The following is a 113,801-nucleotide window of genomic DNA, read 5'->3' as shown; positions in this document are numbered from 1 at the left end:
GCTTGCGGAACGTCGCGGCCGGGCCGAGCAGCCCCGGATTGGCGAACTGCATGATCGACCAGAGGTCGGCGAGGCGGTTCTCCACCGGCGTACCCGTCACCGCCACCCGCTGCCGGGCCGGCAGCGCGCGGACCGCCTCGGCCTGCCGGGTGGAGGCGTTCTTGATCGCCTGCGCCTCGTCCACCACCACCCGGTGCCAGTCGATGCCGGCCAGGTCGACGGCGTCCCGGGCAGCCACCGAGTAGGTGGTGAGGACCACGTCCGCGCCGTGCGCGGCCGTCGTGAACTCCGCCCCCCGCGCCCGCTCCGCCCCATGGTGTACGTGCACCCGCAGCCCCGGCGTGAACTTCGCCGCCTCCCGTTGCCAGTTGCCCACCAGCGACATCGGACAGACGAGCAGCGTCGGCCCGGTGTCCGGCGGATCTCCGGCGAGCAGCGCGAGCAGCTGCACGGTCTTGCCCAGCCCCATGTCGTCGGCCAGTACGCCGCCGAGCCCCAGCGACCGCAGGAAGGCCAGCCAGGCCAACCCCCGCCGCTGGTACGGCCGCAGCGTCCCGGCGAAGCCCGGCGGCGGGTCGAGCGGGGTGAGCCGGTGCTCGACCGCCCCGGCGAGCAGGTCGCCCAACGCCCCGTCGGCGCTCACCTCCAGCACCGGGAGCGCACCGGTGTCGTCGCCGTCGGTGAGCCCCAGGCGCAGCAGGTCGGCGACGGTCAGCTCGCCGGCCGAGCGGAGCAGGCGCAGACCGGCGGCGAGCCGCCCCGGGTCCAGCTCCACCCACCGGCCACGCAGCCGTACCAGTGGGGTCTTCAGCTCGGCCAACGCCGCCAACTCCTCGGCCGACAGTGGCTGGTCGCCGAGCGCGATCTCCCAGCGGTAGTCGACGAGCGCGTCCAACCCGACACCGGCCTCGGTGCCGGCCACCGTGCCGGGCGCGGTACGGCTGCGGGCGCGCAGCCGAGCGCCGAGCCGCGCCGACGGGCGCTGCCACCAGGAGGGCAGCAGCACTCCGAAGCCGGCCGCGTGCAGCACCGGGGCGCCCTCGCTGAGGAACCGGTGCGCGCCCTCGACGTCCAACTCCATCGCCTCGGGCGCGGCGGTGCGCAGCGCGGTGTCCAGGTCGGGCCAGAGTCGGCTGGCCCGACCCAGCTCGGCGAGCAGGGTCTCCTGCGGGCTACCGGTACGGCCGGCGGGACCATCGAGCGTTAGCGCCCGCCAGACCTCGGCGGCGTCGACGTGCAGGCCCGGCTCGTCGGCGGCCTGCAACCCGAACTCCAACCGCCACCGCGCGCCACCCTCGGCCAGTTCAGGGCCGTCCCTGCGGACGAACGGAGGCGACACGTCGCCCGGCATTGGACGAGTGGCCAGGATCGGTTCGGTGACCTCGTCGGGGGCCGGCTCGACCAGCCGGAAACTGGCCCGCACGGCCCCACCGGCCGCGTCACGCTGCCAGTCGTCCAGCTCGCTACGCAGGAGATCCAGCGCCGCCCGGTCGAGGGTGAAGTCGCGGCGGGGCCCGGCCAGCGCGGCCAGCCAGGCCGGCGCGGGTCCACCCGGACGCAGTCCCCGGGCCAGGGTGGTGCTCGAGAGGGCGGCCCGCGCGGCGGCGTCGGTGAGCGCGTCGAGCGCGTCCGCCACGAGCGCGGCGACGGTCAGCTCACCGTCGGCGGCATCGTCAACCGCTCGGGCAACCACCGCTCCGGCGGCGGCCTCGGCAGCGGCGACCGCCGGCGGCTTGGCGGCAGGGGCCAGCGGCGCAGGCGCAGGAGCGACCGCGGCGGCGGAGGCCTGCGGTGTGGCGGCAGGGGGCGCAGGAGCGACCGCAGCGGCGCGGGCGGCCGGCGGCAGGGCCAACGCCAGCGAGCGCGCCCAGGCGGCGTCGGTGCCGGTGAGCAGCGGACGCCACACCGCCCGCGCCACTATCTGGCCCCGCTCGTCGACGGAGCGGGCCACGCCGGCACCAGCCCGATCGACACCGGCCGGGACGGCAGCGGCCGGGGCGGCAGCGACCAAGGCGGCGGCGGCCGGGTCGGCAGCGGCCGGGTCGGCCCGATCGACACCGGCCGGGGCGGCACCAGCTGGGTCGGCGGCGGTCAGGGCGTTCGTGTCGGTCGGCGCGTGGACGCCCGGCAGGACGCGGCCCCGGGCCACCAGGTCGGCGGCGAAGTCGGCCAGTTCGGCGAGGTGCCGCAGGGTCGCCCCGGGCACCACCGGGAGTTCGTCCAGGGAGCGGAGCAGGGGCAGGGCGTCGTCTGGGGCGTACACCAGGGTGGGCACCCGCCACGCGGCGAGGGTGAGCCGACCGCGGGCCGGCGGTGCGACGGTGGTCCGGATCAGCTCGGGCGAGTCGGTCGGCGCGCCCGCCCGGGTGGGCAGGGTGAGCAGCGCGGTGGCCGGGCGAGCTGGCTCGGCGGCGTCGGCGAGGGCCGCGACCAGGTTGGCGTGCCCGGCGGCGAAGGGGTGCGGGCGCTCCCGGGGCGCCCGGCCGGAGCGCGCGACGGGCACCGGCGCGGTGCTGTCCTCGCCCCACACGGCGAGCCCGGAGCCGGGCAGCCACAGCCCGTGGATGACCAGCACGTACTCCCCCTCGTCGCCGCCCCGGCCCAGGATAGGCGGCCCCGCGCGACAAGCCCGCGCCGATCTTGCGGTTTCTGTCGTCGACCTGCGTGGTAATGCCCGTTACGTCGGGACAGAAAGTGCAAGATCGACGAGTCGAGGGTTACCGCCAGGCTCAGAGCGCGCCCGGCGAGTGTCGTCGCGGAGGGCACCAGCCGGCGGGCCGCCTCGGCGTCGGACAGGCCGCGCAGCTTGCGCAGCACGACACCACGAAACGACTCCAGGATGGCGCGCTCGTCGCCGACGCGGGCGCGCACGGGTCCGAGCGTTGGATCGATGGTCTGCTCGGTCACGTCGCCGACCCTAGCCGCGGCGAACCCTCGCGCTGCCCCCATCCCGCTGCGAGCCGGCTGCACGGCGGGCAGGATGGGCGCATGGCTTCCTCCGTGCAGATTCCCCTCGTCGGCGGCACGGCGGACGGGCAGACCGTCACTGTCGAACTGGACACCAACGGCCGCCCGCCGCTCACCCACCACCACCTCGGACCCGGTGGACTGGCCGAGGCGCAGATCTACGAGTTGGAGTCCGCCCGCGAGGAGGCCCGCGAGTGGCTCTACCGGTGGACCGGCCCGGCGGTGTGACCGCGGGTCAGGCGCGGGTGAGGGTCCGGTTGCGCAGCCGGTCCAACACGCCGCGGGTGACCTCGGAGGTGCCGCGGGCCTGCTCGCAGACCTCGGCGACCCGGCGGGCCGTGGCCTCGGCGCGCTCCGCACGTTCGTCCCAGAGGCGGTCGACCTCGGCCAGCAGCGGCCCCTCCACCTCCCGTTCCACACCGCGCAGCGCCGGTACGCCGAGCCGTTGGGCCAGGTCGAAGACCTTTCCGGCGTACGGCAGCGGCAGGAACGGCGTACCCACCATCGCCGCGAAGATCAGGAAGTGCAGGCGCATGCCGACGGCGAGGTCGAAGTGGCGCATCAGCCCGAGCACCTGCTCCGGCGAGTAGGTGCCGTGCAGGATTCGCCCCCGCTCGGCGGCGACCATGTGCGACAGCACCCCGTGCGCGTGCCGGATGTCGTCGCGTTCCATCGGCACGAACAGGACGTACGCGTCGATGCGGTGCACCAGGAAGTCACCGATCTGGGCGAGCAGCCGGTGGTAGCCGTCGACGTCGAGGCGTTCCGCGGCCCGTCCCGGCTCCCGCACGCTGATCCCGACCAGCCTCTTGCCGGCCGGCACCCCCTCCTCGCTGAGCAGGTGCGCCGGGAAGTCGGCCGGCTCCAGGAGGAACGCCGGGTCGGCGGTGACCGTGATCGGGTTGAGCAGTCCGGCTTCCTCCAGGACCATCCGGGACTCCTGGTCCCGGACGGTCACCTGGGTCGCGCCGGCGAGGGTCTCGCGGACCATGCCCGTGTCGACCGCGTCGCTGAGCGGCCCGACCCCCACCGCGTAGGTGATGAGGGGCAGGCCGCGTTCCTGGGCGACCCGGACGACCCGCAGGTAGCGGCGGGCCTCCCGGTCGTAGAGGATGCCGCCGCCGCCCAGGATGAGCAGGTCGAGCTGAGCCAGCACCAACGCCGAGTCGGTGCGGCTGACGCCCTCCCACGGCACCGCCTCCACGTCCGGGTGGGCGGCCCGGGTGTGTTCCGGGTGGCGGGAGAAGACGATGATCCGGGCGTTCGGTTCCTGCGTGCGTAGATCGGTGAGCAGGCCGGTGAGGATCGCCTCGTCGCCGAGGTTCCGGCCGCCGTACGAGCCGAGCACACCGATGGTCAGTCCGGCGCCGTGCGTCATCCGTCGCTCCTCCCCAGGTGCGGTCCGCGCGGGTTTCCCGCTGGGCAGGTGAACAGTCCCGGTTCAGCTCGTTGGGTCGATCCGCTTCGCCATCTGCTGAGCGGTGACCTCGAAACCCAGGCTCCGGTAGAGCCCGATCGCGACGGTGTTCGTGCCGAAGACGTTCAACCCCAGCTCGGGTACGCCCAGATTGGCCAGTTCCGCCTCGATGAGCTGGATCATCCGGCGCGCGTACCCACGCCCCCGGTGCGCCGGATCCACCTCGATGTTGTGGATCCACGCCTGCGTCGAGCCGACCACGCCCGTCGCGCCGGGCAGGGTCACCCAGATCCATCCGACCTCGGTGTCGTCGACCCGCGCCATCCGCAGCAGGACCCCCTCGCTGGCCGCGCCGGCGGGCAGTCCTTCCCGCAGTTGCTGCGCCGACCGCTCCCGGGCCGCCTCCGAGGTCATGCCCCGGTGCGCGACCAGGTCCTCGGCGTATCCCACCTCCAGCGGTTCCCACAGCCGGGCCAGTTCCTGCTCGGTCATCGGCGTCACTGTCAACTCCACCAGGGCCTCCCCTTCGATCTCCGATCCGGCACGTAGTGCAGCAGAACCACGCGAGACGTCGCCAGCGGGATACCCGCGGCGGGGCCTCGACCCGCCCGATCCGCCGGGAAGTCCCGGGAAATGGGTTGTTCGCCGGGCCGGACCGGGCGCACCGTGGCCGGATGCAGGGGACAGCGACGCGGATCGGCTGGGGTGATCTACCGGCGGCGGTCAGATCCGCCGTGGAGGGCATCATCGGTGATCGGGTGGTCGAGGCGGTGTCCCAGTCGGGCGGCTACTCGCCGGGCACCGCCGACCGGGTCCGCACCGCGACCGGCCGACGGGCGTTCGTGAAGGCGGTCAGCCCGGCACAGAACCCCGACAGCCCGGTCATGCACCGCGCCGAGGCCCGCACCGCCGGCGCGCTTCCGGCGACCGCGCCGACGCCCCGCCTGCTGGGCTGCCACGACGACGGCGAGTGGGTGGCGCTGGTCTTCTCCGACGTGGACGGGCGACACCCGACGGTCCCGTGGCGGGCCGACGAGCTGAGCCGTGTGCTGACGACGCTGGAGGCGATGGCCGTCGCGCTCACCCCGAGCCCCGTCGCACACGTCCCTTCCGCCGCCGAACTGCTGACCGGAGACTTCGCGGGTTGGCACCGGATCGCCGCCGACCCGCCGCCACGACTCGACCCGTGGGCACGGGCGCACCTCGACGAGCTGCGGGCCGCCGCCGACGAGGGCGTCGCCGCGCTGGGCGGGGACACGCTCTGCCACGTGGACGTACGGGCCGACAACCTGCTGCTCGACGCGTCCGGCGCGGTGACCGTCGTCGACTGGCCGTGGGCGTGCCGGGGGCCGGCCTGGCTGGACACCGCGTTGCTGCTGGTCAACGTACGGCTGCACGGCGGGCACGACACCGAGGCGATGCTGCGACGGCTGCCGCTCACCGCCGACGTCGACCCGGCCGCGCTCACCGGGGTGTACGCCGGGCTGGCCGCCTTCTTCGCCGACAGCGCCCGCCGTCCGCCGCCGCCCGGCATCCCCGCCATACGGGCGTTCCAGCAGGCCCAGGCCGACGCGCTGCTCCCCTGGCTGGCTGCCCGCCTCGGCTGACGCCGGGCCGGTCAGGGTGCGGTGGGCGCCGACTCCAGGTGGCGCGCCAACTGCCCCAGGTCGTCGAGGCGCAGGTCGGCGTCGAGCCCCTTCAGGGCAGCGGTCATCGCGCCGGCCGCGCGCCCGGCCTGCAACCCGACCTCGGCGTCCTCGACGACCAGGCAGCGCACCGGTGGCACGTCGAGCAGCGCGGCGGCGCGCAGGTAGCCCTCGGGGGCCGGCTTGCCCGCGCGCACGTCCTCGACGGTGACCAGGACGGGCGCGGTGATGCCGGCAGCACCGAGCCGGGCCTCGGCCAGCCGGACGTCGGCACTGGTCACCACCGCCCAGGGCAACCCCAACCGGGCCAACGTCGACAGCAGCTCCAGCGCGCCCGGGGTGGCCGTCACGTCGGACAGGTCGTCGTACTGCAACGCCAACTGCCGTGCCGCCGCCACGGCGACCGCGGCGTCGTCGAGCGCGGGAAGGAGCCGCCTGATCGTCTGGTCGGCGGGTCTGCCGTGGGCGATCGCGAGTGCCGCCGCCGGCTCGACGGCGTACTCGGACGCCCAGCGCTCCCAGGCCCGCTCGACGGCGGCGTCGGAGTCGACCAGGGTGCCGTCCATGTCGAAGAGCACCGCGCCGATGCCGGACAGATCCACGTGACCACCCCCTGTTCCCGCCCGAGCATAGGGGGCGTCCCGTCAGCCCTCGCGGTCGACGGCGGGACGCGCGGCGTCGACGAACGCGACGCGGCGGTTGGTCCGTACCTCGATGGCGGCGAGCCAGCGCTCACGCTGCCGGTCGCGCAGCGACGCCGCCGCGTCGCCCGGCTCGTCGGCGAGCCGGCGCTGCTCGGCGTACTCCGTCGTCAGGCTGGCCACCACCGACCGGCCCGCCGCCGCGACGTCCGCCGGGCCCTGGAGCAACACCAGGTTGTACGCCTCGTCCACGGCGCGCATCGCCACGTACGTCTCGTCGTAGCCGCTCGTGAGCCCGTCCGCGCCGGGCTCGACCCACCGCCGGTCCAACCGCCGGTACGCCGCGTCGCAGGCGCTCAGGAACCCGACGTACGCGTCGCGCCGCAGCTCCTCGCGCCGCGCCGCGGACACCTCGGCGCTCTCCTCGCGGGCGATGGTGAGCTGGTGGGCCAGCTGCCGGCGGGTGCTGCGGGCGGCAATCAGCCCGGTCAGGGCGGCGGCGGCCAACGTGGACAGTGAGGTGATCAGCGCGATGGCGACGGTGTCCTGCACGCGCCCAGTCTGGCGGTGGTTCACGCATCGGTCCTCGGCGGGAGGTGACCGGTGACCCATCCTGGACAACATCCGATATCGAATTTAGGCTTGTCGATTATTTTCGATTCACGGGGGTTCTGATGGGACAACGGACCAGGCTTCGTCGTGCCGCCACGGCAGTCGCGCTGCTGACCGCGGTACCGGCCATGCTCACCGCCACCGCCGCCGCACCAGCGATGGCCAGCGCGTCGACCGTGGCGGCGATGGACTGCAACTCTGGCTACTTCCACGACTCCAGCATCGGCCGTTGGGGCGCATGGGCGGGCTGCACCGGTGGCGGCAGCCGGCAGTACCGCGCCAAGGTCTACTGCGAGGACAACAACGGCAATTGGCGGACGGTCCTCGGGCCGTGGAAGTCGGGCGGCAAGAGCAGCTTCGCCTACTGCGCCGAAGACTGGATCGAATTCGCCTTCGGCTCTTCGGTGGTCGTCTGAGCCCAGACGCCGCGTCGTCTGCCCGACGTGCCGCGCGTACTCCTGACCGTGCTCGTCGACGGTGGCCATGGCTGGGGACGTCAACAGGGTTGCTGAGCTGTGCGTCCCCTCGACTCAGCGCCGGGTGCGGTTCCGGCGTACGGCCCAGACTCCACCGGCGACAGCCACCGCCAGCGGCAGCAGACAACAGATACTCAAGACCGCAAGGTGCCACGGTTTGATCGCTCCCATAGCCGCGAAGGCTATCCGGCGCGGTCAACTGCTGATCGCGGACCGAGGCAGCAGTCCGGGCGGCTCGGTCCGACGGTAACGTCGGACCGAGCCGCCGATGCCGCGGCTCGGACAGGAGCGCGAGCGATGCCGGAGACGCCGTCTGCGAGCCGCACGGCGGTGCTCGTCTGCCAGGGCCTGCGCCGAGATGATGGTGCCCCGCACGGTCGCGATCGACGACGCCATATGTGACCACCGCAGCTCGCAGATGGTGATCCTGGGGGCCGGGCTGGATGGTCGCGCCTGGCGGATGCCCGAACTCGCGGACCGGACGGTCTTCGAGGTCGACCAGCCGAACAGCCAGCGGGACAAGCGCGAACGCGCCGAGGGGCTGCCCGGCACGCCACCGACGTTCGTGGCGGTGGACTTCGGCCAGGACCGGCTCGTCGAGACGTTGGCAGCCGCGGGGCATCGCCCCGACGAACCGACAACGTGGATCTGGGAGGGCGTCGTGCCGTACCTGACGGCTGCCGAGGTGTCCACGACGGTCGCCGCGCTCGCCGCCTGCTCGGCGCCGACGAGCCGCCTCGTCGTCAACTTCCAGCTTCCCGGGACGTCACTGACGCTGGGTCGGCTCGTCGCACGGTTGCTGATGGCGTCCACCGGGCGGCGCAGCTTCTGGGCGACCGAGCCGTGGCGCTCGACCTGGACACCGGCCGCCATGACCGCGTTGCTCACCCGACACGGCTTCACCGTCACCGGCGACCACGACCTGCTCGACACGGCGCGAGCACTCGGCCTGCCGATCCGGCGTGCCACGTCACTCGCCCACAGCCGGGTGCTGGTCGCCGAACGCGCCTGACGCCGCGACCCAGGTCAGTCGACCAGCTCCGTCCGCCTCCCCCACTGGTCTGCCACGACGGCGCCAGCCGGCGGGTGATGCGGTCGAAACAATCGATGTACATTGATGCATGAATTGGTCCGGACGATCGCGCCGGAGTCCAGGGGTCGCTCCGCTGCCGGCGGCGGTCGCCGCCCGCCCACGGAAGGACGAACGTCGTGAGACGCAACAGACTGCTTTCATCCCTGGTGGCAGCGCTCACCCTGGTCGGAACGGCGATCGTGGCGGTCACCACCATGGCCGCCGCCCCGGCCCAGGCGGCGCCGGTCACGATCCAGAACGGCACGCAGTTCACCGACACCACCGGCAACCTGCTGCACGCGCACGGCGGTGGGGTGCTCAAGGTCGGCGACTACTACTACTGGTTCGGCGAGAACCGCAACGCCAACAACACGTTCCGGGCGGTCTCCGTCTACCGCTCGACCAACCTGCGCGACTGGGAGTTTCGCAACAACGTGCTGACCCAGTCGTCGGCGGCGGAACTGCAGTCGGCCAACATCGAGCGGCCGAAGGTCATCTACAACGCCAGCACCAACCGGTACGTGATGTGGATGCACAAGGAGAACGGCAGCGACTACGGCGAGGCCAGGGCCGCCGTCGCCTCCTCGGCCACCATCGACGGCACCTACACCTACCACGGCAGCTTCCGGCCGCTGGGCAACATGTCGAGGGACATCACGCTCTACAACGACGGCGGCACCGCCTACATGATCTCGGCTGGCGACGAGAACCGCGACCTGCTCATCTACCGCCTCAGCGTCGACTACCTCACTGCGGCCACGCTGGTCGGCAACTTCTGGAACGACGGCAACCGCGAGGCGCCGGCTCTGTTCAAGCGCGGTAGCACCTACTTCCTGCTCACCTCGGGCCTGACCGGTTGGAGCCCGAACCAGGCCAGGTACGCCACAGCGTCCAGCATTTCCGGTCCGTGGACCGGCATGACCAACGTCGGGGACTCGACCACCTTCCGCTCCCAGTCGGCCTTCGTGCTCCCCATCCAGGGCACGTCGACGACGAGCTACCTCTACCTCGGCGACCGCTGGGCCGGCGCCTGGGGCGGGCCGGTCAACGACTCCCAGTACGTGTGGTTGCCGATCGCCTTCCCCTCCGCCACGACCATGAGCCTGACCTGGTATCCCACCATCACCATCGACGCCGACGCGGGCACCGTCACGGGCAGCGGCGAGGCGCCGCTCTCCTACCGCATCACCAACCGCAACAGCGGCAAGGTGGTCGACGTGCTGGACCATGCCGTCACCGACAACGCCGAAGTCAGACAATGGTCCTGGAACGGTGGCGCGAACCAGAAGTGGGAATTCCGCGACACCGGCGACGGCTACTTCCGGATCGTCAACCAGAACAGCGGCAAATGCCTCGACGTCGCCAACGCCGCCACCGCCAACAACGCCAACGTCGTCCAGTACACCTGTGGCGCGGGCGCCAACCAGCAGTGGCAGTGGGTCGCCACCGGCAGCTACTACCAGCTGCGCGCCCGACACAGCGGCAAATGCCTGGACGTGGTGAGCAGCGGCACGGCAGACGGCACCGACATCACCCAGTACACCTGCGGCAGCGGTACCAACCAGCAGTGGACCCGCACCCAGTCCTGACATCGCGGAACCGGCTCCCTGGCCGTTACACGCACCGCCGCCTCCTCTCGACACCGTTGGGCGCACACGGCAAGCTGCGCCGGTGGCGATCGACAGAAAAGGCGAGTTCTGGCGGGGCGAGGACTTCACGGACCTTGCCGACTATCTCCGCGAGTTCAAGCCCGGCGGTTACCCGGTAGCGCGGGTCAAGGAGGTGATCTGCCCCCGGTGTGCGGGCACGACCTTCGCCGTCCTCGTCGACGACGAGGAGGGCTGCGCCGAGGTGAGCTGCGTGGCCTGTGGCGAAAGTGCCTTCGTCGCGGACAGCGCGGACTACTGGATGGACGCCGAGCCGGGCGACTGCGCGTGCCCATGCGGCGGCGAAGTTTTCCAGGTCGCCGTCGGCTTCGCCCTGTACGCGGAGGGTGAGGTTCGCTGGATCAGCGTCGGACTACGGTGCGTTCAGGATGGCACGATGGGCGTCTATGCCGACTGGAAGATCAACTACAGCCCTACTGATCATCTTCTTGATGGTGCCGCCTGAAGGTCCGGGCCAGGTTTGCACCCCCGCTTCGCAATGCGAATGCCGAGGCTCGGCCGGGCCGCCGATAGTTGTCGAGTGAGCGGCATCTCGGCCGGGGCTTGCACCCCCTGTTGCCCACCGACCTCAGTCCAAAGCGAAGGACGACGATGGAGAGCCGGACAGACCCGATCGAGATCATCGCCCGGGTATCCGAGGATGACGGCAAGCAACGCGCCTTCGAGGTCTGGCTCTACAAGGCTGGCAAGGAAGGCTGGCCGGTGACAGTGGAGTTGTCCTCCGTCGACGAACCAGGCGACGAGTGCGCGGTGGTGGAGATCGAGAGCCTGAAGTACCGGATCTTGCACGCGAAGCGTGTCCGACGACGGGTCGCCCTCCTGCCCGCAGGGCAGCATCTGATCGCCGCGGCCGTCGGCGAGACCACGGGCGAGTCGGACGGCAAACCGTCCAGCCGGCCCTTCCTAACTAGCCCCGTTCGAACCTGTTGGTCTCTGGGCTGCTGCCTTGCCCGCTGGCCCGCCTCGTCGAGTCAGCCGTCAGCAGGACGGGTAGACCGGGAGACGGTGATCCGATACACCGTCGCGTGATCGCCGACGGTGACCTCGATCTCGGGCTCTTCGCTCATTCGGCGGATCGAGAAGGTGTCGGCGTTGCCGGCCACCTCTCCGTGGACGACCGCCTCGATCACGTCTTCGAGTAGCTGCCATCGTCTGTCGTCGGTCATACCCGAGAGTAGGCCAGCGAGGAACGGCCCGCTCAGCCCGAGCCACGCTCCTGGCGCGTAGAGGAGGAGCATTCAGACGTTGAAGAGGGACTCAGTGCCGCTGCCGCGTTACCAGCGGCAATGCCGCCCCACACCTGCTCATGCGGCGTCTTGGGCTGCCATCGTTGGTGGCTGGTTGACGGCGTTTGACGATGTCTTGTGATCCCCTGTGTGCCCCACCTGCCGATACGGAGTGATTAGCTGTCGTCCTAGCATCCGACGGCGAGAGGATCGACGGTGGCGTTGACCAAGAAGGGCTCTCGGCTCATCACCGTCGACAGCGTGGTCTACAGGTGGCGGGTGCGCCGAAGGCCAACCTACGCCCAAGCGCTCGGTGAGCGACCACTCACCCTCGCCGTTGAGCAAGCCGACTGCAAGGGCAGCGTACTGCTAGTCGACATGCCCCAGAACCATCCGAGCAATTGGATCGGCGGGCCGCCGGTCCCTGTCCGTCCATCGATGGTCGCCGCAGTTATCCGCAAGGCGCTGAGCGACGGATGGCGGGCTGGACAGCCGGCTGCGGCCTTTAGCGTGACAGCGCTCGACGTAACGCAAGAACCGTCGACCCCTTTGGCCCCCAGGCAACCAACACGGCTCGCCGACCTGCGCTGTCATGAGCATGCACCTGCGGCAACCGTCCACGATCGTTCGCGCACGCCCACCGCCGCTCGTACCCGTCGTCACCCAGATAGTCACTCAGCCGTGGCGGGGACTGGAAATCCCTCGCTCCGCGAAGGACCCCGCGACCCCGTCGAAGACGGCGACGGCAAGCTCCGGCCGCGCGAGGGCATCGGACAACGACAGCTCCAGCTGGGGGTCGTACCCGGGTAGGCCCGTGACTGCCAGAGCCAGGCTCCATCCAGCTCCGTGATACCGACGACGAACAACCTGGCTTGCGGGTCAGGCACCCAGCTGCATGCCGGGCGACTCTGCCTCAAGCGCTACATCGCCCGCGAGACCTACCCTTACTCGACGCCGACGAACCACAGCGAGATCAGGACTACGGAATGCATGATCACGACGAGCTAGCGCCGGGGGTCTGGTCCTGGCTGCAAGCCTGGTACGCGACTCAGTGCGATGGCGAGTGGGAACACGAATACGGCATTCAGATCGAAACGCTCGACAACCCCGGCTGGTCGGTCCGCATCGACCTGGGCGATACGGCACTGTCGGGGACGGCCTACGAGCGGCAGGAGCTCCGTAGGAGCGAGCACGAGTGGGTCATGACCTGGGTCGCCGAAGACCAGTTCAGGGCAGCGTGTGGGCCACTCAACCTCGGCGAGGCGCTACACCTGTTTCGGCAGTGGGTCGAGACTACGACCCGGGTGCCCCGGCCGCAGGCTTGACAGAAACAGGAGCGTCCACTTCGCCGGCTACAGCCGGTGGTGACTGGTGGGCGCGGCAGGTTTCGAACCTGCGACCCCTCGCTTGTAAGGCGAGTGCTCTCCCGCTGAGCTACGCGCCCCGGAACGCCCCGTGTGCGACGGGCCGGTGGCTGGCAAGCCTACCTGCTCGCCGCCGCCCCGACCGCACGCGTACCCCCCTCAGATGGTCGCGTCGGCGATGGCCTTGCGCCAGCCCTGCTGGTCGCGGGCCTCGCCGGGGCCGTTCATCTCGGCGAAGCGGACCACGCCGGCCTTGTCGATGACGAACGTGCCCCGGTTGGCGATGCCGGCCACGTCGTTGAAGACCCCGTACGCCGCAGCGACGCCACCGTGCGGCCAGAAATCGGCAAGCATCGGGAACTGGTAGCCCTCCCGGTCGGCCCAGATCTTGTGACTGTAGACCGAGTCGACGCTGACCGTCAGAACCTGGACGTCGTCGTTGGCGTACTCCCCGAGGTTGTCCCGCACCTCGGCCAGCTCACCCTGGCAGGTGCCGGTGAACGCCAGCGGGTAGAAGACCAGCAGCACGGCGCGCCTGCCGCGGAAGTCCGAGAGCCGGACCTCCTGGTTGTTCTGGTCCTTGAGCACGAAGTCCGGCGCCTGGGCGCCCACCTCGATGGGCATGCGGCTCTCCTCGGGTCGACTCGGGGGACGGGGTCAGCCCGGCGCGCCCGACGGCGGACCGTCGGGACGCGAGGGGACGAGAACGGGTTACTTCTTGGCCTTGGCCCCTCGGCGGAGCACCAGGCGGGCACCGCTCCAGTCCCGGCCGGCGTTGACGGTCGAGGTCTGCTGGAGGCCGGCGGTGGGCGCGGACTCCGCGACCTCGCTCGGCTCGACGTGCCCCTCGCGCCCCGCCTTGGGGGTGAGGAGCCACACGACCCCGTTGTCGGCCAGCGGGCCGAGGGCGTCGACGAGCAGCTCGAAGAGGTCACCGTCACCGTCGCGGTACCACACGAGCACCGCGTCGACCACCTCGTCGGTGTCCTCGTCGACCAGATCTCCACAGCGGTCGGTCAGGGCGTCCCGGAGATCCTGGTCGACGTCGTCGTCGTACCCCATCTCCATGACGACCATCCCCGGTTCGATGCCGAACCGGTCCGCCAGGCTGCGTACCCCGTCGGCGGCCTGACCAGCGGTCGCGCTCACTGTCGCGTGCCTCCTCATCTCGTCCCTGCTCGCGGCGTCGGACCGACGCCGTCAGGCAAAGTCCACACAGTTGTGCGTCTGCGCGCAAGTGGCGCACCGGGTGGAACGGAATTTACCGTGCCAGCAGCGTACGGGCACCGTCGGTAATGGCTTCCGGGGAGACCAGAACATGACGTGCCGCCGGACCTAATGGTACAAACGAGTCAACTCCGGCCACCCGCCGCGCTGCACCGACATATCCGGCGTCGACCAGCGCGGCGATCACTCCCTCGCCGACCCCGCCCGACCGGCGTGTCTCGTCCACCACCAGCACCCGGCCGGTCGCCGAGGACTCGCGGATGATGTCGGCCACCGGCAGGGGCGCCAGCCAGCGCAGGTCCACCACGCGGGTGCCCACGCCCTCCTCGGCGAGCACGGCCGCGGCCCGCAGCGACATCCGCACCCCGTTACCGAAGGTGATGATGGTCAGGTCGTCCGCCGAGCCGATCCGGTAGACCCGGGCCCGGCCGATCGGCACGTGCCCGGCCACCCACGAGCCCGGCTCGGGATAGCCGGCCAGCCACTCCCCGTCGCCATCGGCGTACAGGTCGCGGGTGTGGTACAGCGCGATCGGCTCCAGGAACACGCAGACGCTGCCGTCCACCGCCGCGCTCGCCAGACAGGTCCGCAGCATGGGCGCGGCGTCGTCCGGCCGCGCCGGCACCGCGATCACCAGACCCGGCACATCCCGGAGTACGGCCACCGAGTTGTCGTTGTGGAAGTGCCCGCCGAACCCCTGCTGGTACGCCAACCCGGCAACCCGCACCACCATGGGGTTGCGGAAGGCGCCCCGCGAGAAGAACTGCATGGTGGCGGCCTCGCCGCGGAGCTGGTCCTCGGCGTTGTGCAGGTACGCCAGGTACTGGATCTCCGGCACCGGCAGCATCCCGGCCAGCCCGGCGCCCAGGCCCAACCCCAGCACCGACGTCTCGTCGAGCAGTGTGTCGAAGACCCGGGCCGCCCCGAACCGGTCGCGCAGGCCCTTCGTCACGCCGTACACGCCGCCCTTGACGGCCACGTCCTCGCCGAAGACGGCCATCTGCGGGTGGTCGAGCAGCCCGTCGGCGAGCGCCGCGTTGATGCTCTGCGCCAGGGTCATCGGCCCACTCAGCTCCGGCGGCTTGCCCCCGAACGCCCCCTCGCGGGCCGCCGCGCCCGGCCCGCTGGCCCGTGCCGCCGCGTCGGCCACGGCCCGCGCCACGCGCACCGGGCGGCGGGGGGCCAGCGCCGACACCACGTCGGCGGCGGAGGCCAGTTTCGGCTCGCCCAGCACCTCCTCGGCGAGCCGGCGTACCTGCCAGCCCGTCTCGTCGTACCGGGCCAGCAGCTCCTCGGCGGTCGCCACACCGGCGTCGACGAGCAGCCGCGCGGTGGCGGCCACCGGGTCCCGGTCCAGGTCCTCGGCCAGCTCGGCCGGGCTGCGGTACGCCGACTCCGCGTCGGCCCCGGCGTGGCCCATGAGCCGGATCGTGCGCAGGTGCAGCACGGCGGGCCGCCGGTACCGACGTACCCAGGCGGCAGCCTCCTGCGTTACCGCGTACGTCCCCACGGGGTCGGCGCCGTCCGCGCTGAAGTAGCGGATGCCCGGCTTGGCGCGCAGCGTCGCCTCCACCCAGCCCTCCGGCGAGCGGACGCTGATGCCCAGCCCGTTGTCCTCGCAGACGAAGAGCACCGGGATGCGCAGGCCGGCATGGTCGTACCAGCCCGCGGTGTTGAAGGCGGCGGTGGCGCTGGCGTGGTTGACCGACGCGTCGCCGAACGAGCAGACCACGATGGCATCCGGCGGCCAGGGGACGTGCGCCGCGCCGGCGCCGCTGCCGACACGCACTCCGGTCCCGGTGCGCCGCCCGGCGGTGTCCAGCCGGCGCAGCCGCTCCACGGCCAGCCCCATCCCGACCGCGCGGGGCAGGTGCGAGGCGATGGTGGAGGTGGTCGGCACGACGGCCAGATCGGCACGGCCGAATACCTTGTGCCGGCCGCCGGCGATCGGCTCCTCGCTGGACGCGACCATCCCTCGCAACACGTCCCGGGCCGCCTCCGCGTACGGCACGAAGCCACCGACGGGTGCCTCGGACCCGGCCGGCTCGGGTTCGGAGTCCGGGTCCGGGGCGTCGGCGGCCGGGGACGTCGGGGCGTCGGCGGGGGGTGTCGGGGCGTCGGCGGCGACCTGGGCGGCGCGGACGCAGTAGAAGGCACCGGAGCGGTAGTGCAGCAGCGCCGGGTCGGTGGGGCGCAGCGCAGCCGCGACGGCGGCGTTGCCCTCGTGCCCGGACGAGCCGATGGTGTAGAAACCCTCCCCGAAGCTGCGCAGCCAGCGCCCGGCCAGGTCGAGTTGCCGGCTGGTCACCTGCGCGTCGAACAGATCGAGCAGTTGGGCACCGGTCAGCGGGGCGTCGTCGGTGACCGGATCGGCGAGGTCACGCCGTTGCGCTGGAGCGGGCAGCGCCGCCAGCGTCTCCCGGAACCGGTCGTCGAGATCTTGCGGGGTGGTCACGTCCGACAGCATTACCGACGCAGGCCACCGTCGCCCAGTGGGACACGGCCGCCGCGGGTCGACTCACTGCGGGTCGCAGGGCTCCGGAAAACCGCCGTCGGACGCCTTCCACACCAGGTCACGCAGGGTGGACAGCTCCTCGTCGCTCAACGCGGCGAGGAGTCGGGAGTCGGACATCACCTCGGACACCCGGTCCCGCACGACGCGCCCGTCACCGGTCACCACGAGCGTCTTCTGTCGGCGGTCGGCCGGGTCGGTCCGGCGTTCGACCAGGCCGGCCTGCTCCAGCTTGTCGACGAGCGCCGTCACGTTCGACCGGTCACAGCTCAGCCGGTCGGCGAGGTCCCGTGCCGGCATCGGACGGTCTGGGTCCAGCTCGTGCAACGCCCGGGCCGCCGCCGGGGTGAGCCCCAACTCGACGAACGCGCTGCCCTGCCGATGCCGCAGGGAGGCCGTCAGCTGGGCCATCCGACCCATCGCGTCGGCGGCCAGCCCGGCCCGATCCCCCTGTCGGCCCGCCGCGGAGCCCCCCTGCGGTGCCACGCCCACATCGTACGCGTCACGCGGACCGCCCAGCTCAGCGATGAGGCCGCCCCAGCCTGCCGGGCCCTGCCCGCCGGGCTCGGTCGGGCGGCGTCGGATGAGGGCTCGCGTCGGGCGCAGCCGCAACGGCCGCCGGGCGGTCAAGATCCGCACAACTTCGGTGAAAGTGCTGCCTCGGCGCGCCCGGAGGCAGCAGTTTCGGGTTAGTTGCGCGGATCTTGGGGCGGGACGGGACGGGACGGGGACGGGGCGCGGGCGTCAGGCGGGCAGGAACGAGAAGCGGACCTGGCGGGTGGGGTTGTCGCCGTTGGTGTCGACCAGGCAGACGGACTGCCAGGTGCCCAGGGCCAGTCGACCGGAGAGCACCGGCAGCGTGGCGTACGGCGGAACGAAGGCCGGCAGGACGTGGTCCCGGCCGTGCCCGGGTGAGCCGTGCCGGTGTCGCCAGCGGTTGTCGGTCGGCAGCAGCGCGTCGATGGCGGTGAGCAGGTCGTCGTCGGAGCCCGACCCGGTTTCGATGATCGCCAGCCCGGCCGTGGCGTGCGGCACGAAGACGTGCAGCAGGCCGTCGCCCTCGCCGGAGACGAAGCTCTGGGCCTCGGCGGTGATGTCCCGGACGGTCGGCCTGGACCCGGTCTGGACGGTGATCACGTCACTGCGCATACGTCGCATTCTGCCGCAACGCGCGATCAGGAGCCGCCGCCACCGCCACCGGAGTCCCCACCGCCGCCGGAGAAGCCACCACCGGAGTCGCCCCCGCCGCCGAAGAAGCCGCCGCCCCCGGAGTCACCGCCGAAGAAGCCGCCGTCGGAGTCGCCGCCGGAGAAGCCATCGCCCCCGGAGTCGCCGCTCCCACCATCGGAGCCGCTCCCACCATCGGAGCCGCCTGCGCCATCGGAGCGGTCCCCGCCGCCCGGGTCGCCGTAGTACATCAGGGGCACGCTGGTGTCGGCGTACCGTCGGCGCGGACCGGGCACACGACGAGGCCCCCGTCGGGGCGCGGATGCGCGCAGTCCAGCGCGTAGCTGCATCGCGCCGAGCGCCATCGCTCCGGCGCCGAGAATCGTGATCGGCAGCACGGCGGTGTCCCCGGCAAGGAGCACCGGCAAGGAGAGAAGCGCCCCGAGTGCGCCAACCGAGAGGATCACGCCGCCGCTCACCACCCGCAGCCGGTTCATATTCGGCACCGTAGCGAGCCCGGGCAAGCGGGCAGCGGGGCCGCCGTAGCGCTAAGTTACCGACGGGTACCTGTGTTCAGCATCGCGTCCGGGGGACCTAGACGTGACGACGGGTGCCACCAGGGGGCAGGATGGCGCTAGAGACCTATCCCACACACAACCGAGGGAACGCCTGTGGCTACGGAACGCAAGCGCCCGGTGATCAGCGACGGCCTACCGAGCCAGCTTCCGGACATCGACCCTGAAGAGACCAGCGAATGGGTCGAGTCGCTTGACGGTGTCATTGACGAGCGGGGAGCAAAACGCGCCCGCTACGTCATGCTGCGCCTGCTGGAGCGGGCCCGTGAGCGCCAGGTCGGGGTTCCGCCCCTGACCACCACCGACTACATCAACACCATCACCCCCGAACGCGAGCCGTGGTTCCCGGGCGACGAGCACGTCGAGCGGCGCATCCGGGCGTACGTGCGGTGGAACGCCGCGATGCTGGTGCACCGGGCGCAGCGCCCGGAGATCGGCGTCGGTGGGCACATCTCCACCTTCGCCAGCTCGGCGTCGCTCTACGAGGTGGGCTTCAACCACTTCTTCCGGGGCAAGAACCACCCGGGCGGCGGCGACCAGATCTTCTACCAGGGCCACGCCTCGCCCGGCATGTACGCGCGGGCGTTCCTGGAGGGGCGGCTCAACGAGCACGAGCTCGACGGGTTCCGCCAGGAGCTGTCACATCCGGGTGGCGGCCTCCCGTCGTACCCGCACCCGCGGCTGATGCCGGACTTCTGGGAGTTCCCCACCGTCTCGATGGGTCTCGGCGGTCTGAACGCGATCTACCAGGCCCGGTTCAACCGGTACCTGCAGCACCGCGGCATCAAGGACACCTCGCAGCAGCACGTGTGGGCGTTCCTCGGCGACGGCGAGATGGACGAGCCGGAGACGCTCGGCGCGATCGGCGTGGCCGCCCGCGAGGAACTGGACAACCTCACCTTCGTGATCAACTGCAACCTGCAGCGGCTGGACGGCCCCGTCCGGGGCAACGGCAAGGTCATGCAGGAGCTGGAGTCGTTCTTCCGGGGCGCCGGCTGGAACGTCATCAAGGTGGTCTGGGGCCGTGAGTGGGACCCGCTGCTCGCCGCGGACACCGACGGCGCGCTGGTCAACCTCATGAACACCACGACCGACGGTGACTACCAGACGTACAAGGCGGAGTCCGGCGCGTACGTGCGGGAGCACTTCTTCGGCCGGGACGCCCGCACCCGCAAGATGGTCGAGCCGCTGAGCGACGACGAGATCTGGAACCTCAAGCGGGGTGGGCACGACTACCGCAAGCTCTACGCGGCCTACAAGGCGGCCACCGAGCACACGGGTCAGCCGACGGTCATCCTGGCGAAGACGATCAAGGGCTGGACGCTCGGGTCGCACTTCGAGGGCCGTAACGCGACCCACCAGATGAAGAAGCTGACGCTGGAGGACCTGAAGACCTTCCGCGACCGCCTCTACCTGGACATCCCGGACAAGGCGCTGGAGGACAACCCCTACCTGCCGCCGTACTACCACCCGGGTGAGAAGTCCGACGAGCTGGCGTACCTGAAGGAGCGTCGCGAGCAGCTCGGCGGATACCTGCCGTCGCGGCGGACGAGCACCAAGCGGCTGACCATCCCCGGTCCGGAGCGGTTCGCCGACGTCAAGCGCGGCTCGGGCAAGCAGAAGGTGGCCACCACGATGGCCTTCGTCCGCCTGCTCAAGGACATCATGAAGGACAAGGAGTTCGGCAAGCGCTGGGTGCCGATCATCCCGGACGAGGCGCGGACGTTCGGTCTCGACTCGATCTTCCCGACCGCGAAGATCTACTCGCCGCACGGCCAGCGGTACACCTCGGTCGACCGGGAGCTGTTCCTGTCGTACAAGGAGTCGACCTCGGGGCAGATCCTGCACGAGGGCATCAACGAGGCGGGTTCGGTCGCCTCGTTCACGGCCGCGGGCTCGGCGTACGCCACCCACGACGAGCCGATGATCCCGATGTACATCTTCTACTCGATGTTCGGGTTCCAGCGGACCGCCGACGGGCTGTGGGCCGCGGCCGACCAGATGGCGCGGGGCTTCCTGCTCGGCGCGACCGCCGGTCGGACCACGCTGAACGGTGAGGGTCTCCAGCACGAGGACGGCCACTCCATGCTGATCGCCGCCACCAACCCGGCGGTGGTCGCGTACGACCCGGCGTTCTCCTTCGAGATCGCGCAGATCATGGAGCACGGCCTGCACCGCATGTACGGGGATGCGCAGGAGAACGTCTTCTACTACCTGACGGTCTACAACGAGCCGATCCTGCAGCCGGCGGAGCCGGAGGGCGTGGACGTCGATGGCCTGCTCAAGGGCATCTACCGCTACTCGCCCGCACCGCAGGTCGACGGTCCGAAGGCCAACGTCCTCGCCTCCGGCACGGGCATGCAGTGGGCGCTCAAGGCCCAGCAGTTGCTCGCCCAGGACTGGGGGGTGGCCGCCGACGTCTGGTCGGTGACCTCCTGGACCGAGCTGCGCCGCGACGCGGTGGAGACCGAGGAGTACAACCTGCTCAACCCGGGCGCCGAGGCCAAGGTGCCGTACATCGCGCAGAAGCTCGCCGACGCGGACGGTCCGAAGGTCGCGGTCAGCGACTGGATGCGTGCCGTACCGGACCTGATCGCCCGCTGGGTCCCCGGCGACTACACGTCGCTCGGCACCGACGGCTTCGGGATGTCGGACACCCGGCACGCGCTGCGCCGGCACTTCCACGTCGACGCCGAGTCGATCGTGGTCGCCACGCTGCGGCAGCTCGCCCGCAGTGGCGCGGTCGAGGCCACCGTGCCGGCCGAGGCCGCCAAGAAGTACGCGATCGACGACGTCAACGCCGCCCCGGTGGGCGAGACCGGCGGCGACAGCTAAACCGCACGACAGAAGGAGGGCCCGGCGCACCCGCGCCGGGCCCTCCTTCTGGTACGTCCCACCCCACCGACGTCGATCATGAAGTTGTGCTGGGGGACGAAGCGGCTATATCACCTCGTACCAGGCACCATAAGTCCATGATCGACCCCCCACTGGGGGGTGGGCGCGGCGGCGGCGGGGGTCCGGGGTCCCTGGCGGGGATCCGGACCACCGCCGTCGCGGGTGACGCCGGGAGGACGCTGCGGGTCAACCGACGGCGGCCAGGTCGGTGAGCCGGGCCAGCGAGTCCTCCAGGTCGGCGCCGACCCGGCGTAGGCCCAGGCGCAGCAGGGCCGCCTTGACGGGCCCCGCGGGCCAGCGGACCACGATGAGCCGCACGACGGTCCCGCCCTCCTCCTCATCCGGGGTGAGCTGGACGTAGATCTCGGTGCGCGCCTCCGCACGAGCACCGGCGCCCCTGGCCCGCTCCCGCCAGCCGATCAGTGTCGGCTCCTGATAGGCGATCACCTCGGCCTCATGCGCCGAACCGCGCCCCGCCTGGACCAGTTGTCGCCGCCCGAAGCCCTCTCCCGAGAGCACCTCGGCCGCGCGAACCCCCGCCAGCCAGGCCGGCAACTGCTCCGCCCGCTGCACGACGTCCCAGACCACTTCCATCGGCGCCGCCACGTGCGCACTACGTTCCACGAGGATCATTTCCGTCTTTCCTCCAGTGAGGACATCCCACGATATCGGCACTCTATGCGTCAAATCGGACTTACCTGGACGGGTTCGGAAAAAGACACGCCGATCAACCATTGCGGATTAGGCCAGGCGGGCCTATGGCGCATTCATCGACAGCGCCCTAGAGTCCCGAACACGTTTCACGTTGACCGGGAGGGCGCATGTCGACCGCACCGATGCCCGAGTTCCCCGACGGCTTCCGCTGGGGCGTCTCCACCTCGGCCCACCAGATCGAGGGCGCCGCCACGGCCGACGGACGCGGCCCGTCCATCTGGGACACCTTCGCGCTCTCCCCCGGCCGGATCAGCGACGGCAGCAGCGGCGCGGTCGCCTGCGACCACTACCACCGGTACGCCGAGGACGTGGCGCTGCTGGACGGTCTGGGCGTCAGGGCGTACCGGTTCTCGATCGCCTGGCCCCGGGTGCGACCCGACGGCAGCGGTGCAACGAACGCCGCCGGTCTGGACTTCTACGACCGACTGGTCGACGCCCTGCTGGCCGCCGGCATCGACCCGGTGGCCACCCTGTACCACTGGGACCTGCCGCAACCCCTGGAGGACGCCGGCGGCTGGCTGCACCGCGACACCGCCGCCCGCTTCGCCGAGTACGCCGAACTGACCGCCGCCCGCCTCGGTGACCGCGTCCGGCTGTGGATCACACTCAACGAGCCGTTCATCCACATGAGCCTCGGCTACGGAATGGGCCAACACGCCCCCGGCCGGGCGCTGCTCTTCGACGCCTTTCCCGTCGCCCACCACCAACTGCTCGGCCACGGACTCGCGGTGCAGGCGCTGCGGGCGCACACCACCAGCCCGGTCGCGATCGCCAACAACTACTCGCCGGTGCGGGTGGTCGGTGACAGCGACGCCGACCGGGCCGCCGGGGCCGCGTACGAGGCGCTGCACAACCGCCTCTTCACCGACCCGCTGCTCGGGCGCGGCTACCCGGACCTGCCCGGCCTCGACCAGGGCGTCGTCCGCCCCGGCGACCTCGCCACGATCGCCGCGCCCATCGACGTGCTCGGGGTCAACTACTACAACCCCACCGGTGTACGGGCGGCCGAGGAGGGCTCGCCCCTACCGTTCGACCTGGTGCCGCTGGACGGCTACCCGCGTACCGCCTTCGACTGGCCGGTCGCCCCCGACGGGCTGCACGAGCTGCTCGGCTGGCTACGCGACACGTACGGCGACGCACTGCCACCCATCGAGATCACCGAGGGCGGCTGCGCGTACGACGACGAGCCGGACGCGCACGGGCAGGTGGCGGACCCGGAGCGGATCGCGTACCTCGACGGGCATCTGCGGGCGGTCCGGGCCGCCATCGACGACGGGGTGGACGTACGCGGGTACTTCGTCTGGTCGCTGCTGGACAACTGGGAGTGGGCCGAGGGGTTCACCAAGCGCTTCGGGCTGGTGCACGTCGACTACGCCACCCAGAGGCGTACGCCGAAATCGTCGTACACCTGGCTGCGGGACGTGATCGCGGGCAGCGCGCCGGGGTCGGCGCGGTGACCACCCTCGACCCGCTGCCGGCGGCGCTCGCCGAGCCGACAGTGCCGGTGCGGCGCGGCTGGATCGGTCTGGTCTTCGCGGCCAACCTGGGCGTGTGGATGGCGTTCTTCACCCCGATCCAGGTGCTGCTGCCGCAGCAGATCGAGCGGATCGCGCCCGGCGACAAGGAGACCATGCTGGCCGTGGTCACCGGCCTGGGCGCGTTGGCGGCGGTGCTGGCGAACCCTCTGGCGGGCGCGCTCTCCGACCGGACCTGCCTGCGGATCGCGGGCCGGGAGTTCGGTCGACGGCACGTCTGGACCGCGGGCGGCGCGGTGCTCGGCGCTGCGGCGCTGGTGCTGCTGGCCCAGCAGCGCACCATCCTGGGGGTCGCTGTCGGCTGGGTCGCCGCGCAGGTGTGCTTCAACGCGATGCTGGCCAGCCTCACCGCCGCCATCCCGGACCGGGTGCCGGTGACGCAGCGCGGCAGCGTCTCGGGCTGGGTGGGCATCCCGCAGGCGCTCGGGCTGGTCCTCGGCGCGGTCCTGGTCACCGCCGTCGTCACCGGGAACGCCGCCGGCTACCTGGCGATCGCGGTGGCGATCCTGCTGCTGTCGCTGCCGTTCGCGCTGCTCACTCCCGACGAACCGCTGCCCCGCGCACACCGGCCGGCGCTGCGCTTCCGGACACTGCTCGCCTCGATGTGGATCAGCCCGCGCCGGCACCCGGACTTCGCCTGGGCGTGGATCACCCGGTTCCTGGTCCAGCTCGGCAACGCGCTGGGCACCCTCTACCTGCTGTACTTCCTCACCGACGGGGTCCACTATCCCGACCCCGAGGGCGGCCTGCTGGTGCTGATCCTGCTCTACACGCTGGGCATGATGCTGACCGCCGTGGTCTCCGGCCGGTTGTCGGACCGCTCCGGGAGACGCAAGGTCTACGTGATCGTCTCCGGCCTGATCATGGCGGTGGCGGCGCTGCTGCTCGCCGTCGCGCCGGTGTGGCAGATGGCGATCGTCGCCGCGCTGCTGCTCGGGGCGGGCTACGGCGTCTACCTCTCGGTCGACGCCGCGTTGATCACCCAGGTGCTGCCCCGGGCCACCGACCGGGCCAAGGACCTCGGCGTGATCAACATCGCCAACTCGGCGCCACAGGTGCTCGGGCCGGCCCTCTCCGCGCCGCTCGTCGTCCACCTGGGCGGCTACCCGACGCTGTACGCGGTCACCGCCGTGGTCACCGTGGTGGGCAGCGCCCTGGTGGTCAAGATCCGCTCAGTCGCTTAGGGCGTGTGTCAGAGCCCTCGGTCGAGCCGAGGTGGAGTCCAGCCGGCGGTCCGGCAGGGCGGAGATCGGCTCGGATACCGGTGTTGCATCGGGGCCGATCTCCAACGCGGCCGGCCGTCGGCTGGGCCCGCCGCAGGCCGGCCAGAGGCTCTGACACACGTCCTAGTCGGGGGGCCGTGGCCGGAAGCGTTCACGTGCCGCCGTAGGCTGGAGGACGTGACGGTACGTGTGCGCTTCGCCCCCTCCCCGACCGGTATGTTCCACGTCGGCGGCGCCCGCTCGGCGCTGCAGAACTGGATCTACGCCAAGCAGCAGGGCGGGGTGTTCGTGCTGCGCATCGAGGACACCGACGCGGCCCGCAACAAGCCCGAATGGACCGAGGGCATCCTCTCCGCGCTGGACTGGATCGGCATCTCCCGGGGCAGCTACGAGGGGCCGTACTTCCAGTCGGCGAACGCCGGCGAGCACCGCGCCGCCGCCACCCGCCTCTACGAGTCGGGCCGCGCCTACTACTGCGACTGCACCCGCGAGGACGTGCAGGCCCGCACCGGCTCGCAGTACCAGGGCTACGACGGCTACCACCGCGACCTCGGCCTCGGCCCGGGGCCGGGGCACGCGCTGCGCTTCCGTACGCCGGACGAGGGCACCACGGTGGTCGTCGACCTGATCCGCGGCGAGCCCACCTTCGAGAACAAGCTCATCGAGGACTTCGTCATCGCCCGCGGCGACGGCTCGCCGGTGTTCCTGCTGGCCAACGTCGTGGACGACATGACGATGGGCATCACCCACGTGATCCGCGCCGAGGAGCACCTGCCCAACACGCCCAAGCAGCAGCTGCTCTGGGATGCCCTCGGCGTCAAGCCGCCGATCTGGGCGCACGTGCCCGTGGTGGTCAACGAGAAGCGGCAGAAGCTCTCCAAGCGCCGCGACAAGGTCGCCCTGGAGGCGTACCGCGACGAGGGCTACCTCGCGGGCGCGATGCGCAACTACCTCATGCTGCTCGGCTGGGCGCCGTCGGGCGACCGGGAGATCGTCCCCTGGTCGGTCGTCGAGGACGAGTTCCGGCTGGAGGAGGTCAACCCCTCCCCCGCGTTCTTCGACGAGAAGAAGCTGCGCGCCTTCAACGGCGAGTACATCCGCGCGCTGCCCGTCGCCGAGTTCGTCGACGCCTGCCAGCCGTGGCTGACCGGCACCGGGACGATCACGCCGCCGCCGTGGCAGCCGGAGGAGTTCGACGCCGACGCGTTCGCCGCCGTGGCGCCGCTGGCCCAGACCCGGATCGCGGTGCTCAGCGAGATCGTGCCGAACGTCGACTTCCTCTTCCTGGCCTCGCCCACGATCGACGAGGCCGCCTGGACCAAGACGATGAAGGACGGCTCGGGCGAGTTGCTCGACGCCGCCGTCGCGGCTTTCGAGGCGCTCGAGTCCTGGGACGCCGAGTCGCTGAAGTCGACGCTGGAGGCGGTCGGCGCCGAGCGCGGCCTCAAGCTCGGCAAGACACAGGCGCCGGTCCGCGTCGCGGTAACCGGCCGCACCGTGGGCCTGCCGCTCTTCGAGTCCCTCGAGGTGCTGGGCCGCGACCGCACCCTGACCCGAATGCGCGCAGCCCGCCTCCGCCTGGTCTAAACCCCGCCCCGCGCCCCGCGCCCCGCGCCCCGCCCGCGCCCCGCGCCCCGCCCGCGCCGATCTTGCAGTTTCGGTTGTCGACATGCAGTGGAATGCGCGCTAAGTCGCCACAGAAAGTGCAAGATCGACGGAGCGAGGGCTGGTCTAACCTCGCGCCCCGCGCCCCGCGCCCCGCGCCCCCGCGCCCCCGCGCCCCGCGCCCCCGCGCCCCCGCGCCCCCGCGCCCCCGCGCCCCCGCGCCGATCTTGCAGTTTCGGTTGTCGACATGCAGTGGAATGCGCACTATGTCGCCACCGAAAGTGCAAGATCGGCGGAGCGAGGGCGGGGGCCAGGGCGGGGCCAGGGCGGGGCAATCGGCGGAGCGAGGGTGGGGCGAGGGGCGCGGGCGGGTTATGGCGGGTTATGGCGGGTTCGCCTAGGGGGTGTTGCTTCTGCGGCGGCGGAGCAGCAGCAGGGCACCGGTCAGGGCGGCCAGTAGTACCAGGGCGCCCAGCGTCCAGAGCCACCAGTTGCCGTTGGTGTCGGACTGCTCGCCGGCGACCGGTACGGCGGACAGCGTGCCGGCTGACGGCGACAGGGGCCCGGCGGGGGACGCCGTGGGCGAGCCGGCCGGGGGTCCCGACGAACCGGTGCCGACGGCCGAGGGACTGGCTGTCGGGTCGGCGGCCGTGCCGGTGGTGAGGGTGAACCGCACCTCGCCCTTGATCGGGTGGCCGTCGCTCGACGGGAGCTGGTAACCGACGATGTAGAGCCCCGCCGCACCGGGCTCGAACGGCACACGCACGCGGGTGCCGTCGAAGGTGGGCCGCCCTCCGGCGACCACATTGTCCGGTCCGGTTATTGTGATCTTCGTCGTAGTGGGTGACGGCTTGGCCAGGAAACGCAGTTCGATCCGGGCCGGCGCGGTGGCCACCCGTGCGCCGTCGCGCGGATTGCTGCCGGTCAGCGAGTTGTGCGCGGCGGCCGGTGTCGCCGGGACCAGTAACGACACACCGAACGCCACGCCGAGCACCACTGGCACGACGCGTGCCATCCGTGTAACCCTGCCCCCCATGAACCCCTCCGTAAGGGTACGATCCGCCCGCTGATCAAACAGCTCCTCATTAGTCGAGCAGAGATCGCAGATAGTTCCAAATACTGTTCCACAAGCTGCAATCCATCGACGTTCTGCGGAGTCTGTAGGAGTGGGACCGACCACGTCGGTGCCGTCAACGGCTGACCGACCCGGACGTCACGGCGAAGCCATCCATCGAACGGGGCGAGGAGGCGGGATGGTCCGACAATTGAGGCGCCGGGTCGCCGTGCTGGCGGCCACGCTGGCGGCGGCACTGCTGACGCTGGGCGCCACCGGCCCGGCCAGCGCGGCGCCCAAACCGGCGCCAGCCGGCGTGGACATCAGCGGCGAAGGGCTCACCGAGCCGCTGCGGTTACGGGCCGAGACCCAGCCCGCGCACGTCCTCGCGGTCATCGACCAGGTCAACTTCTTCGGTCGTACCGGCATGCCGACGGGGCCCAAGGCAGCCGACCTCGGTCCGAAGTACACGGTCGTGGTGCTGGCCGGGGAGACCCCGAAACAGGCTTACGATCTCTACCCGAAGGCGGCTGGCGGCCCGCGTGTCTACCGCCCGGCCAAGCAGCCGGACGGCCGCAGGACGAACAGCGGCTGGTTCCTCGGTCGGCTCAGCATGTCCGAGACGCTGCGCACCGCCGGGGTGCCGCTGGAGCGGCAGTTCGACACGGTCAGCGGCGGTGTGGGCGGCGGCGAACGGGTGCTGCCGGAGGACACCATGGACCCGGTCCGGGACATCGACGAGGCGCTGGGCGAGTTGCAGCGGCTGCTGCTGCTCAACGTCGGGGTGATGTTGACCATCACGGTCGGCCTCGCCGGGATCGCCCTGCTGATCCGCCGCCGGACCCGCTGACCCGAGGGTCAGCACCAGCGGCGCGGCGGGCGCTCCCGTCGGGTGGCCCGTTGGCGGGGCCGCACCGGGCCGTGTCGATGGGCACCGGCCCAGCCCGGCAGTTCACTGAGGCAACCAGCGACGACGTCGGACTCCGGCTCACCCAGAGCGGCCAGCTCACCGGCCCGCTGGCGCGGGATCTCCTCGTCCGGTCGCCCGGTGGGCGCCTCGGTCGGGTGCGCCGCCGCCGGGCCGACCGCCCGGCGAGGCTTGCCAGCCACCTGCGGGTCGTGGTGGCCCAGCCGACAGGGCTCGCCCTGGGCGCAGCCGTGCTCGGCCTCCCCGTGCGCCATCCCCGGTCTCCTCACGCTCGCACTCACGCGCAGGTGCTTCCCCCGTACGTGCCCTGTCACCGTACTGGCCGGGACCGACGGGTGTGCACGGCGTACCCCGGGGTCAGCGCTTCGGGCGGCCGGGGAACAGGGTCGCCCAGACCGGGAAGGCGACCAGCCAGATGAGGATCACGGTGGTCAGGCTGCGGATCCAGTTGCCCAGTTCACGGGTCCTTTCCACGTCGTTCACCCAGAGGACGGCCGCACCGAGCAGGCCGCACGCGACGGCCCAGCCGAGGAGCCCCTTGGCCCACTCCCGCCACTCGTGACGAGCACGGGCCCAGCCGTCGCGGGGAGGCCTGACGGGCGGCGGCCCGCCGGCGAACCGGTGGGCGAAGCGCTGGTCCGCCCACCGCACCATCGAGTGCCCGAAGGCCACCGAGAAGCCGAGGTAGACGGCGGCGAGGCCGTGGCCGAAGTCGGCGCTGGCGCCGCGCCGCAGGTCGATCACCGACGCGGCGAGCAGCGCCAGATCGACAAACGGTACGCAGAGCAGCAGCACCCCGCCGAGCCGTGGCCGGCGCAGCGGATAACGGGCGACCAGCCCGGCACCGAGCAGCACCCAGAACGCGATCTCACAAGCGATGATCACCGCTACCACCATGGCGGCCTCCCCCGTCGTCGCCACCAGCGTCGTCCACCGGCGGGGCGCGGACCTCGACACCGGAGACGAGATCGGGGTCCTCCCTTCGACGGACCAGCCATCCGGGGCCGCGCTCGACGTACCCCTTTCGGCGCATGTCGGAGCGACCGGGCTCCTCCTCCGGTCGGAGTCGGAGGGCCGGCGGTTGTGATGGGATCGGGGCATGCGACCGCCACCGTGGCTCGGCTCCGGTACGCCCGGCCGCGACCTCACGCTGGCCGGCGCGTCGCTGGTCGGCGGCCTGGTGCTGTACGGCCTGGGCATGCAGCCGCAGATCGTCCCGCACCCGGATGTGCCGCCGGCCCTGTTCCTGGTGCCGCTGCTGGCGGTGTGCGGGGCCGTCGGCCTGCGCCGGGTCGCGCCCCGCGCGAGCCTGGCGGTGGGGACCGGGGCGCTCGTGGTGGACACGGCGCTGGGCAATTCGCTGGGCACGGTCGTCGTCTACACCCAGGTGCTCTACGACGCCTGCGTGTACGGCCCGCCCCGGCTGTGGCGGTGGCTGTTGGGGATCACGGTGACGCTGAGCGTGGTCGGGGCGGTGGCCGGCGTGCTCGGCTTCGGGCAGTGGCGCGGGGCCGCCGTCGGGGTGCCGGTGGTGCTCGCCGGGCTGCTGCCGGTGCTGACCGGGATCAGCGTGCGGCAGTACCGTGACCAGGCCGCCGCCGAGCGGACACGGGCCGAGCAGACCGCCCGGCTGGTCGAGTTGGACCGTCGGCAGGCGGTCAGCGCCGAACGGGCCCGGATGGCCCGGGAACTGCACGACGTGGTCGCCAATCATCTGAGCGCGGTGGCCATCCACGCCACCGCCGTGCTCTCCGTGCGAGGCCTGGAACGTGGCCAGGTGGAGTCCGCGTTGCGGGTGATCCGGGAGAGCAGCGTGCAGGGTCTGGCCGAGATGCGGCAGATGATCGAACTGCTGCGGGAGCCGGATGGTGGCGGACACGGCGTGGCGGGCACGGTGCCGGAGGCGGTCACGGCGCGACTGGCCGAGGCCGACGGGTTGGTCGAGCAGATCCGTGCGGCCGGCCTCGCGGTGCGGTTCCGCACCGACGGCACGCCCGGCCCGCTGCCGGTGGGGGTGGATCTCGCCGCGTACCGGATCGTGCAGGAGTCGCTGACCAACGCCCTCAAACACGGCACCGGCGAGGCGGACCTGACGATCGCGTACCGGCCGGCGGAGGTGGTGCTGACGGTGGAGAACCCGGTGCGGCCGGACGGTTCGGAACTGCCGGGTGCCGGGGCCGGACTGATCGGGATGCGGGAGCGGGTGGCACTGCTGGCCGGCCGGTTCGCCGCCGGGCCGCGGGACGGTCGCTGGCAGGTCAGCGCCGCGCTGCCCACCGGGGAGGGCGGATGACCGCGCCGGCTCGCGGGTCGGGCGAGGCCGGCACGACACCGGTACGGGTGGTGCTCGCGGACGACCAGCCGGCGGTGCGGGCGGGGCTGATCCTGATCCTGGCCGGCTCGCCGGGTATCGAGGTGGTCGGCGAGGCAGCCGACGGCGACGTGGCGGTCCGGCTGTGCCGGGAGGTACGCCCCGACGTGGCGGTGCTGGACGTGCGGATGCCACGCCTCGACGGCATCGCCGCGACCAGGGCGATCGTCGCCGACCGGCTCGCCGACGTGCTGGTGCTGACGACCTTCGACAGGGACGAGTACGTCTTCGGCGCGCTGCGCGCCGGCGCGTCCGGGTTCCTGCTCAAGGACACCGACGCGGCGGGGCTGGTCGCGGCGGTGCACACCGTGGCGCGCGGCGAGGGGTTCATCGCCCCCGCGGTGACCCGTCGGTTGATCGCCGCGTTCGCGGCGACGGCCCCGGGCGCGTCGGCCGCCACCCGGGCCGCGCTGGACACGTTGACCCCACGCGAACGCGACGTCCTGGCCTGTCTCGGGCTCGGCCTGTCCAACCAGCAGATCGCCGACCGGCTGGTGCTGGCGGAGAGCACCACCAAGACCCACGTGAGCCGGATTCTGGCGAAGCTGGACCTGCGCAGCCGGGTGCAGGCCGCGATCCTGGCCCAGGAGTTGGGCCTGCCCGCGCCGCCGCAGCCCTGAGCTGCGGCGGTCCGCTGACCGGTGCCGCCGTTCGTGGCCTGCTCACGGCATGTCAGGCTAGAGCGGTGAGCACGGCCGAGGGTGGGGAGCTGGCGGCCACGCTGCGTCGGATCGAGCGTTCGGCGGGAGCGCTGGCCACCGCCAGCGTGGCCCGGATGGACGAGACACTGCCGTGGTTCCGTGCCCTGCCGGCCGACCAGCGCTCCTGGGTGATGCTGGTGGCCCAGGCGGGCGCCCGGTCGCTGGTGCAGTGGCTGCGCGAGGGCGGCGGCACGGCGGACAGCACGCAGGAGGTCTCCGACGACGTGTTCGACGCGGCGCCGCAGGCGCTGGCCCGGTCGATCACCCTTCAGCAGACCGTGGCACTGATCAAGGTGACCATCGACGTCGTCGAGGAGCAGGTGTCGCAGCTCGCCGCCGAGGGCGAGGAGCAGTTGCTGCGCGAGGCGGTGCTGCGCTTCTCCCGGGAGATCGCGTTCGCCGCCGCCCGGGTGTACGCGCGGGCCGCCGAGTCGCGCGGCGCGTGGGACGCCCGGTTGCAGGCCCTGCTGGTCGACGCGTTGCTGCGGGGCGACTCGCCGGACGTCCTGGCGAGCCGGGCCGCTGCGCTGGGTTGGGCGGACGCGCCGCCGGTCGCGGTGGCGGTCGGGCACTCCCCCGGCGGGGAGGTCTCCGCCGTGCTGCACGTGGTGTACCGGCTGGCGCGGCGGATCGGTGTCGAGGTGATCGGCGGGGTGCACGGCGACCGGTTGGTGATCGTGCTGGGCGGCGCGGCGGACCCGTTGAGCGCCACCGGCAAGCTGCTGGACGCGTTCGGTGACGGCCCGGTGGTGGTCGGTCCGGCCGTACCCAGTCTGGACGAGGCGACGGAGTCGGCGCGGTCCGCGCTGTCCGGCTTCCGGGCAGCGCCGGCGTGGCCGGCCGCCCCCCGCCCGGTGGCGGCGGCCGACCTGTTGCCGGAGCGGGCCCTCGCGGGCGACGCGGAGGCCCGTCGCCGGCTGCGCCACGACGTGTACGCCACACTGGTACGCGCCGGTGGCGAGCTGTTGGAGACCCTGGACGCCTTCCTGGCCGCCGGTGGCACCCTGGAGAGCGCGGCTCGGGCGCTGTTCGTCCACCCGAACACGGTGCGGTACCGGTTGCGCCGCATCGCCGAGGTGACCGGTTTCTCGCCGCTGTCGCCGCGGGACGCGTTCGCCCTTCAGGTGGCGTTGACAGTGGGTCGGCTGGATCCGGTGGTCCCGGTGGCCTCGTCGGTCCCGACCCAGACATTGACCCCGGCCACCCGGAAATCCACCCAAACCAGTGATGATCCCCGCCGATCTTTGTAAGAAACCTCCAAAGGTTCTAGTGCGGTTTGGTCGGCCTCGGCACAGCGCTACCCACGCGTATCCGGGAGAGTCATAGGCGTGCTCGCCGTACTTAGTCCCGGCCAGGGTTCGCAGAAACCCGGCTTTCTCACTCCCTGGCTCGACCTGACCGGCACCGAAGCGCGACTGCGCTGGTGGTCGGCGCTGGCGGGCGTGGATCTGGTGCACCTGGGCACCGCCGCCGACGCCGACGAGATCAAGGACACTGCCCGTACCCAGCCGCTGCTGGTCGCGGCGGCGCTGCTCGCCGCCGAGCACCTGCCGCTGGACGACGTGGCGCTCACCGTCGGGCACAGCGTCGGCGAACTGGGAGCCGCCGCGGTCGCCGGGGTGCTGTCGGCCGAGGCCGCGATCACCCTCGCCGGGATTCGCGGCCGGGAGATGGCCGCCGCGTGCGCGTTGGAGCCGACCGGGATGGCAGCCGTGCTCGGCGGCGACCCGGACGAGGTGCTGGCCGCGATCGACGCCAACGGGCTGCACCCGGCCAACCGCAACGGCGCGGGCCAGATCGTCGCCGCCGGCGCGCTGGACGGGCTGGACGCGTTCGCCGCCGCGCCACCGGCGAAGACCCGCGTCATCCGACTCCAGGTGGCCGGCGCCTTCCACACCCCGTACATGGCTCCGGCCGAGACCGCGCTGGGCACCGTCGCCGCCGGGATTGCCCCCGTCGACCCGGCCCGGGTCCTGCTGTCGAACCTCGACGGCACCGCCGTCACCGACGGCGACGAGCTGGTGCGGCGGCTGGTCCGCCAGGTCACCGCCCCGGTGCGCTGGGACCTGTGCATGCGTGCCCTGGCCGAGCACGGAGTGACCGGCGTGATCGAGCTGCCGCCGGCCGGCACCCTCGCTGGTCTGGTCAAGCGCGAGCTCAGGGGCGACGGCGCGCCGGAGATCGTCACCCTCAACACCCCGGACGACCTGCCGGCCGCACGGGACCTGATCGCCCGCCACGGCACGGCGGGCCAACCGCTCGCCCCCATCGGAGGACACTCATGACCGGCAGTCGCATCGTCTCGATGGGGCACTACCAGCCATCCCGGGTGGTGACCAACGACGACATCGCCCAGCTCGTGGACACCAACGACGAGTGGATCCGCGACCGGGTGGGCATCGCGACCCGGCGGATCGCCGACAGCGAGACGGTGGCCGACATGGCCGCCGCGGCCGCCGGCAAGGCCCTGGCCAACTCCGGGCTCAGCGCCGCCGACATCGACCTGGTCGTGGTCGCCACGTGCTCCTCCATCGACCGGAGCCCCAACGTGGCCTGCCGGGTCGCCGCCAAGCTGGGCATCGGCGCCCCGGGCGCGTTCGACGTCAACACCGCCTGCTCGGGCTTCGCGTACGCGTTGGGCACCGTCGACCACGCCATCCGGGCCGGTGCGTCGCGCAACGCGATCGTCATCGGTGCGGAGAAGCTGTCCGACTTCACCGACTGGACCGACCGCTCCACCTGCATCATCTTCGCGGACGGGGCCGGTGCCGCGGTGGTCTCCGCCACCGCCGACGACGAGCCGGCCGGAATCGGCCCGGTGGTCTGGGGCTCGGTGCCGGACAAGAGCGACGCGGTACGCATCGAGGGCTGGCGCCCGTACATCCAGCAGGAGGGGCAGGCGGTCTTCCGCTGGGCCACCACCGCGCTGGCGCCGCTCGCGCTCCAGGCGTGCGAGCGGGCCGGGGTCGACCCGTCGGAACTGGCCGCGTTCGTGCCGCACCAGGCCAATTCCCGGATCATCGACGGCATCGCCAAGCGGCTCAACATCCCCAACGCGATCATCGCGAAGGACATCGTCGAGTCGGGCAACACCTCGGCGGCGAGCGTGCCGCTGGCCCTGTCCAAGCTCGTCGAGCGGCGGGAGGTGCCCTCGGGCGCACCGGTCCTGCTGTTCGGCTTCGGCGGTGGTCTGACCTACGCCGGTCAGGTCGTCCGCTGCCCCTGAAGCCCCCTCGGGGCGCGTACGCGCTCCAGGAGCGGCGGTCGGCGAGGCCGGCCGCCGGAGAACCCCCTATGAGAGGAACCAACCGCAATGACCCGTGACGAGATCACCACCGGCCTCGCCGAGATCCTCGAAGAGGTTGCCGGGGTGAACCCGGACGACGTGGCCGAGGGGAAGTCCTTCACCGACGACCTCGATGTCGACTCGCTCTCCATGGTGGAGGTCGTGGTGGCCGCGGAGGAGAAGTTCGGCGTCAAGATCCCGGACAACGAGGTCCAGAACCTCAAGACCGTCGGGGACGCCGTCAGCTTCATCGAGGCGCAGTCCTGATCATGAGTCGTCCTGACGTCGTCGTCACCGGGCTCGGCGCGACGACCCCGCTTGGCGGGGACGTCGCGTCGACCTGGGACGCCATGCTCGCCGGCCGCTCCGGGGTGAGTGCTCTCACCCAGGAGTGGGCCGCGCAACTGCCGGTCCGGATCGCCGCCCAACTGGCCGTGGAGCCGTCCGAGGTGCTGGACCGGGTTCGCCTGCGCCGGCTGGACCGCTCCGAGGCGATCGCGCTCATCGCGGCGCAGCAGGCCTGGGCGGACGCCGGTCTGGCGGATGCCGGCCTGGACTCCGAACGCCTGGCGGTCAGCGTCGGCTCCGGTATCGGCGGCGCCACCACCCTGCTCGCCCAGGACGACATCCTGGAGGCGTCCGGGCCGCGGCGGGTCTCCCCGCACACGATCCCGATGCTGATGCCCAACGGTCCGGCTGCCTGGGTCGGGTTGGAGCTGGGCGCCAAGGCCGGCGTGCACACGGTGGCCAGTGCCTGCGCGACCGGCGCGGAGGCGATCGCGCTCGGCCTGGACATCATCCGCGCCGGCCGGGCCGACGTGGTGGTGGCCGGCGGCACCGAGGCGGTCATCCACCCGCTGCCGATCGCCGGGTTCAGCTCGATGCGGGCCATGTCGACCCGTAACGACGACCCGGAACGCGCCTCCCGTCCGTGGGACACCGGCCGCGACGGCTTCGTCCTCGGTGAGGGCGCGGGCATCGTGGTGCTGGAGCGGGCCGACCACGCCGCGGCACGGGGCGCCCGGGTGTACGCACGCCTCGCGGGCGCCGGCATCACCTCCGACGCGTACGACATCGTGCAGCCGCACGCCGAGGGTGAGGGCGCCATCCGGGCCATCGCCAGGGCCATCGCGGACGCGGACATCGCGAAGCAGGACATCGTGCACGTCAACGCGCACGCCACGTCGACCCCGGTCGGCGACATGCTGGAGATCGGCGCGCTGCACAAGGCGCTCGGCGACCACCCGGTGCTGGCGGCGACGAAGTCGATGACCGGCCACCTGCTCGGCGCGGCCGGCGCGTTGGAGTCGATCGCCACGATCCTGGCCATCCGTGACGGCGTCGTGCCTCCGACGATCAACCTGGACGACCCGGAACCCGGGCTGAGCCTGGAGGTCGCCGCGCACAAGCCACGCCACATGGAGATCCCCGCCGCGCTGAACAACGCGTTCGGTTTCGGCGGCCACAACGTGGCTCTGGTCTTCGCCCGGCCGTGAGGCAGCGGCCGTGAGACGGCCGATCCGCAGGTCAGCGAAAGGGCCCCCGCACGCGAGGGGGCCCTTTTCGTGTGCTCAACCCCGGTTGCGGGGGTGCTGCCGGGCGGTGCGCTCGTTGCCGTGGCGGTAGTTGCCCGTCCAGCGGGCCATCACGAGCTGCGGGTCGTCGTCGACCTCGGCGAGGAACTCCGCCGCTCGGGCGCCGCGCAGCGTGCCCGCCACCCGGCCGTGATGGGTGATCACCACCGTGCCGTCGGCCCGCTGGTCGTACCGGAAGCCCTGCGCCTGACCCATGGCCGACACGCTGCCAGGATGGCACTGCCAGCGCGACCGGATTCCCGTGCCGAGCTCATGTGCATAGACGATGAATATAAAAGGGCTATGCTTCTGGTGTGAGTCGTCCAGACACTCCTCCTGGCGCGTCCGCCGCCATCGGGGCAGCCCTCTACGCCCTGGCCACCAGGGCCGCGAGACGCCTGCCCCGGGACATGAGCCTGACGTCCGCCGCCACCCTGGCCACCCTGGACCGGACCGGCCCACGGCGCATCACCGATCTGGCCGCGGTCGAGGGCATCACCCAGCCGGCGATGACGACCCTGGTCCGGGTGATGGAGGTGTCCGGCCTGGTCGAGCGGCGGGGCGACGCGTCCGACAGGCGGGTCACGTTGGTGTGTCTGACCGAGGCCGGCGCCGCCTATGTCCGGACGCGACGCCAGGCGGGCGTCCACGCGTTCGAGCGGTTGATCGACGAGCTGACCGGCGACGAGGTCGAGGCGCTGGTGGCGGCCCTTCCGGCGCTGACGCATCTGGCCGAGCTCGACAACCAGGACCGCGAGGGGCCGCAGCAGTGACCGGGCAGCCGGCCGACGGGGTCGCGGTGGAGGCGTTTCCGCAGACGCGTTCCGAGGCGCGGCTGCTGGTCCCCGCTCTGCTGTTCATCGCTCTGGTCGTGGCGGCGGTCGCCAGCCTCGGGACGCCACTCATCACCAGCGTGGCGACGTCGTTGCACGTCTCGCTCGGCAGCGCGCAGTGGACGCTGACCGTCGCGCTGCTCAGCGGTGCCGTCGCCACGCCGGTCCTGGGCCGGCTCGGTGCCGGCCCGCACCGGCGGGCCACGATCCTCGCCACGCTGGCTGTCGTCGTCGCCGGCAGCGCGCTCACCGTGCTGCCACTGCCGTTCGCGTGGCTCCTGGCCGGCAGGGCGGCCCAGGGCGTCGGGCTCGGGCTCACGGCACTGATGATGGGGGTGGCCCGGGACCACCTCCCCGAGGAGCGCGGCGCGGCCGTGATCGCGTTGATCTCGGTGGTCTCGATCATCGGAGCCGGGGTCGGCTACCCACTGGCCGCACTGCTCGCCGAGCTCGGTGGAGTACGGGCCGCCTACGGCCTCGGCCTGGTCGTCACCGCCGCCGCCCTCCTGACCGCGTGGCGTTCCGTGCCCGAGGCGCCAGAAGGCCGCTCCGCCCACGTCGACGTGGCAGGCGCGGTCGTCCTGGCCGCTGCGCTGCTCCTGGTGCTGTTCCTCGCCGGCGAACGGAATCTGTGGAGTCGGCACCTCGCCGTGGCGGCGGGCCTCGCCGTCGGCGCGGCGGTGCTGCTCTGCGTCTGGGCCGTCATCGAGCTGCGCAGCACGACGCCCCTGGTGGATCTGCGGGCGGTGCGGCACCCGGCGGTCGCAGGGGCGAACCTCGCCATGTTCGTCGGCGGGATCGGCATGTACCTCCTGCTCACGCTCATCACCCGGTACGCGCAGACGCCACGCGGCGTCGGGTACGGCTTCGGGCTGACGACCTTCGTCGCCGGGCTGGTCCTCATCCCGTTCTCACTGCTGGGGTTCGTCGCCGGCAAGCTCACCCCGTGGGTCCGGACGCGGGTCGCCGACCCCCTGCTGCTGGCCGGCAGCGCCGTGGTGGTCGGCGGCGGCTTCGTCCTGTTCGCGGCGGCCCGGTCGGACCTGGCCGAACTGTTCGCGGCGATGGGCGTGCTCGGCTTCGGCGTCGGCGGCTTCTCGGCCGCGATGCCCGGCGTCATCCTGGCCGTCACTCCCAGGAGCGAGACGTCGAGCGCCATGAGCTTCAACTACGTCGTCCGCAGCGTCGGCTACTCGCTGGGCAGCGCCATCGGCGGTCTGATCCTGGCTGCGGGCACCGACCCCGGCCGGCTCTTTCCCGCCGACAGCGCCTACACCACGGCGGCGCTGGTCGGCGTCGGCGCCATGGCGATCACGACGCTGACCAGCCTCGCTCTCGCGCGCCGACGCTCGTCCGAGACCAACCCGTGAGTCAGATGCACGCATCCCACACTGGAGATTCCATGCCCAAGGGCTACTGGGTCAGCGCCTACCGCACCATCTCCGACCCCGACAAGCTGGCCGCCTACAACGAGCTGGCCGCTGCGGCCGTCGCAGCCGGTGGCGGGCGGGTCCTCGTCCGTGGCGGTCGGGTCGCCGCGTACGACGCCGGGATCGCCGAGCGCACCGTACTGATCGAGTTCGACAGCTTCGAGCAGGCCGTCGCGGCGCACGACAGTGCGGCCTACCAGGAGGCGCTGGCCGTCCTCTCCGACGGCGTCGAGCGCGACTTCCGCATCGTCGAGGGCAGCGACTGACCGACGTCCGGCGTGCCGGTGTGTCAGCTCGTGCAGGTGGTGGCGGGCAGGCCGGACACGGCCACCGGTGACCGGCCGCCCGGGCGGGCCTTGCCGGCCAGCACGGCGGCGAGCGCGGTCATCGACGCCCGACTGGAGGAGTACGTCGCCAGCAACGTCGGCGACTTGGCTTTGGCCAGCACGTACGGGGTGTCCATGGCGACGGTGACCGCCGCGTCGGCGCTCAGGTCCTTCTCGCCGTCCCCGTAGCCGACCAGGTGCACCACCGTCCCGCCGCTCGGCTTCACGGTCACGCCGGCCGCCTTCAGCGCGGCGGTGAGCGCGGCCCGGGTGCCGTCCCGCCCTCCGGAGGAGGTGACGGTGACGGGCCCGCGTACCGCGCCGCCGCAGGCCCCACGCAGCACGGTGACCGCTCCGGCGGCCAGCGCGTCCGCCGCCGCCCGGTGGGCCGGGGTGTTGAGCGTGGACATCGGCTCGGCCGGGGCCGCCGCCAGCCGGAACTTCATGGTCAACACCCGGGTGACCGCGTCGACGAGCCGGGCCCGGGGCAGCGACCCGTCACGCAGGGCAGCGAGCAGCCCGTCGTACGCCTGGCCGACGTTCGGGGTCATGAGGATCAGGTCGTTGCCGGCCTTCAACGCCCGGACGGCGGCCTCGCCGGGCGCCCACCGCTTCGCCGGCGGCATGTTCATCCCGTCGGTGATCACCACGCCCTTGAAGCCGAGCTGACCGCGCAGGACGTCGGTGAGCAGCTTGTGCGAGAAGGTCGCCGGGGTGCCCGGGTCGATGGCCCGCGCGTCGAGGTGGCCGGACATCACGGCCATCGCGCCGGCCTCGAACCCGGCGCTGAACGGCGGCCACGCGCCAGCCTGCAATGCCGCTGCGGACTGGGTGAGCACCGGCAGGTCCTTGTGCGAGTCGTCCGCGCTGTGGCCGTGCCCGGGAAAGTGCTTCAGGGTCGCCGCGACGCCGCTGGCCTGTAGACCCCGGACCGCGCCGCCCACCTGCGCGGCGGCGATCTTCGGGTCGGCGCCGAACGACCGCGAGCCGATGACCGTGCTGCGGGTGGCCAGCACGTCGGCCACCGGGGCGAAGTCGATGTTGATGCCCATCGCGGCGAGTTCGGCGCCGGCGGCCCGCCAGGCGGCCTCGGTCAGCTTCGGGTCGCCGGCCGCGCCAGCGGCGAGGGCGCTGGGCAGGATGGTGACCCCGTCGGTGACGCGGGTGACCACGCCGTACTCCTGGTCGGTGCCGATCAGGAAGGGCGCCGGGCCGGCGGCCAGCCGCCCGGCGGCACCGCGCAGCCCGGTGGTCAGGTCGTGGACCTGCTTCGGGTTCTCAACATTCGTGGTCTCCTGGTTGCCCTTGGTGGGGTCGTCGGCGCTGAAGCCGACCAGGATCAACCCGCCGAGGCGGTACTTGGCGATCATCTCCGCGGGGGTGTCGACACCGGCGAGCGCCTGGTTGCCGGCCGCCGAGCCGGTCGAGACCTTCGTGGCCGAGTCGCCGTACGCGTACGGCATCAGCACCTGCCCGGCCAGGTCCTCGTCGGAGAGCGTCGCGACCAGCGCGGCGGCCCGGGCGGCCGGGTCGTCGGTGGGAGGCGAGGCGGGGGCGCTCGGGGCCGCCGAGACGCCGGTCGGGCCGGGCGTCGGGTCGGGATCCGGGGTGCCCGAACAGCCGGACACGAGCAGGGCGGTCAGGGCGGCGACGGCGACGGCGGCGTGTCGCGGGCGAATCGGCACGTCGTCCATCCCACCAGTTCCCCCTTATCGGGGCAACTTGACCTTACCGGTCGCCGCCGTGGGGGTGCCCCGACACCGAGGTGGGCAGCGTGGGAGGACCCACCTCAGCCGACCCGGGTGAGCAACGTCACCGGCGCGCCGTCCCCGGCGTACCGGTAGGGCTCCAGGTCAGCGTCCCATGCCGTGCCGAGCGCCTTGTCGAGGGCGTGCGACAACGCCTCCGGGGCCCGGGCGGAGGCCATCAGGGCCCGCAGCCGGTCCTCGCCGAGCTGGATGTCACCGGCCGCGCCGACGGTGGCCCGGAACAGACCACGGGCAGGCACGTACATGAAGCGCTCACCGTCGGCGCCGGGACTCGGCTCCTCGGTGACCTCGAAACGGATCATGGGCCACTGCCGGAGGGCAGCAGCCAGCTCGGCGCCCGTCCCCGGACGGCCGGTCCACCCGCACTCGGCCCGGCGGGCGCCGGGGTCGACGGGCTGAGCCGTCCACTGCAGGTTGACCGGCGCGGCTAGGACGCGCGCGATCGCCCACTCGACGTGCGAGCACACGGCGAGCGGGGTCGAGTGGACGTATACGACGCCACGCGTTGGCACGGTGACCTCCCGGAGAGCGAGGTGCGTCTTCCCCTACGACCTCGTTCACCCGAGTGGCTGCTGCAACACATGATGACTGCTGTGACGGATGGTGCGCCAGGGAATCGGAAAAAACGCCTCCCGGAATAGCCGGACGGGTGGTCTCCGTTGCCTCTCAGGACACCGCGACGACCAGCCTGATGTCGTGGTCCTGTACAGTTCCATCGGCGGCTTCTGCCGCGTTACACCTCTGCGGGCCGACCCCGTGTCACCCGCACACAGCCCCCGGACGTCCAGTCCTCCCGTACGTCTTGCAAGGAGTACCTCCGTGGCGAGCAACACCTCTAAGACCGCGCGCGCGTCCGTCCGGGCCGGCCAGGCTGGCCAGGGTGGCGCCCTCAGCGTGCTGGGCGAGTTCAAGTACCTCATCCCGCTCAACGGCGGCAAGCACGCCTACGTGCGGAACCTGACCAACGGCAAGACCGCGCACCTGCGCACCGACTCCGACGCCTTCGTCGAGGAGATCCGGGTGCTGGCCGCCGCCGGCCACGCCGCCAAGATCCGGGCGGAGATCAACAACCTGGCCAGCGTTCACCCGAACGACGGCTGGGAGGCCACCGAGAAGCGTCTGGTCGCGGCCGGCGTCTTCGAGGGCTGAGCCCCTCCCCCACCACAGCACCAGCAGACCGCCCGCCGGGAGTTCCCGGCGGGCGGTTTCGCGTTTGGGTCCCAGCGTCCGGGTCCCAGGGCAGAACACCTAGGCCGGGTCGAGCAGGGCGACCTCGCCGGTGCTCAGGTCGTACAGGCCGCCGACCACGGCCACCCGGCCGGCGGCCACCGGCCCGGCCAGCAGGTCGTCCTCGCGCAGCGTGTGGACCGTACGGCGGACGTGCCGGCGGATCGACAGCTGGTGCACCGCCGGATCGTCGAGCCCCACCTCGGTGACCGCCGGGGCGATCTCGTCGACCAGGTGGGCCAGCGAGGCGCCGGGCCGCTCCCCCGTACGCAGCGCGTCCACCGCCGCGCCCACCGCCCCGCAGCGCTCGTGGCCGAGCACCAGCACCAGCGGTACGCCCAGCTGGCCGACCACGTACTCGATGGAGCCGCACACCGCGCGGTCGAGCACGTGCCCACCGGTGCGGATCACGCAGATCGCGCCGAAGGTCTGGTCGAAGATCGCTTCCAGCGGCACGCGCGAGTCGATGCAGCCGAGGACCACCGCGTACGGCTGTTGGTCGCCGGAGGCGGCGGCCGCGGCGGTGACGTCGTGGCCGTGCACGGGTTGGCCGCTGACGAACCGCCGGTTGCCGGAGAGCAGTTCGGCGAGCGCGGCGCGGGGCGTGCCGCCGGCCTGCCGCTCCTGCCCCGCCACCCTCATGCCGTTCAGCTTGGCGCGCCGCCGACGGCCGCGGGTGGCGTCGGGAATTTCGCTCCGGCGCGATTGGCGTGGCGTCGTGGCGGGTAGCCCGTGTTACCGCCGGGTATCCCGGTGCTGGTGATGCCTGGGCGGCCCTGGGAGGTGGCGATGCCGGAGCGGTTCGAGGTCGGTATGTCCGACGGCGTACGACTGCACGTCGAGACCACCGGGCCGGCGGACGCCCCGGTCACGGCCGTCCTGCTGCACGGCTGGACGCTGGACGGGCGGAGCTGGCACCGGCAGCTCGACGCGCTCACGTCGTCGTTCGGCGACGCGGTGCGGGCGGTCACCTACGACGCGCGGGGCCACGGCCGGTCGAGCTGCATGCCGCTGCCCACGGCCACCCTGGCCCAGCTCGGTGACGACCTGGCCGCCGTCCTCGACGCGGTCGCGCCGAGCGGCCGGGTGGTCCTGGTGGGGCACTCGATGGGTGGCATGACGATCATGGAATACGCGCACCGCCACCGGGCGCACTTCGCCGCCCGTACGGCGGGCCTGGTCTTCGTCTCCACCACCGCCGAGGGGCACACGCACACCGTGTACGGGCTCTCGCCGCGCATCGCCCGGCTGATCCGGCTCGCCGAGACGACAGGCGCCGGCGTACTGGCCCGGTGCGGTTCGTGGCGGGCGCCCCGGGCGCTGCTGAACGCGCTGCAACCGAGCATCCGGTGGATGCTCTTCGGCGACCGTTGCGACCCGTCCGACATCCGCCTGGTCACCTCGGCGGTGGCCCGCGCCTCGCTGCGTTCGATCGGCGGTTTCCGGGCCTCGATCGGCGCCCAGCACCGGCTGGACACGCTCACCGCCCTCGGCCACCTGCCGGCTGCCGCCCTGGTGGGTGACCGGGACCGGCTGACCCCGCCGCCGTGCGCCGAGTCGATCGCCGCCGCCCTGCCGGCGACCGAGCTGACCGTCTGCCCGGGCGCGGGGCACATGCTGATGTTGGAGCGTCCGGACGAGGTGAACGCCGCGCTCACCGGGGTGCTGGGTCAGGTGGTGGCCCGGTCGGGGCCACACGGGCGCGACGCGAGTGCCACGCCGTCGCCGCGCGGGCTCGACGCGGGCGCCGTCGCTGCGGGTCGCTGAGCACGTCCACGCACCTCGGGCGCGGCGGGCCGGGCCGGGGGCCGTACCCTTCTGCGGTTGGCCCGCGCGGTTCTCGCCGCTTGCCGGCGACATCTAAGGAGCGTGCGTTGACCGACCAGACCGCCCTGGAGCAGGAGATCGCCGTCGAGCAACGGCACCTCGACCGGGTGTACGCCCGACTGGCCGAGCTGCGGCAGTCGGCGGTGCGCGCCGAGCGGGACGGCTACCGGATGGCGCGGGTGGGCACATTCGGCGCGCTGGTCGAGCGCGACGCGATGGTCTTCCACGCGGCGCGGCGGCGGCACACCCTGGACGCCGAGCACGAGGGGCTGGTCTTCGGCCGCCTGGACCTGCGCGACCGGCAGGTGCTGCACGTCGGGCGGCTCGGCATCCGCGACGACGATGCCACCACGCTCGTCGTCGACTGGCGGGCGCCGGCCGCCTCCGCGTTCTACCAGGCCACTCCCGCGCAGCCGCTGGGCGTGGTGCGCCGCCGCACCATCGGGTCCCAGCGTGAGCGGGTCACCCGCATCGAGGACGACCTGCTGGACCCGGACGCCGCCGAAGAGGGGATGACGGTGGTGGGTGACGGCGCGCTGCTGGCCACCCTCTCCCGGGCCACCGGCCGGGGCATGCGTGACATCGTGGCGACCATCCAGCGTGAGCAGGACGAGGCGATCCGGTCTCCCGGCTCCGGTGTGACGATCGTCGCGGGCGGCCCGGGCACCGGCAAGACGGCGGTCGCCCTGCACCGGGCGGCCTTCCTGCTCTACTCCGACCGCAGCCGGTACGCCGGCGGCGGCATCCTGGTGGTCGGGCCGTCGACCGTCTTCGTCGAGTACATCGCCTCGGTGCTGCCGTCGCTCGGCGAGGAAACGGCGACCCTGCACTCGCTGGGCACCCTGTTCCCGGAGATGACGGCCACCCGCACCGATCCGCCCGAGGTGGCGGCCGTGAAGGGCTCGCTGCGGATGCGCCGGGTCCTGGAGCGGGCGGCCCGCGACGCCGCGCCGGGAGCGCCGGCCGAGCTGCGGCTGCTCTACCGGGGAGGGCTGCTGCGGCTGGACCGCCGGGAGCTGGACGCCATCCGGGACCGTGCGCTGCACCGGGGCGCCCGGCGCAACGAGGCCCGTCGCGCCGGCTTCGACGGCGTCTTCGCCGCGCTGTGGGCGCAGGCACGTCGGCTGAACATCGGCCGGCTGCCCGAGCAGCGGGCCTTCGAGGGCGAGATCGCCGAGCGGCCGGAGTTCCGGGAGTTCCTCAAGGCGTGGTGGCCCCGCCTGCACCCCCGACACGTTCTCGGCTGGCTGGCCCGACCGGATCGGCTGCGCCGGTACGCCGGCGGGATCCTCTCCGGCGCGGAGATCCGGCTGCTCGGCACGGCGTACCAGAGTCTGGAGACCGCGGGCCTGACCATCGCGGACGTGGCGCTGCTCGACGAACTGGACGCGCTGCTCGGTAAGCCGGCGAAGCCGGCGCGGGCCCGGCGCGACCCGTTCCTGCTCGCGGGCGGCGTCCGTGAGCTGAGCACCGCCGCCGACCGCCAGCAGGCGGCGCGGGCGGCGGCCCGGGAGCGGCCGGAGGACTACCGCGAGTACGCACACGTGGTGGTCGACGAGGCGCAGGACGTCTCGCCCATGCAGTGGCGGATGATCGGCCGGCGGGGACGCCTGGCCTCGTGGACGGTGGTGGGCGATCCGGCGCAGACCGCGTGGACCGGCGACCCCGAGGAGTTGACCCGGGCCCGCGACCAGGCGCTGGGCCGGCGCCCGCGCCACGAGTTCACGCTCACCACCAACTACCGCAACTCGGCGGAGATCTTCGCGGTGGCCGCGGCGGAGATCCGTCGGCTCTATCCGGACCTGTCCCTGCCGAACGCCGTCCGCTCCACCGGGGTCGACCCGGTCGAGCTGGTGGTGCCGCCCGCCGGGCTCGAGGCCGCGGTGGTGGAGGCGGCCACCGGCCTGCTGGCCGAGGTCGACGGCACGGTCGGCGTGATCACGCCGGTCACCCGCCGCGACGAGGTCGCCGGTTGGCTCGGCGCGCTCGCCGCGACGCGCCTCCAGGTGGTGACCAGCCTGGAGGCCAAGGGCATGGAGTACGACGGAGTCGTGCTGGTCGCCCCGAGCGAGATCCGGGCCGATCCGGGCTCCGGCGTGCGCACGCTCTACGTGGCGCTCTCCCGTGCCACCCAGCGGCTCACCACCGTCGACCCGACCGCCTGAGTGTCGCGTTGGCGGTGTCCGTGGGCGGGCCCGTCCTTACACTTGCACACATAGCGATGTGAGCATACATTTGACCCGGTCCCGGGCGGCGTCGGAGGGTGGGTTTCGTGGGAGCAGGTCATGACCACCACCACGGGTCGGTCGCCAACGCCGCCCACCAGCATCGGGGACGGCTCTGGGCCGCCTTCGGACTGCTCGCCGCCCTGATGGTGGTCGAGGCGGTCGCCGCCTTCCACACCGGCTCACTGGCCCTGCTCTCCGACGCCGGGCACATGTTCACCGACGTGCTCGGCATCGGGATGGCGCTCGCCGCCATCACCGCCACCCGACGGGCCACCGGCGATCCGCAACGCACGTTCGGGCTCTACCGCCTCGAAGTGCTCGCCGCCCTGGCCAACGCCGTCCTGCTCTCCGGCGTCGCGGTCTACGTGGTGATCGAGGCGATCGGCCGGTTCGGGAACCCGCACGAGGTGCTGAGCGGCCCGATGCTCGTGGTGGCCGTCCTCGGACTGCTCGCGAACGTGATCGCGTTCGCGCTGCTGCGCACCGGCGCGCGGGAGAGCATCAACCTGCAGGGCGCCTATCTGGAGGTGCTGGGCGACCTGCTCGGCTCCATCGGCGTGATCGGTGCGGCCCTGCTCATCGCGGTCACCGACTGGTGGTGGGCCGATCCGCTGGTCGCGGTCGCCATCGGGGTGTTCATCCTGCCGCGCACCTGGCGGCTCGGGCGCGCCGCCGTCCGCATCCTGGTGCAGGCCGCCCCGGAACACCTCCAGGTCACCGCCGTGCACGACCGACTGGCCGCGGTGCCCGGTGTGGTCGAGGTGCACGACCTGCACGTCTGGACGCTCACCTCCGGCATGGAGGTGGCCTCCGCGCACCTGACCATGGCACCGGGCGCGGAGGTCGGCGCGGTGCTCACCGCGGCGCGTACCGCCCTGCGGGACGACTTCCGCATCGAGCACGCCACGTTGCAGATCGAGCCCGGGGCCGCCCCGGGCGTCTGCGGCTCCGTCGAGTGGTGAGGTCGTCCACGGTCAGCCACGACAGGGCAGCGCCGGGGTCACCGCCCCGCGCGAGGCAGGGACGGTGACCCCGGCGATGCCGCCCCACCAAGGAGGCGGTGGCACGGTCAGGAACGCGTACCGACAGCGGCGGCGAAGATGTGCAGGGTGGGGGTCCCCGCCTGCACGGGAGCGACGCCCGCGACCGGCAACGTCACCCGGGCGACGGTCTTGCCCGAAGCCAACGGCACGGTGACACCGAACACCGCGCTCGGGCTGTCGTACCGCGTGTTGCCCTGCCGGTTCTGGTAGGCGGCAACGGCCACCAACGTGGTGGGCGCGGCGGGCGTCGCGGTCACGAACCAGTCCGGCGACGTCAGGGTGAACGCCTGCGTCGTGCCGTCGGTGTACGTGATCGTGCCGGTGCCGGTGCCCTGGCCGTGAGCCGCCGAGAAGAGGAACGCGAGGGTGTTACCGGAACCGGACACCGTGACGGTCTGGCCGGTGGCGATGACGTTGTCCAGCTGGCCGGTACCGGCGCTCGACGGCCACGTGAGCTTGACACCGTTGAGGGTGACAGTCGCACCGCGGACCAGCTTGGCAGTCGCCAGAGCCTCGGCGGAGAAGCTCGCGCCCCCGCCGTCGAAGTCCGCCGGATTGGTGTTGGCGTCGGCGGAGACCGCCACGTTGTTGACCGCCTGGGCCAGGGTGAGCGGCGTCGGAACCGGTGCGCCGGCACCGAACAGGGTGAGCGGGATGGCGTTCGCCATCGCCTCCATACCCAGGTCGTTGGGGTGCAGGTGGTCGCCCGAGTCCATGTCCGACCGGAACTTCGTCGGTGCGGACGGGTCGTGGGTGGCGGCGTCGAAGTCGACGTACGCGTCGCAACCGGAACCCGAGCTACGGACGAAGGTGTTGTATTCGCTGCGTGCGGTCTCGTGGGACGCGGACCAGGCCCAGTGCCCGTTGAACGGGGTGAGGGTGGCGCAGTAGAAGGCGATGCCGGCGCCGTGGGCCTTGGCGATGAGCTGCCGGAGTCCGTTGATCAGTTGCGTGCCGGTCGGCTCCCGGCCGCTGGCCAGGTCATTGATCGGGTTGTCCGCGAAGATCACGGACCGTACCCCGGACCGGCCGAGAACGTCCCGGTCGAAGCGGTCCAGCGCGCTCGGCCCGGTCCCGACACCCAGGAGCTGGTTGCCCGCGATGCCCTCGTTGAGCACCCCCACCGTGCGGCCGGACGCGTTGAGGCGGGCCGCCAGCAGGTTCGGGTACCGGTGGTTGGTGTTGTAGGACGAGCTGTGCCCCTCGGTGATCGACGCGCCCAGGGTGACCACCGCGCCCGTCGCGGCACTGTTGATCACCTCCAGGTCGGAGACGATGAAGTAGCTGGAGAACTGCTGGATCACCGACAGCGACTGGGCGCCGACGACGTTGCCGTTGGCCATGTACTGGTCGGAGAAGGCGAACTGCTTGCTGGAGACGTTCTCGGCCCTGGTGGGCGCGTAGAAGCTGATCGCCACGTCGGACTCGGCGAGCACCTGGAAGGACACCGGGTCGCTGACCGCCTCGCCGCCGGCCGGGATGGTCACCGACGACTTCCCACCGAAGGTCACCGCCTTGTCGGTGGACAAAACGATCGACGAGCCGGAGGACCGACGCGCCACGTGGAAGTCCTGCAGCGTCAGCGCCTTGGTGTTGAACACGTTGGACAGCCGAAGTCGGGCCTGTGTGCCACCGATGCTCGTGCGCACGATCTGGCGGGTCGTGGTCTGCGCCGGGAAGACCCCACCGGCGTTCTCGTACGCCGTCGACCAGGTACCGGTCCACCCGTCGGCTGCGGTTGCGGTTGTTGCCGTGGTCGTGGCGGACGCCGCCGCGCCGCTCGTACCGGGCTGAATGACGGCGGCCGCGACGAGCACGGCAACCGTCGAGACAACCAACGATCTGCGAAGCTTCACTACTAGATCCATCCTGATAAGTCGATTGGCCACTCGGCCCAAACAAAGAAACCCTATCGGCAGCGTGAGCAGTACAGGAGGTCCCCGAAACGGGACGCACGCTCCAGCACCCATGAGCCGCGAGAGGGACCTCAGGGCAGACCATCGACCGATGGTGGCGGCGGAGACACCTTCCGTCACATTGACTACAACCAGCCCCAGGGATACCGGTAAGCTCGGTCCCGGCCTCCACCCGGCGGCGCCTCCCGGCGCCGGTGGTGGCCGCCGCCTAATCGCCCGACAGGGCGAACCGGGGAACCATGTTCCTGGGGTGCATCCGCGTCAGCGGTAGGGATCTTCCGTCCCGAACCCGTCAGCTAACCCGGTCGGCGGCTGACGGAAGGACATGCGTAGTGGCACCAGCACGACCACCCGCCGCCCGACTCGCGGCCCTGATCGTCATGATGGTCACTCTCGGCATCGCGCTCCCGGTGGGCGCCGCCACCGCCGCTCCCCCCGGCGGCCTGCGGGCCGCCGCAGCGCCCGACAGCGACGAGGAGGGCGGCACACCCGCGCTGCGGGCCCAACTCGATGCGGCCAGCAAGGGCTACCTGGACGCGAAGCGCGCCCTGGACACCTCAGTCCAGCGGCAACAGCAACTCGCGGTCAAGCTGAAGACCACCGAGGCCGAGATGACCGTCCGCACCGGCAAGGTCGGCGAGATCGCCGGCGTCGCGTACCGGACCGGCCGCCTCGGCACCGTCTCGGCCCTGCTGAACAGCAACACTCCCGAGGGCTTCATGGACCGGGCGGCCGCGCTGGACGTGGTGGCCGCCAACGAGGACCGGGTGCTGCGGGACCTGCACACCATCAGGGACGAGGCGAACCGCACCCGCGTCGCCCTCGACGGCGAGATCCGTGAACAGCGCAAGCAGGTCGAGGTGATGGCCAAGCGCAAGGAGCAGGCCGAGCGGGCCCTGACCGTCGCCACCACGAAGGCGCGCACCACCGCCGCCGACACCAGCTCCAACCGCGGCACCTCCACCGCCAACGCCCAGCCCGCCCCGCGCAACTCCAACGGCTCCTGGCCGTCCGAGTCGTGCAGCATCGACGACCCCACCCCGGCCAGCGGCTGCATCACCCCCCGCACCCTGCACGCGCTCAACCAGGCCAAGGCCGCCGGCTTCACCCACTACGTCTCCTGTCACCGCTCCGGCGGCTCCGGCGAGCACCCCAAGGGCCGGGCCTGCGACTTCGCCGCGGCGAAGGGCGGGTTCGGCGGGGACGCCAGCGGTGCCGACAAGACGTACGGCAACAACCTGGCCGCGTACTTCATCCGCAACGCCGACCGGCTCGCGGTGCTGTACGTGATCTGGTACCGCCAGATCTGGCTGCCCAGCAGCGGTTGGAAGTCGTACAGCGGGGCGGGTGGCGACCCCTCCAGCGACCACACCAACCACGTACACCTGTCGGTGTACTGACCGGGACCGTCCGGGGTACGTCAGCGGGCGTACCCCGGACGTCGTCGGCGGTCGGACGACGACCGCGGGCCGGGCCGGGAGCATTCCGGTATGCCGAGAATCGCGCCCGCCACCCGCAAGGCACTGCTCACCCTGCACCTGGTCACGTCCCTCGGCTGGCTGGGGACCGACCTGGTGCTGCTCACTCTCGGCATCGCGGCACAACGCGGCGCCGATCCGAACGTGGTCTACCCGGTCGCCAGGCTCGTCGGCACCGTGCTCTTCGCGCCGCTGAGCGTGCTCGTCTGGCTCGTCGGCGTCGCCAGCGCCCTGCTCACTCCCTGGGGCCTGCTGCGCTACCGGTGGGTGCTCATCAAGCTCGTCATCACGACGGTGATGGTCGGGCTGGTGCTGTTCCTGCTCACCCCGAACCTGCGGGAGGCTGGCGCGCTGGGCGCCGCGCTACCCGCCCGGGGCCGCGCCGACCTGGTGATCGCGCCGGCGGTGTCGACCACCCTCATGATCATCGCGACGGTGCTCTCCACGTACAAGCCCTGGGGACGCCTACCCCGGCGCGGCACGGCGCAGGTGCGGCCCGCACGGGGCGCGGCGTTGGGTCAGGCGACAACCAGGAAGTAGTGGCCACGAGCCGCGTCGACGCCACTCCTTGCTGGATCGAGCGCGATCATGCCGCGTGCGTGTCCAGGACCGTGGCGAGGCGTGCCGCCAGGGCGAGGTGGGCGGCCCGGGCCTGGCGGAAGGCGTACCGGAACAGGGGTGTCGGCGCGCGCAGGGTGATGTCGACGTCGATGCGGATCAGCCCGTCCGAGTCGGCACGCAGCCGGGTGTGGTTGCGCACGGTGGTGGCCGGCCACTGGCGGGCCACGGTGACGATCTCGTCGAGTTCACTGACCAGCACGTCCGCCTGGTAGGTGGTGCGAAAGCGCAGCGGGCCGGCCGCCAGCCTGTCGTTGATCGTGTAGCTGGCGCGGGCGCCCGGACGAGGCGCCACCTCGCGGACCCGGATGATCAGGGGATGCAGCTCACCCTGACGCGTCAGGTCGCTCAACAACGCCGCCGCCTCGGCACGGGTGCAGCGGGCCTGGACGGTGTAGCTGAAGGTATCGCTGCTGAGCACACCGTCTCCCGACGTCGCTGGTCGCACGATGGTCCCGTACCCCCGCCCGGCTGGCATCGGCCGGACGGACACCGTGCGTTGTCCCGGTATCCGCGCAGCGTTCCCACCACGGTCGGCTGATGGGACGCCGTGGTCCGCGATTCCGGCAGCGGCGGGTACGTGCACGACGGGCGGGACGACTCCCGGCAGGAGGTCGTGGACGTGCCCGATGAGCGCCTGAGTCGCCACGAGCTGGACGAGGTGTACAACCTGGCGCTCGGGGCGGTGACCGAGGTGACCGACGTGGACCTCACCGGTCTGGACGAGCAGTCCTGACGGTGGTGCCGCACTCAGGCGCCGGGAAGCACCTCGCGGGTGGCGGCTCCGGCGAAGTAGGGCTCCGGCGCGCCGAAGAGACCGAGCAGGCCGGTCACCCAGAGCTGACGGTGCACGAACCGACTCGGCTCGGTGACGACCAGCTTGACGCCGCTGACCTCGGCGGTCTGGAAGCCGGCGACCATGGCGCTGATGCCCACGGAGTCGATGAAGGTGACCAGCCTCATGTTCAGCTCGATGCGGAGCGGCCGGCTCTTGGCCAGCACCTCCGCAATCGCCTCACGAACCTCGTACGCTGTGTCGACGTCGATCTCACCCCGTGGGGCGATCTCGACGACACCACCGGACAGGACCGACTTCACGATCGACAGGCTCACGCGAGCACCTCCACCCGCCCGTCCCCCGGGCGCCTCATCAGTACGCGGGCCGCGACCGAGAGTATTCCTCCAACGGCCTCGGTCGCCACCCCTCGGGATGAGCAATTCACGGATCCGGGCGCACAAAGTTGCCCATATCCCCACTTTTCGGCATCTGATCATTCAATACTTTTCGTTATCTGATCAGTCGACCATCGGTCGGAACCGACGCGTCGCCGGACCAGGGTAGCGGTCGCGGCGCGGCGAGCCCGACATCCGTCCCGCCCCGCACGCCCGTCCCGGCCTGGGCTCGGCGTGTCGCACAGCCCAGCGCGGTGCGACCCGGCCAGGTGCTTGCCGGCGCTGTCTAGCATCGGCCGGGGCACCCACCGTGACGGAGAGGACCTTCGATGATCAAGCGACTGGCCGGGCTGGCCGGCGTCGGTCTCCTGCTCGCCCTCGTACTGGCCTGCGGTTTCGGCGGCGGAGACGACGATGACGACGACGATGACGACGATTTTGCACGTGGCGTGGCCGCAGTGGCGGTGCGCTGACCCGGCCGCAGGGTACGCCGGACCGGGTTTGCGCCGGACCGGCCTGGGGCACTGCGCAATCAGCGAACCGTGTCGCGCTGGACGGACGCCGAGGTCCGAAGTGGCCGGCGGCTTCGGCACCTGAGGAGGTAACCACGATGTTCGGAACGAACCTGCTGGACCGGCGCAGCAAGCCGGAGCGGATTGCGGACCAGGCGTGGGAGCAACTGCTCTCCGCCGTCAGCTCCGCGGGAGACAGTGTCCTGGACACCGCGCGGTCGGCCCGTCGCAGCAGCGGCGACCTCGCCGACGGCGCCGGTGACCTGGTGGGCTCGGCGGCGGAGGAGGCACGGCGTCGCGCCTCGCGCGCCTTCGACGCGCTTGCCGGCCGCCAGCCGGCGCTGCCGTGGACGCTGCTGATCGGCGCCGCGCTGGTCGGCGCGGCGGTCGGCTGGGCCGTCGGCTCCGCCGCCCGCGCAGCCGGCAGTCGAGACGACCGCGCGGTGGACGACGTCGAGTTCGTCGACGTCGACCGCCCCAACTCCCCCGTCGGCCTGGACGACTAGGGCGTTTGTCGAAGTCCTCGGTCAAGCCGAGACCGGCCAGGGGCTCTGACACACGCCCTGGCACACGGTGAGCGAGCGGGCCCCGTCGACATCGCGTCGGCGGGGCCCGCTCGCATCGGGTGGCGGTGCTGGGCCGGTGGCTTGTGCCCGGTCCGCCGGGGTGCCGGACCCCTCAGGCAGCCCCGGCGGACCGGTGTTCTCGGGTGGCCCGGACGACGCCGGGCCACCGGGTCAGCGACTCGTGCAGGTCACCGCCGTCGGCGGCGAGTTGGTGCCGGTCCAGGAGGCGAGGAAGCCGATGGTGGTGCTGGCCCCGGCGCCGAGCGCGCCGTTCCAGCCGCTGTCCACGACCGAGACGACCGCCCCGTTCTGGGTGTGGGTGCCGCCCCACAGTTGGCTGATGCGCTGGCCGTTGGGGAAGGTCCAGGCAAGCGTCCAGCCGGCGATGGGCCTGGTGCCGGGGTTGCTGACCACCACTTCGGCCTGGAATCCACCCGACCAGGAGCCGGTGACCCGGTAGGTCGCCGCGCAGCCACCGACCGGGGGCGGCGTGGTCGTCGGGGGCGGCGTAGTGGGGGGCGGCGTGGTCGGAGGCGGCGTCGTCGGAGGCGGCGTGGTGGGGGGCGGCGTGGTGGGGGGCGGGGTCGTCGGAGGCGGGGTCGTCGGTGTGCCGCCGGTGCGGTCGGCGACCAGGATGCCGCGACCGTTGGTGCCCAGGTAGACACGGCCGTAGACCCGGGGGTCGCCGGTGAGCGCCTCGGTCGGGTTGCCGTACTGGTGGCGGTCGTCGTTGATGCGTACCCACGTCGTGCCGCCGTCGTCGGAGCGGTGCACGCCGGGTTGGCCGTCCACGGTGCCGTAGAGGAAGACGGCGGGGTTCGTCCGCCCGGGGGCCGCCTTGCCGAAGCCGACGTTGCCGGAGGCGCTGACGCCGCCCAGCTTGGTGAAGCTGGCACCGGAGTCGGTGGACCGCCAGAGTCCACCCGGGCCGGCCAGCCACAACTCGCCCGAGCGGCCGGGCAGCGCCTTGAACCGCACGTCGGAGGTGGGCAGGCCGGTCGCCGCCGTCGCGGTGAAGGTCGCACCGCCGTTGGTGCTCAGGTAGAACCGCCCGCCGCTGAAGCCGTAGAACCGGTTGGGGTCGACGCGATCGGACTCGATTGTCGCGTTCGCCGGGATGCCGCTGGACGCCGCCCACGAGTTGCCGAAGCCGACCGAGTAGACCACCCGCTGGCCCACGTCGCCGGGCGACCAGACGAAACGGCCGCCGTCGGCGGCCGCGGCGACCGTGCCGCCGGCGTTGACACCGGACGGCTCGGTGCCCTGGAACCAGGTGGCCCCGCCGTCGGTGGAGAACGCGACGTGGCTGTCGTTGGGCCGGTCGGAGTCGGTGAAGCTACCGGCGCGGACCAGTGTGGCCGGCTTGCTCTCGGCGTAGTCCAGGCTCGTGGTGCTGGTAAAGACCGGCTGGGTGAACAGCATCGACGGGATGGTGTCCAGATCGACGTGCCGGAAGCCGCCGACGTCGCCGAGCGCGCTGATCAGCGGCGCGCCGCTGGGCGGGCTGACGAGGTCGAGGACGGCGGTCTCCTCCAGGCCGCGGACCATCGGCCGGATCGTGAACTGACCACCGGTGTCCCACTTGGTGAGGTCGGTGGTGCCGTAGATGGTGGCGCCGGTGCCGTACATCATCCGGTTGGAGTCGTGCGGGTCGATCTCCACCGACTCGTTCATCCAGCCCAGCTTGGGCGTCTCCTCCGGTGGCGCCGGGTTGGTGCCGAAGGTCAGCCAGGGCACCGAGCTGATGTCCATCGTGTAGCGCTTGGACCGCTGCGGGTAGCTGGTGAAGTCCCAGATACGGGTCCAGCTCGCGCCACCGTCGGTGCTGCGGAAGAAGATCGCGTCCGGCCACCAGGAGACCTGGGTGGCCACCATCAGCGTGTTGGGGTGCTGCCGGTCGATGGTCAGGCCGCTGTAGCCGAAGTAGTCGTCGCCGCTGGTGGAGGGGATCGGGCTGATCCGCGTCCAGGCCCCGGTCGACCGGGTGAACTTCCAGACGTCGCCCTTGCCGCCGTCGTACGGGCCGCCGGTGTCGCTGGTGGCGATGTAGAGGTGGCCGCCGACCGGGTCGACGACGCCCTTGTGCGCCAGGTAGCCGGTGGGTTGCCCGGGTATGCGCGACCAGGTGACACCGCCGTCGGTGCTGCGGTAGACCGGGTTGTCCTTGTCGGCCACACCCACGTAGATCGTCTGCGTGGTGGCGCCGGCGGTGCCGGTGCTCTTGTCGAAGCTGACCCAGGTGAGGCCCTGGTTCTGCCCGTTGTAGCCGTTCGGGTCGCTGGGGTCGGCCCGGTAGTTGCCGGCGTTGGGGAAGGCCGTGACCCGGGCCCAGGTCGCCCCGTAGTCGGTGCTGCGCCACAGCCCGTTGCCGCCCTCGGCACCGTAGTAGAGGGTGCTGTTCCGATTGGGGTCGACGGCCAACCGCTCGCCCATGCCCCGGCCCGGCATGTTGCCGCCGTTCTTGAACGGCAACTCGGTGACCTGCCAGGTGGCGCCCTTGTCGGTCGAGCGCAGGATCGCGCCGTTGTTCGGGTCCCAGCCGTTGGTGTACATGCCGACCGCCGCGTACACCCGGTTGGTCTGCACCGGGTCGGTGGCGATGCTGACCACGCCGTTGTAACCCCAGCGGTCCGCGCCGACCCAGTCGAGCAGGGGCGTCCAGGACTGGCTGGACTGCTCCCAGCGGTAGGCCCCGCCGATGTCGGTGCGGGCGTAGATCAGGTTCTTCTCGGTGGGGTTGAAGACGATGCCGGGCACGAAGCCACCGCCGCCGACCGGGACGTTGCGCCAGGTGTACGCCTCGGCGGCGGCCGGAGCCGGCACCGAGCCCGCGGCGGTGATCGGGACCGCCACGACGGCCGTGGCGACGGCCAACGCCGACACGACCGCACCGGCCAGTGATCTGGGCATCTGCGTTCCTCTCGGGGGTGGGGACCCGGGAGTCGGGATCGACCGGGGATGGCGTCGCGGCCCGGGGGACGAGCACGGCGACGCGGGGACGGGTCGATCGGAAGGTGACGCGTCGTGGCCCGGGGGACGGACGACGACGCAGGGAACGGATCGGAGCTTGCCCTGGCTCCAACCACCCGACGCGAGGCTCCCGCGATCGAGGAACGCACTCACCCTAACCGATTCGACGCCGCTATGGAAGCGCTCCCATCGCTGCCCGCCGACACCCGCCTCGGGCAGGTCCGCGCGGGCCCGTCGCCCGCACCGGGTGAGGGCGGGTCACCCGCACGACCGGCAGGATCGGACCTCGGCGGGCCCACTGGCCACGGCCCTCATACCGGGTCGCCAGGAAGGGCACGCGAGCGCAAGGGAGGGACAGATGGCCATCGCGACGATCGCGCGTACCGACCAGGACATCCAGTCCGCCGTCCTCGACGAGTTGACCTGGGAACCCCGGGTGCAGCCGCACGAGATCGGCGTGACCGTCGCCGAGGGCGTCGTCACGCTGACCGGACGGGTGGACAGCTACGCCAAGAAGTGGGCCGGGGAACGCGCCACGCACCGCGTCACCGGGGTCCGGGCGGTCGCCAACGACCTGACCGTGCAGTTGACCGGCAGCGACGAGCGTGCCGACCCGGACCTGGCCGCCGCGGCCGGCAACGCCCTGGAGTGGGACGCGTTCGTGCCCATCGAGAAGCTCGACGTCACCGTCTCTGCCGGGTGGGTGACGCTGCACGGTGAGGTCGAGTGGGAGTACCAGCGGCGGGCCGCCGAACGGGCGGTCTGCCGGCTGACCGGCGTCCGTGGTGTCAGCAACGGCATCACCGTCCAGCCGAACGCGACGCCGGACGGGGTGAACCTGGCCGAGAAGATCGTGGACGCGCTGGCCCGGGCCGGGGCAACCGAGGCGGAGCGGGTCACCGTCCGGGTGCACGGCGACACCGCGGTGCTCGCCGGACTGGTGCACTCCATGCCCGAACGGGCCGAGGTCGAGCAGGTGGCCTGGTCCGCGCCGGGCATCCGGGAGGTCCAGAACCACATCGCGGTCGCGCCGGTCCTGCGCTGAGCGCGGTACCACCCGGGACGGGTGAGCCGGCCTCACCCGCCCCGGGGACAGGCTGGGGGCATGAGTGATCCGAACGGGCTGATCCAACCCGGGCGTCCCGCGCCCGACTTCACCCTGGCGAGCACTCCGGACGGGCGCCGGACCGGGCCCGAGCAGTTCCGGGGTCGCCCGGTCGTCCTCGTCTTCTACCCCGCCGACTGGAGCCCCGTCTGCGGGGACCAGATGTCGCTCTACCAGGCGGCGGCACCGGTGTTCGAGCAGTACCAGGCGATGGTGCTCGGCATCTCGGTGGACAGCATCTGGTCGCACCGGGCGTTCGCTGAGAACCAGGGCATCACCTTCCCGCTGCTGTCCGACTTCGAGCCCAAGGGCGAGGTGGCGCGCCGGTACGGCGCGTACGCCCCGCAGGGCGAGGCGGCCCGCGCGCTTGTGGTGCTCGACCAGGCCGGAACGGTGGCGTGGAGCTACCTCTCCCCGATGGACGTCAACCCGGGCGCGGACGGGATCTTCGACGCGCTCGACAACCTCGATCGAGAGCGGAAGGTGATGGCCCGATGACCACCCCACTTCAGGTCACCGCCCGGCTGCGGGAACCGGTGACCGTCGAGGACCATGTCCGCGGGCCGTCCAACGCGCCGGTGACGATCATCGAGTACGGCGACTTCCAGTGCCGGTTCTGCGGTGCCGCCTACCCGAACCTGCACGAGTTGCTGCGCCAGCGCGCCGACACGGTACGCCTGGTCTACCGCTACTTCCCCATCGCCAACGTCCACCCGTACGCCGAGCGGGCCGCGGAGACGGCGGAGGCGGCCGCGGCGCGGGGGAAGTTCTGGGAGATGCACGACTGGCTGTACGAGCACCAGGACCAGTTGGACCCCGTGCACCTCTCGCTCGGCGTCGAGCAGCTCGGGCTGCCGACGGACGAGGTGAACGGCGAGGTGGAGCGCCGGACGTACGCCGACCGGGTGCGCCGCGACTTCGTCGGCGGAATCCGCAGCGGGGTCAACGGCACGCCGACCCTCTTCGTCAACGACGTCCGGCACGACGGCGGGTACGACCTGCCCGACCTGCTGGCCGCCGTGGACGCGGCGGCGAACGCCTGATCCGCGTCGGCTGGTCCGGGCGGCGGTCCCGCCGTTCAGATCAGCCGCAGCTCGCGCGCCCGCCGGACCGCCTCACGCCGGCGGGTCGCGCCGAGTTTGCGGTAGATGTTGCGCACGTGCGTCTTGACCGTGTTGACCGACAGCGACAGCTCACTGGCGATCTCCACGTTGGACAGGATGCTCTGCAGGTAGCGCAGGATGGTCAGCTCGCGCTCGGTGAGCGGCTCGTCGAGCAGGCCGACCGGCACGACCGCCGGGCGGGGCGTGCTCTCCTCGACGCCCCGGACCAGGTCGCTGACCAGTGGGAAGTGCGCGGTGCCCGCGTCGAGACGGGCGGCCAGCAGGTCCCGCACCGACGGTTCGGCCCGGGTGAACGCCCGACGGCAGCCCTGCGGGCCGGCCAGGTCCAGCACCTGCTCCAGGACGCGGCCGGCCCGGCGTACGTCTCCGGCCCGCTCGGCGAGCACCGCCTCCAGCAGGCCGGCGTCCAGGCGTACCGGCAGGGGCCAGGCGGTGGCCGGCGACGCCTGCCAGTCCGGCAGAGCCCGCCCGGCGGCGCCGAGGTCGCCGGCCCGCAGCGACAGCCGGGACAGGGCCACGTCGAGCGCCGGGGTGCCGGCGTCGCCGGTCGCACCGGCCAGCAGGGCCCGGGCGCCGTCCAGGTCGCCCCGCTCGGCCCGGGTCTCGGCCTCGGCCGCCCGGAGCAGGCTCGACAGTTCGGTGGCGGCCGGCTCGTGGGGTAGGGCCTCCCGGGCGCGGACGAGCAGCCGCTGGGCGGCCGCCGGGTCACCCGAGTCCCGGTCGAGAGCGGCACGGCAGAGCGCGAAGACGGCCACGGCCACCGGCTCGCCGACCGCCTCCGGCAGGTCGGGCACGCCGAATGCCGGGCCGGCGAGCGCGAGGTTCGCGGCGGCCTCCTCGGGCTGGTCGCGGTGCAGGGCCACCACCGCCAGCGCGAGGTACGCGTAGCCGCAGTCGAGGCGGCAGGACCAGCCCCGCCAGGGCGGCATGCCCAGCGCGTCGCGGGCCGCCTGCTCGGCGGAGCGGAGGTCGCCGCGGACGGCGAGCAGCAGCGCGGCGCGGCTGGCGGCGACCAGCTCGGTACGCGGTCGGCCCGCCTCCCGGGCGGCCGCCCGGACCCGGACGAACCGTGTGTCGGGCAGCCCACCGCCGGACATCTCGACCAGACCCAGCGCGGTCCCGGTGAACGCCCGCAGGTCGGCGTCCTCGACCGTCGACGCCCCAGTCGACGCCCCAGTCGGCGACCCGCCCGCCGGGTCGACCGACGGGCCGACCGGTGAGCCGGACGGCGGGGCGGCGGTTGCGCGGGTACGCAGCAGCCGGGCGGCGGCGGCCCGGGCCTGCGGCAGGTCGCCGACGAGCCGGGCGAGGGTCAGCTCCAACGCGGTGGCCAACCGCAGGAACCGGTCCCGTCGCGGCACCGGCAGCGCGTCCGCGTACCCGGCGGCGGTGCGCAGGTGGGCGGCGGCGGCGCCCAGGTCACCGGCGTAGGCCCGCTCGGCGGCACTGGCCAACGCCACCTCCGGATCGGCGGCGACCGCGTCCGGAGGCGGGGACGGCGGCGGCGGACCGTCGACTGGATCGTGGTCGTAGCGGGTCAGCTCCGGCCAGTGCGCGACGAACAGGTCGGCGGCCAGGTCCCAGCGCCCGGCGGCGAGGGCGTGCCGCAGCCCGTCGGCCGGTCGCTCCGCGTCGGCGTACCAGTCGGACGCCCGCGCGTGCAGCTCCCGCACCTCGTCGTCGGGCAATCGGGCCAGCTCGGCGCGGAGCAGGTCGGCGAGCAGGGGGTCGCAGCGGTACCAGGGCGGGCGGCTGTCCTCCCGGCGCAGCAGGCCACCGGCCCCGGCCAGGTCGGCAAGCGCCTGCCCGGCATCGGCGCGGCCGGTCAACGCCTCGGCCAGGTCGGCGCAGACGGTCTCGGCGAGGGCGGTGCGGCGCAGCAGGTCCCGGTCGGCCGGGTCCATCGCGGCCAGCACCTCCTCGTGCAGATAGCCGGCGATCTCCGGTTGGTCGCCGCCGAACTGCCCCACCCAGCGCTCCGGGTCGGGCTGCCCCCGCAAGGCCAGCGCCGCGATCCGCAGCGCGGCCGGCCAGCCTCCGGTGCGGTCGCGCAGCCGGCGTACCGCCTCGGTCGGCAGCGGCGCACCGTGCGCGGTGAGCAGGTCGGCCACCTCGTCGTCGGTGAAGGCCAGGTCGTCCGGGCCGATCTCGGTGAGTTCACCGGCGAGGCGGAGCCGGTGCAGGGCCAGCGGCAGGCCGGCCCGAGCACCGACCACCAGCCGCAGCCGCTGCTCGGAGTGCCGCAGCAGGAACTCCAGCCCGCTCAGTGCGGCCGGGTCGGTGATCCGGTGCAGGTCGTCCAGGACCAGCAGCACGGGCCGCGGCGCTGCGGCGAGCCCGGCCGCCAGCAGTTCCAGCTGGTCGGGGCGCGGCGGGCCGGTGGGCAGCGGCGTGACCAGGTCGTCGTCCGCCGCGCCGGTGGCCGTGCGCAGCGCCGCCGCCAGGTACGCCCAGAGCCGGTCGCCGTCGTCGCCGGCCTCCACCGAGACCCACGCCGGCGCGGACGCGTACTCGGGTTCGGTCAGCCGCACCCAGGAGGCGAGCAGCGTGGTCTTGCCCCACCCGGCGGGTGCGGCGACCAGGGTGACCGGCCCCGCGCCGCCCTCGTCGAGGCGGCGCAGCAGGCGGGGTCGGGCCACCACCGGTTCGGGCGGCACCGTCGGCGTCAGCCGGGACGAGAGCAGGGGCTGCTCGCCCCGTCGCCCCACCGCCGTGCCGACCCGCGCGTGATCCTGCTGTTCCGGCACCCGGCCCCACCCCCGCCGCCGCGTTCCACCCCCGGTCGGCGAGCGGTTACCCGGAGCGGACCGGTTCACCCCTTCCGGGCGAGCCCGCTTCACCCGGACCCGCCCGACGATCGGAAGACGTGGACCGGGAGGACGGATGGGACGCAGGAGACGGCTGATGCGGGCGGGCTCGGCGCTCGGCGGCGGCGCGCGGGCCGGGGCGGCACGGCTTCTGCGCGTACCCCGACGGGGTGGCCGGACCGGCGCGGACCAGGACCCCACCACGGCCGGGTGGGAGGTGGTGACCGTGGATCGGCCTCCGGAGCAGGTGCTTCCCGGCGGCCGGTGGCCGGAGCCGCTGCGCCACCTGGACGGCGTGGTGGAGGTGCGGGTGCGGCAGGCCCCGGGTGACCGGGGCACCGAGCTCGCCGCCCGTCCACTGCCCCGTGCCACCGCGGCGGCCGGGCTCGCCGCCCACCTGGTCGGCGACGATCCGCGAATGCTGGTCCGACGGACCCTGCGCCAGGTCAAGCAGCGCGTGGAGGCCGGTGAGGTGCTGCGCGCGGACCGCTCGGCGGTGGACCGCCCGAGGGTCCGCGGATGAGGGCGCTGTGCTGGGTGGCCGCCGACGAGCTGGCGGTACGCGAGGTGCCCGACCCGGAGTTGCGCAACGAGCGGGACGTCATCGTGCGCGTCCGTCGCAGCGCCACCTGTGGCGGCGACCTGCCGCTGCTGGCGGGACGGGACCCGCTGCTGAGCGCCGGTGACGTGCTGGGGGCGGAGTTCGTGGGCGAGGTGGTCGAGGTCGGGCCGGCGATCCGGGGGCACCGGGTCGGCGACCGGGTGGTGGTCGGCGCGAGCGTCGCGTGCGGCGGCTGCTGGCAGTGCCGCCGAGGCCGGCACTCGTGCTGCGACAACGCCGGCGTCGACGTGGCGAGCGTCGATCCGGGCTGGGGCCGTTCGGACGCCGGCTGCTTCGGACGGCCCCGGGCGGCGGGCGGCTTCGCCGGCGGGCACGCGGAGTACGTGCGGGTGCCGTACGCCGACGTGGGCGCGTTCCGGGTGCCGGACGCCGTCGACGACGACCGGGCGCTGTTCGCCGCCGACGCCGCGCCGACCGGCTGGCTGGCGGCCGAGCTGGGCGAGGTAAGGCCCGGCGACGTGGTGGCGGTCTGGGGCGCCGGGGCGGTCGGCCAGTTGACCGCCCGGGCCGCCGTGCTGCGCGGCGCGGCCCGCGTGCTCGTCGTCGACAGGCACGAGGAACGGCTGCGGATGGCCGAGCGGCACGCCGGGGCGGAGCCGCTGGACTACCGCCGCACCGACGTGGCGGCGGAGCTGTGCGAACGCAGTGGTGGGCGGGGCCCGGACGTGTGCGTGGTCGCGGTCGGCCCGCCACGGCCCCGCTCGGTCGCCGATCGGTTCACCGGTGCCGACCGTCCGGACGCGGTGCGCGAGGCGGTGCACGCCTGCCGCAAGGACGGCGTGGTGGTGGTGCTCGGTGGGACCGGCGGGTTCGTCGACGCGTTCGACCTGGGCGCGGTCACCGACCGGCGACTCACGGTGCGCGGGGCACGTCGGCCGGACCTGCGGGACGTACCGATGCTGCTGCACCGGATGGCCCGCGACGAGCTGCGGACCGAACACCTGGCCACCCACCGGCTCCCCCTTGCGGACGGCCCACGGGGGTACGCGCTGTTCGCCGACCGCGCCGACGGGTGCGTGCGGGCCGTGTTCACGCCGTGACCGGCGTCAGCGGGATCGGCGCTGGGCGATGACGGGTGGCAGACTCGGGCGATGACGGGCGAGCGTACGTACGACGTGGTGCTGTTCGGCGCGACCGGCTTCACCGGCGGGCTGACGGCGGAATACCTGGCCCGGCACGCGCCGCCCGGTCTGCGCTGGGCGCTGGCCGGCCGTGACCCCGGCCGCCTCGCCGGCGTGCGCGACCGGCTCGCCGCGATCGACCCCACGCTTGTCGACCTGCCGCTGCTGCACGCCGACGTGACCGACGCCGACTCGCTGCGCGTGGTGGCGCAGAGCGCGCGGGTGGTCGCCAGCACCGTCGGGCCGTACGTCCACCACGGGGAGCCGCTGGTCGGGGCCTGCGCCCGGGCCGGCACCGACTACCTGGACATCACCGGCGAGCCGGAGTTCGTCGACCTGATGTACGTCCGCCACCACGCCGAGGCGACCCGCACGGGTGCTCGGCTGGTGCACGCCTGCGGGTTCGACTCCGTCCCGCACGACCTGGGCGTCTGGTTCACCGTCAAGCACCTGCCGGCCGGTGAACCGATCACCGTGGACGGTTACGTGCGAGCCGGCGCCCGCTTCTCCGGTGGCACGTACCACTCCGCGCTCACGGCGTTCGCCCGGACCGGGGAGGCCAGCCGGGCCGCCCGGGCCCGGCGGGCGGTCGAGCCGCGCCCCACCGACCGCCGGGTGCGTGCGGTGCCCGGCCGGCTGGCCCGCAGCGCGGAGCTGGGCATCTGGACCGTGCCGCTGCCGACCATCGACCCCCAGGTCGTCCGCCGGTCGGCTGCGGCCCGCCCGGAGTACGGCCCGGACTTCCGCTACCGGCACTTCGCCGCGCTGAAGCGGCTGCCGACGGTGCTCGTCGGCGCGGTGGGGCTCGGCGCGCTGATCGGCCTGGTGAAGGTGCCGCCGACCCGGCGGTGGCTGCTCGGGCGGCTCGCCTCCGGGCAGGGGCCCACCGCGCAGCAACGGGCGTCGTCCTGGTTCCGGGTCCGGTTCGTCGGCGTCGGCGGCGGGCAGCGCGTGGTCACCGAGGTCGCGGGCGGCGACCCGGGCTACGACGAGACGGCGAAGATGCTCGCCGAGTCGGCCCTGTGCCTGGCGCTCGACGACCTGCCGCCGACCGCCGGCCAGCTCACCCCGGTCAGCGCGATGGGGGACGCGCTGCTCGACCGGCTGGTCCGCGCCGGGCTCACCTTCCGGGTGCTCAAGCGGGACGGGACGGCCCCGGCGCACCCGGCCGCTTGACCCTCGACCAGGTCGAGGGGGCAGGATGCCCGACGTGGTGAGCGACCTGCACAGCATCGGCGAGTTGGCCCGGGCCAGCGGCCTGACCGTCAGCGCGCTGCGCTTCTACGACTCGGCGGGCGTGCTGACGCCGGCCCTGGTCGACCCGGTCACCGGCTACCGCTGGTACACCGACGAGCAGATCGCCCCGGCCCGGCTGGTCGCGGGGCTGCGCCGGGTCGGGGTGCCGGTACCGGACATCGCCGCCGTCGTACGCGCCGAGCCGGCCGAGGTGCACCGGCTGCTCGACGCGCACCTGCGCCGACTGGCCGACGGGCTCGCCGACGCCCGCCGCGAGATCACGCGGCTGCGGACCCTGGTCGACCCGGTCCGAGGCGTGGTCACCACGCTGCTCCTCTCCCCCGCCGAGCTGGCCGCCGCGCTCGACGCGGTGCGCTTCGCCGTCGGCGTCGACCCGGAGATCCCGGCCCTGTCCGGGATGCTGCTCGACATCGAGCCGGACGGCGTGCGGCTGGTCGCCACCGACCGGCACCGCCTCGCGCTGGCCCGGGCGGGAGCGGCCGTCGACGGGCCGCCCGCGCGGGTACTGGCGCCGGTGGACCTCGTCGACCGGCTGCGCCGGCTGCTGGACACCGACGACCGGCCGGTACGGCTGACCGTGGCCGGCACAGAGCTGCGGGTGACGGTGGCCGGCCGGACGCTCACGGGCACCGCCCTGCCGGACGACTTTCCGGACTACCGGCGGCTGCTGCGCGAGGCCGTCGGCGCGCGGCCGGCCGCGTACCGCATCCCGGTGGACGTGGCGGCCCTGCGCGCCGCGCTGCGCGACCCGGCCGCCCCCACGCTGGCCCGCGAGTACGCCGGCACGCCGCTGGCGATCTCCGTGCTGGGCCTCGACGACTCGGGTGACCTGCGACTGCTGCACCCCGCTGAGCTGACCGGCCTGGTGACTGGGCCGGAAGCCGGGCTGCGGTTCGGGGTGAACGGCGAGTACCTGCTCGACGCCCTGGACGCGGCCGGCGGCCCGCAACTGGTCCTGGAGCTGGACGGGCCGATCGCCCCGCTGGCCGTCCGACGCCCGGACGACGCGGACACCTACTCCGTGCTGATGCCGATCCGGCTGTAGAAACCGGTCGCGCTCCCCGTAGTCGGGTGGAAACGTGCGCGACGGTAACATCTGATGGTTCACCAGTGAACCCCGGACGGAGGCGTACGGAGCAGCATGCTCGACATGGAGTTGATCCGGAAGGATCGCGAGGCGGTGGCGACCGCGCTGGCGAAGCGACTGGATCCCGCCGAGGTCACCCGTTCCCTGGACGAGATCCAGCGACTCGATCAGGAACGCCGCTCCCTGATCACGGAGATCGACAATGAGCGGCAGCGCCGCAAGGCCGAGGCCCGGGCGTACGCGCAGGCGAAGCGCGCGGGCACCGAGCCGCAGGTCACCGCCCCCGAGGCGGAGCGCAAGCAGCTCGCCGAGCTGGAGTCCCAGTTGGACGAGGTGCAGGCCCGGCTGCGCGACGCGATGAGCGAGCTGCCGAACCTGCCCGCCGACGACATCCTCCCCGGCGGCAAGGAGGCCAACCGGGTCGTCAAGACCTTCGGTTCGCCCCCGGCGATCGAGAAGGTCCGCGACCACGTGGAGCTGTCCCGCGCGCTCGGTCTCGTCGACTACGAGCGCGGCGTCAAGCTCGGCGGCTCCGGCTTCTGGATCTACACGGGCGTCGGCGCGCGGCTGGAGTGGGCGCTGCTCAACTACTTCGTCGACCAGCACATCAAGGCCGGGTACGAGTTCCTACTCCCGCCGCACCTCCTGCTGGACTCGGCCGGTTTCGCCGCCGGTCAGTTCCCCAAGTTCTACGACGACGTCTACCACCTGGACGCCGCCTCCGCGCCGCGCGGGCAGTTCCTGCTGCCCACGTCCGAGACGGCGATCCTGGGCGCGTACCAGGACGAGATCCTGGAGACCGCGAAGCTGCCGTTGAAGGCGTTCGCGTACACGCCGTGCTACCGCCGGGAGTCGGCCGGGTCGCACTCGGACGAGCGCGGCACCGTACGCGGGCACCAGTTCAACAAGGTGGAGATCTTCCAGTTCACCCTGCCGGAGCAGGCGGACGCGGCGTTGGAGGAGATGCTCGCCCACGCCGAGAGCCTGGTCGAGGGGCTGGGCCTGCACTACCAGCGCACGCTGCTGTCGGCAGGTGACGCCAGCGCGTCGATGAAGAAGACCCTCGACATCGAGGTGTGGATGCCGAGCACCGGCAAGTACAAGGAGGTCTCGTCGGTCTCCTGGGCCGGCGACTACCAGGCCCGCCGGGCGGCGATCCGCTACCGCGAGCCGGGCGGCAAGCAGACCCGCTTCGTGCACACCCTCAACGGCTCCGCCCTGGCCACGAGCCGCCTCTTCCCGGCCATCCTGGAGCAGAACCAGCAGTCCGACGGCAGCGTCCTGATCCCCAAGGTCCTGCAAGACCGCCTAGGCACCAACCGCCTAACCCCCCGCTAACCCCCACCCCACCCCACCCCACCCCACCTCACCCCGCCGATCTTGCACTTTCTGTCGTCTCGATGCCCTGATCCGCGTCTTTTGCGGCGACAGAAAGTGCAAGATCGCGGGCGGGACGGCGGGAGCGTGCGGTGCGGGCTGCCAGGAGCAGCAGCGCCGCCAGGGTGGCCAGGAGCACTGTTGGACCCAGCTTGTCGACGGTGTCGGCCAGGGCATGCTGCACCTGCGAGGCTGCCTGGATGACCGGGTCTTCGAGGGCTTCTCGCCGGCCGGCGGCCAGCCGGAGCTCGTACCGGCCGTACCAGGCGACGTAGCCGCCCGCCAGCAGCAGCACCAGGCCGCTGAGCCGGGGCACCAGCGCACCGGCGACGCGCAACCGGGCCACCAGCGAGTCGCGCAGCAGCGCCACGCCGAGCGCGGCGACCGCGACCACCAGGCCCATCCCGAGGGCGTACGCGCCGAACAGGGCCAGCCCACGCCCGGTCGAGCCGGCCTGGAGGCTGGTCACCACGATGGCCAGGAACGGTGCGATGGCGCAGCCGAGCGAGGCCAGCGCGTACGCCGCACCGAACAGCGCCATCGACGGCCACGACCTGGTCAACCGGGGCGCGCGCGCCGTCCAGCCCGGTGCGGGCAGTCGCCGGCCGGCGAGCAGCCAGCAACCGGCCGCCACCAGCAGCAGCCCGAGCACCACGGTCAGCCACGGCAGCCGGGGCCGCAGCCAGCCGGCCAGCGGCGCGAGCGCCAGACCGAAGGCGCCGAAGACCACCACGTACCCCAGGGTCAGCCCGGCCGCCGCGGTGAGCGCGCGACCGACCGCGCCGCGGGCGTCCGTCGCCCCGGCGACAAGCAGCGAGAGGTACGCGGGCAGCAACGCGAAGCCGCACGGGTTGACCGCCCCGAGCATGCCGGCGGTCAGCGCGAGCAGCAGCGGGCCGGTCACGCCCCGGCCAGGGCGGCGACGCGGGCGGTGAGCGACTCACCGTCCAGGAAGCCCTGGTGGACGACCGTGCCGTCCCGGTCGAGGATCACGAAGACGCTCTGTTCGGTCACCTTGAACCGCTTCCAGAGCGCGCCCTTGCGATCGTCGATCTGGGGCATGTCGCCGAGCTCGAACTCGGTGACGAAGTTCTTCATGTCGCGCTGCTCGCCGAGTCCGGCGACACCGACGATCGGCACGGTGTCCCGGTACTTCGGCGCGATCTCGGCCACCGTCCAGGCCTGGCTGGCGCAGGTGGCGCACCAGGGCGCCCAGAACCAGAGCACCACCGGCCGGCCGGCCAGTCGCGTCGCGTCGAACGCGCTGCCGGCGAGGGTCGTGCCGGTGAAGCGCAGAGCGTCCGGAACCGGGGCCGGCGCGGCCGACGACGCCCCGGCCGAGGGGGTGGTCGAGAGGGTCGGGGAGCTGGTCGGAGTCGGCGTGGTCCCCGCGGCGGCGGCGTCGGGCGGCACCGTGCCGGTGCAGGATGCCGTGGCGAGCAGGGTGGCCACGAGCGCCCCCACGATGGCTGTCCGCCCGATCCGCTTGCGCATCCGCTGCTCCGTTCGACGGGTGTGGTGGTCGGTGCCTTTCGCTACTCGGCCTTCGCGAGGCGCAGGGCGAGTTCCGGGCAGACCTTGACGGCCTTGAGGGCGCCCTCGCGCAGCCAGGTCGGCACGGGCGTGGCCGGGAACGCCGGATAGCCGTTGCCGTCGAGCCGGATGAAGTCCGGCACCACGTGCGCGCAGAGCCCGTGCCCGTCGCAACGGGACCAGTCCAGGGTGAGCCTCTGCGGGTCGGGGTCGGGTGCGCCGGGCAGCCCCATGACGCCCTTGACCCGCCGGCCGCAGCCGTCGCCGGTGCTGTGCAGCCGCAACTCGTCGGCGAAGACCTCGATCGCGGAGAGTGCGAACCGGGCCGTACCGTCCGGGTGGCTGCACGCGCCCCGGCCCTTGACCTCGCCAGCGGCGGCCCGGACGACGTCGGCCGGTTGGCTGCCGGCGACGGCCAGGTCGACCGCGCGGGCCAGGTCCGGCAGGCCCATCTTGCACGGGCCGCACTGGCCGGCGGATTCCCCGGCCAGGTAACGCACCACCTGCGCGGCCTCACCGAGCGGGCAGGTGTCGACCCCGACCGGGATGATGATGCCCGCGCCGAGGGTGCCGCCTACCGCTGCCAGGCCCTTGCGGGAGACCTCGGCCTTCTCCGCCGCCTCGGCGGTGATCCACTTGCCGTGGTAGCCGCCCATCAGGATGCCCTGGACGTCCGGCACCTCGCACAGGTCGAGGACGTCACGCAGCGGCATGCCGGCGGTGCACTCCACCACGGCCGGACGGGCCGCCGCGCCGGTCACGGTGAGCAGCACGGTGCCCGGTTCGTCGTCGGTGCCGAGCGCCGCGTACTCGTACGGGCCGAGCCGCGCACCGACGGCGAGCTGGGCGAACGTCTCGGCGTTGGACAGCAGGGTCGGCAGCCCGCTGACCCCGGAGTCGCTGGAACGCTTCTTGGTGCCGGGCGGGATGTGCGGCAACCCGTTGATCCCGTTGACCAGGGCACCGCCCTCGCCGGAGATGAACCGGTGCGGCACGGTGACGATGGTGGTCGGCACCGGCATCCGGCGCTCGTCGAGCGCCTCCATCAGCGAGTCCCGGCCGACCCCGTCATCCGCCACGCCGATGACGATCTCGTCGGCGTCCAGCGCGTACGCGGCCAGCGCCGCGCCGTCGAGGATCAGGTGCGGAGCGCGGGTCAGCAGCACCTTGTCCTTCCAACTCGCCGGTTCTCCCTCGGTGGCGTTGACCACCACCACCGCGGCGAGGTTCTGCCGCTCGCAGGACTCGAGCACCGCGCGCAGCTTGCGGGCGAACGGGAAGCCCGCGCCACCCTTGCCCTTGAGCTGCATACCCTCGGCGAGCTGGAGGAGCTGCGCCGGCTCCATCGGGCCGATCGGGCCGTGCACCTCCTCGTGTGCGGCCAGGTCGAGTCGACCGAACTCGGCGAAGCCGGCGGTCAGCCGAGGCTCACCGACGCAGGCCACCGGAGGCACGGTCGTCCGCATCACTTCGCCTCACCCCGCAGCCCGGCCCAGTACGCCCCGTCCACGACGTCCGCGCTGGCCTTGCGGCGCTTGGCGGAACGGCCCTCGCCGGCGGCCCGCCGGGCCCGCCGCGACGCCAGGTCGACGAGGGTCGGGGTGTCGTCGACGGGCGGCGGCACCTCCTCGGGGACGTACCGGGCCGGCGGGCGCCAGTAGTCGGGCTCCTCCGGGAGGTCGTCCTCGGCGCTGTGCCGGCCGCTGCCGCTGCGCGGCGCCGCCGAGATGGGACCACCGGAGATCGGGCCGGCGGAGACCGGGCCGGCGGAGATCGGCTCGGCGGAGACCGGACCGGCCGAGATCGGCTCGGCGGCCTGCCAGCGGCGCGGGCTGTCCCACGGCTCCTCGGGCTCGGCGAGGGTCCGTTGGGGCGGTGCCGAGTACCGGGCGTCCTCGTCCTCGGAACGGGACCGACGGCTGCTCCGCTCGGCCGCCGGCTCCTCGGCGCGACGGCGACGGGTCGGGGCGGTCTCCTCGTCCCGGTCGCGGCTGCGCGAGGCGCGCCGGCGGGTCGCCGTCGTCTCCATCTCTTCCTCGGCCGTGCGGCGCGCGGAGCGGCGGGTCGCCGTCGTCTCCATCTCTTCGCGACGGTCCTGCCGGGCGGCTTCCTCGTCCCGGCGACGCCGGCTGGGCCGGGTCGGCTCGACCAGCGAGCCGGGCTCGGGCACCACCGGAACGGTGAACCGCTCGGGGTCGCGCCGCCGTGGGCCGGCCGGGGCCGTCCAGGTGGCGGTGGTGGCCTCCGCCCAGGCCGGGCGCTTGTCCTCGCTGGTCTCGCGACGGCGGCCCAGGCCGGCCAGCAGCGAACGCCCGCGGCCCTCCTCGGTGCCCCGCCCGGCCAGCGCCGCATTGCGCACGGCGGCCTGGTGCTGCTCACGGCTGCGCCGACCGATGGTGACCGAGAGTCGGACCAGCAGCGCCAGCACGACCAACACGACGCACGCGAAATAGCTGAGGACCACCCAGGACGCGGCGGCCCGACCGGCGTTGAGGCCGTGCATGATCGCGAAGGGCCAGGCGAGGTACGCGGCGGAGTGCAGGGCCCGCCAGAGCCACTTGGGACCGACGCCGGCGAAGCGGGCCCGGATGATGCCGGTCCAGATCACGCTGACCATCAGCAGGGCGGCCACCGTGCCGAGGCCGACGTAGAGCCCCCGGCCACCGATGAACGGCACGAGCGAGTCGGTCGCCGCCGCCCGACCCGTGGCGATCTTCGTGAGGACGTGGAAGAACAGCCCGGCCACGCCCAGGACGCCGGTGGCGCGGTGCGCGGACTGCATCAGCACGCGGTGCGAGATGTTCAGCACCAGCCGGTCGGTGGCGACGAGACCCAGCATCACGGTGAGACTCAGCGACACCAGGGCGATCACCCCGGCGAAGAACTCGGTGAAGAAGAAGCCGTACGCGTACGCCATCTGCCCGGCGCCGGTCAGCATGGTCGCCGCCCAGAACGCGGCGAGCATCGACGCGATCAGCAACATGGTCGCTGAGCGGGACCGGGTCCGCACCCCCCGACTGCTGGTGCTGGTCCGGACCTCGGTGGCCTTCTGGTTCTGCTTTGCCCGGGCCATCTGCTCCTCGATCGTCTCGCGGCGGCGCACCACCGGCCGACCCCTGCTCCCCCATCCAGTACGGAACGGCGGGGCCGGCGGATCATCGGTGGGCGAAAAATTCTCGGCCGCGATCGAACCGAGTGGCACCGCGGTGCGTTGTGCACACCCCCTTCAGGTGACGCACAGTGGCGAATGTCCATGGATTGACAGTCCTTGCAACACGCTTGTAATCTTTCGGCAAATTTCAGCATGGGTTGCAAGATTCGAGCAGCCGATGCGTTCCCCCACCGCACCGCCACCCCCCACCCCCGCTCCCGTCAGGAGTCCCGATGCCCCGACGTCGACGCGGCTCGGCGATCCTCGCCCTCGGCCTGGTCGCCAGCCTGCTCGTCCCCCTCACCGCAACGGCGACCCCGGCCGCTGCCAGCCCGTCCGGCGCGAAGAAGGTCATCGTCCAGCTCTTCGAGTGGAACTGGCCGTCGGTGGCCAGCGAGTGCCAGAGCACCCTCGGCCCGAAGGGCTACGGCTACGTGCAGGTCTCGCCTCCGCAGGAGCACGTGCGGGGCAACCAGTGGTACATGGCGTACCAGCCGGTCAGCTACCGGATCGAGTCCCGCAAGGGCGCCCGGGCCCAGTTCCAGTCGATGGTCGACACCTGCCACGCGGCCGGGGTCAAGGTGATCGTCGACGCCGTCGTCAACCACATGTCCGGCCAGGCCAACGGCGGCACCGGCTGGGCCGGCTCGTCGTACGGGCACTACGACTACCCGGGCATCTACCAGACCCAGGACTTCCACCACTGCGGGCGCAACGGCGGCGACGACATCGCCAACTACAACGACCGGTACGAGGTGCAGAACTGCGAGCTGGTCAACCTGTCCGACCTGAAGACCGAGTCGGACTACGTCCGTACCAAGATCGCGTCGTACCTCAACGACCTGCTGTCCCTCGGTGTGGACGGCTTCCGGCTCGACGCCAGCAAGCACATGCCGGCCGCCGACATCGCCGCCATCAGGGGCAAGCTCTCCCGCCCGGCGTACATCGTGCAGGAGGTCATCTACGGCGCCGGGGAACCGATCCAGCCGACCGAGTACACCGGCAACGGTGACGTGCACGAGTTCCGCTACGGCAAGGACCTGGCCCGGGTGTTCCGCTCCGAGCGCCTGGCCTACCTGAAGAACTTCGGCGAGGGCTGGGGTCACCTGCCCAGCGGCTCGGCGTCGGTGTTCGTCGACAACCACGACACCCAGCGCGACGGAGGCGGCGTGCTCACCTACGCCGACCGGGGCATCTACGCGCTCGCGAACGCCTTCATGCTGGCCTGGCCGTACGGGTCGCCGACGGTCATGTCCAGCTACACCTTCAGCAACCGCGACGCCGGGCCACCCTCGGACGGCAGCAACAGGACGCTGAACACCACCTGCTACTCGGGCTGGGAATGCGAGCACCGCTGGCCGGTGATCGCCAACATGGTCGGCTTCCGCAACGCCACCGAGGGCGCCGGCGTGGCCAACTGGTACGACAACGGCAACAACCACATCGCGTTCAGTCGCAGCGGCAAGGGCTACCTCACAGTCAACGACGAGGGCTCCGCGGTGAACGGCCGCTCGTACTCCACCGGGCTGCCCGCCGGCCGGTACTGCGACGTCGTCCACGGCACGTACGCGGGCGGCTCGTGCAGCGGGCCGGTGATCACCGTGGACGGTAGCGGCTGGTTCGCCGCGAACGTGCCGGCGCACGACGCGGTGGCCATCCACATCGGCGCACGGGTCTGACCGACCTCGGGACCTCCGGTTGGCGGGTATCGCCGAACCGGGGGTCCCGGGGCGTCCACCGCCATAGAGTGGTTTGGTGCCGTTTGACCGAATGTCCCCGTCCCGTCGCCGTGCCGGCTGGATCGCTGGCGCGGTCGCCGTACCCGTGCTGCTGGTCGTCGCGTTGCTGGTGGGGCAGGCTCTCACGCCACGCTCGACGGCCCCCGAGGGCCAGCAGGCGGCCGCCGATCCGACGCCGAGCAGCGTCGAGCAGAGTCCGGAGGAGTCGGTCCCCCCGGCCGCGCCCGCCCCGGCCGGGCTGCCGGTGCTCGACTACGACCCCGCGCCCAAGGGCTTTCCCGCCGATCCGGCCACCATGGACACCACCCCGCTGACCGAGGGCGTGCACCCGACCCGCCGGATCGCCGCGTACGACGCCCCGGGCGGCCGGCCGTTGGCGTTCGTCGAGCCGACGCTCGCCGGTGTCGAGTTGACCGTGCCGATCGCCCAACGGCAGGCCAGCTGGACGGCCGTCCTGCTGCCGTCGGCGAACCGGCGGCTCGCCTGGCTGCCACCGGGTGGGTTCGACACCGTCGCCCTGCGCGACCAGATCGTGGTGGAGCGCAGGACGCATCGGCTCACCTGGTACCGGGCCGGTAAGGCGGTGCGTTCCTGGGAGACGAGCCTCGGCCAGTCGGGGCAGGAGACGCCGCTCGGGCGGACCTTCATCCTGGGGCGCACCCCGCCGCCCGAGGAGGTCTACGGCGGGGTGGACATCTACGCCCTGGGCTCGGTGCCGGACGACCCGGAGGCGGTGCCGACGGGCCTCAAGGGCGCGCACATCGGTCTGCACACCTGGTACAACGACGACGACCTGGGTGAGAACACCACCAACGGCTGCATCCGGGTGACCCGCAGCGGTCAACGCGAACTGCTCGCCGAGGTCCGGCCCGGCAGCACCCTGGTGGTCGTCGACCAGCTCGCCACGCCACCGCCGACCGCCTGATCGGGCGGTTCAGTCGCCGAGCAGCCACCCGTTCTGCTCGGCGATGCGGACGGCCGCGGCCCGGTTGCGGGCGCCGGTCTTGCCGATCGCCGCGGACAGGTGGTTACGCACGGTCCCCTCGGACAGGTGCAGCGCCCTCGCCAGCTCGGCGACCGCGCCGCCACCCCGCGCCGCACGCAGCACCTCGGTCTCCCGCTCGGTCAGCGGGCTCGCCCCGGTCGCCAGGGTCTCCGCAGCCAGCGTCGGGTCGACCACCCGCAGGCCGGCATGCACCCGACGGACGGCGTCGGCGAGCTGCCGGGCCGGGGTGTCCTTGACCACGAAGCCGTTCGCACCGGCCTCCATCGCGCGACGCAGATAACCGGGCCGACCGAACGTGGTCACCACCAGCACCCGGCACGCCGGCAGGGCGGCCCGCAGCGCGGCGGTGGCGGCGATCCCGTCCAGGCCGGGCATCTCGACGTCCAGCAGGGCCACGTCGGGCGTGTGCCGCAGGGCCTCGGGCACCACCTCGTCGCCCCGGCCCACCTCGGCCACCACGGTCAGGTCCGGCTCCAGCGACAGCAGCGCGGCCAGCGCTCCACGCACCAGCGCCTGGTCGTCGGCGAGCAGCAGCCGGATCGGCGTGGCGGAGCCGCTCACCGGACCTCCGCCGGAGCGTGCACCCGCAGCAGGAAACCGGTGCCGTCCCGCCGCCGACCCACGCTCACCACGGCATCCAACCGGCGGGCCCGCTCACGCAGACCGACCAGCCCGTATCCGGCGGATTCGGGAGTGGACGGCCCCCGACCGTCGTCGTCGACCTCGACCCCGTCCGGGTGCACCCGGATGGTGCAGCACCGTGCCCCGCTGTGTCGGACCACATTGGTCACCCCTTCACGCACCGTCCAGCCGAACAGCCGGTCCCACTCGGGCGGCAGCTCCGGCGTCTCGGCCGGCACCTCCGCCGCGATGCCCGCCGCGGCGAGCGCGGACCGGGCGCCGGCCAGCTCACCGGCGAGGGTGACCTCCCGGTACGCCCCGACGGTCTGCCGCACGTCCGCCAACGCCGCCCGCGCCAACTGCTCCACCTCGGCGATCTCGTGGGCGGCCCGGCCGGGGTCGACCTCGATGAGCCGTCCGGCCAGTTCGGCCTTGATCGCCACCACGGTCAGCGAGTGCCCCAGGATGTCGTGCAGGTCGCGTGCCGCCCGGGCCCGCTCCTCGGCGACCGCGAGCCGGCCGATCTCCTGCTGGGCGGCCTGAAGCTCGCTGTTGCGCTGGGCCAGCCTCGACACACCGAACATGGCGAACGAGGCGAGCAGCACCGCGAAGACGATGCCGTTCTCCGACTCCCAGCCCGGCACCAGCCACGACGCCAACGCCGGCGTCACGGCGCAGAGCGCCACGGTGGCCGCCGCCTCCCACGCCGGCAGCAGGAACACCCCGGCCGCGGCCACGTAGACCAGGGCCGCCAGCCAGTCTCCGTCGGTGCCCGGGATGCTGGCCAGGCCCGCCGCGAGCAGCAGCAGCAGGCCCACCCGCGCGCGCCCCGCCGGGATCGGCAGCAGCAGCTGGCGCAGCTGACGGGCCCACTGGAACAGCAGCACGTAGCCCAGGCCGAAGACGACCAACGCGGCCACTCCGACGACCCGCCGCCACAACTCCGGCTGGTGCAACGCGGTGGAGATCGGCACGTTGAGGAAGAACAGCCACACGGCGGCCAGCAGCCAGCCGATGTACCGCCAGTGGCGGTGCATCGGCCGGGGCTGCCCCGTCGGAAGGTCCATCGGGTTCACGCTAGCGGTCGGACCGGTCAGACCCGCGCGGTGTCCCGGCGGAACAGCCGGGTCGCGCCGACACCGAAGGCCACGGTCCACAGGACCATGTTGGCCACACCGGCCATGCTCACGCCGGCGCCGGTCAGCGGGGCGCGGGCCAGCTCACCCATGCCGTACACCGGGGTGAACTTCGCGACCTGCTGGAGCACGTGCGGCAGCACCTCCACCGGTACGAACAGCCCGCCGAACATGGCGAGCACGGCCAGGATCGGCCCGATGAACTGCATCACGTTCTCGGCCGGCACCAGGTAGCCGATGAACAGGCCGAACGCGGCGAAGACCAGCGAGCCGATCCACGCGGCCAGCCCGGCCAGCAGCCAGACGTCCAGCGGAAGGCGGACGCCGGCCGCCGCGCCCACCACGAACTCGATGACGACCGCGATCAGGCCGAGGGTCATCGCGGTGGCCACCTTCGTCGCCACGTACGCGGTCGGCCGCAGCGGGGTGAGCCGTAGCTGGCGGCTCCAACCCAACGCCCGCTCGGTGGCGACCGCGCCGCCCGCGCTTGTCGTCGCCACCATCGCCGCGTACACGGCGAGGCTGATCATGACGTACGCCGTCACGGGTCGGCCGTTGTCCAGGGTCTGCCCCCGCTGTGGCAGGCCGAAGATGAGGAAGAAGACGCCGGGCATGATCAGCGTGAAGGCGAGGGTACGACGGTTGCGCAGCACCCGGCGCAGCTCGATGCCGAGGACGGCCGGGGCGAAACCACCGAGGGCGGGCAGCCGGCGGTCGGGCGGAGCGGGGCGGTCGGCGCGGGTGGCGGCGGGGGTGGCCGGCAGGGTGGACATCTCAGGCTCCGATGCGCTCGGTGGTCAGGGCGAGGAAGGCGTCCTCGAGGTTGCGGGAGGTGATCTCCACGTCCCGGGCTGCGGTCCGGGTGAGCAGGTGACGGGCGATCGCGTCGGAGTCGCCGGTACGCACCAGCACGCTGTCGCCGCGCACCTCCACGGCGTCCACGCCGGGTAGCGCGGCGAGCGCGGCCTGGTCCGCGCCGGGCAGGGTGGCCCGCACGGTACGACCGGCGGCCAGGTTCTTGATCTCCGCGGTGGTGCCGTCGGCGACGATCCGTCCCTGCCGGACCAGCACGATCCGGTCGGCGTACGCGTCCGCCTCGTCGAGGTAGTGGGTGGCGAAGATGACGGTCCTGCCGTCGCGGGCGTCGCGGCGCAGGGCCTGCCAGAAGTCCCGGCGGCCCTCGACGTCCATCCCCGTGGTCGGCTCGTCGAGGACCATCAGGTCCGGGTCCGGCAGCAGCGCCAACGCGAAGCGCAGCCGCTGCTGCTGACCGCCGGAGCACCGCCCGACGACCCGGTCGGCGATGTCGGCGATCCCGGCGCGCTCCAGCACCTCGGCGGCCGGGCGGGTGTGCCGGTAGAAGTGCGCGGTCATCCGTACCGTCTCGCCCACGGTGAGGTCCTTGAGCAGGCCGCCGGTCTGGAGTACGGCGGCGACCCTCCCCCGGGCCACCGCGTCGTCGGCGGTTCCGCCGAGAACGCGCACCGTGCCCGCGTCCGGGCGGGCCAGGCCGAGCAGCATGTCGATGGTGGTGGTCTTGCCCGCCCCGTTGGGGCCGAGGAACGCCACCACCTCGCCGGGCTGCACCCGCAGGCTCAGCCCGTCGACCGCGGTGACCGTACCGAAGGTCTTGGTGAGGCCGTTCAGCTCGACGGCCGGATCCGTACTCGTCATGCCATAGATGCTGGGGTGTCGCGGACCTGGACTCCCGGAGCGGCCGTCACGTTCCGGCCGTGACATTTGTCAGGGGCCGGACGGCACGGCTCAGAGCCCGGCGGGCACGCAGCGTGCCGCGCCGGCGAGCGCGGACCGCGACGAGCATGATGCCTGTGAGTCATCAAGATGCTTCTGAGTCATCACGCTCACCGGCACATCCGCCCCCGACGCAGGCATTCCGGGGGCGGCAGCGGGTAAGCGCGCCGCCGGACGCCGCGACACCGGGAGGACGCGATGGGTGCCACACCGCAGGGCCAGGTCGACACGGTCGTGCTGATCCACGGGCTCTGGATGACCCCGCGCAGCTGGGACGGGTGGGCCGACCGCTTCACCGAGCGCGGGATGCACGTGATCGCGCCAGCCTGGCCCGGCATGGACCGGTCCGTGGAGCAGTTGCGCGACGATCCGAGCCCGATCGCCGAGCAGAGCATGGCCACGATCGTCGCCCACTACGACCGGATCATCCGGGCGCTCCCACGACCACCGATCATCATGGGTCACTCATTCGGTGGGTTGTTCGCCCAGGTCCTCGCCGACCGGGGGCTCGGCGCGGCGGTGGTGGGGGTGCACCCGGCGGCGATCAAGGGAGTACTCAAGGTGCCGCTGAGCCAGTTGCGCTCCGGCTTCCCGATCCTGCGCAACCCCGCCAACCGTGGCAAGGCCGTCCCGTTCACCCCGGACGACTTCGCCTACACCTTCGGCAACACGCTCAGCCGGGAGGAGTCCGACCGGGCCTGGCAGCGCTACGCCGTACCCGGCGCGGGACGGGTGTTCTTCGAGGGCGCGTTCGCCAACGTCGACCCGCGCTCACCCGCCCGCGTCGACACCGGGCGCGTCGACCGCGCGCCGCTGCTGCTGATGGCCGGCGGGCAGGACCACGTGGTGCCGGCGTCGGTGGTCCGCGCCAACGCGGGTCTCTACCAGAAGTCCCGGGCGCTCACCGCGTACGAGGAGTTCCCCGACCGGTCGCACTTCACGGTCGGGGCGCCCGGCTGGGAGGAGATCGCCGACTACGCGCTGGACTGGGCGGTGCGGGCGGCGGCGCTGCCCCGGGAGGCGACGATCGCCAGCGAGACCCCCCGCCGCTGACGGCCGGGTCTTCGGCGAGCCTGATATCAATGCACTGCATTCTTGATATCATCGGCCAGGCGGAGGACCTGAGGAGGCACCGTGAGCCGGACGATTCTTGACGTCGACGACGAACTGCTCGACGAAGCCAGCGAGATCCTCGGCACCACGACGAAGAAGGCCACCGTCAACGCGGCCCTCAAGGCTGTCGTTGACCGGGAGAAGCGGCGGGAGTTCGCCGACTGGCTCAAGAGCGGCGGGCTTCCCGACCTCACCGGCCCGGTCGAGACTGCCGAGCCGGACGCGGCGTGAACCACGAGCAGTACCTGCTCGACAAATCGGCCCTCGCCCGCTGGCCCAAGCGCCTCGTGGCTCCGGTCCTCGGCGAACTCTCCGATCGAGGCCTGCTCGCCGTCTGCGGAGCGGTCGAGATCGAGGTCATTCACAGTGCCCGTACGGCAAAGGACGCCCAACGCGCGCGGTGGCTGATGGGCGGTTTCCGGTGGCTGTCGATGCCCGACGAAGTCTGGGACCGGGCGATCGACGTGCAGGTGCAGGCACTGCACAAGGGCAACCACCGAGCGTTGTCCATGGCGGACCTGCTGATCGCCGCCACTGCGGAGCGACACGGTGTCACCGTTCTGCACTACGACGGCGACTTCGACCTGATAAGCGCGATTACCGGGCAACCCAGCGCGTGGGTCGTCCCGCCCGGCTCCGCTGACTGACAACCCCGGCGCAGCGTGCCGCATGGCTCGCCCAGCCGGGGGTATGAGCCCAGGATGAGGGCGAGTTTTCGGCTCGGTCGGATCGCGGGGGTGCCGGTCGGCGTCAACTGGAGCGTTCTGGTCATCTTCGCGTTGATCGCGTGGGGGCTGGCCGCCAACCAGTTCCCCCGCTCGTACCCGGACCGCTCACCCGTGGCGTACACCCTCGCGGGTCTGGCGGCGGCGGTGGTCTTTTTCGTCGGCCTGCTCGCCCACGAGGTGTCGCACGCCGTGGTGGCCAAGCGCAACGGGCTGACCGTCGACGGCATCACCCTGTGGCTGTTCGGTGGCGTGGCCGAGCTGAAGGGCGAGCCGCGCGACCCCGGCGCGGAACTGCGCATCGCGGGTGTCGGCCCGCTGGTCAGCCTGCTGCTCGGGGCGTTCTTCGGCGCCATCGCGTTGCTGATAACGCTCGCCGGGCAGGGTGGGCTGCTCTTCGGCGCGGTCGCGTGGCTGGCCGGTATCAACGTGCTGCTGGCGATCTTCAACGTGCTGCCGGCCGCGCCGCTGGACGGTGGCCGGCTGCTGCGCGCGGCGGTGTGGAAGGCCACCGGCGACCGGACCCGGGCGTCCGTGGTCGCCGCTCGGGCCGGTTGGGTCCTCGGCGCGCTGCTCATCGGCCTCGGGTTGTGGCAGTTCCTGTCCGGCGTCGGCTTCGGCGGGCTCTGGTTGGCGCTGATCGGCTGGTTCCTGATCGGCGCCGCCGGGATGGAGGAGCGGCAGGCCCGCACCGGAACCGCGCTGCGCGGAATCCGGGTCGTCGACGTGATGACGCCACAGCCGCAGACCGCCTCGGCGGACATGACGGTCGCCGACTTCGTCGACCACTACCTCTTCGCGTACCGGCACTCGGCGCTGCCGCTGACCGAGCAGGGTCGTCCGACCGGCCTGGTCACCGTCGACCGGGTGCGGGGCGTACCCGCCGAGCGACGGGCGTCGACCACGCTGGCCGAGGTCGCCTGCCGGGCCGACGAGCTGGTGCTCGCCCAGCCAGGCGAACAGCTCAACGACCTGCTCCCCCGGCTCAGTGAATGCGCCGACGGTCGCGCCCTGGTGGTAGGCGACGATGGCCGCCTGACGGGAATCGTCTCCCCCAGCGACATCTCCCGCGCTGCCCAACGCGCCACCCTGCGCGCCCCCGCCTCCTCGCAGTGATCATGAAGTTGTTGCGCCGACACGCCGCGCCCGAAGGCAACAACTTCATGATCACCGGGGGAAGTAGTGGTCTAGCTGGTTGGTGTGGAACTTGGCCTTGGGGTCCAGGTTGGTCAGCAGGGCTGTGAAGTCGGCGTGGCGGGGGTAGCGGGCGGCCAGCTCGGTCGGGTCGGTGACGAAGACCTTGCCCCAGTGGGGGCGCGGCGCGAACCGCGCCAGGCGCTCCTCCACCGCCGCCAGCACGGGCAGCACCGCGTCGGTGTCGGCGATCCAGGTGAAGTGGACGACGAAGCTGTCCCGCTGGTAATTGGGGCTGAGCCACAGCTCGTCGGCGGCCACCGTCCGCAGCTCGCAGACGTGCAGGACCGGGGCGATCAGGTGCGCCACGTCGGCCAGCGCGGCGAGGGCGTCGGCCGCCGCGCTGCGCGCCAGGTGGTACTCGGACTGCAACTCGTCACCGCTGCTCGGGGTGAAGCCGAGCTTGAAGTGCGGCAGCCGCTCGTGCCACGGGCCCGGCTCGCCGAGTTGCGGGGTGCAGTTCTCCGGCGGCATGCCGAGGACCGGATGCCGGGGCTGGTCGGCGGCGGTGGTGCCGAGCCAGTCCGCCTCCGGGGGCGGCTGGTCCGCGAACTGCTTGCGCCAAACCTCCCGCAGTCGGGGCGTACGCCAGTCGGTGAAGACGCTCACGCTGTACGCCGAGTCGAACGCCTCGTCCAACGCGTCGGGGTCGAGGTCGAGCCGTACGTACTGGCGCAGCTCGAAGGTCGGCACCAGGTCCAGGGTGACCCGGGTGACCAGGCCGAGCGCGCCGAGCCCCACCACCATCCCGGCGAATGTGTCGGTGTCGCGGTCGATCCGCAGCAGGTCGCCGTCGGCGGTGACCAGCTCCAGGCCGGCGACGGCGCTGGCCAGGTTGCCGTGGGTGGGGCCGGAGCCGTGGGTGGCGGTGGCCACCGCGCCGGCGACCGAGATGTGCGGCAGCGAGGCCATGTTGGCCAGGGCGTACCCCTGGGTGTGCAGGTGTCGGGCGAGGTCGCCGTAGCGCATCGCGCCGCTCACGGTGACCTGGGCGCGCTCGCGGTCCACCGCGACGCTCTCGGGCAGGCCGGCGAGGCTGACCAGGTCGCCGTCGGTGTCACCGAGGCGGTTGAAGGAGTGCCCGGTGCCCAGCGCGCGAACGCGCCGGCTGCCGGCGACGAGGCGACGCAGCTCGTCGAGCGAGGTCGGCCGGTGGAACGCCCGGGCCGCGTAGCGGACGTTGCCGGCCCAGTTGCGGCGCGGCACCTCGGGAGCTGCGGTCGAGGTGGCGTTCGGTCCCGGGGTGGTCACGTGGCGGTCTCCCGATCGGTGGACTGCTGGTCGGCCAGGGCGGCGACGAGCGCGTCCAGAACCGTATCCGTCTGGGACGTGTTGTAACCACGTTGGGCGATCGGCAGACCGGCCGCGGTGGCTCGTTCGATCTCACCCCGGGCTGCCTGCCGGGCCGCCGCGTCGCCGGACAGCAGGGCGTCCTGGCCGCGCCGGATCAGCCGATCGACCCGGTCCATCGCATAACCGCGCAGGCCGACAGTGAGATCCGGGATGGCGAAGGCGGCGCGCCGCCGGGCGAGCAGGTCGACGAAGCGGTCTCCGCCATGCTGGGTGAGCGCTTCGGCCACCTGCTCGGGCTGCTCGCGGACCTGGTCGAGGACGAGCAGTTCGATGGCCGGCCGGCCGTCGAGCGGGTGTCGGGCCGTCACCAGCTCACGCGGCAGAGCCTGCGCCGGCACCAGCAACAGCCTCGGCGGCGTCGGGTAACCGTCGCGCCGAGGCGGCTCGTCGAGGACCACCGTCTCGACCTCGGCCCACCGGAACTCCCGGCGCAGACCGGGTCGTCGGATGCTGAGCCCGTCCGCGTGGATTCCGAACCGGAACGGCCGCAACGCGCTGACCAGCGCCACCGCGCCGAGCGCGATCGCGCCCACCGCGATGATCGTCCGTAGCAGGGCGCGGTCGCTGGGATAGACCAACAGAAGCACTCCACCGAGTACGCACACCAGGGCGAGCGCACGGGCCCCCCGATTCCGGCGCAATTCCACGCTCGGACCCCCGTTTCATGACCGTGGCGTCGGTCCCGACATCTTCCGCCGAACCGGGCACCAGGGACACCGGTCGATCGGGCACGGTTGTTCTCGTCGTCGTCGGGGAACCCTACGCCCATGAGCAGCTACCGTGATCCGGCCGCACGAGGTGACGTCTTCCCCTCCGAGGAGGAGCTGGACCCGACCGGCAGTGTGGTCGAGCAGGCCAGCGCGCCGCCGGGCGTCCGGTTGCCGAACCACCCGGGACCCACGCCCGGCCCCCGTCCGACACCCGCACCCGCGCCCGCGCCGACGCCCGTACCTGCGCCCGGGCCACCGCCCCGCGAGCCGGTCGGCGAGTCGCGGTCGATCGTGACGCGGCACCTGGACGGGTCGGTCGAGGTGGTCACCGACCTCGACGGTGACGGCGTCGCCGACATCGTCCAGATCGACGTGAACGGTGACGGCGTACCGGACATCACCTATGTGGACAGTGACCGCGACGGCCGGCTGGACACCGTGCTGGGCGACCCGGGCCGGCACGCGCAGCACCGCGCCTGACCGGCCGTCCGGCTCACAGGTTCGCCAGCACCTCGCTCGCCACCAGGTCGAGGTGGTCCAGGTCGCCGAGGTCCAGCACCTGGAGGTAGATGCGCTGGCTGCCGATCTTCGCGTACCGGCCGATGGTGTCCAGGACCTCGTCGGGCGTACCGGCGACGCCGTTGGCCCGCAGCTCGTCCGCGTCGCGGCCGATGGCGGCGGCCCGGCGGGACACCTCGGCGTCGTTGCGGCCGCAGCAGAGCACGAGCGCGTTGGACCAGACCAGCTCCGCCGGGTCGCGGCCGATCTCGCCGCACGCCGCGCGGACACGGTCGAACTGCGCGGCGGAGTCCGCCGCCGACGCGAACGGCAGGTTGAACTCGTCCGCGTAGCGGGCGGCCAGCCGGGGCGTCCGCTTCGGCCCCATCCCGCCGAGCAGGATCGGAGGGCGTGGCTGCTGCACCGGCTTGGGCAGGGCCGGGGAGTCGCTGACCGGGTAGTACCGGCCCGGGTGGCTGAACGTCTCGCCCGCCGGGGTGTCCCACATCCCGGTGATGATCGCGAGCTGCTCTTCGAGCCGGTCGAACCGCTCACCCAGGGCCGGGAACGGGATGCCGTACGCGGTGTGCTCGTCGCCGTACCAGCCGGTGCCGATGCCCAGCTCCACGCGACCGCCGCTCATCTGGTCCACCTGCGCCACCGTGATCGCCAGCGGGCCGGGCAGCCGGAAGGTCGCGGCGGTCATCAGCGTGCCGAGTCGGATGCGGCTGGTGTCACGGGCCAGTCCGGCCAGCGTGGTCCACGCGTCGGTGGGGCCGGGGTCGCCGCTCACCGAGCCCATCTTGAGGTAGTGGTCGGATCGGAAGAACGCGCCGAAACCGGCGTCCTCGGCGTGCCGCGCCACCGCGAGAAGCTGGTCGTACGTGGCGCCCTGCTGGGGTTCGGTGAAGATCCGCAGTTCCATGCTCCGAGCATAGATAGCCGCCTCGGCTGCCGCTCCGGGACGGCCGGCTTCCTCCCCTGCCGGGTCGCCCACCCGGCCACCCCGGAGCCGCTGCGTGGATCAGACGTACGGCCTGGTGGCGTACGCGGTCCGCAGCGCCGCCAAGCCGGCCGACTTCGGCGACAGGGTGCCCCACCCGGAGTTGAAGTAGTTGGTCCGGGCGATGAGAGGCCCCCGCTCGGCGTTGAGCTGGGCGATCGCCGCCGGAACGGTGGCGATCCAGGCCGGCTGGTTGGGGATCTCGGCCGCGCGCACCCCGTACTCCGCGATGATCACGGGCCGGGACAGCGCCACCGGGCCGAGATCCGCCACCGCCCAGTCCTTCGTCCGGCGGAAGCGGGCCAGCGCGGTCTGCCCGACGGCCGTCGCGTAGGCGTTCCACTGGAGGTAGTCCAGCCGCGACATCAGTGACTCGGGGTGGGTGCGCTGGAAACACGCCCGGTCGAAGCCACCCAGACCGACCGAGAAGGTCGTCCCGGTGGGCAGGGTCCGGGCCTTGAACCAGGTGACGATGTAGGTCACGGCCTGCACCGCCCGCGCGTCCGACTCGGCCCAGGTGTACGCCTTGCCGGCCTCGGTCGTGCCGAACTCGTGGTCGGTGTCCAACTCGGACGCGAGTTGGATGTTCACCCCGAAGCCGAGCGTCCGGTACTGCGACAGGGCACGAGCGAACAACCCGTCGCACTGGCCGTTGAGCACCTGGGTGTAGCCGTACGCCTTCGGCCAGGTGGTGCCGGGGCGTTGCTGGATCGTCATCGCCGGGGCCGGCACGGTGTAGGTGACGCCGTCCACGGTGAAGGTCTGCGGCCCGGCGTCGCCGGCGCCGTAGTGCTTCAACTCCAGCACCATGTTCATCTGCACGCCGGCCTTGCCCAGGTTGACCAGCCACGGCCGATTGTAGCCGGGGAAGATGTAGCCGTCGGCGAAGCTGCGGTACTGGGTCAGCGAGCGGAAGTTGCCGCCGGCCATGTCGGCGGTGGGGTCGGCCCCGCCGGACAGGTAGTAGCCGCCGAGCACCGGTTGGCGCAGGCTGTAGTCGACACCTGTCGTCGCCGTGTTGCCGGCCGAGTCACGGACCTGGACGGTGACCCGGGGCATCACGCCACCGCCCGGTACACGGCCACGGAGCCGTTGTCGGAGACCCGGGTCCAGGTACGCCCGGAGTTGTCGGAGACGCTCACGGTGAGCGGGTCGATGACCGCGGTGACCTTGACCGGCGCGCTGCTGTTGCCCTGCGCGTCGGTGACCACGATGGTGACGGTCAGCGGTTTGGTGTCGGCGTCGGAGTACGTGACGGTCAGCAGCATCTGGTCACCCGGCGCGAAGACGGATGCGTTCAGGGCTGCGGTCGCGGTAGGAGCCGCCATGACAGGGCCTCTCTGATTCGGTCGCCGGGTCGGGCGCGCGGGTGAGCGACGCCGGACGAGGCGGGATCCACGATGCGTGGGGTTGTCGGGCACGTGGGCGACGCGCCGGTTGGGCGACGTCGCCCGCGATGGAGGGTGTCTCCGGAGAGTGGGGATGTGGCCCGACATCCGCTGTCTCCTCACCTGCCTCAAGGGTGCTCTACCAGGGGCTTTACCGTCTTGTCCGGTTAGCGACAAACGCCCGGTGTCGGACTATGCGTCGGCCGTGGGGATAGCCGATCGAAAGCTCGCCGACAGCGCGCTGTGCTGGACTACCGGCGTGCCGCGAGCCGACGAGACGTGCCTGCACGACCTGGTGACCGAGCAGGCCGCCCGGACGCCCGACGCGGTGGCCGTGCTGGCCGACGACGGGGAGCTGCGCTACGCCGATCTGGTGGCCCGCGCCAACCGGCTCGCCCATCGCCTGCGCGCTCGCGGGATCGATGTGGACACCCCGGTCGGGGTCGTCGCCGAACGTGGGGTCGACCTGGTCGTCGCGCTGCTCGGAGTGCTCGTCGCCGGCGGGGCGTACGTGCCGCTCGACCCGGACCTGCCCGCCGAGCGGCTGGGCTACCAGCTCGACGACGCCGATCCGCCGGTCGTGTTGGCGCAGCGCCACCTGCTCGACCGGGTTCCCGGCGTCGACCCGGCGCGGTGGTGCGTCGTGGACGACGAGTCGGCGCAGCCAGGGCCGACCACCCCACCGCCCCGGCGCGCCAGCCCGGACAGCCTTGCCTACCTCATCTACACGTCCGGTTCGACGGGCCGACCCAAGGGCGTGTGCGTGCCACACCGGGGCATCGTCAACCGGATCCGCTGGATGCAGGACACCTACCGGCTACGCGCCGACGACGTGGTGCTGCAGAAGACCCCGTACGGCTTCGACGTGTCGGTGTGGGAGTTCTTCTGGCCGCTGGTCGCCGGGGCCCGGCTGGTGCTGGCCCGTCCGGGCGGGCACCGCGACCCCGCCTACCTGGCGGCGACGGTCGTCCGGCGGAACGTGACCACGCTGCACTTCGTGCCGACGATGCTGGCGCAGTTCCTGGCCGAACCCGACCTGCCGTCCATGCCGACGCTCCGACGCGTGATGTGCAGCGGTGAGGCCCTGCCGGTCGCCCTGGCCCGGGAGGCGACCCGGCGGCTCCCGGGTGACCTGCACAACCTGTACGGCCCCACCGAGGCGTCGGTGGACGTCTCCGCACACCGGGTCCGGCCGCCACTGCACGGGACGAGCGTGCCGATCGGCGTCCCGATCGCCAACGTCAGCCTGCACGTGCTGGACGACCACCTGACCCCGACGCCCACCGGTGTCGTCGGCGAGCTGTACATCGGTGGAATCGGCCTGGCCCGCGGCTACCACCGTCGCCCGGCGTTGACGGCCGAGGTGTTCGTGCCCGACCCGGGCGGCTCCGGCCGGCTCTACCGCACCGGTGACCTGGCCCGCCGGCTACCCGACGGCGAGTTCGACTTCGTGGGCCGCCGTGACGGGCAGGTGAAGATCCGCGGCAACCGCGTCGAGCTGGGCGAGATCGAGCAGACGCTGCTGGAGCACGAGGGGGTCCGCGAGGCGGCGGTGACCGTACGGCATCTCGCCTCCGGGCATCCGCAGCTGGTCGCGTACGTGGCCCCGCCCGGTTCCCCGGTGGACGAGCTGCGTGCCCGGCTGACCCGCCGGCTGCCCGACTACATGGTGCCCGCCCTGTTCGTGCACCTGGACCACCTCCCGGTCACACCGAGCGGCAAGACCGATCGTCGGGCGTTGCCCGCGCCACCCGACGACGGGCCGGAGCCGGTGGACCCGCCAGCCGACGGCGTGCCGGCCCGACTGGCCGCGCTCTGGTCACAGGTGCTCGAGCGGGGCCGGGTGGGCCCCGACGACGACTTCTTCGCCCTGGGCGGTGACTCGGTGCTGGCCATGCGGGTGGTGGCGCTGGCACGCCGGTCCGGACTCCGGTTGACCACCCGGCAGCTGTTCGCGTACCCGACGCTCACCGCGCTCACGCCGCACGTCCAGGTGGCCGGTCCGACGCCGGAGCTGCGGGACGGCCCGCCGTTCGCGCTCTGCCCGGTCGACCCGGCGCTGCTGAGCGGTCCGCCGGGCGGTCCGGCGCGGCCGGTCGACGGGTACCCGCTGACCCCCATGCAGGAGGGCATGCTCTTTCACACCCTGCTCTCCCTCGGCGCGGCGGACTACCTCCAGCAGCACGTCTACCGGCTGAACCGGCCGGTGGACGTGGCCGTGCTGGCGGACGCGTGGCGGGAGGCGGTGCACCGGCATCCGGCGCTGCGCACGACCGTCCGGTGGGAGGACGTCGCCGAGCCGGTGCAGCTCGTCCACGAGGGGCACCCACCCGACGTGCGGGTGCTCGACGGGCCGGTCGACCTGCGACGGCTGCTGGCCGACGAGCGCCACGCCGGGTTCGACCTGGGCGCCGCGCCGCCGGTACGGCTCACGCTCGTCCGCCGGGCGACAGAGGGCGTCGACCTCGTGCTCACCTTCCACCATCTGCTGCTCGACGGGTGGAGCCTGGCCATCCTGCTCGCCGAGGTGCTGGACGGGCGACGCGAGCCGGTGATCCCGCCACGGCGGCATCTGCGCTGGCTGGCCGAGGCGGACCGGGCGACCGACCACTGGAAGCGGCTGCTCGCCGGCTTCGGGGCGCCCACCCCGCTGCCTCGCCCTCCGGTGCCCGCGCCGGGCAGCGCCGCCACCGTGGACTTCCCCGCCGTCGAACGGCAGGTGGGGTTGCCGGGCACCGGCGTGGCACGGCTGCCCCTCACCGACCGGCTGCGGGCCGCGCTGACCGGCCACGCCTCCAGCGCCGGCGTGACGCCGTACGCCGTGACGCTCGGCGCGTGGGCGCTGGTCCTGGCCGGGTACGCCGACAGCGACGACGTGGTGGTCGGGGTGACGGTGGCCGGCCGACCCGACGACCTGCCCGGCGCGGACTCGATCGTCGGCCTACTGATCAACACGGTGCCGTTACGGGTGCGGTTCGACCCCGACGCACCCTTCGCCGAGACGCTGCGGGCCGTGCAGGCCCAGCAGGTCGCCAGCCGGGAGTACGAGCACCAGTCGCTGACCGACATCACCCGCGCCAGCGAACTGCCACCGGGCACACCGCTGTTCAACAGCATCGTGGTCTTCCAGAACCACCCGCCCCTGCCGGCCGGACTGTCCCCGGTCGACGTGGTGGAAAGCACCGGCTACCCGTTGACCCTGGTGGTGGAGCCGACCCCGGAGCTGGTGCTACGTCTGCTGATCGAGGACGACGCGGTGAGCCCGGCCGAGGGCGGGCGGCTGTTGACCGACCTGCGCCGCGTCCTCGACGTCGTGACGGCCCACCCGGACGCCACGACCGGCGAGGTACGGGCCGCGCTCAGGGCCGGCTGAGCACCTCGTCGATCACCGTCAGCGCGCGCTCGACGTCCGCGCCGGTCACACCCGAATGGGTGACCGCCCGGACCCGGCCGTGCCCCAACTCGGCCAGGGCCACCCCCGCCGCGTGGGCCTCGGCGAGGAACCGCGCCCGGGTCAGCCGGTGCTCCGGCACCCGGAACATGACGATGTTGGTCTGCACCGACGCCGGATCGACCTCGATCCCGTCGATGGTGGCCAACCCTTCGGCGAGTCGACGGGCGTTCGCGTGGTCCTCGGCGAGCCGGCCGTGTTCGCGGATCGCGATGATGCCGGCCGCCGCGATGACGCCGGCCTGGCGCATCCCACCGCCGAGCATCTTGCGGATCCGACGCACGCGCTCGATGACGTCGGCATCACCGACCACCATCGAGCCGATCGGCGCGCCGAGCCCCTTGGAGAGGCAGAACTGCACCGAGTCGGCGTACCGGGCGATCTCCGCGACGTCGATGCCCGCGCCGACCGCCGCGTTGAAGATCCGCGCGCCGTCGAGGTGCACCGGAACGCCGCGCTCGTCGGCGAACCGGCGGACCTCGGCCAGGTAGGCCGTGGGCAGGATCTTGCCGCCGCAGCGGTTCTGCGTGTTCTCCAGGCAGATCAACGCGGGTACGGCGAACTGCGGGTCGTCGGGGTCGTCGGGGAACCCGGCGGCCAGGTCGCTCAGCAGCAGACGGCCGTCGGGCTGGTTCGGCACCGGCTGGTAGGTCACGCCGCCGCAGACCGACGCGCCACCGGCCTCGTAGATGTAGATGTCGCTCTCCGCGCCCACGAGCATGGCCGCGCCGCGTGGCGCGTGCGTCATGATCGTCGCCAGGTTGGCCATCGTGCCGCTGGGGGTGAGGCACGCCGCCTGTTTGCCCAGCGTGGACGCGGCCAACTCCTCCAGCTCGCGGACGGTCGGGTCCTCGCCGTACACGTCGTCCCCGAGTGGGGCGCGGACCATCGCGTCGCGCATGGCCGGGGTGGGCAGGGTGAAGGTGTCGCTGCGCAGCTCGATCACGACACGTCCACCCGCACCGTGAGCAGGTCGCCGGCCTCGGCGAGGACGGCGAGCACCTGGGCGACGTCGTCCCCGACGGCGATCAGGTGCCCCACCCGGTCGTACGCGTTCTCCGGCGGCCGGACCGGCGTGCCCGGGCCGGCGGTGACGGTCACCCCCCGTACTCCCGCGCAGCGGCTGGCCTCCTGGACCCCGTCCACGCCGGCGAGGGTGCCGGCGCGGTCGGCGGTGAGGAAGCGGATACCCGCGTACCCCTTGCTGGTCGGGGTGAGCGTCACCGGCAGGCCGGTCGCCGCGCGCAGTTGCGCGTCGAGCAGTTCCACACCCGTCGCGGCACGGATGAGTTCGGGGATCATCCCACCGGCCGGCCGCGGATTGATCTCGACCAGGGCCGGCCCGGCGGGCGTGAGCCGCACCTCGGTGTGTGTCGCGCCGACGCTCATGCCCACCGCCGTCAGCGCCCGGCGAACCAGGTCGGTCACCTCCGCGGCGGCCTCCGGTGGCAGCCCTGCCGGGAAGACGTGCTGCCGCTCCACGAAGTACGGCGGCGGGTCGACCCGCTTGTCGGTGATGCCCAGGCAGTGCTGGGTTTCGCCCGTGCCGAACAGCTCCACGCTCACCTCCGGTCCGTCGAGGTACGCCTCCACCAGCACCCGCCGGGCGGTGGGCAGGCCGCGCACGTTGTGGCGTACGGCGAGGACGCGCTCGGTCTGGGCGAGCGCCTCGGCGACGGTGGCGCAGAGCCGGACGCCGTTGGACCCGGAGTCGTCGACCGGCTTCACCACGCACGGCAGGCCCGCCTGCTCGACCGCTGCCGCCACCCGAGCGGCGAGTGTCGCGGCCGGGCTCTCCTCGACGATCGCGTAGCGGGGTTGGCGCACCCCGGCGGCGTCCAGCGCCACCCGCAGCCGACCCTTGTCCCGGCAGGTCAGCACCGCGTCGACGGGGTTGCCGGGCAGCCCGAGCCAGCCGGTCAGCTCGGCCACCGCCGGGACGAAGAAGTCGCTCGTGCTCGTCACCCCGGCCAACTCCTCGCGGCGGTAGCGGGCCTGCACGAACGCGCGCAGCGCCGGCACCGACGCGGTGTCGCAGACCAGGACCTCGGCCCCCGTCTGAGCCAGTCCGGCGTACCGGGTCGGGTCGGCGGTCAGCAGCACCGGACGGAAGCCCAGGTCGGCGGCGCGGCGCAGGGCGAGCATCCCGGTGCCGGTGGTGTTGGACTCGACGAAGAGCAGGTGCCGCTGGTCGGCCGGCGGTGCGAGGGCCGCCCGCGACCACGAGGTCACCACGGTGTCCGGCTCGACGACGGCCGGCTCGGCGGCCAGCGGCAGCGCGGTGAGCCCGGTGGCGGCCCAGTAGTCGTCGTCGTAGACGGTGTCGGCGTACCGGTCGCCACGGTCGGGGAAGATGCCGACCACCCGACCACCGGGCGGGGTACGACGGGCCACGTCGCACAGCACCCGGTAGACCGAGCCGGACGTGTTGCCGGCGAAGATCTGCTGCTCGCGGGCCAACTCCCGGGTGGCCACGAACGCCTCGTGGTCGTTGAGCCAGTGCACCTCGTCGATCAGCCGGCGGTCCAAATTCGCTGGCAGGAGGCTGTTGCCCAGACCGCTCTGGAGGCGGCCCGGCTGGTCCGGCTGACCGAACAGCATGCTGCCCACGCAGTCCACCCCGACGACCCGCAGCTCGGGCAGGCGTCGGCGCAGCGCCCGGGAACTGCCGCAGAGCGACCCGCCGCTGCCCACCGAGCCGACCAGCACGTCGAACGGGCCGAGGTCGGCGAGCACCTCGTCGGCCAGCCACCGGTACGCACCGGGATTGTCCGGGTTGGTGTACTGCTGCGGCCAGAACGCCCCGGGCAGCCCGGCCAGCAGTTCCTGAAGCCGCTCGATCCGGGCGCTCTGCCACCCGTGCGAGGTCATCGCCGACACGACGTGCACCTCGCAGCCGAGTGCGCGCAGCTTCGCCAGGGTCACCCGGTCGATCCGGGGGTCGGTGACGATGTGCACCGGGTGCCCGAGCGAGCGGCCGACCAGGGCCACGCCGAGGGCCATGGTGCCCGACGAGCTCTCCACCACCGGGTCACCGTCGGCGAGCACACCGAGCCGACGCGCCTCGATGATCATCGCGCGGGCGACCCGGTCCTTCATCCCGTACAGGTTCTGCAACTCCAGCTTCGCGTACACCTCGACGGCCGGTGTGTCGGGCATCCGCAGACGGACCAACGGGGTGTGACCGATGGCGTCGCGGATCGCATCGAAGCGCATCAGCCGCTCCCGGGAAGTTCGTCGGCGCCGAGCGACCGGTGCACGGTCACCTGGCCGGGCAGCGTGGCGCAGGCCAGGCGTACGTGGTCGATCTTCGCGGCGCGTTCCGGGTCGTCCTCGGCGAGCAGGACGCCGAGGGCGGTGCCGCTGTGCGCGATGACCAGGCCGTAACCCTCGACGTCGCGGCAGAGCCGGTGCACCACGTCGAAGTGCCGGCGCGGACGCAGCTTGCCGTTGAGGACGGCGCTGCGGGTGGTGACCCGGCCGACGGCGGGCAGGTCACCGGCGCGTACCGCCGCGGTGAGGGCGGTGAGCAGGTGGGCGTACTCCTGCTTGTCGGCGTCGTCGAACGGCTTGGGAATGCGGTTGAAACGGATGGTGTCGACCGCGCCGCCCTCGTCGTGCGCCACCACGGTGAGCGGGGGCAGGACGCCGATCCTCTCCCGCAGCCGCACCTCACGGTGGTAGAAGGCGACGATCCCGTCGTACATGACGCCGTCGGAGGGCTCGATCTGGCGCAGCAGCGACTCGATGGTGCGCTCGCTCAGCGGCATGCCGAACGCGTCCCCGACCGCCCGCGCGGTGGCCACCAGGTCCGCCGACGAGCTGGCGAAGCCCTTGCCCTCGGCCAGCTCGCCGCCCAGCTCCAGCACACCGCCGCCGGACAGGCCGAACAGCTCCATGATGGTGGCCGCCAGCCGGGCCGACTTGCGCTTGTGCCGGGGGAAGACGCGGATGTGGTCGAGGTCGTTCGTCGGCCAGAAGGTGGCGGTCGCCCACTGGGCCATCGGGAACGTCACCAGGAAGTCCCGGTCGGCGTCGGGCAGGACGCCCTGCAACAGCTCGCCGAAGGTGCCGAACGCCGTACCGACGCCGAGCCGGCCGGTGGCCGCCAGCAGCGCGTCCCGATCGGCCGTGCACGCCCCCTCGCCCATGTCGTCAGCCGATCCCGTGGCCCACGCCGGCCGGGGCCAGCCCCAGCAGCCGGTCGGTCTCCTCGGTCGCCGCCCGGTCGGTCGCGGCCCGCCGCTCCCACTGCGCCCGTAGCTCGTCGTACTCGTGCGCCTGCGTCGACAGCAGCTCGACCACTGCCGACGGCCGGGTCGAGCCGGTGGTGCGCCGAGCCGCCAGACCCGCGTGCACGTCGAACGCCTCGCGCAGCAACGTCGCCGGGTCGACCAGCCGGTAACCCTCGGCGGCGGTGGTCGCCGCCAGCAGCTCGGGGTCGGTGTCCCGGGGTGCCCGACCGGCCGACGCCACGGCCACCACGTACCGGCCGGCGAGCACCTGGGCCCGCCGCCACGGCACGCCCTCGCGCAGGGTCAGCAGGTTGGCCAGCGCGAACCCGCCCAGGAACTCGCGCTCGCAGGCGGCCAGCATCTTCTCGGGGCGCAGGCGCAGACCGTCCACCACGGCGGTCAACAGCCGTAGCAGCGACCGGGTGGCGCTGATCGCGGAGTGCAGGTAGGTGCCGGCCTCCTTGGACACCTCGACCAGGTTGGCGTACGGGGTGTTGCGCTGCCCGAGCAGCGCGTCGGTGTGGAAGGCGGCCAGGTGCGCCGAGCGGCCCCGGATTCGTTCCAGGATCGGGAAGTTCTTCTTCTGCGGCATGGCCGAGGAGATGCCGCTCAACTCGTCGGGCAGGTCCAGGAAGCCCAGGTCGCTGCCACCCCAGGTGATCAGGTCGGTGACGAACCGGCTGGTCTCCGCGCCGAACAGGGACAACTCGGCGGTGACCTCCAGCACCCAGCGCCGGGACGCCACCGCGGTCAGCGCGTGCGGCTGGGCCGCCCGGAAGCCGAGCAGCCGGGCCATCCGGTCCCGGTCCCACGGGAGGTCCTGACCGGCCATCGCGCCCGCGCCGAGGGGGCAGGCGTCGATCCCGTCGTACGTGCTCAGCAGCCGACGCAGGGTGTGCAGCACGTGCCCGGAGAACGCGGCCAGGTGGAAGCCCGGCGTGATCACCTGCGCGGCCTGGAAGTGGGTGTAGCCGGGCATCGGCGTCGTGGTGTACGCGCCGGCCCGGCGGTGCAGGGCGGCCCCCAGCCCGAGCAGCGCCTGCGCCACCCCGACCACCTGCTGCCGGCCGAAGAGCAACTGCGCGGTGGCCTGGAGATCGTTGCGACTGCGGTCGACGTGCCAGAGCGGCAGCGGCTCGGTCAGCGCCGCCTCGACGTGCCGTTCCAGGGCGAACGCGAGATCCGACAGGTTGGCCACCGGGTCGGCGATGAGCGCGGCCGGGCCGGCGCTGTCCAGGCCGGCCGCCACGGCTGTCGCCTGGTCGGCGGTGAGGAGCCCCATCCGCTGGTATTCCAGCGCCAGGACCTTCTCGACCGCCACGTACGACGGCAGCAGGTGCTCGACCTCGAAGTGGAACTGCGGCGCCAGCACCTCGTCGTGGAGCAGCCGGTCGGGTGGCTCGTCGATCCGCCCGGTCAGACCGGACGGCGCGCTGGTATTCACGATCGGCCTCCCCGTTGCGCCGGCCGCAGAAACATACCCAGGCCCGCAGCGACGTGACAACCCCTGTCGATATTCGCCGGTCCGCGACATACCGCGGCGAAAGCGCATCGATAGCGGACTCTGGCACCGTGGCTGGCGGCGAGGAGGTGCCGTGACGTCACTGGACGAGATGTTCGCGCGACAGGCCCACCGGACACCGTCGGCGACGGCCGTGGTGGACGACGACGGGACGCTCGACTACGCGACGCTGGACAGGCGGGTGGGCGACCTGGCAGCCGCACTGCGTGACGCCGGTGTCCGTGCCGACCAACCCGTCGGGCTCATCCTGGACCGGTCGGCGCACATGGTGGCCGGCGTGCTGGCCGTGCTGCGCGCGGGCGGCGCGTACGTGCCGATCGAGCCGGAGACGCCCGCCGTCCGCCGGGAGGCGATCCTGACCGACGCCGCCGCGACCGTCTGCGTGGTGGGCCCGGCCCTGGTCGACGAGGTACGGGCCACCGGCCGGACCGTGGTGGTCCCCGACGCCACCCCCGCCGACTGCGCCCCGCTGGACCCGACGTCGCCGCACCCGGACCAGCTCTGCGCGATCTACTACACCTCCGGCTCCACCGGCCGACCCAAGGGCGTCGCCTGCACCCACGGCGGCTGGGCCAACCGGATGCGCTGGATGCAGGAGCGGCACCACCTCCAGCCCGGCGAGACCGTGTTGCAGAAGACCACGCTGACCTTCGACGACGCGGCGGTCGAGCTGCTCTGGCCGCTGCTGGTCGGCGGTCGGGTCGCCATGCTCGCCCCAGGGGCGCACCGCGACCCGCGGGCCATCATCGACGCGGCGATCCGGCACGAGGTCGTGCACCTCCAGTTCGTGCCGAGCGTGTTCGACCTCTTCCTGGAGACGCTCACCGACGCCGACGTGGCCGGGCTGAGCCGCCTGCGCAGTGTGCTGTGCAGCGGCGAGGCGCTGCGTCCGGAGCTGGTACGACGGTTCTTCGCGCGGTTCCCCGACGGGGTCTCGCTCGACAACACCTGGGGCGCCACCGAGGTGTCGATCGACTCGACGTACCACATCTGCCGGCCGGCCGACGGCCGCGCGGACGGCGCGAGCGTGCCCATCGGCCAGCCCATGACCGGCAACCGGGTCACCGTGCGCGACGCCCGGCACCAGCCGGTCCGCGCCGGCGACGTCGGCGAGCTGTGCATCGGCGGGGTCGGCCTGGCCCGCGGCTACCAGGGTGACCCACGGCGCACCGCCGCGGCCTTCGTACCCGACCCGGACGGCTTCGGCGCGCGGATGTACCGCACCGGCGACCGCGGGGCGCAACGTCCGGACGGGACGCTGACGTTCGTCGACCGGGTCGACCACCAGGTCAAGATCCGTGGTGTACGGATCGAGCTGGGCGAGGTGGAGACGGCGCTGCGCGGCCATCCGGAGGTCGCCGACGCGGTGGTGCTCGCACTCGGCGCCGGCACGAAACACCTCGCCGCCTACCTGGTGCCCCGACGGGCCGAGGGCCTCTCGGTGGACGACGTGCGCGCCCACCTGCGGACGGTGCTGACCAGCTACGCCGTGCCCACCCACCTCACCGTGCTCGACCGGCTGCCGCTGCACCCCAACGGCAAGGTCGACCGGGCCGCGCTGGCGGCACTGCCGGCGCCCGGTGGTGACGAGGGCGCGTTGCTGGCGCCCCGGACGGTCACCGAGGAGACCGTCGCGGAGATCTGGTGCGCGGTGCTCGGCGTCGACCGGATCGGCGTCGACACGGACTTCTTCGCCGCCGGTGGGCACTCGCTGCTCGCCGTGCGCGTCCTCAGCCGGTTGCGGCAGGCGTTCGGCCTGGACATCCCGCTGCGGCTGATCTTCGACCACCCGACGATCGCGGCGTCCGCGGCCGAGCTGGAACGGCTCGTGCTGGCGGACCTGGAGGGAGCAGCGCGGTGACGAGCGACATCGACGAGCTGTCGTACAGCGTCGTGGTCAACCACGAGGAGCAGTATTCGATCTGGCCGGCCGAGCGGCCGGTGCCTGCGGGTTGGCGGGCCGAGGGCACCACCGGCAGCCGCGAGGAGTGCCTCGACCACGTCGAGCGGGTCTGGGTGGACATGCGCCCGGCGAGCCTGCGCCGGCACCTGGACGGCGCGCCGGACGACGTGGCCTGACGTGTCGAGCACGGCGGAGCTGCTGGCCCAACGGCTACGCGCGGCCCGCGAGGCGAGCCGGGCCGCGCCGTCGCCCGCCCTGCCCCGCTGCCCCGACGACCAGCTCGTCACCTCGCCCGCCCAGGAGTCGGTGTGGCTGGCCGACCGGTTCCTCGGCGGCGCACCGGACTACAACGTGGCCGAGGTGCTGCGGGTCCACGGCCCGCTCGACGCCGCCGCGCTGCGGCTCGCGATCGGCATCGTGATGGAGCGCCACGAGGTGCTGCGCACCAGCTACCCGGAGGTTGCCGGCCGACCCCGGCCGGTGCCGCACGAGCTGGGCGAGATCCCGGTCGCCGTCCGCACGGTCGAGGACCCGTTGGCCCGGGCCCGGGAACTGGTCCGGCAGCCCTTCGACCTCGCGACGGGCCTGCCACTGCGCGCCGAGCTGCTGACCGCCGACGAGACCGAGTGGTACGTCGTGCTGGTGGTCCACCACATCGCGGTCGACGGCTGGTCGATGGCGCTGCTCTGGGCGGAGCTGGCCGCCGCGTACCGGGCTCTGTTGGCGGGTACCGTCCCGGCCCTGCCGGAGCTGCCCGTGCGGTACGTGGACCACGCGTACCACCAACGCGAACAGCTGCGCGGCGGACGACTGGCCCGGCAGCTCGCCTACTGGCGTCAGCGGCTGGCCGGGTTGTCGCCGTTGGAGCTGCCGGCCGACCATCCCCGACCGCCGGTCTTCACGGGCCGGGGCGACCGGTACGACTTCGCGGTGCCCGACGCGCTCGCCGACGGTGTCCGCGAGCTGGCCACCCGCCACGGTGTGACGCTGTTCCACGCGCTGCTGGCCGGTTTCACCGCCGTGCTGCACCGGTTCAGCGGTCGTACCGACGTCGCGGTGGGCACCCTCTTCGCCGACCGGGAGCACCCCGAGCTGGAGTCGGTCGTCGGGTTCTTCGGCACCACCGTGGTGATCCGTAACCGGGTGCGCCCGGACCGGCCGTTCGCGTCCCTGCTGCACGACGTCCGCGACGCCGTCGTCGACGCCCACGAGCACCGGGACGTGCCCTTCGAGCGGTTGGTCGAGGAGCTGCGCCCGGCCCGGGACCTGTCCCGCAACCCGCTGTTCCAGGCCATGTTCACCGTGCAGGACGAGGAGACCGCCCCGTTCGAGCTGCCCGGCTGCGTGGTCGAGCCGGTGCCGGTCGGCACCGGCACGGTCAAGTTCGACGTCGAGCTGGTGCTGACCCGCCGCGACGGCCGGCTCGCCGGGTTCGTCGAGTACGCCACCGACGTGTTCGAGCCGGCCACCGTGGCGCGTCTGGTCGACAGCTACCTGTGCCTGCTCGCCGACGCGGTGGCCCATCCGGACAGCCCCGTCGCCGCACTCACGGTGTTGCCGTCCGCCGAGCACGCCCGGATCGTCGGCGAGTGGAACGACACCGCCGCCGCGTACCCGCACCACGAGTTGCTCTCCGACCTGATCGGCGAGCAGGCCCGACGAACTCCGGACGCGGTCGCCGTCCGCTGCGACGACGCCGCGCTGACCTACGGCGAGTTGGAGCGCCGCGCCAACCGCCTGGCGCACCTGCTCGTCGACCACGGCGTCGGGCCCGACGTCACGGTGGGCGTCTGCCTGGACCGTACGCCCGAGCTGGTGGTCGCGCTTGTCGCCGTCCTCAAGGCCGGCGGCGCGTACGTGCCGGTCGACCCGGACCATCCGGCCGACCGGGTCCGGCACGTCCTCACCGACAGCGCGGCCCGGCTGCTGGTGACCACCGGCGACGTGTGGGACCGTCTCGGCGCCCCGCCCGGCCCGCGGCTGCTGCGCCTGGACCGGGCGGACGACCGGCTCGCCGGGCTGCCCGACACACCACCGGCCACCGCCACGACCGCCGACGACCTGGCCTACCTGATCTACACGTCGGGCTCCACCGGGCGGCCCAAGGGCGTGATGGTGCCGCACCGGGCCATCGTCAACCTGACGGTGGCGTTCGTGCGGCTCTTCGAGGTCACCGAGGCCGACGTGGTCGCCGCCGTCGCCTCGCACGCCTTCGACCTGTCGCTGCCGGAACTGCTCAGTCCGCTCACCGTCGGCGCTACGGTGCTGCTCGCGTCGCGCCGGACGGCCACCGACGGCGTGGCGCTCGGCGCGCTGCTGGCCGACGGCGGGGCCACCGTCATGCAGACCACCGCGACGATGTGGCGGATGCTCGTCGACGCCGGCTGGACCGGCGGGGACCTGCGCGCCGGCGCGTCCGGCGAGACGGTGCCGAGCGCGCTGGCCGCCGCGATGCTCGGCCGGGTGTCCCGGTTCTGGTGCCTGTACGGGCCGACCGAGACGACGGTGTGGTGCACGGCGTACGAGGTGCACGCCGTGCGACCGGACCGACCGATGCCGATCGGTCGGCCACTGCCCAACAACACGGTGTACGTGCTGGACCCGGCCCTGCGTCCGGTCCCGGTCGGAGTCATCGGCGAGGTGTACGTCGGCGGGGTGGGGGTGGGTCGCGGGTACGCCGGGCAACCCCGGCTGACCGCCGAGCGGTACCTACCGGACCCGTTCGGTTCCGGCGGCCGGCTCTACCGCAGCGGCGACCTGGCCCGGCTGCGCCCGGACGGGACGATCGAGTTCGTCGGGCGGGCGGACACGCAGGTCAAGGTGCGCGGCAACCGGATCGAGCTGGGCGAGGTGGAGGCCGCGCTGTCCGCCCACCCGGCGGTGGCCGGCGCGGCCGTGACCACCTGGGGCGAGGACGCCGACCGGCAGCTCGTCGGGTACGTGGTGTGGCGCGACGCACCGCTGGAGGTGGCCACGCTGCGGGCGTACCTGCGCGGCACTCTGCCCGACGCGTTCGTGCCCAGCCTGCTGGTCGAGCTGCCGGAGCTGCCGCTCAGCCCCAACCGCAAGGTGGACCGCGCCGCGTTGCCCCCACCAGACGTACGTCCGGCGGGGCCCGGGCACCTCGCGCCACGGACCGACCTGGAACGTCTCGTGGTGGACACCTGGACGGCGGTGCTCGGCCGGGACGGGATCGGCGTACGCGACGACTTCTTCCAGCTCGGCGGGCATTCGCTGCGGGCGTTGCAGGTGGCGTCCCGGCTCCGCGCGGCGACCGGCGTGGACGTGTCCCTGCGGACCCTGTTCGCCCACCCGACCCCGGCCGACCTGGCCGCCGCGCTGACTGCCGGGGGCACCACGCTCAGCGGCGACCAGGCCGGGGCCACCGCGGCCGCCGCCGACCGTCCGCCGCTGACCGTCCGGCCGGCCGGGGCGGTCGCCCCGCTGTCGTACGCGCAGCGCCGGCTGTGGTTCCTCGACCGCCTCAACCCCGGCGACGGCAGCTATCTGGTGCCGAGCGTGCTGCGCCTGCGCGGACCGCTGTCGACGTCGGCGCTGGCCGGAGCGCTGCGCACGGTGCTGGCCCGGCACGACGCGGTGAACGCCCGGTTCGTCGCGGACGGCGTGGGTGACCGGCAGGTCCCCGGCCCGCCGTGCGAGGTGGTCCGCACCGACCTGCCCGGCGTCGAGGACTCCACCGTGCTCCGACTCGCCAGCGAGGACGCCACCCGACCGTTCGACCTGGCGGGCGGCCCGCAGGCTCGTGCGCGGATCGTGCGGGTCGCCGACGACGACCACACGGTGGTGCTGGTGCTGCACCACGCGGCGGTGGACGGCTGGTCGCTCGGTGTGCTGTGGCGGGAGGTCGGCACGGCGTACGCGGCCCTCGTCGCCGGCCGGACGCCGGATCTGCCGGAGCTGCCGCTGACGTACGCGGACCACGCCTACTGGCAGCAGCAGCGCGGCCAGGCCGCGTTCGCCGACCAGCTCGGGCACTGGCGGGTCCGACTCGCCGACCTGCCGCACTGCTCCCTGCCCACCGACCGGCCCCGGCCCGCCACCTGGTCGGGGCGGGGTGACCGGGTGGACTTCGCGCTCTCCGGCGAGACCGCGCGGGCGGTACGGGAGCTGGCCCGGCGCTGCGGCGCGACGACCTTCATGGCGCTGCTCGCCGCCTTCCAGGTCGTGCTCGCCCGCTTCACCGGGCAGGACGACGTGGTGGTGGGCACGCCGGTGGCCGGCCGGGACGACGCCGAACTGGAGCCGGTGGTCGGCTGCTTCGTGAACACCCTGGTGCTGCGCGGCGACGTCGGCGGTGACCCGACCTTCGCCGGGCTGCTGGATCGGGTGCGCCTTGCCGCCGCCACCGACTTCTCCCACCGCGACGTGCCGTTCGAGCGGCTGGTCGAGGAGCTTCGGGTCGCCCGGGACCCGTCGCGCAACCCACTGTTCCAGGTGGGCTTTCGTCCGGAGGAGCGCGACGGCGCGGCGCTGCGGCTGCCCGGGGTCACCGTGAACACGATGGACCTCGGCCCGGGCGGCGCGAAGTACGACCTGAACGTGTCGGTGCTCGACACCCCGGAGGGGCTGCGCGGCACCGTGGAGTACGCCACCGACCTGTACGACGCGGCGACCGTCGAGGCGTTCGCCGCCGCGTACGCGCGGACGGTCGAGGCGGTGGTGGCCGAGCCGGACCGGCGGCTGTCCGAGCTGGGCCCGACGGCCGAGGAGCGGCGACTCCTCGCCCAGTGGAGCGGGATGGGCGAACCGGCGCCGGAGCGGCCGTCGCTGCCGGAGCTGGTGGCGCGGCAGGCGGCGCGCACCCCGGACGCCGTCGCGGTGTGCCTGGCCGCGCCCCCCGACGACGCGCCCGCCAGGGCGCGGGAGCTGACCTACGCCGAGCTGGACGGGCGGGCCAACCGGCTGGCCCACTGGCTGCGTCGACGCGGCGTCGGCCCGGACGTCGTGGTCGGCGTGGCGCTGCCCCGCTCGATCGACCTCGTGGTGGCGCTGCTCGGGGTGCTGCGCTCGGGTGGCGCGTACGTCGCGCTGGACCCGACCGCCCCACCCGGGCGGCTCACCCACCTCGTGGCGGACAGCGCGCCCCGGCTGATCCTGACCTGCCGCGACGCGCTGGCCCGACGCGGGCCGGCCGCCGCCACCGAGGGCGTACCGGTCCACCTCCTGGACGAGGAGTGGCCTGCCGTGCTCGCCGAACCGGCCACCGATCCTCAGCACGTGCCGCACCCCGACGACCGGGCCGCGATCTACTACACCTCCGGGTCGACAGGGGCGCCGAAGGGCGTACCGACCCCGCACCGGGGCATCGCGAACTTCCTGGCGTACCTGAGCGGGCCGATCGGGTTGACCGACCGGGACGTGGTGCTGCAACTGGCGGCGATCTCGTTCGACGCGTCCATCCGGGACATCTTCGGCCCGCTGGTGGTCGGCGGGCGGGTGGTGCTGCCGCCGGACGGCGCGACGCGCGACCCGTACGCCCTGCTGGCCGCGATCGAGCGGCACCGGGTGACGGCGCTGTTGACGCTGGTGCCGCCGATGCTGACCGCGCTGGCCACCGCCGCCGCCGGCAGGCCGGGTGCGGCTGAATCGGTGCGTCTCGGCCTGGTCAGCGGCGAGGCGCTGGGCGCCCAGCACGTCCGCGCCGCCCGGCAGCTCTCCCCGAGCATCGCGCTCGTCAACCAGTACGGCCCGACCGAGGCCACGATGACCTCGACGTACCACGAGGTGGGTGACGAGGCCGGCGCGGCACCGATCGGACGGCCCATCCCGTACGTGCGCTGTCACGTCCTCGGTCCGCGCGGTGAGCTGCTGCCTCCGGGCGCGCTGGGCGAGCTGTACCTCGGCTCGCCGGGGCTGGCCCGGGGCTACCAGCGGGCCCCCGGGTTGACCGCGCAGCGGTTCGTCCCGGACCCGTTCGGGCGGCCCGGCGGCCGGCTGTTCCGCACCGGCGACCTGGTCCGCTGGCGTGCCGACGGCCGGCTGGTCTTCCACGGCCGTCGGGACCAGCAGGTGAAGATCCGCGGCGTGCGCGTGGAGCTGGGCGAGGTCGAGGCCGCGCTGGCCGCCTGCCCGGGTGTCCGCGCCGCGGCGGCGGCCGTACACGACGGGGAGCTGGCCGGCTACGTCGTGGCCGGCCCCGACGTCGACCTGGGCGGGTTGCGCGACCAGCTCGCCGACACGCTGCCCGAGCAGTCGGTGCCGGCCCGCCTGACCGCGCTGGACGCGCTGCCGCTGACCCCGCACGGCAAGCTGGACCGCTCCCGGCTCCCGGCACCGGCTCCGGTGGCCCGCGCCGACGCGCTGCCCCCACGCGACATCCTGGAGCTGGCCCTGGTGCGGATCTGGGAACGGGTCCTGGGTCACGGCCCGATCGGCGTACGCGACGACTTCTTCGCCGTCGGCGGCCACTCGCTGCGGGCGGTGGACCTCGTCGAGGCGATCCGCGGCGAGTTGGACGTCGCCGTGCCGCTCAGCGTGGTCTTCACCCACCCCACCGTGGAACGGCTCGCCGCGGTGCTGGGCAGCGCATCGGCCACCACCGACCGGTTGCTCGTCACGCTGGCCGACGGGCCGACCACGCAGCCGCCGCTGTTCCTGGTCCATCCGCAGGGCGGCGACGTGGCCTGTTACGCGCAGCTCGCCCGGGATCTGGCCGGCGTGTGCACGGTGCAGGGCATCGAGGCGGTCGGCTACAACACCGACGATCAGCCGTTGGTGGCCATCGAGGAGATGGCCCAGCGGTACGTCGACGAGATCCGGGCGGCGGTGCCGGATGGGCCGTACCGACTGGCCGGTTGGTCCTTCGGCGGCAACGTGGCCTTCGAGATGGCGTCCCTTCTGGAGGCGGCCGGCGAGCGTGTCGACTTCCTCGGTGTCCTGGACGCGCGGGCGTTCGGGCGGGAGGAGTTGGAGCCCTGGTTCACCGGGCGCAGCGAGCTGGAACGCTACGGGTTGATCGCCGAACTGGACCCGGCGCAGGTCACCGAGCTGGCCGCCGCCGAGGAGCAGGAGGCGCTGGCCATCCTGCTGCGCGACGCGCAGAGGCGGGGTCGGGTGCCGCGCGGCGCGGACACCGCGACGCTGCGCCGGATGGTGGCGGTGTTCACCGCGAACGGCCGGGCCGCCGACCGGTACGCGCCCCGCGCGCCGATCCGCGCCCCGATCCACCTGTTCACGGCCACCGAGAGGCATCCCACGCTGACGAACCCACCGGTCAACCCGGCGAGCTGGCGGGCACGCACCCGTGGACCGGTCTACGTCGTGCCGGTGCCGGGAAACCACCACGACCTGGTGTACGCGCCACACGCGGCCGTGCTGGCGGCCCGGATCTCCGACGTGTTGCGGGAGCGGGGTTGGACATCCGCCGACTAGGCGTGGTGGGAGGGGTCGGCCCGCTGGCCGTCGCCCACTTCTACCAGCGCCTCATCCAGCTCACCCCGGCCGTCCAGGACGACGAGCACCTGGAGGTCGTGCTCGTCGCCGAGCGGGTGCCGAGCCGCATCGCGTACCTGCGCGGTGTCGGGCCCAGCCCGGTGCCGGCGCTGCTACGGGCGGCCAAGCACCTGGAGGCCGCCGGGGTGGACGCGGTGGTCATCCCGTCGGCGACCACGCACGCCTTCCGGGATGACGTGGCCCGGGCGGTGGCCGTACCGGTGCTGGACCTGCTGGCCGAGGTGGGCGCGGCGCTGGCCGGGCGGGGACTGCGCCGGCCGGTCTTCCTGGCCACCGCACCGACCGCCCGGCTACGGCTGTACGAGCCGCACCTGACCACCGGGACCCGGCCGCTGTACCCGACGGCGGCGGCGCAGCGCCGGCTCGACGGGTTGATCGACGGGGTGAAGCGGGGTGCGCCGGTCGAGACGCTGCGCGCCGGCCTGGCCGAACTGATCGCGGCCGGGCCGTGGCCGGGCGACGCCGACTGCGTGGTCCTGGCCTGCACGGAGCTGCCGGTGATCGCGCCGCTCGGCGGGGCCGGGCCGCTGCCGCTGGTCGACGTGACCGAGGTGCTGGCCGACGCGGTGCTGGCCCGCCGCCCGACACCCGCCCGGAGTCAGGCCGTCTGACAAGTCCCTGACGGGCGCGAGCGCGTCGGGTCGTCGTGCACCAGCGCCCGGGCGGGACCGGCGGCGGACGGGCTGTCGATTCGGGGTGCCGGAACGTGCTGGCGGTCCCGGTTGGCCGTCCTTTGCTCTGCTTCAACGGACGCAACAGACACGGCCGGTCAGTGTTGCGCCGGTTGAAGCAGAGCAAAGGACACGCGACAGCTACCCGCGCACCGAGCACCGAGCACCGGGGACCGCGTTTCGCCGCGGCCGAACGGGCCTCAGGCGGACTCGGCGGGGGCGTGTCCGGTCGGCTCGTCGCTCGCCAGCCGTTCGGCCGCGTAGAGCCGCACCAGGCCGGACAGCCGGTACCGGGTCGGGCCGACCCCGACCTCGACCAGTTGCGCGTCAACCAACTCCTCCAGGGCGTCCTCGACATCCGCCTCCCGAGCGCCCGGCAGCCAGGTGGTGAGCGGGGTCGGCAGGTCCGCGTCGGGCAGCGCGCCCAGCGATCGGAACAGCAGCCGTGCGGCCGGAGCGAGCGCCGCGTAGCTGGTCGCCAGCCGGGTCCGGACGTCCAGCCCGCCGAAGCTCAGCTCGTCGAGGCGACGGCTCGGATGACGTAGCCGGCCAGCGAGCTGCGCCACCGTCCAGTGCGGGCGGGCGGCGAGTCGGGCGGCGGCGATCCGCAGCGCCAACGGCAGGTTGTCGCACAGCCCGGCCAGCGTCGCCGACCCGGCCGGGTCGGCGGTCAGCCGGGGCAAGCCCAGCGCGGAGGCCAGCAGCCGCACCGAATCCTCGACGCCGAGCGGGTCCAGGTGCACCGACCGGGCGCCGGTCAGGCCGGTGAGCCGTCGTCGGCTGGTGACCAGCACGCCGGCACCGCCCGTGCCCGGCAGCAGGGGCAGAACCTGCCGCTCGTGGGTCACGTCGTCCAGCACGACGAGCACCCGCCGTCCGGCGATCCGGTTCCGGTACAGCTCGGCACGTTCGTCGAGGCCGGCCGGCACGGTGGCGCCCGGCAGGCCGAGCGCGCGCAGGAACCGCGCCAGGGCGGCCTCCGGCGGCACCGGACGACCGTCGGCGTCGAGCAGCCGCAGGTACAGCTGACCATCCGGGTACGCCGGCGCGAGCGCGTGCGCGGCGCGGACCGCGACCGTCGACTTGCCGACGCCGACCGGGCCGGAGATCGCCACCACCGGCACCGACGTTCCGCCGCCGTCGCCCAGCGCCGCGCAGACCACCCCCAGGGGCTCGTCCCGCCCGATGAGTTCGGCGGGGTCGGCGGGGAGCAGCCGGGGCACCGTCGGCGGCGCGGGCGGCGCGGGCGCGTCGTCGACCGGTTCGTCGGCCCGGCCGTCGGTGAGGATGGCCCGCTCCAGGCGACGCAGCTCGCCGCCGGGCTCCAATCCCAGCTCGTCGAGGAACGTCCGCCGGGCCGACCGGTACGCGGCCAGCGCCTCGGCCGGCCGACCCGCGCCGGAGAGCGCCCGCATGTGCTGCGCGTGCAGCCGTTCCCGCAGCGGATGGGCGGCGAGAAGTTCCCGCAGCTCACCGACGACGTGCTGATGCCGCCCACGGTGCAACTCGACGTCGAGCCAGTCCTCGGTGACGGCGAGCCGCCGCTCGTCGAGCCGGGTCGCGGCGGCCCGCACCGCCGGGCTCTCCACGCCCGCCAGCGCGGACCCACGCCACAGCGCGAGGGCCGCGCTGAAAGCTTCCGCGGCGTCGTCGAGCCGCGACCCGGCCAGCGCCTGCTGCCCGGCCAGCACCAGCCGGTCGAAGTAGTGCAGGTCCATCTCGCCGTCGGCCACCCCGATCAGGTAGCCGGGCGGGCGGGTGACGATCCGGTCCGGCAGGCCGAGCCGGGTGAGCGTCTTGCGCAGCGCCGACACGCAGATCTGCACCTGACCACGGGCGGTGCTCGGCGGGGCGTCGTCCCACAGCGCGTCGGCGAGCTGCGCGGTGGAGACCACGCAGTTCGCGTCGAGCAGCAGCGTGCCGAGCACCACCCGCTGACGTGCCGCGGTGACCGTCAGAGTGTGCCCGGCGCCGGAGATCTCGAGGGGTCCGAGGATCCGGAAGCGCACCGGTCAGCTCCGGGCCGACGCCGCGATCTCCAGGCGCTGGCGCAGCGGATGCCGCAGCGGCTTGCCGAGCGCGTTCTTGGGCAGGATGCGGACGAACTGGAGCCGGTCCGGCCAGAGCACCCGTGCGACGCCCTCGGCTTCCAGGTAGTCGTGCAGGCCGGCGAGCGTCGGGGTGTCGCCACCCCCGGGGATCACCACGGCGCAGACCAGGTCCGCCCCGGGTACGGCCGGGTCCGGGTAGCCGACCAGGACGGCCTCCACCACGTGCGGGTGCCGCTGCAACACCGCCTCGATGTCGAGTGTGGACACGCGCAGGCTGTTCGCCCGCGTGATGAGGTCGACCCGCCGCCCGGTGATCCGGATGCCGCCCCGGCCGTCGTCGCGGGCCAGGTCGCCGGTGTCGAACCAGCCGTCGTCGTCGAGCAGCGACTCGTACAGCTCGCGTTGGTTGAGGTAACCCAGGCACTGGGAGGCGCCCCGGGCGTACAGCCGGCCGGCGTCCTCGCCGGGGTCGGTGTCGATCCGCACCTGCATCCACGGCACCGGACGGCCGTCGCTGTGCGCCGCCCAGTCGTCCGGGTCGTCCAGCCGCGTCACGGTCACCGCCCCGTTCTCGGTCATCCCCCACAGCGCCCGCATCGGCACCCCGAACGCCTCCCGCACGTCGGCGATGAGCTGCGGCGCGATGGGCGCCGAACCGGAGACGATCTGGCGCAGGGTCGGCGTCTGCACGGGCGCGCGCCGTTGGGCGGCGAGCATGCCGATGACGAAGCCGGGCGCGGCGTACACGAAGGTGCCGCCGTGCCGGGCGATCAGCGCGACCATCAACGCCATGTCGTCGCCGGAGTCCATCACCACAGCGGTGCAGCCCAGATGGACGGGGAGGTAGACCGCGTGCGTGACCCCGGCCATGTGGGTGAGCACGCTGGGCAGCAGCACCACCTCGTCCGGGGCGAGGCCGAGTGGCTCCGCCGACGCGCGGACACACGCGTACATGGTGTTCTGGCTGTGCACGACGCCCTTCATCGGCCCGGTGGTGCCCGAGGTGTGCAGCACCAGGGCCGGCTCGTCGGGGCCGAGGGCGTCCGTCCCGTCGTCCGGGAGGCGCTCCTCCCACGGGGTGTCGACGAACACCTCCTGGAAGTCGATCGCGCCGACCCGGGCGGCGTCGCCGATCACCACCCGGTGCTCCAGCGTCGGCACGTCCAGCTCGGCGAGTCGGGTGGCGTAGTCGGTGCCGGCGAAGGTGTCCAGGGTGATGCAGACCCGGGCGCCGGTCGACTCCAGGACCTGGCGCAGCTCACGGGTGCTCAGCATCGGAAAGCCCGGCGAGCTGACCGCCCCGATCTGGTTGCAGGCCAGGTAGAGCGGGGTGAGCACCCACCGGTTCGGCAGGTAGATCATCACCACGTCGCCCCGACCCACCCCGAGTGACCGCAGCGCGCCGGCGAACCGGGCGACCATGGTGGCCAGCTCCGCGTACGTCAACGTGCGCGCGTGCTCGCCACCCTCGTACGTGATGATCGCCGGATGGTCCGGGCGCTCGCGCGCCGCCACGGCGAGGTCGTCGAGGAACGTCTCCGACCGCCACCAACCCGCCGCGACGTACTCCTCGGCCTGTTGCTTGTCGACAGGTGCCAATGAATCCCACATGTTCGGTCGCCTCCCGGCCATGCCCCGTCACGTCCACATGAGATGTGTCTGCGGGCGAAGCTACCACCCGGAACCGCCGCTGTCGCGTCCACGAAAATCGCGGTTACACACAGCAAACCCGCAGCTAGCGACCATCATCCAGTGACCTTGACAAATGATCAGACATGGACGACTCTCACCTGAGTCATAGATGCCTGTCGGGGTGCGCGGAAGCGTGGAGGTGTCATGAGGATCGGTGTTCTTGCCTGGGATCACGGCGAGGAGGACGACGACTCGCCGGTCATCGCCGAGCTGGGCCGCGAGCGCGGTCACGACACCTCGCTGTTCACCGTCGAGGAGATCGACGTCGCGGCGGCCCCGGGCGGTGGCCCGGAGGTCATGTTCAACGGTGAGCTGGGGCGCTCCTTCGACGCGGTCATCTCGCGGGCGCAACTGCACGGCGACTGGCGCGACCGGGTGGAGCGGCTGATGCTCGCCAGCAGCATCCCCGGTGTGACGATGTTCGACCCGGTCGAGGTGTGGCAGGCCGCCTACAGCAAGTTCCGGATGATGCAGGTGCTCGCCGACGCCGGCCTGCCCGTGCCACCCACCCGGGCCTGCCGGGTGCCCGCCGACATCGAGGCGGCGAGCCGGGAGTGGGGCACCGTCGTGGTGAAGCCGTCGTACGGACGGGCCGGCATCGACGTGGAGCGGATCACCAACGTCGCCGACGACCTGCCGCTGATCGAGAAGCTGCTGGCCCGCTACGGGGTCCTGGTGTGCCAGCCCTACTACCCCACCCAGTACGGCGAGTATCGGCTGACCGTCTCGGGCGACACGATGCCGATGAACATGGTGAAGTATCCGGCCGTCGGGCAGTGGAAGACCCGGACGCTGCTCGGGGCGAGCTTCGAGCGGGTGGACATCCCGCCGGAGCTGGCGGACATCTCGATCCGGGCGACCCGGGCGATGGGGATCACGCTGTCCGGCTTGGACATCCTGCCCACCGAGGACGGCTACGTGATCCTCGAGTGCAACGCCATCCCCGGCAATCTCAACATCCTCGGCAAGGAGTCCCAGCGGCTCGCCTTCGAGGCCATGTACGAGTGGGTGGAGGCCCGTACCCCCTGCTGAACTGCCCCGCGCGACGGACGGAGTGTCGATGCAGCATGCCCTGGCCGACTACGACCTGACCGAGCACGGCCCGGGCGAGCAGTTCGCCCGCGCGGTGCTCGCCGCCGAGGGCGGCGACGTCGACGTGCCGATCGCCGCGTCCCTGCCCACCCTGTTTCCGCTGGCCAAGCACCGACCGCGCTACACGGTGCGGCACCTGCTCAAAAGCGCGACGGTGACCGAGGAGCCGGTCAGCTACGTCAGCGAGGCTCCGACTCCGGGCACCCCGGAGATCGCCGGTACCAGCTACCAGGCCAGTCCGGAGGCGACCTTCGTGCCCCGCTTGGTCGAGACGAAGCTGACCGAGGTGACCGCCGCCGTGGCCGTCCCGCCGGAGCTGATGCGCGACCCGACGCTGCTGGCCGGTTTCGTGGACTACCGGGTGCTGGTGCGGCTGGGCACCATCGAGAACGAGGTGCTGCTGCACGGCAGCGCCGACGGGGTGATCCCCGGTCTGGTCGGCCTGCCGGGGGCCCGGCGGAGGGCCGCGCCCGGCGAGCTGACCGCCGAGGTGATCACCGCCGCGGGCGAGGTCGAGGAGATGGGCGGGTCGTGCGACGCGATCGTCGCCCACCCCAACCGCTACTGGGACCTGCTGGGGAGCGGGATGCTGGCCCGGCTCGGCGAAGTCGGCATCCGGGTCAGCCGGACCAGGATGATCGCGCCGGACCAGGTGCTGCTGGGTGACTTCCGGGCGGCGGTCACGCTGCTGGAGTCCGGCACGTCGCAGCTCACCCTGCGCCGGGGCGTCGGCCCGGACGGCGCCGACGTGATCACCGCGGGCCTGCGACTCGGCCTGGCCGTGCACCTGCCGCAGCACTTCCTGCTGCTGGACCTGCGGTGAAGGTGGTCTACCTGACCGGCTGGAACCGCAGCGGCTCGACGGTGCTGGGCAACCTGCTCGGTGAGCTGCCCGGGGTCGTGCACGTCGGTGAGCTGTACTACCTGTGGCGCAACGGCGTCCTGGGCACCGGCACCAACACGTCCTGCGGCTGCGGCGAGACGCTCATCGGGTGTCCGCTGTGGAGCAGGGTCGTCGCCCGGGTCGCCGGGCCGGACCCGGCCGGCGAGGCTCGGCGCATCGTGGACGAGCAGCGGCGTCACGTCCGGGTCCGGCACACCGGCGTACGGCTGGCCGAGGTCGCGGGGCGGCGGCCCAGGCCGGCCGGGGTGACCGAGGTGGCCCGCCGCATGGTCGACACGTACCGGGTGGTGGCCGAGGAGGCCGGCGCCGAGGTGGTCGTCGACGGCTCGAAGTATCCCGCCGAGGCGGCCGTGCTGCTCGGCGACGCCGGGCTGGACCTGCGGGTGCTGCACCTGGTCCGCGACCCGCGCGCGGTCGCCCACTCGTTCGCCCGACCCAAGCAGTACCTGCCGCAGATGAGCGCGGCCCGCAGCACCGGCATGTGGACCGCGATGAACGTGGCCTCGGACCGGATCGGCCGCGCCGCCGGCGAGCGCTACCTGCGGCTGCGCTACGAGGATTTCGCGGCCGCGCCTCGCGAGGTGCTGAGCCGGGTGCTGCGCTGGGCCGACCTGCCCGGTGAGCCGCCCGTCGGGCCGGACGGGCGGGCCGTGCTGGGTGTCAACCACACGGTGACCGGCAACCCGGACCGGCTGCGTCGGGGGCCGACGACGATCCGACCCGACCTGGCGTGGCGGGACGCGTTGCCGGCGCGCGCCGCGGCGGTCGCCACCACGCTCGCCGTCCCGGTGCTGCGCCGGTACGGCTATCCGTTACGACCCTGAGGGAGTGGTTGGGTATGGATCTCGGCATCGCGGGACGGGTGGCGCTGGTCGCCGGCGCCAGCAGCGGCCTCGGCCGGGCGACGGCCCGTGCGCTCGCGGCCGAGGGCTGCGCCCTGTCGCTGGGAGCGCGCAACCCCGGGCGGCTCGCCGAGGCAGCGCGGGAGCTGCGGGCCGCCGGCGCTCCGGACGTGCTGACCCGGCCGGTGGACATCACCGACGAGCAGGGGGTGGCCAGCTGGGTCGCCGACACCGTGGCGCACTTCGGCGCGCTGCACATCGTGGTCGCCAACGGCGGTGAGGTGCCGGGAGGCCCGGTCGACAGCTTCGGGCTGGACGCGTACCGGCAGGCGCTGGACGCCGCGTTCCTGCCGCACGTCGGCCTGACGCTCGCGGCCCTGCCGCACCTGCGCGCGGCCGGCTGGGGCCGGGTCCTCATCGTCGCCTCGGAGACGGTCCGCCAGCCGATCCCGGAGTACGGGCTGTCCGCCGCGGCCCGGCCGGGCCTGCTGGGTTTCACCCGGGCCCTCGTGCAGGCGCTCGGGCCGGGTGACATCACTGTCAACGTGCTCGCGCCCGGCTACCACGACACCGAGGGCGTACGCGCCGACTACGGCTCAGCGGCCGACGCCCGGCTCGCGGAGATCGGCGCGGGCATCCCGCTGGGCCGGGTGGGTCGGGCCGGGGACTTCGGTGCGGTGGCTGCCTTCCTGGCCAGCGAGGCGGCCTCGTTCATCACCGGCACCTGCCTGCTGGTCGACGGCGGACGGACCCGCGGTCTCGGCTGACCCGTCCGGGGCGTACGCGTCCATGGCGTGCAACGACCGGCCGCGCAGCGCCACGGCCACCAGCAGCAGGTACGCGCCACCGAACGCGGCCAGGGTGGGAACCAGCCCGACCGCGCCGACGGACCAACCGGCGAGCAGCACGCTCAGCGGCGCCCCGCTGAGCGCGACGGCGCTGCCCAGCCCGAACACCCGACCCCGGGCCTCCTCCGGCACGTGTTCGAGGGTGACGGTGGTGAGCAGTGGGTTGAGCGGCCCGGCGGCCAGGCCCAGCAGCAGGCAGATGCCGATCATCACGGCCGGTGGCGGGGTGGTCGCCATGGACAGCCGCAGCGCGCCGATGACCACGAAGCAGCCCAACATGGTGCGTCGCCTGCTGGCCAGCAGGCGGCGGCTGGCCGGGGCGTACAGGAAGGTGCCGAGCACGGCCCCGCAGCCGGACGCGGCGATCAACCACCCCAGGTAGCGCCCGTCGCGCAGCACGTCGTGCGCGTAGACGGGCAGCAGCACCGGGGTGAACGCGGCGTCCAGCAGGTTGGTGACGAACACGAAGGCGGTCATCGCGGCGATCACCGGCATCCGTCGTACCAGTGTCGCGCCCTCGAGAAGTTGCCGCGCGAAGCTGGCGCGGCCGGTCGTCGGCGCGGCGGCCAGGGCGGGCACGCCGACGGTCACCAGCACGGCGGCGAGCAGCAGGCCGGCCGCGTCGACGTAGAGCCCGACGGCCGCGCCGAGGGCGGCGACCAGCAGCGCGGCGAGCGGCGCGCCGACCACCAGGCCGAGCCGGGGCGCGGCCTGGTACCACGAGTTCGCGGTCTCCAGGCGTACGCCGGCCGCGCTGGCCACCGGGCGGATCAGACTCACCCGGGCCGCGTTCGCCGGTGTGGCGACCAGGCTGCGGGCGAACAGCAGCGCCAGCAGGGCGGGCAGTGGCAGCCCGACGGTGGCGTCCAGCACCGGCACCGAGGCGGTGAGCAGCCCGGCGAGCGCGTCGGAGAGCACGCTGACGCGTCGGCCGCCGAGCCGGTCGATCCACACGCCGCCGACCGCGCCCGCGAAGATCAGCGGAAGGGTGCCGGCGAAGCCGGCGAGGCCGGTCGCCGCCGCGCTGTCCGTACGCGCCAGCACGTACAACGGCACGGTGACGATGGTGATCGCGTTGCCGAAGGACGACAGGTAGTGCGCGGTCAGCAGCGCCACCAGGCTCCGGCGTTCGCCCCCACCGCTCATCGCAGCGCCGTCACCGCCCGGTCCACCACGGCCGCGGCGGTCACCCCGGCGCGGTCCAGCAGGTACCGCTGGTCGCCGGCGACGGCCACGAACCCGTCCGGTACCGCCACCCGCAGCACCCGGACGGGCCGTCGTTCGGTCAGCGCCTCCGCGACGGCGGAGCCCAGCCCGCCGCTGG

General features: G+C 72.9%; 101 protein-coding genes, 1 tRNA gene, 2 pseudogenes and 1 riboswitch (2 of these 105 running past the window's edge). Of the genes and pseudogenes, 56 read left to right on the top strand and 48 right to left on the bottom strand.

The window, feature by feature from the left end; all coding sequences use genetic code 11:
• Both ABZV06_RS08270 and ABZV06_RS08265 read right to left on the bottom strand, forming a co-directional pair.
• On the bottom strand, nt 1-2,575 hold the 5' portion of the coding sequence (locus ABZV06_RS08270) for a DEAD/DEAH box helicase (protein WP_355619702.1). The gene continues 869 nt to the left of window position 1, outside the view; only the first 2,575 of its 3,444 coding nucleotides appear in the window; its start codon is at nt 2,573-2,575; its stop codon lies off the left edge, out of view.
• A 164-nt stretch (nt 2,576-2,739) separates the two neighbouring features.
• A pseudogene (locus ABZV06_RS08265) lies at nt 2,740-2,871 on the bottom strand (DUF664 domain-containing protein); the annotation flags it as partial.
• Nucleotides 2,872-2,988: 117 nt separating this feature from the next.
• Here ABZV06_RS08265 and ABZV06_RS08260 point away from each other — a divergent pair.
• Nucleotides 2,989-3,195 carry a hypothetical protein gene (locus ABZV06_RS08260; protein ID WP_355241329.1) on the top strand — a complete coding sequence of 69 codons (207 nt, stop codon included), beginning with the start codon at nt 2,989-2,991 and terminating at the stop codon, nt 3,193-3,195.
• 7 nt (nt 3,196-3,202) lie between these two features.
• Here ABZV06_RS08260 and ABZV06_RS08255 read toward each other — a convergent pair whose 3' ends face one another.
• A complete protein-coding gene (locus ABZV06_RS08255) occupies nt 3,203-4,345 on the bottom strand; it encodes a polysaccharide pyruvyl transferase family protein (protein ID WP_355241326.1) in 1,143 nt (380 codons plus the stop codon).
• Nucleotides 4,346-4,408: 63 nt separating this feature from the next.
• The gene (locus ABZV06_RS08250; protein ID WP_355619699.1) at nt 4,409-4,897 is read right to left on the bottom strand and encodes a GNAT family N-acetyltransferase; all 489 of its coding nucleotides are present in this window, start codon (nt 4,895-4,897) and stop codon (nt 4,409-4,411) included.
• Between the two features lie 161 nt (nt 4,898-5,058).
• On the opposite strand from ABZV06_RS08250, the gene ABZV06_RS08245 reads away from it, so the two are divergent.
• A complete protein-coding gene (locus tag ABZV06_RS08245; RefSeq protein ID WP_355619696.1) occupies nt 5,059-5,991 on the top strand; it encodes a phosphotransferase in 933 nt (310 codons plus the stop codon).
• A gap of 11 nt (nt 5,992-6,002) precedes the next feature.
• On the opposite strand, the gene ABZV06_RS08240 is transcribed toward ABZV06_RS08245, so the two are convergent.
• Nucleotides 6,003-6,632 carry an HAD-IA family hydrolase gene (locus ABZV06_RS08240; RefSeq protein ID WP_355241318.1) on the bottom strand — a complete coding sequence of 210 codons (630 nt, stop codon included), beginning with the start codon at nt 6,630-6,632 and terminating at the stop codon, nt 6,003-6,005.
• Between the two features lie 42 nt (nt 6,633-6,674).
• The gene (locus tag ABZV06_RS08235; protein ID WP_355619693.1) at nt 6,675-7,223 is read right to left on the bottom strand and encodes a hypothetical protein; all 549 of its coding nucleotides are present in this window, start codon (nt 7,221-7,223) and stop codon (nt 6,675-6,677) included.
• Nucleotides 7,224-7,345: 122 nt separating this feature from the next.
• On the opposite strand from ABZV06_RS08235, the gene ABZV06_RS08230 reads away from it, so the two are divergent.
• The 5 genes from ABZV06_RS08230 to ABZV06_RS08210 all read left to right on the top strand — a co-directional run bounded on the left by ABZV06_RS08230 (nt 7,346) and on the right by ABZV06_RS08210 (nt 11,527).
• Nucleotides 7,346-7,699: a hypothetical protein gene (locus tag ABZV06_RS08230; protein WP_355241313.1), complete on the top strand. Its 354-nt coding sequence runs from the start codon at nt 7,346-7,348 to the stop codon at nt 7,697-7,699.
• Between the two features lie 328 nt (nt 7,700-8,027).
• Nucleotides 8,028-8,771, top strand: a complete 744-nt coding sequence (locus tag ABZV06_RS08225; RefSeq protein WP_355241310.1) for a class I SAM-dependent methyltransferase — start codon at nt 8,028-8,030, stop codon at nt 8,769-8,771.
• Nucleotides 8,772-8,968: 197 nt separating this feature from the next.
• Complete coding sequence (locus ABZV06_RS08220) at nt 8,969-10,420, top strand: RICIN domain-containing protein (RefSeq protein ID WP_355619690.1); 1,452 nt, start codon at nt 8,969-8,971, stop codon at nt 10,418-10,420.
• Nucleotides 10,421-10,502: 82 nt separating this feature from the next.
• Nucleotides 10,503-10,943, top strand: coding sequence for a hypothetical protein (locus ABZV06_RS08215; protein ID WP_355241304.1), 441 nt, complete (start codon nt 10,503-10,505; stop codon nt 10,941-10,943).
• A gap of 146 nt (nt 10,944-11,089) precedes the next feature.
• Entirely contained in the window at nt 11,090-11,527 is a 438-nt protein-coding gene (locus ABZV06_RS08210; protein WP_355241301.1) for a hypothetical protein, read from the top strand.
• Here the strand turns inward: ABZV06_RS08210 and ABZV06_RS08205 are convergent.
• Complete coding sequence (locus tag ABZV06_RS08205; RefSeq protein ID WP_355241298.1) at nt 11,470-11,736, bottom strand: hypothetical protein; 267 nt, start codon at nt 11,734-11,736, stop codon at nt 11,470-11,472. The genes ABZV06_RS08210 and ABZV06_RS08205 overlap by 58 nt on opposite strands.
• A 974-nt stretch (nt 11,737-12,710) precedes the next feature.
• Between ABZV06_RS08205 and ABZV06_RS08200 the strand changes: the two genes are divergently transcribed.
• Nucleotides 12,711-13,049 (top strand): immunity 53 family protein, encoded by a 339-nt coding sequence (locus ABZV06_RS08200; RefSeq protein ID WP_355241296.1) that lies wholly within the window; start codon nt 12,711-12,713, stop codon nt 13,047-13,049.
• Between the two features lie 44 nt (nt 13,050-13,093).
• Here the strand turns inward: ABZV06_RS08200 and ABZV06_RS08195 are convergent.
• From ABZV06_RS08195 to ABZV06_RS08165, 7 genes are all read right to left on the bottom strand, one after another.
• Nucleotides 13,094-13,168 (bottom strand) — tRNA-Val (locus ABZV06_RS08195).
• Between the two features lie 79 nt (nt 13,169-13,247).
• Complete coding sequence (locus tag ABZV06_RS08190) at nt 13,248-13,712, bottom strand: peroxiredoxin (protein ID WP_355619688.1); 465 nt, start codon at nt 13,710-13,712, stop codon at nt 13,248-13,250.
• 87 nt (nt 13,713-13,799) lie between these two features.
• The gene (locus tag ABZV06_RS08185; RefSeq protein WP_030330240.1) at nt 13,800-14,237 is read right to left on the bottom strand and encodes a DUF3052 domain-containing protein; all 438 of its coding nucleotides are present in this window, start codon (nt 14,235-14,237) and stop codon (nt 13,800-13,802) included.
• A gap of 112 nt (nt 14,238-14,349) precedes the next feature.
• Nucleotides 14,350-16,782, bottom strand: a complete 2,433-nt coding sequence (locus tag ABZV06_RS08180) for a thiamine pyrophosphate-dependent enzyme (protein WP_355619685.1) — start codon at nt 16,780-16,782, stop codon at nt 14,350-14,352.
• A gap of 51 nt (nt 16,783-16,833) precedes the next feature.
• Nucleotides 16,834-17,247, bottom strand: coding sequence for a MarR family transcriptional regulator (locus ABZV06_RS08175; RefSeq protein ID WP_355241550.1), 414 nt, complete (start codon nt 17,245-17,247; stop codon nt 16,834-16,836).
• A 324-nt stretch (nt 17,248-17,571) separates the two neighbouring features.
• Complete coding sequence (locus ABZV06_RS08170) at nt 17,572-17,976, bottom strand: YjbQ family protein (protein ID WP_355241288.1); 405 nt, start codon at nt 17,974-17,976, stop codon at nt 17,572-17,574.
• Between the two features lie 26 nt (nt 17,977-18,002).
• The gene (locus ABZV06_RS08165) at nt 18,003-18,491 is read right to left on the bottom strand and encodes a hypothetical protein (protein ID WP_355619682.1); all 489 of its coding nucleotides are present in this window, start codon (nt 18,489-18,491) and stop codon (nt 18,003-18,005) included.
• A gap of 174 nt (nt 18,492-18,665) precedes the next feature.
• On the opposite strand from ABZV06_RS08165, the gene aceE reads away from it, so the two are divergent.
• Nucleotides 18,666-21,404, top strand: a complete 2,739-nt coding sequence (aceE, locus tag ABZV06_RS08160) for a pyruvate dehydrogenase (acetyl-transferring), homodimeric type (protein WP_355241282.1) — start codon at nt 18,666-18,668, stop codon at nt 21,402-21,404.
• A 246-nt stretch (nt 21,405-21,650) separates the two neighbouring features.
• On the opposite strand, the gene ABZV06_RS08155 is transcribed toward aceE, so the two are convergent.
• Complete coding sequence (locus ABZV06_RS08155) at nt 21,651-22,097, bottom strand: SRPBCC family protein (protein WP_355241279.1); 447 nt, start codon at nt 22,095-22,097, stop codon at nt 21,651-21,653.
• A gap of 188 nt (nt 22,098-22,285) precedes the next feature.
• On the opposite strand from ABZV06_RS08155, the gene ABZV06_RS08150 reads away from it, so the two are divergent.
• The 3 genes from ABZV06_RS08150 to gltX all read left to right on the top strand — a co-directional run bounded on the left by ABZV06_RS08150 (nt 22,286) and on the right by gltX (nt 26,523).
• Nucleotides 22,286-23,635: a GH1 family beta-glucosidase gene (locus ABZV06_RS08150; protein ID WP_355619679.1), complete on the top strand. Its 1,350-nt coding sequence runs from the start codon at nt 22,286-22,288 to the stop codon at nt 23,633-23,635.
• The gene (locus tag ABZV06_RS08145) at nt 23,632-24,897 is read left to right on the top strand and encodes an MFS transporter (protein ID WP_355241273.1); all 1,266 of its coding nucleotides are present in this window, start codon (nt 23,632-23,634) and stop codon (nt 24,895-24,897) included. The genes ABZV06_RS08150 and ABZV06_RS08145 overlap by 4 nt, the downstream gene beginning before the upstream one ends.
• A gap of 216 nt (nt 24,898-25,113) precedes the next feature.
• Nucleotides 25,114-26,523 (top strand): glutamate--tRNA ligase, encoded by a 1,410-nt coding sequence (gene gltX, locus ABZV06_RS08140; protein ID WP_355241271.1) that lies wholly within the window; start codon nt 25,114-25,116, stop codon nt 26,521-26,523.
• Nucleotides 26,524-26,938: 415 nt separating this feature from the next.
• Here gltX and ABZV06_RS08135 read toward each other — a convergent pair whose 3' ends face one another.
• The gene (locus ABZV06_RS08135; RefSeq protein ID WP_355619676.1) at nt 26,939-27,556 is read right to left on the bottom strand and encodes a copper resistance CopC family protein; all 618 of its coding nucleotides are present in this window, start codon (nt 27,554-27,556) and stop codon (nt 26,939-26,941) included.
• 238 nt (nt 27,557-27,794) lie between these two features.
• On the opposite strand from ABZV06_RS08135, the gene ABZV06_RS08130 reads away from it, so the two are divergent.
• A complete protein-coding gene (locus ABZV06_RS08130; protein ID WP_355241265.1) occupies nt 27,795-28,445 on the top strand; it encodes a hypothetical protein in 651 nt (216 codons plus the stop codon).
• An 8-nt stretch (nt 28,446-28,453) separates the two neighbouring features.
• Here the strand turns inward: ABZV06_RS08130 and ABZV06_RS08125 are convergent, their stop codons facing one another.
• A complete protein-coding gene (locus ABZV06_RS08125) occupies nt 28,454-28,777 on the bottom strand; it encodes a hypothetical protein (protein ID WP_355241262.1) in 324 nt (107 codons plus the stop codon).
• A gap of 103 nt (nt 28,778-28,880) precedes the next feature.
• A complete protein-coding gene (locus ABZV06_RS08120; RefSeq protein ID WP_355619673.1) occupies nt 28,881-29,420 on the bottom strand; it encodes a hypothetical protein in 540 nt (179 codons plus the stop codon).
• Between the two features lie 202 nt (nt 29,421-29,622).
• Between ABZV06_RS08120 and ABZV06_RS08115 the strand changes: the two genes are divergently transcribed.
• The 7 genes from ABZV06_RS08115 (at nt 29,623) to fabF (ending at nt 36,377) form a co-directional block, all read left to right on the top strand.
• Nucleotides 29,623-30,816 carry a histidine kinase gene (locus ABZV06_RS08115; RefSeq protein WP_355619670.1) on the top strand — a complete coding sequence of 398 codons (1,194 nt, stop codon included), beginning with the start codon at nt 29,623-29,625 and terminating at the stop codon, nt 30,814-30,816.
• On the top strand, nt 30,813-31,514 hold the full coding sequence (locus ABZV06_RS08110) for a response regulator transcription factor (RefSeq protein ID WP_355241254.1): 702 nt from the start codon (nt 30,813-30,815) through the stop codon (nt 31,512-31,514). The genes ABZV06_RS08115 and ABZV06_RS08110 overlap by 4 nt, the downstream gene beginning before the upstream one ends.
• Nucleotides 31,511-32,845 carry a helix-turn-helix domain-containing protein gene (locus ABZV06_RS08105; protein ID WP_355619716.1) on the top strand — a complete coding sequence of 445 codons (1,335 nt, stop codon included), beginning with the start codon at nt 31,511-31,513 and terminating at the stop codon, nt 32,843-32,845. The genes ABZV06_RS08110 and ABZV06_RS08105 overlap by 4 nt, the downstream gene beginning before the upstream one ends.
• 78 nt (nt 32,846-32,923) lie before the next feature.
• Nucleotides 32,924-33,880 (top strand): ACP S-malonyltransferase, encoded by a 957-nt coding sequence (locus ABZV06_RS08100; protein ID WP_355241251.1) that lies wholly within the window; start codon nt 32,924-32,926, stop codon nt 33,878-33,880.
• A complete protein-coding gene (locus ABZV06_RS08095) occupies nt 33,877-34,821 on the top strand; it encodes a beta-ketoacyl-ACP synthase III (RefSeq protein WP_355241248.1) in 945 nt (314 codons plus the stop codon). Before ABZV06_RS08100 ends, ABZV06_RS08095 begins: the two co-directional genes overlap by 4 nt.
• A gap of 87 nt (nt 34,822-34,908) precedes the next feature.
• On the top strand, nt 34,909-35,148 hold the full coding sequence (locus ABZV06_RS08090) for an acyl carrier protein (RefSeq protein ID WP_007463517.1): 240 nt from the start codon (nt 34,909-34,911) through the stop codon (nt 35,146-35,148).
• Between the two features lie 2 nt (nt 35,149-35,150).
• The gene (gene fabF / locus ABZV06_RS08085) at nt 35,151-36,377 is read left to right on the top strand and encodes a beta-ketoacyl-ACP synthase II (RefSeq protein WP_355619667.1); all 1,227 of its coding nucleotides are present in this window, start codon (nt 35,151-35,153) and stop codon (nt 36,375-36,377) included.
• Nucleotides 36,378-36,452: 75 nt separating this feature from the next.
• Here the strand turns inward: fabF and ABZV06_RS08080 are convergent, their stop codons facing one another.
• A complete protein-coding gene (locus ABZV06_RS08080; protein ID WP_355241242.1) occupies nt 36,453-36,671 on the bottom strand; it encodes a hypothetical protein in 219 nt (72 codons plus the stop codon).
• A gap of 98 nt (nt 36,672-36,769) precedes the next feature.
• Between ABZV06_RS08080 and ABZV06_RS08075 the strand changes: the two genes are divergently transcribed.
• From ABZV06_RS08075 to ABZV06_RS08065, 3 genes are read left to right on the top strand one after another with little or no spacing between them, the layout of a single operon-like run.
• On the top strand, nt 36,770-37,228 hold the full coding sequence (locus ABZV06_RS08075) for a MarR family transcriptional regulator (protein WP_355241239.1): 459 nt from the start codon (nt 36,770-36,772) through the stop codon (nt 37,226-37,228).
• Nucleotides 37,225-38,658, top strand: coding sequence for an MFS transporter (locus ABZV06_RS08070; RefSeq protein WP_355619664.1), 1,434 nt, complete (start codon nt 37,225-37,227; stop codon nt 38,656-38,658). The genes ABZV06_RS08075 and ABZV06_RS08070 overlap by 4 nt, the downstream gene beginning before the upstream one ends.
• A gap of 32 nt (nt 38,659-38,690) precedes the next feature.
• On the top strand, nt 38,691-38,984 hold the full coding sequence (locus ABZV06_RS08065) for a DUF1330 domain-containing protein (protein ID WP_355241234.1): 294 nt from the start codon (nt 38,691-38,693) through the stop codon (nt 38,982-38,984).
• Between the two features lie 23 nt (nt 38,985-39,007).
• Here the strand turns inward: ABZV06_RS08065 and ABZV06_RS08060 are convergent, their stop codons facing one another.
• Both ABZV06_RS08060 and ABZV06_RS08055 read right to left on the bottom strand, forming a co-directional pair.
• Entirely contained in the window at nt 39,008-40,738 is a 1,731-nt protein-coding gene (locus ABZV06_RS08060; protein ID WP_355619661.1) for a glycoside hydrolase family 3 N-terminal domain-containing protein, read from the bottom strand.
• Nucleotides 40,739-40,833: 95 nt separating this feature from the next.
• On the bottom strand, nt 40,834-41,325 hold the full coding sequence (locus tag ABZV06_RS08055; RefSeq protein WP_007463525.1) for a DUF3145 domain-containing protein: 492 nt from the start codon (nt 41,323-41,325) through the stop codon (nt 40,834-40,836).
• Between the two features lie 307 nt (nt 41,326-41,632).
• Between ABZV06_RS08055 and ABZV06_RS08050 the strand changes: the two genes are divergently transcribed.
• On the top strand, nt 41,633-41,962 hold the full coding sequence (locus ABZV06_RS08050) for a hypothetical protein (protein ID WP_355241226.1): 330 nt from the start codon (nt 41,633-41,635) through the stop codon (nt 41,960-41,962).
• A gap of 99 nt (nt 41,963-42,061) precedes the next feature.
• On the opposite strand, the gene ABZV06_RS08045 is transcribed toward ABZV06_RS08050, so the two are convergent.
• Entirely contained in the window at nt 42,062-42,682 is a 621-nt protein-coding gene (locus ABZV06_RS08045; RefSeq protein WP_355619658.1) for a carbonic anhydrase, read from the bottom strand.
• 147 nt (nt 42,683-42,829) lie between these two features.
• On the opposite strand from ABZV06_RS08045, the gene ABZV06_RS08040 reads away from it, so the two are divergent.
• The 3 genes from ABZV06_RS08040 (at nt 42,830) to ABZV06_RS08030 (ending at nt 47,057) form a co-directional block, all read left to right on the top strand.
• Entirely contained in the window at nt 42,830-43,807 is a 978-nt protein-coding gene (locus ABZV06_RS08040) for an alpha/beta hydrolase (protein ID WP_355241544.1), read from the top strand.
• Nucleotides 43,808-43,914: 107 nt separating this feature from the next.
• Nucleotides 43,915-46,032, top strand: a complete 2,118-nt coding sequence (locus ABZV06_RS08035; protein ID WP_355241220.1) for an AAA family ATPase — start codon at nt 43,915-43,917, stop codon at nt 46,030-46,032.
• A 107-nt stretch (nt 46,033-46,139) separates the two neighbouring features.
• Nucleotides 46,140-47,057: a cation diffusion facilitator family transporter gene (locus tag ABZV06_RS08030; RefSeq protein WP_355619655.1), complete on the top strand. Its 918-nt coding sequence runs from the start codon at nt 46,140-46,142 to the stop codon at nt 47,055-47,057.
• A 107-nt stretch (nt 47,058-47,164) separates the two neighbouring features.
• Here ABZV06_RS08030 and ABZV06_RS08025 read toward each other — a convergent pair whose 3' ends face one another.
• Nucleotides 47,165-48,994 carry an SGNH/GDSL hydrolase family protein gene (locus ABZV06_RS08025; RefSeq protein WP_355619652.1) on the bottom strand — a complete coding sequence of 610 codons (1,830 nt, stop codon included), beginning with the start codon at nt 48,992-48,994 and terminating at the stop codon, nt 47,165-47,167.
• 255 nt (nt 48,995-49,249) lie between these two features.
• A riboswitch (cyclic di-AMP (ydaO/yuaA leader) is annotated at nt 49,250-49,381 on the top strand.
• A 53-nt stretch (nt 49,382-49,434) separates the two neighbouring features.
• On the opposite strand from ABZV06_RS08025, the gene ABZV06_RS08020 reads away from it, so the two are divergent.
• Nucleotides 49,435-50,454 (top strand): hypothetical protein, encoded by a 1,020-nt coding sequence (locus tag ABZV06_RS08020; RefSeq protein ID WP_355619713.1) that lies wholly within the window; start codon nt 49,435-49,437, stop codon nt 50,452-50,454.
• Nucleotides 50,455-50,544: 90 nt separating this feature from the next.
• Nucleotides 50,545-51,072 (top strand): hypothetical protein, encoded by a 528-nt coding sequence (locus ABZV06_RS08015; protein WP_355241211.1) that lies wholly within the window; start codon nt 50,545-50,547, stop codon nt 51,070-51,072.
• A 46-nt stretch (nt 51,073-51,118) separates the two neighbouring features.
• Here ABZV06_RS08015 and ABZV06_RS08010 read toward each other — a convergent pair whose 3' ends face one another.
• Entirely contained in the window at nt 51,119-51,571 is a 453-nt protein-coding gene (locus ABZV06_RS08010; protein WP_355619649.1) for an SRPBCC family protein, read from the bottom strand.
• A 129-nt stretch (nt 51,572-51,700) separates the two neighbouring features.
• Here ABZV06_RS08010 and ABZV06_RS08005 point away from each other — a divergent pair, with 129 nt between their 5' ends.
• On the top strand, nt 51,701-51,886 hold the full coding sequence (locus ABZV06_RS08005) for a hypothetical protein (RefSeq protein WP_355241205.1): 186 nt from the start codon (nt 51,701-51,703) through the stop codon (nt 51,884-51,886).
• A gap of 14 nt (nt 51,887-51,900) precedes the next feature.
• On the opposite strand, the gene ABZV06_RS08000 is transcribed toward ABZV06_RS08005, so the two are convergent.
• Entirely contained in the window at nt 51,901-52,263 is a 363-nt protein-coding gene (locus ABZV06_RS08000; protein ID WP_355241202.1) for an STAS domain-containing protein, read from the bottom strand.
• Nucleotides 52,264-52,652: 389 nt separating this feature from the next.
• Between ABZV06_RS08000 and ABZV06_RS07995 the strand changes: the two genes are divergently transcribed.
• Together ABZV06_RS07995 and ABZV06_RS07990 are read left to right on the top strand one after the other, a co-directional pair.
• Entirely contained in the window at nt 52,653-52,796 is a 144-nt protein-coding gene (locus ABZV06_RS07995) for a hypothetical protein (protein ID WP_355241199.1), read from the top strand.
• A 137-nt stretch (nt 52,797-52,933) separates the two neighbouring features.
• Nucleotides 52,934-53,341, top strand: a complete 408-nt coding sequence (locus ABZV06_RS07990) for a hypothetical protein (RefSeq protein WP_355241196.1) — start codon at nt 52,934-52,936, stop codon at nt 53,339-53,341.
• A 231-nt stretch (nt 53,342-53,572) separates the two neighbouring features.
• On the opposite strand, the gene ABZV06_RS07985 is transcribed toward ABZV06_RS07990, so the two are convergent.
• Nucleotides 53,573-56,311, bottom strand: a complete 2,739-nt coding sequence (locus ABZV06_RS07985; protein WP_355241193.1) for a cellulose binding domain-containing protein — start codon at nt 56,309-56,311, stop codon at nt 53,573-53,575.
• A 418-nt stretch (nt 56,312-56,729) separates the two neighbouring features.
• Here ABZV06_RS07985 and ABZV06_RS07980 point away from each other — a divergent pair, with 418 nt between their 5' ends.
• From ABZV06_RS07980 to ABZV06_RS07970, 3 genes are read left to right on the top strand one after another with little or no spacing between them, the layout of a single operon-like run.
• Nucleotides 56,730-57,416 carry a BON domain-containing protein gene (locus ABZV06_RS07980; RefSeq protein WP_355241190.1) on the top strand — a complete coding sequence of 229 codons (687 nt, stop codon included), beginning with the start codon at nt 56,730-56,732 and terminating at the stop codon, nt 57,414-57,416.
• A 60-nt stretch (nt 57,417-57,476) separates the two neighbouring features.
• On the top strand, nt 57,477-57,974 hold the full coding sequence (locus ABZV06_RS07975; protein ID WP_355241187.1) for a redoxin domain-containing protein: 498 nt from the start codon (nt 57,477-57,479) through the stop codon (nt 57,972-57,974).
• Entirely contained in the window at nt 57,971-58,519 is a 549-nt protein-coding gene (locus ABZV06_RS07970; protein ID WP_355241184.1) for a thioredoxin domain-containing protein, read from the top strand. Before ABZV06_RS07975 ends, ABZV06_RS07970 begins: the two co-directional genes overlap by 4 nt.
• Nucleotides 58,520-58,554: 35 nt before the next feature.
• On the opposite strand, the gene ABZV06_RS07965 is transcribed toward ABZV06_RS07970, so the two are convergent.
• Nucleotides 58,555-61,347 (bottom strand): LuxR C-terminal-related transcriptional regulator, encoded by a 2,793-nt coding sequence (locus ABZV06_RS07965; RefSeq protein WP_355241181.1) that lies wholly within the window; start codon nt 61,345-61,347, stop codon nt 58,555-58,557.
• A 136-nt stretch (nt 61,348-61,483) separates the two neighbouring features.
• Between ABZV06_RS07965 and ABZV06_RS07960 the strand changes: the two genes are divergently transcribed.
• From ABZV06_RS07960 to serS, 5 genes are all read left to right on the top strand, one after another.
• A complete protein-coding gene (locus ABZV06_RS07960) occupies nt 61,484-61,930 on the top strand; it encodes a hypothetical protein (RefSeq protein ID WP_355241178.1) in 447 nt (148 codons plus the stop codon).
• Nucleotides 61,927-63,069, top strand: coding sequence for an alcohol dehydrogenase catalytic domain-containing protein (locus tag ABZV06_RS07955; RefSeq protein WP_355619646.1), 1,143 nt, complete (start codon nt 61,927-61,929; stop codon nt 63,067-63,069). Before ABZV06_RS07960 ends, ABZV06_RS07955 begins: the two co-directional genes overlap by 4 nt.
• 51 nt (nt 63,070-63,120) lie before the next feature.
• The gene (locus tag ABZV06_RS07950; protein WP_355619643.1) at nt 63,121-64,326 is read left to right on the top strand and encodes a saccharopine dehydrogenase NADP-binding domain-containing protein; all 1,206 of its coding nucleotides are present in this window, start codon (nt 63,121-63,123) and stop codon (nt 64,324-64,326) included.
• Between the two features lie 25 nt (nt 64,327-64,351).
• Nucleotides 64,352-65,452, top strand: a complete 1,101-nt coding sequence (locus ABZV06_RS07945; protein WP_355619640.1) for a MerR family transcriptional regulator — start codon at nt 64,352-64,354, stop codon at nt 65,450-65,452.
• A 96-nt stretch (nt 65,453-65,548) separates the two neighbouring features.
• Nucleotides 65,549-66,832: a serine--tRNA ligase gene (gene serS / locus ABZV06_RS07940; RefSeq protein WP_355619637.1), complete on the top strand. Its 1,284-nt coding sequence runs from the start codon at nt 65,549-65,551 to the stop codon at nt 66,830-66,832.
• A gap of 28 nt (nt 66,833-66,860) precedes the next feature.
• Here the strand turns inward: serS and ABZV06_RS07935 are convergent, their stop codons facing one another.
• From ABZV06_RS07935 to ABZV06_RS07920, 4 genes are read right to left on the bottom strand one after another with little or no spacing between them, the layout of a single operon-like run.
• Nucleotides 66,861-67,775 (bottom strand): cytochrome c biogenesis protein CcdA, encoded by a 915-nt coding sequence (locus ABZV06_RS07935; RefSeq protein ID WP_355619634.1) that lies wholly within the window; start codon nt 67,773-67,775, stop codon nt 66,861-66,863.
• Nucleotides 67,772-68,365: a thioredoxin-like domain-containing protein gene (locus ABZV06_RS07930; RefSeq protein WP_355241162.1), complete on the bottom strand. Its 594-nt coding sequence runs from the start codon at nt 68,363-68,365 to the stop codon at nt 67,772-67,774. Before ABZV06_RS07930 ends, ABZV06_RS07935 begins: the two co-directional genes overlap by 4 nt.
• A gap of 41 nt (nt 68,366-68,406) precedes the next feature.
• The gene (locus ABZV06_RS07925) at nt 68,407-69,870 is read right to left on the bottom strand and encodes an NADH-ubiquinone oxidoreductase-F iron-sulfur binding region domain-containing protein (RefSeq protein WP_355619631.1); all 1,464 of its coding nucleotides are present in this window, start codon (nt 69,868-69,870) and stop codon (nt 68,407-68,409) included.
• Entirely contained in the window at nt 69,870-71,510 is a 1,641-nt protein-coding gene (locus ABZV06_RS07920; protein ID WP_355619628.1) for a hypothetical protein, read from the bottom strand. The genes ABZV06_RS07925 and ABZV06_RS07920 overlap by 1 nt, the downstream gene beginning before the upstream one ends.
• A gap of 278 nt (nt 71,511-71,788) precedes the next feature.
• Between ABZV06_RS07920 and ABZV06_RS07915 the strand changes: the two genes are divergently transcribed.
• Together ABZV06_RS07915 and ABZV06_RS07910 are read left to right on the top strand one after the other, a co-directional pair.
• Nucleotides 71,789-73,234: an alpha-amylase family protein gene (locus ABZV06_RS07915; RefSeq protein ID WP_355619626.1), complete on the top strand. Its 1,446-nt coding sequence runs from the start codon at nt 71,789-71,791 to the stop codon at nt 73,232-73,234.
• A 76-nt stretch (nt 73,235-73,310) separates the two neighbouring features.
• Nucleotides 73,311-74,219: a L,D-transpeptidase gene (locus ABZV06_RS07910; protein WP_355241151.1), complete on the top strand. Its 909-nt coding sequence runs from the start codon at nt 73,311-73,313 to the stop codon at nt 74,217-74,219.
• A gap of 9 nt (nt 74,220-74,228) precedes the next feature.
• Here ABZV06_RS07910 and ABZV06_RS07905 read toward each other — a convergent pair whose 3' ends face one another.
• Genes ABZV06_RS07905 through ABZV06_RS07890 form a run of 4 tightly spaced genes read right to left on the bottom strand, consistent with a single transcriptional unit; the run spans nt 74,229 to nt 77,731 of the window.
• The gene (locus ABZV06_RS07905) at nt 74,229-74,861 is read right to left on the bottom strand and encodes a response regulator transcription factor (protein WP_355619623.1); all 633 of its coding nucleotides are present in this window, start codon (nt 74,859-74,861) and stop codon (nt 74,229-74,231) included.
• Nucleotides 74,858-75,988 carry a histidine kinase gene (locus tag ABZV06_RS07900; RefSeq protein WP_355619620.1) on the bottom strand — a complete coding sequence of 377 codons (1,131 nt, stop codon included), beginning with the start codon at nt 75,986-75,988 and terminating at the stop codon, nt 74,858-74,860. The genes ABZV06_RS07905 and ABZV06_RS07900 overlap by 4 nt, the downstream gene beginning before the upstream one ends.
• Before the next feature lie 26 nt (nt 75,989-76,014).
• Nucleotides 76,015-76,830: an ABC transporter permease gene (locus tag ABZV06_RS07895; protein WP_355241142.1), complete on the bottom strand. Its 816-nt coding sequence runs from the start codon at nt 76,828-76,830 to the stop codon at nt 76,015-76,017.
• Nucleotide 76,831: 1 nt separating this feature from the next.
• Nucleotides 76,832-77,731 (bottom strand): ABC transporter ATP-binding protein, encoded by a 900-nt coding sequence (locus ABZV06_RS07890; protein ID WP_355241140.1) that lies wholly within the window; start codon nt 77,729-77,731, stop codon nt 76,832-76,834.
• A 276-nt stretch (nt 77,732-78,007) separates the two neighbouring features.
• Between ABZV06_RS07890 and ABZV06_RS07885 the strand changes: the two genes are divergently transcribed.
• From ABZV06_RS07885 to ABZV06_RS07870, 4 genes are all read left to right on the top strand, one after another.
• Entirely contained in the window at nt 78,008-78,862 is an 855-nt protein-coding gene (locus ABZV06_RS07885) for an alpha/beta fold hydrolase (RefSeq protein WP_355241137.1), read from the top strand.
• Nucleotides 78,863-78,943: 81 nt separating this feature from the next.
• Nucleotides 78,944-79,153, top strand: coding sequence for a type II toxin-antitoxin system VapB family antitoxin (locus ABZV06_RS07880; protein ID WP_355619617.1), 210 nt, complete (start codon nt 78,944-78,946; stop codon nt 79,151-79,153).
• Nucleotides 79,150-79,569 (top strand): PIN domain nuclease, encoded by a 420-nt coding sequence (locus tag ABZV06_RS07875; RefSeq protein ID WP_355619614.1) that lies wholly within the window; start codon nt 79,150-79,152, stop codon nt 79,567-79,569. The genes ABZV06_RS07880 and ABZV06_RS07875 overlap by 4 nt, the downstream gene beginning before the upstream one ends.
• Nucleotides 79,570-79,623: 54 nt before the next feature.
• Nucleotides 79,624-80,763: a site-2 protease family protein gene (locus ABZV06_RS07870; RefSeq protein WP_355619611.1), complete on the top strand. Its 1,140-nt coding sequence runs from the start codon at nt 79,624-79,626 to the stop codon at nt 80,761-80,763.
• A gap of 51 nt (nt 80,764-80,814) precedes the next feature.
• Here the strand turns inward: ABZV06_RS07870 and ABZV06_RS07865 are convergent, their stop codons facing one another.
• Nucleotides 80,815-82,092, bottom strand: coding sequence for an FAD-binding protein (locus ABZV06_RS07865; protein ID WP_355619608.1), 1,278 nt, complete (start codon nt 82,090-82,092; stop codon nt 80,815-80,817).
• The gene (locus ABZV06_RS07860; RefSeq protein ID WP_355619605.1) at nt 82,089-82,841 is read right to left on the bottom strand and encodes a hypothetical protein; all 753 of its coding nucleotides are present in this window, start codon (nt 82,839-82,841) and stop codon (nt 82,089-82,091) included. The genes ABZV06_RS07865 and ABZV06_RS07860 overlap by 4 nt, the downstream gene beginning before the upstream one ends.
• A gap of 120 nt (nt 82,842-82,961) precedes the next feature.
• Here ABZV06_RS07860 and ABZV06_RS07855 point away from each other — a divergent pair, with 120 nt between their 5' ends.
• Complete coding sequence (locus ABZV06_RS07855; RefSeq protein WP_355246335.1) at nt 82,962-83,384, top strand: hypothetical protein; 423 nt, start codon at nt 82,962-82,964, stop codon at nt 83,382-83,384.
• A 13-nt stretch (nt 83,385-83,397) separates the two neighbouring features.
• On the opposite strand, the gene ABZV06_RS07850 is transcribed toward ABZV06_RS07855, so the two are convergent.
• From ABZV06_RS07850 to ABZV06_RS07840, 3 genes are all read right to left on the bottom strand, one after another.
• Nucleotides 83,398-84,327 (bottom strand): LLM class F420-dependent oxidoreductase, encoded by a 930-nt coding sequence (locus tag ABZV06_RS07850; protein ID WP_355246332.1) that lies wholly within the window; start codon nt 84,325-84,327, stop codon nt 83,398-83,400.
• Between the two features lie 99 nt (nt 84,328-84,426).
• On the bottom strand, nt 84,427-85,464 hold the full coding sequence (locus ABZV06_RS07845) for a hypothetical protein (protein WP_355246329.1): 1,038 nt from the start codon (nt 85,462-85,464) through the stop codon (nt 84,427-84,429).
• Complete coding sequence (locus ABZV06_RS07840) at nt 85,464-85,733, bottom strand: hypothetical protein (RefSeq protein ID WP_355246326.1); 270 nt, start codon at nt 85,731-85,733, stop codon at nt 85,464-85,466. Before ABZV06_RS07840 ends, ABZV06_RS07845 begins: the two co-directional genes overlap by 1 nt.
• Nucleotides 85,734-86,052: 319 nt before the next feature.
• Between ABZV06_RS07840 and ABZV06_RS07835 the strand changes: the two genes are divergently transcribed.
• Nucleotides 86,053-89,166, top strand: coding sequence for an amino acid adenylation domain-containing protein (locus ABZV06_RS07835; RefSeq protein ID WP_355619602.1), 3,114 nt, complete (start codon nt 86,053-86,055; stop codon nt 89,164-89,166).
• Here ABZV06_RS07835 and ltaE read toward each other — a convergent pair.
• The 4 genes from ltaE to ABZV06_RS07815 are packed head-to-tail and all read right to left on the bottom strand — an operon-like array spanning nt 89,153 to nt 94,923.
• Nucleotides 89,153-90,190, bottom strand: coding sequence for a low-specificity L-threonine aldolase (ltaE, locus tag ABZV06_RS07830; RefSeq protein ID WP_355246320.1), 1,038 nt, complete (start codon nt 90,188-90,190; stop codon nt 89,153-89,155). The genes ABZV06_RS07835 and ltaE overlap by 14 nt on opposite strands.
• Nucleotides 90,187-92,460 carry a pyridoxal-phosphate dependent enzyme gene (locus ABZV06_RS07825; protein WP_355619599.1) on the bottom strand — a complete coding sequence of 758 codons (2,274 nt, stop codon included), beginning with the start codon at nt 92,458-92,460 and terminating at the stop codon, nt 90,187-90,189. The genes ltaE and ABZV06_RS07825 overlap by 4 nt, the downstream gene beginning before the upstream one ends.
• Nucleotides 92,460-93,395, bottom strand: a complete 936-nt coding sequence (locus ABZV06_RS07820; protein WP_355619596.1) for a kinase — start codon at nt 93,393-93,395, stop codon at nt 92,460-92,462. Before ABZV06_RS07820 ends, ABZV06_RS07825 begins: the two co-directional genes overlap by 1 nt.
• 4 nt (nt 93,396-93,399) lie before the next feature.
• Nucleotides 93,400-94,923, bottom strand: coding sequence for a lyase family protein (locus ABZV06_RS07815; RefSeq protein ID WP_355619594.1), 1,524 nt, complete (start codon nt 94,921-94,923; stop codon nt 93,400-93,402).
• A gap of 151 nt (nt 94,924-95,074) precedes the next feature.
• On the opposite strand from ABZV06_RS07815, the gene ABZV06_RS07810 reads away from it, so the two are divergent.
• From ABZV06_RS07810 to ABZV06_RS07795, 4 genes are read left to right on the top strand one after another with little or no spacing between them, the layout of a single operon-like run.
• Nucleotides 95,075-96,862 carry a non-ribosomal peptide synthetase gene (locus tag ABZV06_RS07810; protein ID WP_355619591.1) on the top strand — a complete coding sequence of 596 codons (1,788 nt, stop codon included), beginning with the start codon at nt 95,075-95,077 and terminating at the stop codon, nt 96,860-96,862.
• Entirely contained in the window at nt 96,859-97,080 is a 222-nt protein-coding gene (locus ABZV06_RS07805; protein WP_355246306.1) for an MbtH family NRPS accessory protein, read from the top strand. The genes ABZV06_RS07810 and ABZV06_RS07805 overlap by 4 nt, the downstream gene beginning before the upstream one ends.
• A 1-nt stretch (nt 97,081) precedes the next feature.
• Entirely contained in the window at nt 97,082-104,296 is a 7,215-nt protein-coding gene (locus ABZV06_RS07800) for an amino acid adenylation domain-containing protein (RefSeq protein WP_355619588.1), read from the top strand.
• Nucleotides 104,297-104,301: 5 nt separating this feature from the next.
• Nucleotides 104,302-104,988, top strand: a complete 687-nt coding sequence (locus ABZV06_RS07795) for an amino acid racemase (RefSeq protein WP_355246300.1) — start codon at nt 104,302-104,304, stop codon at nt 104,986-104,988.
• A gap of 260 nt (nt 104,989-105,248) precedes the next feature.
• Here the strand turns inward: ABZV06_RS07795 and ABZV06_RS07790 are convergent, their stop codons facing one another.
• Nucleotides 105,249-107,057, bottom strand: coding sequence for a BTAD domain-containing putative transcriptional regulator (locus tag ABZV06_RS07790; RefSeq protein WP_355619585.1), 1,809 nt, complete (start codon nt 107,055-107,057; stop codon nt 105,249-105,251).
• 3 nt (nt 107,058-107,060) lie between these two features.
• A complete protein-coding gene (locus ABZV06_RS07785) occupies nt 107,061-108,710 on the bottom strand; it encodes an AMP-binding protein (protein ID WP_355619582.1) in 1,650 nt (549 codons plus the stop codon).
• 225 nt (nt 108,711-108,935) lie between these two features.
• Between ABZV06_RS07785 and ABZV06_RS07780 the strand changes: the two genes are divergently transcribed.
• The 4 genes from ABZV06_RS07780 to ABZV06_RS07765 are packed head-to-tail and all read left to right on the top strand — an operon-like array spanning nt 108,936 to nt 112,396.
• The gene (locus ABZV06_RS07780; RefSeq protein ID WP_355619579.1) at nt 108,936-109,823 is read left to right on the top strand and encodes a hypothetical protein; all 888 of its coding nucleotides are present in this window, start codon (nt 108,936-108,938) and stop codon (nt 109,821-109,823) included.
• Nucleotides 109,824-109,851: 28 nt separating this feature from the next.
• Entirely contained in the window at nt 109,852-110,706 is an 855-nt protein-coding gene (locus ABZV06_RS07775; RefSeq protein WP_355619576.1) for a family 3 encapsulin nanocompartment shell protein, read from the top strand.
• On the top strand, nt 110,703-111,611 hold the full coding sequence (locus tag ABZV06_RS07770; protein ID WP_355619573.1) for a sulfotransferase: 909 nt from the start codon (nt 110,703-110,705) through the stop codon (nt 111,609-111,611). The genes ABZV06_RS07775 and ABZV06_RS07770 overlap by 4 nt, the downstream gene beginning before the upstream one ends.
• A gap of 14 nt (nt 111,612-111,625) precedes the next feature.
• On the top strand, nt 111,626-112,396 hold the full coding sequence (locus ABZV06_RS07765; protein ID WP_355246283.1) for an SDR family oxidoreductase: 771 nt from the start codon (nt 111,626-111,628) through the stop codon (nt 112,394-112,396).
• A gap of 51 nt (nt 112,397-112,447) precedes the next feature.
• Here ABZV06_RS07765 and ABZV06_RS07760 read toward each other — a convergent pair.
• Together ABZV06_RS07760 and ABZV06_RS07755 are read right to left on the bottom strand one after the other, a co-directional pair.
• Nucleotides 112,448-113,623 (bottom strand): annotated as a pseudogene (locus tag ABZV06_RS07760) (MFS transporter); the annotation flags it as partial.
• Nucleotides 113,620-113,801, bottom strand: partial view of a transketolase C-terminal domain-containing protein gene (locus ABZV06_RS07755; RefSeq protein WP_355246280.1) — the final stretch only. The gene runs 790 nt beyond the window's last position; 182 of the gene's 972 nt are visible here — the last part of the coding sequence; its start codon lies beyond the right edge, outside the window; its stop codon occupies nt 113,620-113,622. The gene ABZV06_RS07755 and the pseudogene ABZV06_RS07760, both read right to left, overlap by 4 nt.

Origin of the sequence: Micromonospora sp. NPDC005172, assembly GCF_040608555.1 — a bacterium.
Taxonomy (GTDB): domain Bacteria; phylum Actinomycetota; class Actinomycetes; order Mycobacteriales; family Micromonosporaceae; genus Micromonospora.
This window is presented reverse-complemented; position numbering and strand designations above follow the sequence as displayed.

Excerpts from the sequence above, each read along its gene's own strand:
- ABZV06_RS08260 (WP_355241329.1), top strand. The coding sequence starts at position 2,989 with ATGGCTTCCTCCGTGCAGATTCCCCTCGTCGGCGGCACGGCGGACGGG.
- ABZV06_RS08255 (WP_355241326.1), bottom strand. The coding sequence starts at position 4,345 with ATGACGCACGGCGCCGGACTGACCATCGGTGTGCTCGGCTCGTACGGC.
- ABZV06_RS08245 (WP_355619696.1), top strand. The coding sequence starts at position 5,059 with ATGCAGGGGACAGCGACGCGGATCGGCTGGGGTGATCTACCGGCGGCG.
- ABZV06_RS08230 (WP_355241313.1), top strand. The coding sequence starts at position 7,346 with ATGGGACAACGGACCAGGCTTCGTCGTGCCGCCACGGCAGTCGCGCTG.
- ABZV06_RS08225 (WP_355241310.1), top strand. The coding sequence starts at position 8,028 with ATGCCGCGGCTCGGACAGGAGCGCGAGCGATGCCGGAGACGCCGTCTG.
- ABZV06_RS08210 (WP_355241301.1), top strand. The coding sequence starts at position 11,090 with ATGGAGAGCCGGACAGACCCGATCGAGATCATCGCCCGGGTATCCGAG.
- ABZV06_RS08205 (WP_355241298.1), bottom strand. The coding sequence starts at position 11,736 with ATGCTCCTCCTCTACGCGCCAGGAGCGTGGCTCGGGCTGAGCGGGCCG.
- ABZV06_RS08200 (WP_355241296.1), top strand. The coding sequence starts at position 12,711 with ATGCATGATCACGACGAGCTAGCGCCGGGGGTCTGGTCCTGGCTGCAA.
- ABZV06_RS08190 (WP_355619688.1), bottom strand. The coding sequence starts at position 13,712 with ATGCCCATCGAGGTGGGCGCCCAGGCGCCGGACTTCGTGCTCAAGGAC.
- ABZV06_RS08180 (WP_355619685.1), bottom strand. The coding sequence starts at position 16,782 with ATGCTGTCGGACGTGACCACCCCGCAAGATCTCGACGACCGGTTCCGG.
- ABZV06_RS08175 (WP_355241550.1), bottom strand. The coding sequence starts at position 17,247 with ATGGGTCGGATGGCCCAGCTGACGGCCTCCCTGCGGCATCGGCAGGGC.
- ABZV06_RS08170 (WP_355241288.1), bottom strand. The coding sequence starts at position 17,976 with ATGCGCAGTGACGTGATCACCGTCCAGACCGGGTCCAGGCCGACCGTC.
- ABZV06_RS08165 (WP_355619682.1), bottom strand. The coding sequence starts at position 18,491 with ATGAACCGGCTGCGGGTGGTGAGCGGCGGCGTGATCCTCTCGGTTGGC.
- ABZV06_RS08155 (WP_355241279.1), bottom strand. The coding sequence starts at position 22,097 with ATGATCCTCGTGGAACGTAGTGCGCACGTGGCGGCGCCGATGGAAGTG.
- ABZV06_RS08150 (WP_355619679.1), top strand. The coding sequence starts at position 22,286 with ATGTCGACCGCACCGATGCCCGAGTTCCCCGACGGCTTCCGCTGGGGC.
- ABZV06_RS08135 (WP_355619676.1), bottom strand. The coding sequence starts at position 27,556 with ATGGCACGCGTCGTGCCAGTGGTGCTCGGCGTGGCGTTCGGTGTGTCG.
- ABZV06_RS08130 (WP_355241265.1), top strand. The coding sequence starts at position 27,795 with ATGGTCCGACAATTGAGGCGCCGGGTCGCCGTGCTGGCGGCCACGCTG.
- ABZV06_RS08125 (WP_355241262.1), bottom strand. The coding sequence starts at position 28,777 with ATGGCGCACGGGGAGGCCGAGCACGGCTGCGCCCAGGGCGAGCCCTGT.
- ABZV06_RS08120 (WP_355619673.1), bottom strand. The coding sequence starts at position 29,420 with ATGGTGGTAGCGGTGATCATCGCTTGTGAGATCGCGTTCTGGGTGCTG.
- ABZV06_RS08115 (WP_355619670.1), top strand. The coding sequence starts at position 29,623 with ATGCGACCGCCACCGTGGCTCGGCTCCGGTACGCCCGGCCGCGACCTC.
- ABZV06_RS08110 (WP_355241254.1), top strand. The coding sequence starts at position 30,813 with ATGACCGCGCCGGCTCGCGGGTCGGGCGAGGCCGGCACGACACCGGTA.
- ABZV06_RS08095 (WP_355241248.1), top strand. The coding sequence starts at position 33,877 with ATGACCGGCAGTCGCATCGTCTCGATGGGGCACTACCAGCCATCCCGG.
- ABZV06_RS08090 (WP_007463517.1), top strand. The coding sequence starts at position 34,909 with ATGACCCGTGACGAGATCACCACCGGCCTCGCCGAGATCCTCGAAGAG.
- fabF (WP_355619667.1), top strand. The coding sequence starts at position 35,151 with ATGAGTCGTCCTGACGTCGTCGTCACCGGGCTCGGCGCGACGACCCCG.
- ABZV06_RS08080 (WP_355241242.1), bottom strand. The coding sequence starts at position 36,671 with ATGGGTCAGGCGCAGGGCTTCCGGTACGACCAGCGGGCCGACGGCACG.
- ABZV06_RS08065 (WP_355241234.1), top strand. The coding sequence starts at position 38,691 with ATGCCCAAGGGCTACTGGGTCAGCGCCTACCGCACCATCTCCGACCCC.
- ABZV06_RS08060 (WP_355619661.1), bottom strand. The coding sequence starts at position 40,738 with ATGGACGACGTGCCGATTCGCCCGCGACACGCCGCCGTCGCCGTCGCC.
- ABZV06_RS08045 (WP_355619658.1), bottom strand. The coding sequence starts at position 42,682 with ATGAGGGTGGCGGGGCAGGAGCGGCAGGCCGGCGGCACGCCCCGCGCC.
- ABZV06_RS08040 (WP_355241544.1), top strand. The coding sequence starts at position 42,830 with ATGCCGGAGCGGTTCGAGGTCGGTATGTCCGACGGCGTACGACTGCAC.
- ABZV06_RS08020 (WP_355619713.1), top strand. The coding sequence starts at position 49,435 with ATGATGGTCACTCTCGGCATCGCGCTCCCGGTGGGCGCCGCCACCGCC.
- ABZV06_RS08015 (WP_355241211.1), top strand. The coding sequence starts at position 50,545 with ATGCCGAGAATCGCGCCCGCCACCCGCAAGGCACTGCTCACCCTGCAC.
- ABZV06_RS07995 (WP_355241199.1), top strand. The coding sequence starts at position 52,653 with ATGATCAAGCGACTGGCCGGGCTGGCCGGCGTCGGTCTCCTGCTCGCC.
- ABZV06_RS07990 (WP_355241196.1), top strand. The coding sequence starts at position 52,934 with ATGTTCGGAACGAACCTGCTGGACCGGCGCAGCAAGCCGGAGCGGATT.
- ABZV06_RS07985 (WP_355241193.1), bottom strand. The coding sequence starts at position 56,311 with ATGCCCAGATCACTGGCCGGTGCGGTCGTGTCGGCGTTGGCCGTCGCC.
- ABZV06_RS07980 (WP_355241190.1), top strand. The coding sequence starts at position 56,730 with ATGGCCATCGCGACGATCGCGCGTACCGACCAGGACATCCAGTCCGCC.
- ABZV06_RS07975 (WP_355241187.1), top strand. The coding sequence starts at position 57,477 with ATGAGTGATCCGAACGGGCTGATCCAACCCGGGCGTCCCGCGCCCGAC.
- ABZV06_RS07970 (WP_355241184.1), top strand. The coding sequence starts at position 57,971 with ATGACCACCCCACTTCAGGTCACCGCCCGGCTGCGGGAACCGGTGACC.
- ABZV06_RS07960 (WP_355241178.1), top strand. The coding sequence starts at position 61,484 with ATGGGACGCAGGAGACGGCTGATGCGGGCGGGCTCGGCGCTCGGCGGC.
- ABZV06_RS07955 (WP_355619646.1), top strand. The coding sequence starts at position 61,927 with ATGAGGGCGCTGTGCTGGGTGGCCGCCGACGAGCTGGCGGTACGCGAG.
- ABZV06_RS07950 (WP_355619643.1), top strand. The coding sequence starts at position 63,121 with ATGACGGGCGAGCGTACGTACGACGTGGTGCTGTTCGGCGCGACCGGC.
- ABZV06_RS07945 (WP_355619640.1), top strand. The coding sequence starts at position 64,352 with ATGCCCGACGTGGTGAGCGACCTGCACAGCATCGGCGAGTTGGCCCGG.
- serS (WP_355619637.1), top strand. The coding sequence starts at position 65,549 with ATGCTCGACATGGAGTTGATCCGGAAGGATCGCGAGGCGGTGGCGACC.
- ABZV06_RS07930 (WP_355241162.1), bottom strand. The coding sequence starts at position 68,365 with ATGCGCAAGCGGATCGGGCGGACAGCCATCGTGGGGGCGCTCGTGGCC.
- ABZV06_RS07925 (WP_355619631.1), bottom strand. The coding sequence starts at position 69,870 with ATGCGGACGACCGTGCCTCCGGTGGCCTGCGTCGGTGAGCCTCGGCTG.
- ABZV06_RS07915 (WP_355619626.1), top strand. The coding sequence starts at position 71,789 with ATGCCCCGACGTCGACGCGGCTCGGCGATCCTCGCCCTCGGCCTGGTC.
- ABZV06_RS07900 (WP_355619620.1), bottom strand. The coding sequence starts at position 75,988 with ATGGACCTTCCGACGGGGCAGCCCCGGCCGATGCACCGCCACTGGCGG.
- ABZV06_RS07895 (WP_355241142.1), bottom strand. The coding sequence starts at position 76,830 with ATGTCCACCCTGCCGGCCACCCCCGCCGCCACCCGCGCCGACCGCCCC.
- ABZV06_RS07890 (WP_355241140.1), bottom strand. The coding sequence starts at position 77,731 with ATGACGAGTACGGATCCGGCCGTCGAGCTGAACGGCCTCACCAAGACC.
- ABZV06_RS07885 (WP_355241137.1), top strand. The coding sequence starts at position 78,008 with ATGGGTGCCACACCGCAGGGCCAGGTCGACACGGTCGTGCTGATCCAC.
- ABZV06_RS07870 (WP_355619611.1), top strand. The coding sequence starts at position 79,624 with ATGAGGGCGAGTTTTCGGCTCGGTCGGATCGCGGGGGTGCCGGTCGGC.
- ABZV06_RS07855 (WP_355246335.1), top strand. The coding sequence starts at position 82,962 with ATGAGCAGCTACCGTGATCCGGCCGCACGAGGTGACGTCTTCCCCTCC.
- ABZV06_RS07850 (WP_355246332.1), bottom strand. The coding sequence starts at position 84,327 with ATGGAACTGCGGATCTTCACCGAACCCCAGCAGGGCGCCACGTACGAC.
- ABZV06_RS07845 (WP_355246329.1), bottom strand. The coding sequence starts at position 85,464 with ATGCCCCGGGTCACCGTCCAGGTCCGTGACTCGGCCGGCAACACGGCG.
- ABZV06_RS07840 (WP_355246326.1), bottom strand. The coding sequence starts at position 85,733 with ATGGCGGCTCCTACCGCGACCGCAGCCCTGAACGCATCCGTCTTCGCG.
- ABZV06_RS07825 (WP_355619599.1), bottom strand. The coding sequence starts at position 92,460 with ATGCGCTTCGATGCGATCCGCGACGCCATCGGTCACACCCCGTTGGTC.
- ABZV06_RS07820 (WP_355619596.1), bottom strand. The coding sequence starts at position 93,395 with ATGGGCGAGGGGGCGTGCACGGCCGATCGGGACGCGCTGCTGGCGGCC.
- ABZV06_RS07785 (WP_355619582.1), bottom strand. The coding sequence starts at position 108,710 with ATGTGGGATTCATTGGCACCTGTCGACAAGCAACAGGCCGAGGAGTAC.
- ABZV06_RS07780 (WP_355619579.1), top strand. The coding sequence starts at position 108,936 with ATGAGGATCGGTGTTCTTGCCTGGGATCACGGCGAGGAGGACGACGAC.
- ABZV06_RS07775 (WP_355619576.1), top strand. The coding sequence starts at position 109,852 with ATGCAGCATGCCCTGGCCGACTACGACCTGACCGAGCACGGCCCGGGC.
- ABZV06_RS07765 (WP_355246283.1), top strand. The coding sequence starts at position 111,626 with ATGGATCTCGGCATCGCGGGACGGGTGGCGCTGGTCGCCGGCGCCAGC.